The sequence below is a fragment of the Pedobacter sp. R-06 genome (assembly GCF_049913135.1).
Lineage (GTDB): Bacteria > Bacteroidota > Bacteroidia > Sphingobacteriales > Sphingobacteriaceae > Pedobacter.
In genome coordinates this window covers 5,247,903-5,363,245 of record NZ_CP183977.1, presented here as the reverse complement: position 1 = coordinate 5,363,245, position 115,343 = coordinate 5,247,903, and the positions used below count along the sequence as shown (strand labels likewise).

Here is a 115,343-nt window from a genome sequence, read left to right as displayed (position 1 = left end):
AGCTTAAATCACCAAAGGAAATCGGCCCCAGGAACCTGGCAACAACAAAGCCGACAATCATGCTCAGTATTTTGCCAAACATTACCCACCCCGTATTTTTTAAATACTTGTTAAATGCTTCTTCGTCAAAACCTTTTATGGCGGGTAATTTCATTAACGCAAAGATGTAAAAAAATGTGCGTTAAGTTAGGTGCTGAAAATTCAAAATATTAAGTACACCATATGCACTGTTATTTTCCTTCACTTTTTGTCTCCAGTGTTTTTGTTTCTGAAGTTTTAGTTGCAGGAGCCGGGACAGGAACCGTATTTACAGCTTGGGCAGGTTTGCTATTTAATGGTGCACCTACAGCAATATCGCAACGATGGTTGGGTTGGCCGTGAGGTGGGTTCAAACCCTTCCCTGTTTTTATCGCTACCGTTTGCTTTACTGCAGGTTGTGTGGCTACTACCTGCGTTGGTTTGCTATCCAGCGGTGCGCCAATAGCAATATCACATCTGTGGCCGGGCGCTCCATGTTTAGGATTAAGTTTTTTGCCTGATGTATTTACTGCAACAGGAGGTGCTGGAACAGTTACTGGTTGTGGAATAGCACTTTTTTGTGGTTGAATGGCAGCTGTTTGGTGTAATGGTGCACCAACAGCTAAAGCACAGGTATGGCCGGCATCGCCATGCGGCGGATTGAAAATAAGGTTAGTTTTGATACTTTGCGCTGCGGGCTGCACGGTATTGCTTTTTTGAAGTCCCTGTATTCCCGTAGGCGTTGGGATAACCGCCTGAGCAGTTTCTTTCATTTCACTATTACAGGCGCAAAGTAGAGTTAAGGCGAACAGATAAAACACATGTTTCATGGCGCTGAATTTAATTTATCCAAATATGGCGAAATTAATTTACGCCTAAAAACTCTTTTCTATCCTTTCTAACTGCTTGAGGTGATGTTTTAAATGAATTTCGATAAATCTTAGCCATTGCCTGGCATTTAAGTATCCTAGTCGTGGGTGTTTTGTTTTACAATCGGCTTTTGCGTTGGCAATTACAGGATAATTATCATCAAGACCTTTTTCAAATTCTAAAATAAAATCGAGCGCTTCTGTTTTGCTGATTTTTTTAACACGCTCAGCCAGTCTTTTCGGAACTTTATATTTTTTTGACGGCGGCAGGGTGCCTAAAAGCAAAATCAGTTTTACAATAAAAAGTGTGGGTTTGTTTTCGCCTTTACCACTTGCTGCGCGTTCAAGTGCAATTAAGGAGAGCAGACTTGAATCGAAAATATGCGAGTATACTTCGCTGTAACTCCATCCGGCAATGGGTGGTGTGGTTTGAAAAATATCCTCAGAATAGTGAGATAATTTAGATTTATAGGCATCGACAATTTTATGTATCGATGCCTTTATTTTTGCAGCCGTCATTTAATAAAGATAAGCCGAATTACTGGTTCTCCAAGTATTTTAAAAAGTCGTCCTTATTAGATTTAAAAGTAAAAATATCAGATAAGGTAAAGTAATTCTGAGGATCGGCAACGGTTTTGTAAAGATTTCGGGCTACCTTCAACCGTTCATCATCAAAGGCGAAAGATTTTAAAAGCACCCTGGCCTGAGCGCTCAGCAATGAGGCGTTTTTACTAACAACATTAATCATTCTGGTTCTGCCATCATCAAAACTTTCCCTTCTATATTGCGTTAAAAAAGCTTGAAAAGCCTCATCAGATAACAATCTGTAATTCAACTCGGGCACTGCTGGTGGAGGAGGAACAATGCCCGTGTTGTAATCTCCTGTATAGCCATCAAAATCGTCAAGGGCATATTGCCTGTTTCGATAGATCGTTAGCTGTTTTAAGGTAATTAACCGTTTATCTTCAAAACTTAAAACAAGCCTTTGTTGTGGGATAACCCTTATTCTCTGTTTCAGGATTACAGTATTGCCCTGAATAATAGATAGTATTGGTGCGGTATTGTATACATCGTAAAAACGGAACCTACCATTGGCCGATCCAACAAGTTCATCGTCTAAATACACGTTATATTTGCCTGGATTAGCAATTTGCAAAAATACTTCGGCAGAACTGCGGTTGTTTTGAGCGAAACTTAGGGTAGCAAAAAGCATTGCCAATCCTAAAAAGATGGTCTTCTTCATTTTTAATTAAGGTTTCATTTGTGTGTTTTAAGCTAATGCCAAATGAATGCCAAAACCAAACAAAAAAGGAGTAAAGCTAAAAAAGTTTCAATAATTCTTCGAGATGCACAATTTCTTTCTGCACATCACCAGGTTTTTCTTTCTGTAAAGGATTGAAAAATATAGCCTCCATACCAAAATTTAAAGCACCATAAATATCAGCTTCAAGACTATCACCGATCATGATACTCTCTTCTTTTAAAGCCTTTGCTTTATCCAGTGCATATTCAAAAATGATGGGGTTGGGTTTGTTTACACCCACATCTTCTGAGATAATCACATTTTCGAAGTATGGGTTAAGGTTAGACAGGTTCATTTTGGTTAAGGTTGTTTCCTTAAAGCCATTAGAAATAATATGCAGGGTATATTTTTGCTGTAGGTAGCCCAAAACATTTTCTGCCCCATCGAACAAATTGGTTTTGGTGGGTGAGATGTTTACATAATCGTCTTCAAATTGATGGGGTACCGCATCAGGATGAATACCTAGTTGAATGAATGTTTTGTTAAACCTTTCCGATCTTAAAAAATCTTTGGTGATTTTTCCCAAGTGGTAATCGGCCCACAGTTGATGGTTGTTTTCGGTATATGTTGTAATAAAGTCGGCACACGATTTTAAGCCAAGCTCCTTTAATTTATAAGTTTGGTACAGCTCATTTAATGTTTCTTCGGCATTACGGTCAAAATCCCAAATGGTGTGGTCAAGGTCGAAGAAAATGTGCTTTTTCATGAGTGATGATTTTCACAAAGGTAGCCTAATGATTTTTGATTTATAAATAATCGGCAACTTTTGCATTTAGTTCTTCAATAAGGTCTTCATCCATATACTGATATTCATCAGGGATATCGAGTGTAATAATTTCCTTATCGCAGGTTTCTTTTGGAAAACGTTCAATGATCCTTTGCTTATGCTTTTTCTCCATCACAAAGATGAGATCGGCCCAGATAATTAGTTTTGCATTGGTTTTAACCCTGGCCGATGGTGCTGTTCCCGCTGACCTTACCTGATGATCGGGATGGTTTTTATAGATATTTTCGGCAGTGGCACTACGCCATTTATTTCTGCTGCATATAAAGAGAATGTTCACTCGATTGTGTTTATAAGAATGTTGATTTTGGACTAAAGACTAAAAGTTAAACTTTCTCTCCGTAGGCCAGATCACCAGCATCGCCAAGTCCCGGAACGATATAAGATTTACTGGTCATTTCTTCGTCGATTGCTCCAAGCCAAAGTTTTGCTTTTGGTAAATTAGCGCGTACATGGGCAACACCTTCTGTGCTGGCTATTGCGGCAACGATATGAAGTTCTGCAATTTTGTAGCGGTTGATCAGTTCTTTACAGCACATCACCATGCTTTGCCCGGTTGCCAACATCGGATCGGCCATAATCAAAACTTTTCCTTCTAAATCAGGGGTAGAAATGTAGTCCATCTGAATCACAAAATCGCCGCTCTTCTTCACTTTTCGGTAAGCAGAAATAAAACAGCATTCAGCTTTATCGAAGATGTTAAGCAAGCCTTGTTGAAGTGGTAACCCGGCTCGGAGTATGGTCGCTAAAACGGGCTGCTGAGTTAAAACCTCACAGGACGATACACCTAAAGGCGTTACGGTTTCTTGAACGGTATATTCCAATGATTTGCTGATTTCATAGGCAAAAAACTCACCTAGCCTTTCCATGTTTTTGCGGAAACGCATCGAATCTTTCTGGATATTCTCATCCCGAAGTTCGGCAATAAAGGTATTGGCGATGGATTTTGTCTTGCTTACATCAAAAATCATCATAATGTTTCCGGTATCTTACAGGTTTATTCCAGTGGGACGTATAATTACTAAAATTAGCAATTTTAAGCCGGATAAATTAAATTAAAATCAATTTCCAGCGTAATCGATCATTTCTTTAAACAGCAGTTTTAGTTTTTTGTATTTTGCATTTGAAGACAGACTTTTTAGGTTCCAACTGCTATAAAAGGTACCGTTTACCACCCTCACGGCTCCGATATATTGATGTACTGTTCTAGTGGCTGCCTCATGTGTTAAAAACTGAAGAATATAATCGGTGAGGCAGTAAGAATTAACGATTAAAGGGGTTACTTTTTCGAGCTGTAGATCGTACCAGTTAAATGGCGTACAGGTTCCGGCCCTAAAGCCCGGTACATTACTATAACCCATAGAATAATCTGAAGTAATGCCGGAATTAAGAATATTTAAATAACAAATGGGGAATTTTAATACTTCTAACTGCTGACTACTTACAGGTGAGGGGTTTGGATGGATTTTTTTGAGCTTAACCAGGCCTTCTTTAATCTCAAGCATTTTTTGCTTATCACTGGCACAAGGTCTTAATAATCCGACTGATTGATCGCTAAGTGTTTTTGAAACGCCATTTATTCTAATGTAATTTATCGGCACATCAGGGAAATCAACAAAATAAAGGGGATTACTTTTTTTTGAAGAAAATAACTGGTTTACTTCGTCCAGAACCTGCTCATTATTAATCCCTACTCCTGTTAACCTATCAAATTTCGAACTCAGGTAATTGTTTTCTTTTTTAAAGATGGCACTGAAAATAAATTTGGTCCTATTTAATAATCCTTCGGGTAGGTTGGGCAAAATATTGAAGTGAACGGTTGGCTGGTGCTGGAATTTTTTTTCGTTGAACTTAAAATGCGGATGCTTTTTTTTGATCAAACTTTTAATGATCAATGCCCATTCATCAATAACCGGTTTATCTAAAATTTTCCATTTATGCTGATGGCTTTTTGATGGCCTAAATTCTTCTTCGTTTTTTTTGGGATAAAAATATTCCTCATACCGGCTTAATATAAAAAATGAGGCAGCAAAAACATCAAATGGCAAGGCTGATTGTGCAACTGGAAAAGGAGCCTGATATTCGCCAAAAGAAATGGTTTTTGGCTTAACTTCCTCCAATTTGTTGGAGAAGAGTAAAGCAGTGCTCTTAAAGAAAAGTTCCTCGCCTAATGGCGCCTCTCCATAACTGATTTTGATATGCTCGCTTTGTAGAAAATATTGGCTATTGCCCGTAAATTCTAATTCTGTTTTAAGAATATCTTTAAAAATAAAGTTAAAGATATATTTTATCCGAGGCGTTAATATGTTGGAGAAGATGATTAGATGCATAACTTATTTTTAACAACACGGTATTTAAAAAAAGATTACAAGAAATATTTCTCAGCAGATATTAACTTTAATAATATTGCCTTTAAAATTAACGGTAATTTAACATTGAGCCGTAATTTAATACAAAAATTACAATTAAAAGTTTGCTGTGAACTTTTTTTCCGGGTAAAGGATTTTTGTGCTTTTACGGTTAGGGCCTTTTACAATATGTACAATGCTCATCTGATCATCAAACATATCATATAAAATAGTATCGTTCACCTCAACAGATTTTATAGACGGAATTTTCTCTACCTCAAGATAAATATTAGTAGCCTCATGATCGATCTCAAATCCGATGTAGTTCATGGCAACAGCTTTGCCATTGGCTTTTATTTGTAAATGAGAAAGCAGGTATTTTTTTACCAATTCATCCATGGCGTTCTTCATATTCGGACTGCTCAGGTCGGTTTTCTGTTTGTATAATCTGGCTAAAATTGCCTCAAAGTCGTCTGAAAAGATTTTACAGCTTACTTCTAAAGTTTTATCCTTCGCATTAAAGCTTACTTCAGTTGTACTTACATGCAAAGGATGTTTTATTCCTGCCCCAACAGAAAAAAAAGCAACACACAAAAGCAAAAAGCTATATTTTAATTTACGCATCAACATATTAAATCTTTCCTTAAAAGGACAAAGTTAACATAATCAGTCTACTTGTTAAATGTAATTAAGGTGTTATGCCCACATTGTTCTAAATGTAAGTGCCTGAAATTTAAGCGGGCAAATATTTTACTTAATTTCTTATGGGATGGATGAACATGTGTAAGCTTAATATTGAAATTTTCATTGAGCCAATAGCTTATTTTAATGGCCAATTTTCTAAAACCCGATTCTTTTGCAAGTTCTTCCTGAAGATATTTCTCATTGTTAACCACAATAAAACCGTACCCGTTTTTTTTAATCAAGTTGTATATACATTTTGCAAACCGATAATCGTTAATGCAGTAATACCAACATATGCGGTTAAAAAGAATATCGAACTTGCCTTGGGCTTCTTCTAAATAACCCAATGAAAAACTTACTGTTATATTTTCGTCCTGAGCCTTGGCTTTTGCTATTGTTAAATAATTCCGGCTAATGTCGTGCCAGGTAACTTTAGCGCCCCTTTTGGCAAATTCAATACTATATTGCCCAGGACCGGCACCCAGATCAAGTAAAGTTTTGTTTTCGAAATTACCTAAGTGGGTTTTTATAACATCTATAATTTTACTGTCTATTTTTCTGTATTCGTTTGCAGCATATTGTTCTGCAAAAGCTTTTGGAACAGGATCGAAACCTTTTTCAGGTTTTTGTAAGTGATATTTGAGCCAAAGCATAGTTTTGAATAGAAGACCAATAGTTGTAAGTACCAAGTTACCGTATTGACCATGTATATGAAACAACAATTTTGTTTACAACTGTAAACCCAGTTGTTTGCGATAAAACTTCACCAAAAAGCACTAAATAACTTAAAAAACAGTAACAAATTTAGTATTAAGGCTTTTGTTTGAAGGATATTTGGGGTTTTTGTAATTAAAAATATAATTTTAGCTATTGTAAACTATTTTATTCTCAATAGTTAGCTTATTATTCATGCCGTTACAAGATTTTATCTTTTATTTTAAATTGGGTTGGGCGCATATCATCAGTGCCGATGCTTTAGACCACCAGCTATTTATTTTGGCACTGGTTGCCATTTACAGTTATGTCAATTTAAAGCAGGTACTCATATTGGTTACGGCCTTTACCATCGGCCATTCATTTACCTTACTTTTAAGTGTATTGGATATGATCAGGTTTGATAGTAAATGGGTAGAATTTTTAATTCCCTGTACCATTGTAATTACTGCAATCAGCAATTTGTTTAGAAAGAACTTCTCTTTAAAATCAATCAAGATCAATTATTTTCTGGCGCTTGGTTTTGGGCTTATTCATGGAATGGGCTTTGCAAACTCCATCCGGATAATGCTGGCCAAAGATCAGCATATTGGTTGGGGCCTGTTTGGTTTTAATGTAGGTTTAGAAGCCGGACAGGTTTTTATGGTGATCATCATTCTTTTAATTACCTTTTTAATTTTTAACTATACCCGCATCAAACGCATGAGCTGGGTTTTGTTTATATCAGCAGCCGTATTTAGCCTGGCTTTAAAAATGGCTTTAGAACGAATTCCTTTTTAATAAACCGTATAATGAATAAACTATTTACTTTAACCGGCCTGCTATTCTTTTCTGGTAGTTTGGCTATGGCCCAAAATACTCAGAATAACCCAGGGAGTAACCATGGGAATAAATTTGAGCAGTTGGGCACCATTTTACCAACACCTAATGAACAGCGTACAGCCAGCGGAGCGCCTGGTGTTAAATATTGGCAGCAGCGTGCCGATTATAACATCAAATGTGAGCTGGATGAAAAAAATCTGTTGTTAACGGGGTCCGAAACGATCACTTACACCAATAATTCTCCTGATCCGTTAACTTATATCTGGTTGCAGCTTGATGAAAACGAGCATAGCACGGATAGAAATGCCAATTATCAGGATGCGACTAAGATGCCTGTTACCGGAACTACTAAAAATTTAGATCAGTTAAGTATAACAGGAAACAATGGTTATGGCATAAACATTACCAAATTAACCGATGCAACAGGTAAAAATTTATCCTATACGGTTAACAAAACCATGATGAGGGTAGATTTGCCTGTAGCACTGAGAAGTGGACAAAAATTTATCTTTAATATCGATTGGAACTATAAAATTTCTGACCGGATGAGTGTGGGTGGCCGTGGAGGTTATGAGTTTTTTCCAACCGATGGAAACTACCTGTTTACCATGACCCAGTGGTATCCGCGCTTATGTGTATACAGCGATTTTCAGGGATGGCAAAACCATCAGTTTACAGGTAGAGGTGAGTTTGCCTTAACCTTTGGCGATTTTAAAGTGCAAATGACTGTTCCGGCTGATCACCTTGTGGGATCGACAGGAGAGTGTATCAATTATAGTGCTGTTTTAAATCCAACACAGTTAAGTAGGTATAATGCTGCTAAAACTGCTGCTGTACCCGTAGAAATCCAAACTTTGGCTGAAGCCAAACTGGCAGAAACAAAAAAATCTACAGCTAAAAAAACATGGGTTTTTAATGCGAATAATGTCCGCGATTTTGCCTGGACCTCTTCCCGTAAGTTTATCTGGGATGCCATGCCTCAAAAAATTCAGGCCAATAACAATACTGTAATGTGTATGAGTTTTTATGGAAAAGAAGCATACAACCTGTACAGCAAGTTTTCTACCCGTGCAGTGGCACATACCATTAAAACCTATTCAGATTTCACCATCCCATATCCTTACCCTGTTGCACAAAGTATTGAAGCTGCGAATGGAATGGAATACCCAATGATCTGTTTTAACTATGGCCGAACAGATACTGATGGAACATACAGCGAAAGCACTAAAAATGGGATGTTAGGTGTAATTATTCACGAGGTTGGGCATAACTTCTTCCCGATGATCGTAAATAGTGATGAACGCCAGTGGACCTGGATGGACGAAGGACTAAATTCTTTTGTTGAGTATTTAACCGAGGAGCTTTGGGACAACAAATTCCCAAGTAAAAAAGGACCTGCGTATACCATTGTTGATTACATGAAGCTGCCTAAGGATGAGCTGGAGCCAATTATGACCAACTCAGAAAATATTACCCGTTTCGGTCCGAATGCATATTCGAAACCCGCTACCGGTTTAAATATCCTTCGCGAAACCATCATGGGAAGAGAACTTTTCGATTACGCATTTAAAGAATATTCGAGAAGATGGGCTTTTAAACATCCTGAACCTGCTGATCTTTTCCGCACCATGGAAGATGCCAGCGGCGAAGATTTAGATTGGTTTTGGAGAGGTTGGTTTTACGGAACCGATCCATGTGATATATCTTTAGACAGCGTAAAATTTGCGAAAGCCGATTTTCCTAAAGATTTACCGGAAGCCAAATCTAAAATGGTTAAAATTGATAAACCCGCTGTTAATGCCTTTGAAGATATTTCAAAAATCAGGAACCGTGAGGATAAGAAAATTAATTTTTACGTAGATAAAACTCCAGCAGCGCAAGATTTCTACTATAAATACGATAGAGGAATGGTTGCTGTTGATACCACTGTTGCTACTAAAACGGAAACTGCTGCAACATTAGAACCTGTTCCCTCAGCAGAGCAGGACAAATATGGCAACAAATTTCTTTACGAACTGAGCTTTAGCAATAAAGGAGGTTTAGTAATGCCTATCATTGTTGAGTTTACCTATAAAGATGGAACAAAGGAAATAGACCGTATTCCTGCTCAGATTTGGAGACATAATGAATTGAAAACAGCTAAGTTTTACGTTAAAAATAAAGAAGTAGCCTCTATTTTAGTAGATCCATTACGCGAAACTGCCGATATTGATACCTCAAATAACACCTGGGGCGGTAAAGCAAAAGAAAGTAAGTTTAAGGTATATAAAACCAAAGTTGGTGGAGCAGTAAGAGGCCAATCGGTTGGTAAAAACCCAATGCAGGCTGCTGCAGGTAAATAGCGTTATAAGTTGCGTCATTCCCAACCTGATTGGGAACCACGAAGTACTCATCGGAGATAATCGTAATGCAATAAGCCTTTAGATTCCCGCTTATGCGAGAATGACCTTGTTTCATAAAAATCCTCATTGAATTTTTCAATGGGGATTTTTATTGAGGTGTAATACTAGGTTGATATGTCTTTAATCTGTCTAAAAGGCTATTTGGGTATTGAAGGGTATAAAATTCTGAAAGGAATAAATTTCTTATTACGCCAACTTTCCTGACTTTATCCTGTTTTACTCTTTGCGGCTTAAACCGTATATTTGGTATACCCATGAAATTTAAAATCACCTCAGAATATCAACCTACCGGAGATCAGCCGAACGCGATAAAACAATTGGTAGATGGCGTAAATGCCAACGAATATTATCAAACTTTATTAGGCGTTACAGGATCGGGAAAAACATTTACGATAGCCAATGTGATCGAGCAGACACAAAAGCCTACCCTGATTTTGAGTCATAATAAAACTTTGGCAGCGCAGCTTTATGGCGAGTTCAAAAATTTCTTCCCTGAAAACTCGGTGAATTATTTTGTTTCTTATTACGATTATTATCAGCCTGAAGCTTTTATCGCATCAAGTAATACTTATATCGAAAAAGACCTGAGCATAAACGAGGAGATTGAAAAACTCCGTTTACGTACTACCTCTTCGTTAATGAGCGGTAGGCGCGATATTATCGTGGTATCATCCATCTCCTGTATTTATGGTATGGGTAATCCGGAAGATTTTTCGCGGATGGTTTTCCGTTTTGGCGTGGGCTTAAGGATTTCGAGGAATGCATTTTTGCATAGTCTGGTCGAAATTTTATATTCCAGAACTACAACAGACTTTAAACGCGGAACCTTTAGGGTTAAAGGCGATACCGTTGATATTTTTCCGGCCTATCTTGATCATGCTTACCGCATTTCTTTTTTCGGTGATGATATTGAGGAGCTTTCGTCGATTGACCCGGTTTCTGGAAAAACCATAGAGAAATTAGAAGATATGGCCATTTATCCGGCCAATCTTTTCGTTACCCCGAAAGATAGGTTCAATTCTTCGATCTGGGGAATACAGGAAGAGCTTGAAATCCGTAAGAACCAGTTAATTGCAGATCGGCATTTACTGGAAGCAAAACGTTTGGAAGAACGTACCAATTTCGATATCGAAATGATGAAAGAACTAGGCTATTGTTCCGGTATCGAAAATTACTCGCGTTTCTTCGATGGAAGGCAACCTGGCATGCGTCCTTTCTGTCTGTTAGATTATTTTCCTGAAGATTATTTAATGGTAATTGACGAAAGCCATGTTACCGTTCCACAGATCAGGGCCATGTATGGCGGAGATAGATCGAGGAAATTATCTTTAGTTGAGTATGGCTTCCGTTTGCCGGCAGCTCTTGATAACCGCCCTTTAAACTTTAATGAATTTGAAGCCCTTGCACCGCAAACCATTTATGTAAGTGCAACGCCGGCTGAATATGAATTAGAAAAATCAGAAGGTGTGGTAGTAGAGCAGGTGATTAGACCTACAGGTTTGTTAGATCCTGTTATTGAAATCAGACCTGCCATTAACCAGGTTGACGATCTTTTGGATGAAATAGATATTACCATAAAAGACGGAGGACGTATTCTGGTTACCACATTAACCAAACGTATGGCTGAAGAATTAACAAAATACCTTGATCGCTTAAATATCAAGACCAGGTACATCCATTCTGAAATTAAAACCCTCGAACGTGTAGAGATTCTTCGTGGTTTACGTTTAGGAGAATTTGATGTGTTGGTTGGAATTAACCTTTTGCGTGAAGGTTTGGATTTGCCGGAGGTTACTTTGGTTGCTATTTTAGATGCCGATAAGGAAGGTTTCTTACGGTCTGAAAAATCGCTGATCCAAACCATAGGCCGTGCTGCCCGTAACGATAAGGGCCGTGTAATTATGTATGCTGATGGCATAACAGATAGTATGGAGAAGACTATATCAGAAACGAACAGACGTAGAGATATACAGATTGCCTACAATCTTGAAAATGGAATTACCCCAAAAACTGTAGGTAAATCAAGAGAAGCAATTTTAGAGCAGACTTCTGTGCTCGATTTTTCACAAAAAGCCAGCGACAATAAAGCCAGGGCTTATGTAGAAAATGCAGAAATCAGTATTGCAGCAGACCCGATTGTACAGTACATGGGCAAAGCGGAGCTGCAAAGGGCAATTGATACGACACGTAAGGACATGCAAAAAGCAGCAAAAGACATGGACTTTTTACAGGCAGCAAAACTGCGCGACGAAATGTTTGCCTTAGAGAAAATGTTTAACGAAAAATTCGGCAAGTAACGATTTGGTTTTAAAGATTGATTTTTAGATAATTTGAGGTAGAATTGCTTTCAATAAGTTATCTAAAAATCATCAAATGAAATCTCTAAAACTACTCGCGCTGATCGTACTCGGCGCCTTGGGGCTTAAAAGTCATGCCCAAAATGCGACAACAATTTCACTCCCACTTGCCGGAAATGCTTACAGTTCCTTACATCAGGATTCAGAAAGAACATTATCCAACAGGGGAATTGTAAACTGGTCCAATCCAAAAGAATATTTTACAGCTTATTTTCGGGTTTCCAAGCCTGGTACCATAACGGTATCATTAAGCGATAAACCTGTAGTCGATGGGCAATCGGTGCTCGAATTTGCCATCAACAATCAATCTAAAAAGGTCAGTTTTGACGAAACCAAAGCTTTTGATGGTAAGATTGGCGAGTGGAGCATTAAAGACACAGGCTATGTAGCCTTAACCATTAAAGGAATAAGCAAAAGTGGAGCGAAATTTCCTTCAATACAAACCTTATCCATTAATGGAACAGCCACGGAAGGCAAAACCGCTTATGTTAAAAACAACGAAGGCAACTTTTTTCATTGGGGCAGACGTGGTCCATCGGTTCACCTGAACTATCAGCAGCCTGATAATGTAAATGCAGCGTGGTATTATAACGAAGTAACTGTGCCAAAGGGTGAAGATATTTTAGGCTCTTATTTTATGGCGAATGGATTTGGTGAAGGTTATTTCGGTATGCAGGTAAATAGTCCAACCGAACGGCATATCTTATTTTCGGTATGGAGCCCTTTCAATACCGACGATCCCAAAAGTATCCCGGAATCGCACAAAATAAAAATGCTAAAGAAAGGAGAAGGTGTACATACAGGAGAATTTGGGAATGAAGGTGCTGGAGGCCAGAGCTACCTGAACTACATGTGGAAAGCAGGAAATACCTATAAATTCTTGTTGCATGGTGTACCTGGGAAAGATAGCCTAACCACATACACTGCATATTTCTTTGCACCCGAAATCAATAAATGGCAATTGATAGCCAGTTTTACCAGGCCGCAGACTAAAACTTATTTAAAACGCTTCCATTCCTTTTTAGAAAACTTTTCACCAGTACAGGGAGACCTATCGCGAAAAGTTTTGTTCGATAACCAATGGATCTGCGATGATAAAGGAACATGGAGTGAATTAAAATCCGCGCGCTTTACTACCGATAATACGGGTGCAAAAGGATATCGGATGGATTATCAGGGAGGAGTAGATAAGGGCGCCTTTTATTTAAAGAACGGTGGTTTTTTTAACGATTACACCACACCAAGAAAAATCTTTACCAGAAGCAGCGCAGGTAAAAAACCTGAAATAGATTTCAGTAAATTACCCTAACACTCAAAATAAATATGGAAATTTGAAGCTTTAATCATACCACAGTACATATGGACGGGCAAAACAGAAAAGACATTTATCCAGGATTAGAGGTCGGAATTATTTTGAAGAAAGATCAACGGTCGGGAAATATCACTTATGGTGTGGTGAAAGATCTGCTTACTTCATCCGCCTTTCATTCCAGAGGGATCAAAGTGAGGCTCGAAGATGGTCAGGTAGGCCGAGTAGCTGAAATTATTGAAGATTAACGTGGATATTAAAACCTTTATAGGTTTATTTACGTATTATATTTGTAATCAAAATGCAATTAAAGGCTCAATAAGTAACAAAATAAATTTTATGACGTCTATATTTGTAACAACAGTAATTTAAAAAATGGCATTAGTAAAATTCATTTTCATCACAATATTGGTACTTTGGCTGATCAGAATGTTGATTAGGTTAATTCTGCCAATGCTGTTTAATAACCTGGCCAGCAAAATGCAGAGCCAGGCTACAGGGCAGCAACAACAAAGACGGTCAAAACCTGAAGGCTCTATTTCGATAGATTATATGCCTCCAAAACCCGATCAAAGTAAAACAGATAAACTCGGCGACTTCGTAGACTACGAAGAAGTGAAATAAAAGTAAACCCTGAACTTGTTTCAGGGTTTTTTGTTTAAATTCAAAATATATAGTCTAAGTTTAATGCTTTTAACCCTCAACTCGAAAATCAGATATATATCCACAACTATGAAATATTTTATTGTTTTTATCTCCTTGTGGATGGTAAGCACGAAATGCTTTAGCCAGACAAAACAGGATAGTTTAGAAATCAAGCGTGTTGCTCTTGATTATATAGAATCGCAACATAACCCAAATCCTAAACAAATGGAGCAGGCTTTGCACCCAAGACTGGTTAAACGCACATTTTGGACGGACAAGGAAACAAACAAGGACTATGTTCGTGAAACCTCTGCAGAATCAATGGTTATCTTAGCTGAAAGTTATAACCGCAAAAAAGATAAATTCCCTGCTGTTCCTAAAAAGGAAATAAAAATGCTTGATATTTCAGAGAAAACGGCTTCGGTTAAACTAATTGCAGATGAATGGATCGATTATATGCACCTTGTTAAATTAAATGGGGCCTGGAAGATTATTAATGTGCTTTGGCAATTTAATGATAGTGCGAGGCACAGATAACGCATATTACCATTCAGCTTGAAATTTGATTACCATGTTTCTTTTCTCAATTAGTTTCAGCATGTAATTTTTGAGAAATATTTTTTCTGCAAGCCGACCTAATAAACCAAACGGTGCCTGAAACTCAAAAACATCAGTCATTTCTGTTTGAGCACCTATTATTTTAAACTGGTGCCGGTGGTGGAGTTTTCTAAAGGGGCCTTTAACCATCTCATCTACAAAGCGTGTTGGGTATTCCATTGTACTAATCTTATTTGTCATTTCGAACGGAATGCCAAAATGTTTGGCCCGCCAGGTGACCGATTCATGTAAGCCGATCAATCCATCTCTTTTCCCAGCGATAGCTTTCTCACCAGAACTTTGCATCGACTGTACATGAAGGTCGATACTTCTAGCCAGATCGAAACAGCGTTCAATCGGCGCATTAATCAGTGTCTTTAAAATAATTGTTGCCATTTTTAATTTACTCATACTGCCGTTGGGCACCCTGCGTGCTCCACTATACCCTTCTAACCCTCCGCTCTCAACCCCCTAACTGCCTCATCTATCTTCGCATACTTAAATTCAAAGCCATTGTTCAACAATCTGCTTGGTTTAACCCACCTGCTTTTTAAAATCAGTTCGGTTTCTGTTCCGATTATTTTTGCGCCTATAGCCAGTAGCCAGGCTGGGGCAGGCAAACCAAAGCTGATACCATATGCTTTTCTGATGCTGTGCATAAACACGTGGTTTTTAATTGGCCCGGGTGCGGTACAGTTGATTATGCCTTCAATCTCATCGTGGTTCAGTAGCCATTCAATACTGCCTGCGGCATCTAATTCGTGCACCCAGCTTACATACTGTTCGCCATTGCCCTGTTTACCACCCATGCCCAGTTTAACCAGGTTGAGCAAGCGTGGAAATGCGCCATCTTTTAGTCCCAGTACAATGCCCATTCTGAGGGCCACTTTTCTGGTTTTTGGGGTTTCGTTTTCAAAAAAACTACTTTCCCAGGCCTTGCATACCTCAATAGAAAAGCCATCGCCGATTTCTCCCGTAAGTTCATCTTGCGGACGGTCTTCAGCATGCCGGTAAATGGTCGCAGAGGTAATGTTGATCCAAAGTTTTGGTGGATTTTCCAGGCTTTTGATTACTTCGCCGAGTAAACGGGTAGGGATTAACCTGGAACTGATAATTTCTTTCTTATTTTTAGGGGTGTACCTACAGTTTACATTTTTACCACAGAGGTTAACCAGTAAATCTGCACCTCTAAGGCTTGTTGCCCAGTCGCCCAGGGTTTGGCCATCCCACAAGAGGGTTTTAATGTTCCCTGCTGCAGCTTGTGGTTTTCTAGATAGGATAATCACTTCATTAGCCAGACTACTAAAGTGTTTGGCCAGTACGGTGCCTAAATATCCGTTTCCTCCTGCAAGTACAATTCTTCCGTATTTCATGATTCCTATAAAGTAAAGATTAAACCTAAAACAATTAAACGGTAAAGCACCCAGGTAATACTCATCGTCCAGCCCAATTGTAACAGCTTGCTTCTGCGGAGGTGCTCCAAAAACATAAGTCCGGCTACCATTAAAAAGTAAAGGATAAAAAATATAGAAGGGATGATGAGGTATTGTGCGATAATCAAAACAGGCAAAAGCAAAAGTGCACCAGCAAAAGAGATGGTCATGATGTTGCCCAGATAATCCCAGCGTTTTTCTTTTTTATAAAAAACAATGATGGTGCCCTGAAAAAACATTTGTCCACCACAGATAAGGTATTCGCGATATTGGCTGCCCAATGGGACAAAATCGGTAAGCAGATGTGCATAAGCGGTTAAAATGTAAGCTGTAACAAACCAGGTAAAAAGCAGATAGGCCAAACGGTATTGGATTTTAAAGCTGGGCTGAATAGTTTTTTCCTTAACAGCCGCAGGAATAATTACTTTACGGTTGTAAGAGATAAAGGCATAAAACTTACGCATCAAATAAACAAAAGGCCCAAATAAAAACAGCGGTTTAAAGATGGGCATGGCATGCGCAATAATTTTAAATAAACTCTGGATGCCATAAGTTACTTCACCATTTTCGGTATTTACGAGTGCAATCTCGTTGGCAGCTCTTTGTTTGTCAACCAAAGGACAAATGTTTTCAGGCATACTTTGATAAGCCTCACGACCACCTTTGGCCAGCATACCTGTTTTTACAAATGCTTTGGTATAGGCATAACACATTGGGCATTCATTATCAAATAAAATCACATGGTTCTTAAGCGTTTTCATTTTATTTAAATTTTAATACTTTCAGTAAAAAATGAAAGATATGATTAAAAAATTAAGCCAGACTTAAGGGTAAGGCTTTTTAATGGTTAGGGTTTATCGTTTAGTGGTTAGCGTTTAGGATGAATATATCTTGATACTCGATACTTACTACTCAATACCTCCCTCTCATATCTAATATCTCACATCTCAAATCTTCCCTTTCATATCTATTTAAACACCTTCAACACCGATCCCCAGAACCAACTTTCTTCAGCTTTAAGCATCGTTTCTAAAGTTTTATCTACGTTGACAGCAAGTTTGTTAATATCGCTTACCGATTTTTTAAAGGTTTTAAACTCAGGATCTTTTTCGTCGCCCACTACGCCAGAAAGCTCATTTAAAACTTTTAAAACAGGTTCTAACTCTCTCTTTTTACGCTCTTTAGCCACCTGACGGGCAATATTCCAAACATCTTTATCTGCAAAAAAATACTCTTTCCGCTCGCCTGCTTTGTGTTGTTTTTCTATCAAACCCCATCCAATTAAATCGCGGAGCGTCATATTGGCGTTTCCCCTGGAAATACTGAGCGCTTCCATAATTTCTTCGGTAGTAAGTGCTTCTGGAGAAATGAGCAACAGCGCATGTACCTGGGCCATGGTGCGGTTAATTCCCCATTCGGAGCCTAATTTGCCCCAAGCTTCTATAAATTTTAATTTTGCTGCTGCTAGTTCCATGCACAAATATAAACTTATTTTTAAACTTTCAATAGTTATTGAAAGTTTATTTTTTTTGGAGGTTATTTGCTTTCGCGTTGTAGTTTATCCAATACCATCTGCCAGCTGGTATCGTTGTTATTTACTTTTTTTAACAGTTCAGCCTGTGCCCTATCGAAATAGACCGATAGTTTTAATACCGGTAATGCTAAATCGGGTTTAAACATTGTGCCGGGAGCAAATCCAGGTTCGTTGTTCTTTGCCCGGTCGCGATCGAATTTAACGGTCGTATTTACATATTCTTCGTGCTGTTTTTCCCCGTTAATGTATGGGATCAACCATTCTACAGATTTTTTGATCGAAGATCCTTTTGGCGACTCGTAGGTATAAAAATTAGGCCCCTTTGCCCTATCGATCATAATGGCTAACTTTAGCATAGGCTCCAGGTCGTAAATGTGGTAATGCATGGCATCTCGCTCTTTAAAATCCAAACTTGTTCCGTCAGCATACAGATTAATATTGATGTGGCTTTTTAAATTGTCGATGGTCCACTTAATAAACTGCTGATTGTTTAAGGTGTAACCAATTTCGCTAACTTCTTTTAGCCGGTGAGCGTTCCAGTTATTAATGGCGGTAGCTCTCCCCGCTTTCATCCGCTTGCTGTTAATTTCTGCTAAAGCCGTTTCAGTAAGCCATTGTTCAATCTGTTTTTTATCAGCTGTTGGGATATCTTTTTTAATCAGGTCGTAAGCTTCAATGGCTTTATCCAGATTGGTATCGTCAATAGGATCGCCATTTGGCTTATTGATTTTGGCCCATGCACCAAGAAATTCTACACATTTGTTTAAATATTTTTGATCATCGGTAATCCGGTATTGTAAGGCCAGTGCAAACATTTTGTTCATATCTGCCAGGGCCAATCTGGTTTTCTCTTTTCTGGGATTTCCCTTTAATAATCCTTCAGTTCTGATGGTATCAATTGGATTCGGGTTTTCGTTTAGATAATTTAATGCCGATTTTTCAAAGCTCAGATATAGTTTTTTGGTTTCCCCGTCATTTTTGATCTGGGTTTTCAGCTTTTTAATTTCATTGGTATTTAAACTTACAATTTGCGAAAACGAAGAAAAAGATAACAAAGCAAGAGCGATTGTAACGACAAACTTTCTCATAATAAATAGGTTGAATTTTTATTCTTTGTTACAAATCTAATTTTTTATTCAGTATGCATTTAATTTATTACTTTTTTATACCGCCCAATTTTTTATTTTTGACGTTCGTTTAAACTTAAACAAACCTTAATGAATAACTGGTTTAATAAAAATGGCATTCACTTAGCCATTATTGCATTTTTTGTAGTCATCACTTTTGCCTACTTCAGTCCTGTTTTGGTAGGTAAAGCCCCAGCGCAAAGCGATGTGATCCAATCGCAAGCGATGCAAAAGGAAATTATGGACTTTAAAGAAAAGGATGGTAAGGCACCGCTTTGGACCAACCAGATGTTTGGCGGTATGCCTGCTTACCAAATTTGGGTACCTTACGCCTATAACGGCGCTACTTATGGAATTGCCTTAATTACCAAAGCCCTGCCTAATCCAACAGGTACAGTTCTTCTATTGCTTTTAGGCGCTTATTTCTTGTTTATTGTATTAAAGGTTAATCCTTGGCTGGCTGCAGCAGGTGCAATTGCATTTACATTTACCATGTACAATTTTGTTTTAATTGCAAGTGGGCACAGTAGCAAGGCATTGGCAATTGGCTTTTTTGCGCCAATAATAGCAAGTATATTGTTAACCCTAAGGGGGAGATATTGGTATGGAGCGAGTTTAACTGCACTGTTTTTAGCCCTTGAAATAAGAACTAACCACGTTCAAATGACTTATTATTTGATGTTGGCTATTTTTATTTTTGTTATTGTAGAGTTTTACCAGGCATTTAAAAATAAAACCGTTTCAAACCTGCTAAAATCGTTCGCTTTTCTAGCTTTTTCAGTTGCTATTGCTATAATGATTAACGCAAGTTTATTATGGTCTACAGCAGAATATGCTAAAGAAACAAACCGTGGTAAATCTAATTTAACCGCCACAGAATCTTCAACAGCAGAAAAAGGGGCAGGTATGTCAAAAGAGTATGCTTACCAATGGAGCCAGGGTGTTGGTGAGAGTTTTACTTTTTTAATCCCAGATTTATATGGCGGTGCCTCTGGAGTAGATAAGTTGGTGAAGCCGGAAGGGAACATGTATAAAGCTGTTTCTGAAATTACAGGGGGTGATCCGACCCAAACAACACAAGCTATTCAGCAGTTGGGGTCACAGTTAAATATGCAACAGTATTGGGGTGAGAAACCATTTACCCAAGGTGGCTATTATTTTGGTGCAATTATCTGTTTCTTATTTGTTTTCGGCTTATTCATTGTTCGTAGTCAGTTAAAATGGTGGATATTGGCAACAACAGTTTTGTTTATATTACTTTCTTTTGGCCGCCACTTCCCTCTTATAAGTGACTTATTCTTCGATTATTTCCCACTTTATAATAAATTCAGAGCAGTTGAATCCATTTTGGCAGTAGTTGGTTTAATGGTTCCGATATTGGCAATTTTAGCAATCAAGGAAATTCAGGATGGTAATGTAGACCAAAAGGTTCTGATCAAAAAATTAACCTGGTCGGCTGGTATTACTGGTGGTTTCGCTTTAATTGTAGCAATCGTGCCTACGCTGTTTTTCAGCTTTAAAGCATCAAACCATATGCAAATTGTGCAGGCTTTAACACAGACTTTACAAAATAATGCTTCCATTGCCCAAAAGATAGCAAACGGATTAGTAGAAGATAGAATAGCAATTGGTCGTGCAGATGCTTTGCGTTCATTCTTTTTTGTTGTTATTGGTTTTGGGATTGTTTGGGCATTTATTACCAAAAAATTAAGTGCACAACTGGCTTTAGGCTTGTTGGCGCTGGCTGTTTTGGTAGATATGTGGCAAGTAGACCGTAGATACTTAAATAACCAAAATTTTGAGTACAAAAAAACGGCTTCAGATTTCTTTAAGCCAAGAGACGTTGATAATTTTATTATGGCCGATAAAGACCCGAATTTCAGGGTATTCGATGCTACCATAAATACTTTTAGTGATGCCAGTACATCTAATTTCCATAAAACAATTGGTGGTTATCATGCCGCTAAATTGAAACGTTTTGATGAACTCATTCAGCATCAGTTTACTAAAAGTGTTAACCAGGATGTATTGGACATGTTAAATACCAAGTACATCATTACACAAGATCCGCAAAACGGATCGTATAAGATGCAGCGTAATGCAACGGCTGCGGGCAATGCCTGGTTTGTACAAAGTGTTCAGTTTGCTAAAAATGCTGATGAAGAAATGAAGGCCATTAGCAGTTTTGATGCTAAAAAAGAAGCCATAGTTGATGAAAGTTTCAAAAATTCGATTGATACCAAACGTTTAGGAACTGGCCAGGAAGGTTTTATTAAATTAACCAACTATAACCCTGATCATTTAACTTACGAATACTCAACCGCTAAAGATGTAATTGCAGTGTTCTCAGAAATCTATTATGATAAAGGCTGGAAAATGTATATCGATGGTGTTGAAAAGCCATACTTCAGGGCCGATTACGTTTTACGTGCAGCGCAATTAGAAGCGGGTAACCATAAACTTGAGTTTATTTTCCATCCAACATCATATTACACTGGAGAGAAAATCTCGTTAGCTGGGTCGATCTTATTGTTGGCCGGATTAGGTTTCGGATTTTACTCAGAAGAAAAGAAGAAAAAGAAAGCAGTTAAAGCTTAATGTATCTTTAAATAGATTTACACCCCGCAGGATTATAATCTTGCGGGGTTTTTTGTTGTCTGTGATTTTTTGCCACGGAAACACAGAAACACGGAATATTTTCACGGTTTGTCATCCTGAGCCTGTCGAAGGACAAATGTTTTTTTGTTTTCGACAAATAAAGGTCTTCGACAGGCTCAGACTGACAACAGATATACTCACTTAATTACATTGTTCAGGATGGTTATCCAGAATGGAAGTGGCGCTGTGCTTAAGAAATACCATTTTAGGCCAACAGACACTAAATCTTACTGTATTCTGCTTTACGGACCATCTCAGCAATGACGACGGTGGGTAATGAACCAATGACAAATGAACCAGTAAACTAATTAACCACCAAACTAAAATTTAACAATGTCGTAACATTTGTTTGATATACAGAGTCTTACCTTTGTAATGTAAATCAGATGATATGTTGGAATCATTCTTTGCCGTGTGCTTATTAATTGTTGTACTTTATTTCTTTAGCCCCTTTGAGGTAAAACTCGATGAGGAAGAGGAGTGGTAACACAGCTAATTTATCTCTGAACTGCTTTAATCGAGCGGTAATAAGATCCTTCCCCCTAAAATTTCCCGTTTATGGATAAAAGAAATGTCGATGTAGTCGTAATATCCGATGTACATTTAGGTACCTATGGTTGCCACGCAAAAGAACTTTTAAAATATCTTAAGAGCATAAAACCCAAAACACTGATCTTAAATGGCGATATCATCGATATCTGGCAGTTTAGCAAAAGTTATTGGCCAGAATCGCACATGAAGGTGATCCGTAAACTAATGAAATTCGTATCGGAGGGTGTTCAGGTTCATTACCTGACGGGAAATCACGATGAAATGCTCCGCAAATTTGATGGCATGGAAATGGGGACTTTCCATCTCCAGAATAAGTTAATCCTGGAGCTGGACGGTAAAAAGGCATGGTTCTTTCATGGCGATGTTTTTGATGTTACCATGCAGCACTCTAAATGGCTGGCTAAACTTGGTGCGGTTGGCTACGATACACTGATCCTCATTAATAGTTTCGTAAACTGGGTACTTACCGCATTCGGTCGGGAGAAAATGAGCTTTTCGAAAAAAATCAAAGCTAAATTTAAAGATGCCGTTAAGTTCATCAATAGTTTTGAGCAAACTGCAGCTGAACTGGCGATTGAAAAGGGATATAACTATGTGGTTTGTGGCCATATCCACCAGGCCGAGCAACGCGAAATTACCACAGAAGATGGAAAAGTGGTTTATCTGAACAGTGGGGATTGGGTGGAAAGTTTAACCGCTTTGGAGTATGAAAATAAAAACTGGACGGTTTTTAAGTACGAACATCAACATTTTACGAAAGACGAATTGGATGAAGGAATCCTTTCTGATGCGGAGGATTTAAAAAGTAAACTTGACATAAATATTCTTTTACAGAATATAAAATATGAAATTGCCCAATAATTTTAGATATTCGGGCATAAATGAAGATACTTTACGCAATACAGGGAACAGGTAATGGTCATATCAGTAGGGCGAGGGAAATTATTCCTTTGCTTCAGCAGTATGGCGAATTGGATATTCTAGTAAGTGGAACACAGGCCGATGTGAAACTCAGTCAGCCTGTAAAATACCAATTGCATGGTTTCAGTTTTATCTTTGGGAAAAAAGGTGGTGTAGACCATTTTAAAACATGGCTGAACATGAATCTTTTCCGCTTTAGAAAAGATATGAAGCAGCTGCCGTTGAAAGACTACAACCTTATCGTTAACGATTTTGAACCTGTAAGCGCCTGGGCCTGTAAACTGCAGGGCATAGAATGTGTATCATTGAGCCATCAGGCTGCCTTTAAATCTAAAAAAGTACCCCGTCCAAGAACTTTAGATTGGGGGAAACTGATCTTGAGCCGCTACGCACCTACCAAATACCACATTGGCTTCCATTTCGACCGTTACGATACTTTTATTCATACCCCGGTAATCAGGGCAGAAATCCGGAATCTGAAAAGCGAAAATTTAGGCCATTATACAGTATATCTTCCAGCCATTGATGATAAACGTTTGGTAAAGCTTTTTACACAGCTCCCTGAAGTTACGTGGCAGGTTTTTTCTAAACACAGTAAAATTGCCTACCAGGAAGGGAATGTTTTTGTAGAGCCCGTTAACAACGAAAAATTTAATAAAAGCCTGGCCACCTGCGAAGGTTTGTTTACCGGCGGTGGTTTCGAAGGACCTGCAGAAGCCCTTTATTTAAAGAAAAAACTGCTGGTTGCGCCGATGCGTTTCCAGTTTGAGCAACAATGTAACGCTTATGCTTTAAAACAGTTTGGTTTGCCTGTAATTTGGGGAAGTACCAGGAATTGGCTGCCGATTATTAAAAGCTGGGTAGAAAACCCGCAACAGCATGAGTTTAATTTCCCAGATGAAACGGCCCAGATCATTGATAATATGGTGAAGAAATACGCGAGGGTTTAGTCCTGAGTCTTCAGCCCTGAGTCCAAAGTCGATCACCCTCGGATTGTCATCCTGAGGGGTAATTTATTGTATAAAAATCAATATGAGTGACGTACAATCGTTTCCCTTTTCCTACTGCTCGGTCTTGCCTCGGCTCGCCGCCGCCGAAGGGCTCTTTCTTTTTGGCATCAAAAAGAAACAAAAACTGCCGGCTGAAAATTTTTCTTTCGAAGCTAGTGGGTTGGCTTGGACAGTGCAGCCCGAAAAATTTGTTAGGCCGGATTTAAGCAGAACGGGGGTATAGTGCTATGGCCTAGCTGGATGGAAATACTAAAGCAGCTAAAGTTTTGATTAATAATGATTTGCAAATAACGTCAATGGTAGCGTAGTCGAAGGATCCTTATCATGATTTTACTCACCAGAGTTAGCTGTTTGATTTTGGAAATGAATGGCAGAAGCTTTTGGCTTGCACAGCCCCGTTATTCGCTTTAGCCCGATAAAGGATCGGGGCTGCCGCTATTCCCGGGTTTATTTAACGCAAAGCAGCGCTTTTGGGAATGGTTAGCTATCTATCGCCTATTGGTACCGTCCGCTGCTACCTATCCGCTTTGATCTTTAGGATTATTCTAATCCGTGGCACAATACTGCGTAATCTAAACCTGACAGGAGCGGACACCGAAAGTAGAGAGGTAAAGCGGATGGCAGGACTATCGGAACCGATATGAACAGGACCCCGCTTTTCTAAAAAGAACAAGATTTCTTTTTAATCGCCCTTAATCAAACGGTCTTCGACTCCGCTCAGACTGACAAAACTTTACGAGATAGACAACTATACATCCCTGCTTTCGTCTTAGCTTATTCTAATCTGTGGTACAGTACTAAGTAATCTAAACCTGACAGTAGCGGGCAGCGAACGTAGTGAGGTAAAGCGGATGGCAGGACTATCGGAACCTATACGAACAGGACCCCGCTTTTCTAAAAAGAACAAGATTTCTTTTTTAATCGCCCTTAATCAAAAGGTCTTCGACTCCGCTCTGACTGACAAAACTTTACGAGATAGACAACTATATGCATCGCTGCTTTAGTCTTTAGTCTTTAAGCTTTGGTCTTTCTGCTATACTGTTAAATTATTTTCTTTACTTTGCCTACTCTTTAAAAAGGCATGATTAATCAGTTTAGAAAGCTAAATCCAATTAACCTCGTATTCTTGCTGGCATACACATTTTTTTTGCGTATTGCCATTTTTCATGAAACGCACGACAAGCTGAACTTTGATTTTTTGGAACCCTTTGCGCGATTGCTGATCAATATAGATTTAGACAATGCCTTTACGCCATATACCAATATTTTTATCGCGGCACTTTTGGTTTATGTACAGGCTTTAATTTTCAACCGAATTGTAAACAACCATAATTTATTGGCCAAACCCAGTTTCCTTCCAGGGCTGATGTTTATAACAGGAACAAGCTTGTTCATGCCATTTATGATCCTAAGTCCGGCATTGTTATGCAACTTTCTCTTGATTTGGATTATAGACAAATTTTTAAAATTGGGTAAAAGTGCGAACTCCATTACCACTGTTTTCGATATCGGGATGATTATTGGAGTTGGAACATTGATCTACTTTCCGTTTATGACCATGTTGCTTATGATCTTTTTAGCACTGTTGCTTTTTAGATCATTTAACTGGCGAGAATGGATAGCTGGCTTGATTGGCTTTATTACGGTTTTCTTTTTTCTGGCCGTATTTTATTATTGGAATGATAATTTAAGCTCGTTTTATCAGATATGGAAACCATTAGGCAATAAGTTTCCTTCGGTTTTTAAAATCAACTATAACGATTACCTGGTGCTGATCCCGGTAACAGTAATTATCATACTGGCATCACTACAGCTCAGGGAAAATTTCTTCAGGAGTTTTATCAGTACACGGAAAAGTTTTCAGCTGTTGTTTTTCATGTTTATTATCTCGGCAGCTAGTTTTTACCTTAAACCCGATTTCAGGACCTGGCATTTTTTGCTGTGTGTACCGCCAGGATCGGTACTGTTGGCCTACTATTTTAGCAATGCCAAAAAACGTTGGTTTTACGAAACATTGTTCGTTTTATTTGTGCTTTCAATACAGTATTTTCTGTTTGTTTAACCTTTTTTAACAAATAACTAGAACGAAACTTGACAAAGATTAATAGCTTTGTGCATGATTTTTGAATTAAAGCTTTTTTAGTTTTAATCAAGATGGATAAAAAATGGAGTCATTGGAATTTCTAAGAACATATTATCTGCAGTGGGAGATTTTAAATGCGTAGGTTAAGCATTGATATTGGAAATTCTGCTGTGAAGGTTGCCGTTTTTGCAGGTAAGGAAATTATTCATCATCAGCGTTTCAATAAAATTGGGATACTTGATCTGGCTCAATTGATTGAGAAGTTTTCGCCAGCGAAATCCATCATCAGTAGTGTTAACCAGGAAATTGGACCATTAGAAGTATTTTTAAAAAAGCATACCGAGTATATCCGTTTTTCAACTATGTTGACGAATGGCGTACAAAACAGATATAAAACGCCAGTTACTTTAGGATTAGATAGATGGGCTGCTATTTTGGGTGCAAATGGCTTATATCCGGCAAACGCAAGTTTAGTGGTTGATGCGGGTACCTGTATTACTTACGATGTTTTAAGTAACTCGAAAGAATATTTTGGCGGAAGTATAAGTCCTGGCATTAAAATGCGTTTTAGGGCTGTGCACGAATTTACTGGCCGGTTGCCATTGGTAGAATGGGATGCAAATGAGGATATTGTGGAAGGCACTGATACCCAATCGGCAATCAAAAACGGCATTTTACAAGGAATAATAAACGAAATTGAAGGCTTTATTGCCCTAAATAATAAAAAAGAAAGTGCTCTGAAGGTAATTATAACGGGGGGTGATGCTAATTTTTTGTATAAACAATTACAAAACAGCATCTTTGCGCCTCAAATTATAAAAGATCCTTACTTAGTATTAAAAGGATTAAATGAAGCTATTGCAGATTAAAATGTACAAAAGAATAAATTATATTGCAGCCATACTCGTTCTAGTTTGTGGTTTAAGTGCTCATGCACAGGTTACCACTTCATCGCCATATTCAAGATATGGACTTGGAAATATAAAGGGATCTTTGTTGCCCCAGCTTAGGGCAATGGGTGGAATTTCTACCGCAGTAGGTAAAGTAACAGGGTTCAATTATATTAATATGCAAAACCCGGCATCTTATGCCGGAATATCTTTAACTACCATTGATGTGGGAATGAGTGCTGGTATAACCAATCTTTCACGAAACAATTTAAGCGAAACGAGTTTCAATTCTACTTTTAGTCATTTGGCATTTGCCGCTCCGGTTACCAAAAGGTCGGCCTTGAGTTTTGGTATTTTGCCTTACTCAGATTTGGGTTATTCTTACAGAAACACAACTAAAGTTGATACAACCACTTTAGACCAGCTTTATGAAGGCGAAGGCGGCTTATCAAAAGCTTATTTAGGTTATGGTTATCGTTTTGGCGATCATTTAAGAATTGGTGGTAACTTAGAATATATTTTTGGTAACCTCCAAACTACCCGGGCTACCGAATTTCAATCGGCAGGGTCTTATAATGCCAAACTTCAAAATAAAAACAGTGTTGGCGGTATAAATTACTCTTATGGCATCCAGTACGATTTTAATATCGGCAAGAAAACAATTATGACCCTTGGTTATTCGGGAAGTACTTCTGGGAAAATAAATTCAACACAAACTTCTTTTGCTACGTTCTACACAAGGGATCAAAGTGGTAATGAAAACCCTGCAGCCGATACGTTAAATATTGCGAATAACGGAAAATCTAACCTTACCTTGCCATTAACGCACAATTTTGGAATCTCTATCCAGCAAAATGATAAGTGGATGATCGGTGCCGATTTTAGAATGAGTAAATGGTCTGCAACAAGTATCAATAATGTAAGTCAAGGTTTGCAAGACAGCTGGGGAGCATCGCTCGGTGGCCAGTGGACACCAGATGCATATTCTTACAACAGTTATATGAAACGTGTAGATTACCGCATTGGTGTTAATTACGATAAAACTTATATTAAAATCGGTAATCAGGATATCAAACAAATGGGTGCATCGTTAGGTTTTGGCTTCCCGTTGCCTACTGCTAACGGTGGTACAGCTTTTTATAAAATCAACTTTACAACCGAGTTCGGACAAAGAGGAACGTTAAGCGATAATCTTGTTAAAGAGAAGTTTATTAATTTCCACTTAGGCTTTACCTTGAACGATACCTGGTTCCGTAAGTACCGTGTAGACTAATGAACTTAAGGACATTTTTATATGGTCTGTTTCTGGTGTTGCCTTTTTTTCTGGCTTCCTGTGGAGACGACGATCTGAAAAATGCCAATTCAGTTTCACCAAATAAGGTAATCCTGTCCAGGGATCGGACCATAGGTGTCGACATTACTTATAGCGATTCGGCCAGAATTAAGGCTAAAGGTTATGCCCCAATAATGGATAAGGTTACGCCTTCAAACGGAAGCGCTTATCAGGAAATGATTAAGGGGGTAAATATCGATTTTTATAACCCTAACGGTACCATTGATGGAAACCTGGTTTGCGATTACGCCATTAGGAAGGATAATGAGCTTAAAACCGAATTTAGGAAAAATGTAGTCGTAAAAAACAGTAAGGGCGATACTTTTTCTTCGCAGGAGCTGATCTGGGATGAGTCGAAAAAGATTTTTTATTCCAATCAACGGGTATATGTGAAAGGTGTTGATGGAAGCATAGGCGAAGGCATTAACTTTAAAGCTCCGCAGGATTTTAGCACTTATGAAATGGATAGTGGAAACGGCGAGCTGAACATGAAGGAAGGCGTAGCGCCCTAGACGACGAGATGAGTGAATGTTAAATGGCTTTATTCGGATGTTTATCCCACATATTATCTAATTCAATCACTCAAAATTCTGTCATTCAATCATTAAAACAGGGCCTGTATTTGCTTAAAAATTAAACACTTGATAAATAAAATTTTGTGTTTTCTTTTTTGAGGCAAATTTGTATCTTGCGCCCTCTTAAAAAAGAACTAAATAAATTTATAATTACAATATGGGATTAATGACATTTTTGCGTAACCGTGCAGGCTATATTCTAGTTTTTGCCATCGGTTTTGCAATTGTTGCATTTTTAGTAGGTGATGCAATTAACGTGGGTAAACCTTTTTGGGCAGCAGATCAAAAAGTTGTAGGATCAATTGATGGTAAGGATATCAGTATTGATGAATTCGGACCAAAGGTTGATCAGGGTGTAAACCAGATGAAACAGCAATATGGCGGCAGTGCAAATGCCCAGATGACTGCTATGGCTGTTGATCAGGCATGGAATGCGGAGTTAGCAAAAGTTTTGTTAACTAAAGAGTACGATCGTTTAGGTTTAACAGTTTCTGAAGATGAACTGGTAGATTTATTACAAGGTCAAAACCCTAGCCCCCTTATTAAACAATATTTCTCTAATCCTCAGACAGGACAGTTAGACCGTGCTACTTTGATGAACTTTCTAAAATCGAAAGAACCTCAGGCTTTGCAGCAATCTAATATGTTACAGGAAGAAATTAAAAATCAGGCCCTTCAGACAAAATATTCTAACCTGATCCGTAATTCGGTTTATGTAACTTCTTTAGAAGCTACTGATGAATATACCAACCGTAATAAACTGGCTAATTTTAAATACGTAAGTTTAGATTATACTTCTATTCCGGATGCTTCTGTTAAATTAACAGACAACGACTACTCAGAATATTATGAGCAGAACAAAGCACGTTTCAACAATCCACAGGAAACACGTGCCTTCGAATATGTTACTTTCAGTATCAGTCCAACCAAAGCAGATTCATTGGCAATCAAAGCTCAGGTAGACAAAATTGCTGCTGATTTCCAGGTGGCTAAAAACGATTCGCTTTTCGCAGCCATCAACTCAGATGTAAAAGTTCCGTTTACTTATATCACAAAAGGCAAGCTAGATCCTGCAGTTGATTCGGCAGTGTTTGCATTACCAGCAGGCAGTTTTTACGGCCCTAAATTAAGCGGTAACTCATACAAAATTGTAAAGGTAGTATCTACCCGTATCTCTCCAGATTCGGTAAAAGCAAGCCACATCTTAATTGATCCGGCTAAAGTTGGTGGCGACGATAAAGCACTTAAATTAGCTGATTCATTAAAAGCATTGATTTTAAAAGGCGCTAACTTTGCAGAACTGGCTAAAAACTACAGTGTAGATGGTTCGAAAGACAAAGGTGGCGAAATGCCGGCTTTTGCCCGTGGCGCTATGGTACCTGAGTTTGAGAATGCAGCTTTTGATGGGAAGACAGGAGATCTTAAAGTAGTAAAATCTCAGTTTGGATACCATGTGCTTAAAATCGAAAAACAGATCGGTTCATCTAAAGTGGCTAAATTAGCTTACGTAGAAAAAGCATTAAATGCAAGTAGCAAAACCCAGGCAGCTGCTTACAAAGCTGCAAGCAATTTCTTAACTGATGTGAAAGGTAACGACTTTAGCAAGTTTGCTGCACAAAAAGGATTAAAAGTTGCTGTTGCTGATAAGGTTGCCGCTACGCAAGGATTTGCAGCCGGATTGGATAACCCACGTAAATTAATCCAGGATGCTTACGCAGCAGATAAAGGTGATGTATTACCTGAAATTTATACCATGAGCAATGCTTATGTTGTGGCGCGTTTAACTACCATCAGCCCGAAAGGTGTTTTATCATTAGCTGATGTGAAGAAGGAAATTGAGCCAATGGTAATTAATGCCGTTAAAGCAAAACAATTAAAAGAAAAATTAGCCAATGCAGGTAAAGGAAGTATCGATCAGGTTGCAGCTAAAGTTGCACGTCCGGTTAATCCAGTACAGAACGTGGTATTTGCCAATCCTGTAATTCCAGGTGTAGCACAGGAAAATGCTTTAGTAGGAAGCGTTTTCGGTTCACAGCCAGGTAAAGTATCTGCTCCTGTTCAAGGCGAACGTGGTGTTTATGTATTTTCAGTAGATGGATTTACAAATCCTGCACCAATTGCCAACATGTTTAAACAAAAAGAAAGCATGATGTTAAGTTTAGGGCAGCGTTCATTAGGATCAGCTTTCCAGGCTTTACAGGAAAATGCAAAGATAAAAGACAATCGTGTGAAATTCTATTAAATAGAAAATACGTAATTTTGTAACCGTTCCGATGATTAATCGGAACGGTTTTTTTATTTAAGGACATGGAAATTCAGGAAAACATTATTAATAAAGTAGCCAATAGCGGTTTAATAACCTTAAATCTCGAAGATTTTTATCATAAAGGCGAAAGAGTGGTTTATGATATCGTGGATAATCTATTTCATGGTTTAATGTTAAGAGAAAAGGATTTTAGAGAATTCATCAAAAATCACGATTGGACGCAATATCAGGATAAGAATGTAGCCATTATCTGTTCAGCTGATGCAATTGTTCCTACCTGGGCTTATATGCTGCTGGCGAATAAACTAAAGCCATATGCCAATGAAGTGGTATTTGGCGATTTAAATACATTGGAGACCGTTTTATTTACCAAGGCATTGGCTAAGATTAATCCGCAAGATTATGCCAATGAGCGTGTGGTGGTAAAAGGATGCGGCGATATCGATGTTCCGGTTTCAGCCTATGTTGAGGTAACCAATCTGCTTACACCTGTAGTTAAAAGCATTATGTTTGGCGAACCCTGCTCTACCGTTCCTGTATATAAAAGAAAAGATTAAATTTTGGTTTGCTTTTTGTATATCTTCATGGGAGAAAGAATTTAACCGCATTTTTTAGGAATGCATTTCTTTCCCAACAACACACAAATGAGTACAAAAGCAATGAAGAAATTATTTATAACCGTCACGGCTGGCTTATGCAGTCTTTTGGCAATGGCTCAGGAACTTCCCCTGAAGAAAGAGGCCGTATTTCAGGAAGGTGAAGTTTTGCAGTATAAATTAAGGTACGGATTTATAACGGCGGCAGAAGCCACGATTAAGGTAGCCAATTCTGATTTAAAGTTTGATAACAAGCCTACCTATAAACTTACGGTTGATGCACAGACTTCCGGAACTTTTGATGTGTTTTATAAGATAAGAGATCATTACGATTCGTATATCGATAAAACTGACCTTTTACCTTACTTCTATCAAGAGAATATCCGTGAAGCCAGTTATAGACGCCAGGATAAGGCACGTTTTACGCAGGATGCAAAGAAAGTAGTTTCGAACAGAGGGACTTTCACAACACCGACTAATCAGACTTTTGATCTGGTTTCGGCTTATTATTTTGCCCGAAACCTGGATATTAGTAAAATCAAGATTGGTGATAAGTTTAAACTGAACTATTTCTTGGGTGATGAAATCTCAGCCTTAGAGGTTGAATATATAGGAAAAGAAACGATTAAAAGTAAGTTGGGAAATATCCGCTGTTTAAAATTTAGCCCGTCCATTAAACCGGGAAGGATCTTTAAAAAAGATAGCAGGTTATACCTTTGGGTAACCGATGATGGAAACCGGGTACCGGTAAAAGCCCAGGTAGAAATATTGGTGGGTGCAGTTACAATGGAATTAAAATCGGCCAGTGGGCTGAAATATGCTTTAGCAAAAGAATAATGATGATAGAAGTTGAACAGGTGCTGGTGCACGAAGACGTATTGAAAGAAAACTTTGTTTGTAATTTAAGCAAATGTAAAGGAATCTGTTGTGTGGAAGGTGATTCGGGTGCGCCATTGGATAATGACGAAAAAGCCATTTTGGAAGAAATATATCCAAAAATAAAACACCTGTTGAATGAAAAGGGCATTAAAGCTATTGAAGAACAAGGCGTTTACGTAGTGGATGAAGATGGCGATTTAACCACCCCTTGTGTGGATAAAAATAAAGAGTGTGCTTACGTGCTTTTTGAGGGGGGTATTACCAAGTGCGCCATTGAAAAAGCGTATGAGCAAGGCATTGTAGATTGGCAAAAGCCGATTTCTTGTCACCTTTACCCTATCCGGATAACGAAATATCCAGAATTTGAGGTATTAAATTACGACCGCTGGCACATCTGCCATGATGCCTGTACCTTTGGCCGCGAACTTAAAGTACCAGTTTATAGCTTTTTAAAAGGACCACTAATCCGTAAATATGGAGAAGAATGGTATAAAGAATTGGAAAGTTCTGTGGCAGCGATGTAGTTTGTCTTTCTTAAATTTTATTTTTATCAGTGCAACTGTAAAGTCAATTCTAAGCTGTGTCTACACTTTTCCTGCACATATCTATTGCAATTGTAAGCTTATCTATTTATGCAGAAGATGTTCATAGAAATTGGCTAATTGCTTCTGAATTATTTCGTTCAGTTTTCTGCTTATGTCAAAATTAAGTTGTTTTTTGCCTGAATCTAACTTACTTTAGCGGAATTGAAAATCATTTAATAACTGTGAAAAAAATCTTAATCACTGGTGGTGCGGGCTTTATTGGCTCTCATGTAGTCCGTCGTTTTGTAAATAGCTATCCTCAATACGAGATCGTAAACTTAGATAAACTTACTTATGCAGGTAATCTGGCTAATTTGACCGATATTGAAAATAAGCCAAATTATAGATTTGTAAAAGAAGATATTACTGATGCGAATGCGATGTTTGATTTGTTTAAAACAGAAAACTTCGATGCAGTTATTCACTTAGCGGCAGAAAGCCATGTAGATCGTTCTATTTCTGATCCAACAGCCTTCGTCATTACCAATGTAATTGGTACTGTAAATTTATTGAATGCGGCCCGCGAATATTGGAAAGGTGATTACGATAAAAAACGTTTCTATCATGTAAGTACCGATGAGGTATATGGTGCTTTAGGTGAAGAAGGTATGTTTACCGAAACCACTGCTTATGATCCGCATAGCCCTTATTCAGCATCAAAAGCGAGTTCAGATCACTTTGTAAGGGCTTATCATGATACTTATGGGATGGATTGCGTAATTTCTAATTGCTCAAACAACTATGGTTCTCATCACTTTCCTGAGAAACTGATTCCGCTGGCCATTAATAATATCAAAAATAACAAACCAGTACCCGTTTATGGTAAAGGTGAAAATGTACGCGATTGGTTATGGGTAGAAGACCATGCCAGGGCAATCGATGTAATTTTCCACAACTCGAAAACAGGAGATACTTACAACATCGGTGGCCATAACGAGTGGAAAAATATCGATTTGATCAATTTGCTTTGTACCATTATGGACCAAAAACTTGGCCGCGAAGCAGGAGAATCAGCTAAATTAATTACCTATGTAACCGACCGCGCAGGACATGATTTGCGTTATGCCATTGATTCGAGTAAATTACAAAATCAATTGGATTGGGTACCAAGTTTACAATTTGAAGAAGGCTTGGCCAAAACAGTAGACTGGTACCTTCAAAACGAAGACTGGTTAAATAACGTAACCTCAGGCAATTATCAATCTTATTACGAACAACAATACAGCAGTAAATAATGGAAATTGAACAAACAGGATTAAAAGATTGTCTGATTATTAAGCCAAGAGTGTTTGAAGACCCCCGGGGTTATTTTTTTGAAAGCTTTAACCAAAATACATTCGAAGAAAAAACGGGTTTATCTGGCAGGTTTGTTCAGGATAACCAATCCTATTCTTCATATGGTGTAATCCGCGGCCTACACGCCCAAACCGGTGAATTTGCACAGGCAAAGCTGGTCCGTGTAACCAAGGGTGAGGTGTTGGATGTTGCGGTAGATGTTCGCCCAAGTTCGCCAACATATGGCAAACACATTGCGGTGCGTTTAAGTGCAGAGAATAAATTACAGCTGTATATTCCAAGAGGTTTTGTTCATGGCTTTTCTGTATTGAGTGAAACCGCAGAATTTTTATACAAGTGCGATAATTTTTTCAATAAAGCCTCAGAAACTGGCGTAATTTATAACGATACGGACCTAAATATCGATTGGTTAATTCCAGAGAAAGATCAGGCGGTATCTGATAAAGATCTACTTTTAAAACCATTTTCAGCTTTACAGCACATATGAGCAAAATATTAGTAATTGGTGCCGGCGGACAGTTAGGCCAGTGTTTAAAAACGGTAGCTGAAAGAAGAAGTATTAACGATATTGTTTTTCCTGCAGAACAAGATGCCAATATTCTCGATGAGCCTGGTTTGAACGATCTGTTGGCTAGAGAACGGCCTGCTTTTGTAATTAACTGTGCGGCTTATACCGCTGTAGATAAGGCAGAGGATGAAATTGATCTGGCTAAAGCCATTAATGAAACAGGTGCGGGATACTTGGCCTCAGCTTGTCTAGTAAATGGAGCAACGCTTATACATGTTTCTACCGATTTTGTTTTTGAAGGAAATGAAGTTAAATTGCTAAAGGAAGATGACATTGCTAAACCCATTAATATTTATGGTGTAACCAAGTTAGATGGAGAAAAAGTAGTTTCATCCAAGCTGCCAGCCCATTTTATTATCCGCACCAGCTGGTTGTATTCTGAGTACGCCAACAACTTTGTAAAAACAATGCTTAAACTTGGTGCAGAGCGCGATGAACTGAATATCATTGCCGATCAGGTGGGTACACCCACTTATGCGATCGATCTGGCAAATGCCATTTTTGATATTGTAAGTTCTTCATCCGCCGCTTATGGTATTTACCATTATAGCAATGAGGGGGTAACCTCGTGGTTCGATTTTGCAAAGGCAATTTTTGATATCAGCGAAACAGCAGTTAAAGTAAATCCTATTCCAGGGTCTGCTTATCCGACCAGGGCCATCCGACCAGCATTTTCGGTAATGGATAAAACTAAAATTAAAGAAACTTTTAGTATCGAAATTCCTTATTGGAGAGATAGTTTGGTGGAGTGTATAAAACAAATTAAAATGCAATAAATAGGCATCATTATTTCATTTAGGTCTGTAATGACCAATGAACTAATGACCAATGAACTAATAACTAAAATATGAAAGGTATAGTCTTAGCTGGTGGCAGCGGAACCCGTTTGCATCCTTTAACTTTGGCTTGTAGTAAACAGATGATGCCGGTTTACGATAAACCAATGATTTATTATCCTTTATCTACGCTGATGTTGGCTGGGATAAAAGAAATCCTGATTATCTCTACCCCACACGATCTGCCAAATTTTAAGAAATTACTGGGCGATGGGGCATCTTTAGGCTGTAAGTTTAGCTATGCCATGCAGGCAGAACCGAATGGTTTAGCGCAGGCTTTTGTGATCGGTGAAGAATTTATAGGAAAAGATAAAGTAGCTTTAGTACTGGGCGATAATATTTTTCATGGAGATGGCATGGCCAAATTATTACAGGCCAGTTCCGATCCCGATGGAGGTGTGGTATTTGCCTACCAGGTTGCTGATCCTGAACGTTACGGTGTTGTGGAGTTTGATGAAAATAAAAAGGCCATTTCGATTGAAGAAAAGCCAATCCAGCCGAAATCAGACTATGCAGTGCCTGGATTATATTTTTATGATAATGAGGTGGTAGAGATAGCGAAAAATATTAAACCTTCGCCACGTGGAGAATACGAAATTACCGATGTAAATCGCGTATACCTAGAACGTGGTAAATTAAAAGTAGGCGTATTAAGCCGTGGAACAGCCTGGCTGGATACCGGAACTTTTACTTCCTTAATGCAGGCCGGGCAATTTGTGCAGATCATTGAAGAAAGACAAGGCTTAAAAATTGGGTGTATTGAAGAAATTGCTTACCGTATGGGCTTTATCGATGCAGAACAGCTAAAAGCTATTGCTACTCCGTTAGTTAAAAGTGGGTATGGTAGTTACCTGTTGAAGCAGATCAAATAAGAAGTTCTACTTTAGTTTAATTCAGTTATAAAAAAATCACCATTCAATACAATTGTATTGAATGGTGATTTTTTTTAGTGCGTTATCAGCTTTAGGGGTAATTTTAGTTCTCCTCGAAGTATCGTCATTTCGAGCGGAGTGCAACGTAGTCGAGAACCACGTAGTGCTCAGCGAAGCTAAATCTAACTAGCATAGATCTCTCCATTTCGCTGCGCTTCAGTCGAGATGACGCCGATTTTAGAGTCGCTCCACCCAACTCTGCGTATTTCGCGCCTTCTCTTTGAGCCCTTTGTGGTTAAAGGAATTAAGCATTCTACATTTATCTTATATTTGCCCAATTACCGAAAGAAAATGAATTCAAAAAAGCAGATTGCCATTATTGGTTTAGGTTATGTTGGTTTGCCACTGGCTATCGAATTTGCAAAAAAATATCAGGTCGTTGGTTTTGATACGAATGAGGCCCGCGTGACGGAGTTGAATCAGTTAAAGGACCGTACAAATGAAGCAAATCTGGGCGATTTGCAAGCTGTACTTGCTGCATCGGAGATGGGATTAACCCTGAGTGCCAGCCTGGCCGACCTGGCCACCTGCACCATCTATATCGTCACCGTCCCAACCCCTATCGACCACCTGAAAAGGCCAGATCTGCAACCCTTACTTGCGGCCAGCAAAATGCTGGGTATTGTGCTTAAAACAGGCGATATTGTCATTTACGAATCGACTGTTTATCCGGGTTGCACCGAAGAAGATTGTGTGCCTGTATTGGAAAAAATTTCAGGATTAAAATATAATATCGATTTTTTCTGTGGTTATTCCCCGGAGCGAATTAACCCAGGCGATAAAATTAATACCCTTACCAAAATTAAAAAGGTAACCTCGGGCTCTACGCCTGCAATTGCTGCTGAAATTAATCAACTCTACACATCTATCATTACGGCAGGTACTCATTTGGCGCCCAGCATTAAAGTAGCAGAAGCCTCAAAAGCAATAGAAAATGCACAGCGGGATGTAAATATCTCTTTTGTAAACGAACTGGCCTTAATTTTCGATCGCATGGGCATTGATACAGCAGATGTATTAGCTGCTGCAGCCACAAAATGGAATTTTCTTAACTATAAACCAGGCCTGGTTGGAGGACATTGCATTGGTGTAGATCCCTATTATTTAGCGCATAAGTCAGAGTCATTAGGCTACAAACCTGAAGTAATCCTGTCTGGCCGGAGGGTGAACGATAACATGGGCATGTTTGTAGCCAATAAGGTGATTAAAATGTTGGTAGCAAGAGATAAAGTGATTAATGGCGCTAAAGCCCTGATATTGGGCTTTGCATTCAAAGAAAATTGTCCCGATACCCGAAATACAAGGGTAATTGATATTTACAAGGAACTGAAAGCTTTTAGTATGGATGTTGATGTATATGATCCATGGGCTAATACTGATGAAGTGAAAGCGGAGTACGGCATCGAAATGATTGATAGTGGTCAGTTTAAACATTACGATGCTGTTATCCTTGCTGTGGCGCACCAGCAGTTTTTAGACATTGATTATAGCAGTATTAAAGAAAAAGGAACACTCATCTTTGATACCAAATCTTTTATCGACAGGAATTTGGTGGATGCCAGGTTATAGGCACTTCGCTTCCAACCTGCTCAGCTTTGGCTATGAATGGGATCATTAACACCGTGCGTCATCCGATAGCTATCGGATCCCGCGCAGGCAGAAACCTTAATGCATGAGCAGCTAATATATTCGGGCGTTTTGTATTTTGCCTTGCCCACCATTTTCCATACCCCAATACCGACACAGCTGTGGCCCAGAATAACCCCAGGCCATGTTTCACTTTACCTTTTATTTAACTATTGTTAACCCGTCAACCTAAAGCGATGCAAATCTTTGACATCGCTGATCTTCAGCACGGTTCTGTTTCAACCAAAGCAAGTCCGAAGCAGTAGACAAGTAGGTGTACAGCAAAGCATAGCCAAGCCTGGCAGGAAGGTGGCCTAAACGTGGGGTAAATGTGGCGTAAAGGTGGGGTTTGGGATTTTTAATCAGATTGAGTGATCATCCCTTTTGTTTAACCTAATATACTAAAATTATGGCGCTCCGGAATGGAATTATTAAAATTAACGGGCAACTGGGCACTCTTGTTTTTTACAAACGAGGAAGTAAAACTGTGGTAAGACAAAAAGTTCCTCGTAAACAGCAAACCTAAGCCAGTAGGAAAAATCTGAAGATTTTGTAATTGCAATAGGCATTACTACCACCGCGTGCGATTTTAGCCCATGCATTTTGCCGAATTGTGGGATTGATATAGAGTTTTCGGGAAAGGATGAAAACGAGAAGGGGTTAGTAATCGGTTTAGATGTGGAGCTACTTAGCCGTTTCGCCTTAGAAGCAGGAAAACTGTGTTTTTGGACAGCACATAGTTAAGGTTGATCCTAATATTTCAGGCCTAGGGAAGACGATGCGTAACTGGGAGGTCCAACGAAATCAAAGACTCAACTCGGATGAGACCTAAATACAATTTAGCCACTTTGGTTAAAAATATGGTCATTTTCGATTTTCAATTAACGAAAAAAGGATGAATATAAAAGAACGGTATTTTAAAGCCTTAACTATTCTCGAATTACATTTCTGGTGTACTGTTGATAGTGTGTAGGTTATATTTTGTTAATTTTCTTGTGCAAATTAAGCTGCAGATTCTTTTTAAAGCATCATTTTCGACTATTTGTCTGATTTAATCTACTCTTTATTGGAAAATAGCGCGAATTTCCTTAAATTTAACTCGTTAATTAGAGTACTTTTGTTGTTCTATAAATAATAATTTCAATTCGCATATTATTGCCGTTATTGTTTCGTTTATAAACGAGTGATTATGATAAGGCGAGTTAATTTGATATTCCATTGCTATAAATATGTTAAGTTTTTTTACAAAAAAGAATAAAGTAACTGATATCTCCTGGCTAGGCGTCGATATTCATTCACATATCCTGCCCGGTATCGATGATGGTTCTCCAGATCTGGCTACTTCTTTGCGTTTTGTTAAATCATTACAGGAACTGGGGTTTGATCAGTTGATAGCTACACCGCATATCTATCAAGAATTGTATCCAAACACAAATGAAACAATCTTGGGTGCAAAAGATTTACTACAACAAGAAATGGATAGAACTAATGTTTCTTTAAAATTAAGTGCTGGCGCAGAGTATATGGTTGATCAGGATTTTAAAATGGATGGACCGTTATGTACTTTAGATCAGAAGCATTTGTTGATTGAGATGTCTTATTTAAATGAAAGCCCAGGGATTAGTCAAGCCATATTTGATTTAGAAATTAAAGGCTATAAACCCGTTTTAGCTCATCCGGAGCGATACACTTTTTATTTTAAAGATAAAAGTAGGTTAAAGCGGTTTAAAGAAAAAGGATGTTTATTACAGCTCAATTTATTATCAATTTTAGGCTATTATGGGAAAGAGGTAAAACAATTGGCTGATATATTGTTGAAAGAAAAAATGTACGATTTGGCTGGTACCGATTTACATCATGACAAACACTTAAATAACCTCACAGAAGCTGTTCAATCTGGTAAATTATATGATTTGATAGGTACTTATGACTTTAAAAATCAGGAAATTTTTGGTTCTATTCTAGTCTAATAAATTGCTGCAAGTTCATGGCATGATTTTTATTACTAACGCTCAAAATTAAAAATAAACTACATTGATCATTTTTCGATTTTACAATTAAATGATTAAGTTTGCAAGCTGTTCAAAGTGTCTCTTATTACTTGGAACAGATTATATACCTATGAATAAACTAAATAATGTGATTAAACGTATGAGTAAGGTTGTTGCCTTATTCATGCTAGCCTTGACCTCATCCTGCGTAAGTAACAAAAAAATAGCTTACTTTCAGGATATACAGACGGTAAACCAAGCAAAGTTAGATAATGCCGTTGCATTTACAGAACCTCAAATTCAAGCAGATGATATTCTTAGCATAAATATCTTTACACTTAATCTACAGAGTGGTGCCGTCATTAATCAAGCTGCTGCAACACCAACACTTGGTGGCAATACAAATGCTAGTTTAGCCGCTCAAAATACTGGTTTTTTAGTTGATAAGAATGGCGAAGTGGAGTTATCTCTTATAGGCAAGGTTAAGGTTGCAGGTTTAACTACTTATCAGGCTCGGGAATTGATTAGAGAAAAGGCGGCAGAAGTTTATAAGCAGCCTAATGTGCAGTTGCGTTTTGCCAATTTTAAGGTAAGTGTATTAGGTGAAGTAAATGCTCCATCAGCCTATACTTTGCCAAATGAGAAAGTGAGCATATTAGATGCTTTAAGTTTAGCGGGCGATTTAACTATTTATGGAAGGCGTGATAATATTCTTATTGTTAGAGATAATAATGGTAAAAAAGAATTTGCTCGCCTTGATCTGAATTCTTCAGACATCTTCAATAGCGCATTTTACTATTTAAAGCAGAACGATGTAATTTACGTAGAGCCAAATAAACGTAAAGTGTCAGCGTCTAACTCGGCTCAGATCCAAACCATCGGTGTCATTGCTTCTGTTGTATCTGTTATAGTGTTGGCAATTTCTAGTTTTAAATAGTATTATAATCAAATGAATAACTTGCCGAAAAGAAATATGGTTGACCATATTGATGAAGAAGATAGCATAAATCTAAAAGAGATTTTCAATAAATTAACAGATAAATGGCTTTTTTTTGCCTTAAGCGTCTTTTTCTGTCTTTTGATATCCTTTCTGTATACTAGGTATACTCCACCTACATATCAAATTAAAGCGAAGCTTATTGTGAATGATGATGAAAAGGGTGGTGGTGTAGGCAAGCAGGCTGGCGCATTGATGGATCTAGGAGGATTAATAGGTGCAAAAAACTCTGTAGACAATGAAGTCGAGATCTTAAGAACACGTTTTTTAATGGAACAGGTAGTTCGCCAAATGCAATTAAATATAGTCTACACAAAGAAAATAGATTTTGTAAGCAGAGAATTATATCAACCGCCATTTAGGTTCAATATTATTAAAGGCGTAGATACGATCAGAGCAACCAAATTTGATGTTCGGAAAATTTCAAATTCAAAGTTCAGGGTAACATCAAAAGATTTTACTAAAGATGTTTCGTCGGGAGATAAGTTCGCCGTTAATGGTGTTGGTATAATCCAGTTAGAGCCAAATCAAATTGGGCAAATGGATAGTGGAGAATACTTTGTTCAGGTTACATCTATAGATGAGCGGGTAGCAAGTTTAATGGGCCAGTTATCTGTAGCGGTTTCGAATAAACAAGTATCTATCATCGATCTTGGTTTGTCATATACACTTCAACAGAAAGGGGAGGATATACTAAATACATTAATTAGAAAATATACAGAGGCTAACTTGAGCGACAAGAACGCCATAGCTGACAGTACATATAGGTTTATCAAGGAAAGGTTAAATTTAATTGCCTCTGAACTTGGTGATGTTGAGAATAAAGTTGAGACATTTAAGCAACAAAACCGATTAGCTGATATGAGCGAGCAAGGTAAATTACTTGTTCAGAATACTGGTGAGTTCAGCACTGAATATGCTAAAGCCGAAACCCAAGTTAATGTACTTACAGATTTAGAGAAATATCTTAAGGACGAAAATAACAATAAACGTGTTTTCCCGTCTGCACTTGTTCCATCTGATATGGTTTTCTCAAATTTAATGAGCCAATATAATGCACTTTTGATTGAGAGAGAGAAACAATTATTAAGTGATACTGAAGAAAGTCCCTTTGTTAAGAATATTGATAATCAGATAAGAGGCCTGAGGAGTGATATTTTGTCTAATGTCCAAAGTACCAAAAGTGCTGCAATATTTACTAGAAATAAGTTGCGTGGCCAATTAAACCAAGCTGAAGGCCAAATATCTGGTGTACCTCAAATTGAAAAAAATTATCTCAAATTGGCCCGGAACCAACAAATAAAGCAAGAATTATATATATTCTTAATGCAGAAAGCGGAAGAGACTGCAATTTCAAAAACTTCAAATATCTCGATTGCAAAGACAATTGACCCTCCTAAAGCGGATATAAGCCCAATTAGTCCTAAAAAATTTGTTATTTACATCGCTGGGCTATTAGCAGGCCTAATTTTACCAATGATCTGGATTTTTGGTCAGGAGTTATTAAATACAAGCATTAAAACAAAAGATGAAATTATTTCTCACACAAGGGTTCCGGTAATCGGTGAAATCAGTCATAATTCTAGTACAGATAATTTAATTGTGGCTAACCAGAGCCGGTCTGCTATCTCGGAACAATTCCGTGCTTTACGAACAAACTTATCTTTTTATCTAAAAACTAAAGAGGAAAAGGTTATTCTTTTGACTTCAAGCATGAGTGGAGAAGGAAAGTCATTTACAGCAATCAACTTAGGTAATATTTTGGCATTAGCAGGTAAGAAAGTACTGCTTATGGAATTGGATCTACGTAAACCAGGTCTCTCAGCCAAATTAGGTGTGAGTAATGATATTGGCTTTAGTAACTATACTATTACAACAGGTTTAAAAGTTGAAGACATTGTGAAGCCATTGAGTATAAATAAAAATATGTTCATTATATCTTCTGGTCCTTTACCCCCAAATCCTGCAGAAACCTTAATGAGTGAGCACATGCCCAATTTAATAAAAGAATTAAAAGTGCAATTCGATTATATTATCATGGACGCGCCACCCATAGGAATTATAGCTGATGCGCAGCTCTTATCTGTGTATGCCGACGTCACCCTGTACTTAGTTAGACAAAAGGTCACTCAAAAAAATCAGCTAACTATCGTTGAAGAACTCTATCGAAGTGGGAAGATGAAAAATTTAGGAATAATTGTAAATGATATCTTTAGCAAAGCCTATGGTTATGGTTATGGTTATGGTAATTATGGTCAAGAAAAGGATGAGAGCATCCTAAGCAAGATAAAAAATACCTTTAAAAAACGAGGATAAAATAGCAAAAATATGAAAGTAGCATTAATTACAGGTATCACAGGCCAAGATGGATCTTATTTAGCTGAATTATTATTAGAAAAAGGTTACATGGTGCATGGGATTAAAAGGAGAAGCTCTCTTTTTAACACGGATCGCATCGATCATTTGTACCAGGATCCTCATGATAAAAATGTTAGATTCAAATTGCATTATGGAGATCTTTCTGATTCGACAAATTTAATCAGAATTGTGCAGGAGGTTCAACCAGATGAAATTTACAATCTGGGCGCTATGAGCCATGTTAAAGTTAGTTTTGATTCTCCAGAATATGTAGCCAATGTTGATGGTATTGGAACCCTAAGAATTTTAGAGGCAGTAAGAATACTGGGTTTAGAAAAAAAGACTAGAATTTATCAAGCCTCAACTTCTGAATTATATGGTGGTTTACCAGAAAATAAGAATGAAAAAGGCTTTTATGATGAAAGTTCACCTTTTTATCCACGGTCTCCATACGGTGTAGCTAAAATTTATGGTTTTTGGATAACTAAGAATTATCGTGAGGCTTACGGAATGTTTGCTTGTAATGGAATTTTGTTTAACCACGAGAGTCCACTTCGTGGTGAAACTTTCGTTACCCGTAAAATTACAAGAGCAGTTGCTAAGATAGCTCAAGGCTTACAATCTAAATTATATTTGGGTAATTTAGAAGCAGAACGCGATTGGGGGCATGCTAAAGATTATGTAGAAGCCATGTGGCGGATTTTACAGCAAGATGAACCTGAAGATTTTGTAATTGCAACGGGAGTAACTACCCGTGTTCGTGAGTTTGTTCGAATGGCTTTTTCCGAAGTTGGGATAACAGTAGAATTTAATGGATCAGGTGTAGAAGAAAAAGGTTTTGTAGTGAATTGCTCAAACCCTGAATTTCAGATTGCTATAGGTACTGAGGTTGTTGGTGTTGATCCTGCATATTTCCGCCCAACAGAAGTGGACGTATTAATTGGGGATCCAACTAAGTCTAAGACTAAATTAGGATGGGAGCCTAAATACGATTTGGCAGCTTTAGTTAAAGAAATGGTTGTAGCAGACGTGGACCATTTCAGAAAAGAAACTTTGCTTAAATCTCACGGCTATGTCATTAAAAATCAATACGAATAAATGTTAGATTTACATTTACAGCATAAAAGCGATAAAATTTATATTGCTGGACACCATGGTATGGTGGGGTCTGCAATTTGGCGAACACTCTTAGCTAAAGGATATACCAATTTGATTGGAGCGTCTAGCGCTAAGTTGGATTTGAGGAATCAGGTAGCTGTTAAAGAATATTTGCTTCAGGAACAACCAGACGTAATTATAGATGCTGCTGCAAAAGTTGGAGGAATTTTAGCCAATAATGATTATCCATATCAGTTTATTATGGAAAATATGCAAATCCAAAATAATCTTATTGATTCGGCGATGCAAACTGGAATAGAGAAATTTATTTTCCTGGGAAGCTCTTGTATTTATCCAAAATTAGCACCACAACCTTTGAAAGAAGAATATTTGCTCACTGGAGATTTGGAGTCAACAAATGAATGGTATGCTATTGCAAAAATCACGGGTGTTAAAGCTTGTCAAGCCATTCGAAAACAATATGGAAAAGATTATGTGAGTTTAATGCCAACAAATTTATACGGAACATATGATAATTTCGATTTGAACACTTCCCATGTATTGCCAGCGATGATACGAAAATTCCATATTGCAAAAGAAAATAATCATGAATCAGTTACGCTTTGGGGAAGTGGAACACCTATGCGTGAGTTTTTATTTGTAGATGATATGGCAGCGGCAGTTGTTTTTGCTCTGGAAAATAAACTTCCGGATTATTTGTATAATGTTGGGACAGGGGTAGATTTAACCATAAAAGAATTGGCAGAAACAATTCAAAAAATCATAGGACACCAGGGTGAGATTATTTGGGACACTACAAAACCTGATGGGACACCAAGAAAATTAATGGATGTAACCAAAATGCATGATTTAGGTTGGAAACACCAAGTTGATTTAGAAGAAGGTATTCAGAAAACTTACCGTTGGTTCCTGGAAAATGTAAATAAAATTAAAGAAGTAAAGATGTAATTTGTATCAGGCGAATTTTACCATTGCTTAAACAGCGTTTTGCGAAAGATCTAAAGGAATTTGGATATTGGGAGATTTTTATCGCGGCTTATGGCGGCGTTGTTTTCGACAGGCAAGAAATTGGTTAGGTAGTTACAGATTCAAGTTAAAGTTTAAAATAGAATTTTCTGTTAACCTCCATCTTAAAGGGAGTTGAAAATTTGAGTTTCAGATAATGGAATGACATTGTTTTTTTGAGAGATTAGATATTTTAAAATAAATTAAAAAATGAAAAGATTAATAGTAGATTTAGATGATACCATTTCAATAACGGTAGAGGGAGATTATGTAAACAGTGTTCCTATTCAGTCTTTCATTGATGTTTTGCATAAGTACAAAGCCCAGGGATTTGAAATTGCCATCAATTCCAGTCGTAATATGCGTACTTATGAATCTAATGTGGGCAAAATAAATGTTTATACCCTGCCCAATATAATAGAATGGTTGGGGAAATATAATGTGCCTTTTGACGAGGTTTATATTGGCAAGCCTTGGTGTGGTTTTGAGGGTTTTTATATTGATGACAAGTCGATTCGACCATCAGAATTCATAAATATGGATTACGAGGAAATTATTGCCATGTTGAAAAAAGAAAAAGAATTCATTCATTCATTGGTATGATTTTAATAACTTCTGCGGCATATATTTCGCCAGAGCTCATCACTGAATTTGGAAAATTGCCGCCATCTATGTTGCCTTTGCAAAATAGACGTTTGTTTCAGCATCAGTTGGAATTATTTAATAATCGGGAACAAATTGTTATTTCTCTGCCACATGATTTTGTTTTGACAGAAAGAGATGAAATATTGTTTCAGGAAAATAATATTTTGATAGTAAAAGTTCCGTTAGAACTATCTTTAGGGCAGTCAGTCGTTTATGTTTTGAATGTGATTGGCAAGTATCAAGAGTCACTGAAAATTTTACACGGAGATACTCTGTTTAAAGAAATACCGCAAGGTAATGATTTGTGTATCGTTTCGGATGAGCAGATTAATTACAGTTGGGCGCATTCTTCAGGTAATAATCAGAATAAAGTTTATGCAGGATATTTTTCATTTTCTAATCAGAGCCTGTTAATAAAGAAGATCACTGAGCATAAGTACGAATTTATGGATGGGATTAAATCCTATCGAGATGAAATTCAAGTTAGAGAAATTGATACTAATTTTTGGCTTGATTTTGGACTTGTCAATTCGTATTACCGTTCAAAATCTTTTCTGACAACACAAAGGGTATTTAATGATTTAGCCATCAATCGATTTTCTGTGAGAAAATCCAGTAGCGATAAGAATAAAATGTTGGCGGAGGCAATGTGGTTTAAAAATTGTCCTCTGAATTTGAAACCCTTTCTACCTTCTCTATGGGAATATGGTGAACAAGAAAACAAGTCTTATTATGAAATTGAGTATTTCTATTTGAATACTTTATCTGATTTATATGTTTTTGGAAACCAGCCGCTGTTTGTTTGGAGGAACATATTCCAGGCCTGTAATTTATTTGTCACTACTTGTTTAAGTAACAGATCTACAGCGGACGTGGATTTAAGTTCGTTCAATGATAAAATATATTCGGAGAAAACTTTTTCCAGATTAAAAATGTACACTTCGCAAGAAAATATAAATCTTGATGAAGCATGGATCATTAATGGTATTGGAGTGCCCTCATTAAACGAGATTGTTTTGGAAATGAATGCGGCGATCCCAGATCCTGAAAGGAAGCATTTATGCATTATGCATGGTGATTTCTGTTTTAGTAACATTTTATATAATTTCAAAACACAATCCATAAAAGTAATTGACCCAAGAGGTCTGGATTTGGACGGCAAAGAGACTATTTATGGAGATGTTCGTTATGATGTTGCTAAATTAGCACATTCTGTTTTGGGGCTTTATGATTATATTATTGGAGGTTGTTTTTCTTATAAAGAAACCAGTCAGTACACTTTGGAATTTGAAATACAAGCGGAACCACATATTGCTCATATCCAACGACATTTTAAGGCACAAATTTTTGGGGATATGAATTTAGATCAATTAAGTACCTATCCTATATTAGTGCATTTATTCTTGTCAATGTTACCCTTGCATAGTGACCATCCCAAGAGACAGAAAGCGATGTTGGCCAATGCATTGAAAATTTATGTGGAATACAAATCACGGAGCGAAATTATAGATTAATAAGATTATGACAATAATAATTCCAATGGCAGGTTTAAGCAAACGATTTACCGATTCAGGGTTTACTTTGCCGAAATATATGTTGTATGCTAGAGAAAAGAGTCTTTTTAATTTAGCAGTTAGTAGTTTTGAAGCCTATTTTAAAACTGAAAAATTTATTTTTATCGCGAGGGATGTATTTTGTACTAAAGAATTTATCAAAAAAGAATGTGAAATATTGGGTATTTCTTTTTTTGATATTATTATTCTTAATGAACCTACAAGGGGACAAGCAGAAACTGTTTATTTAGGTTTAATAGCTTCAAATTTACCAGACGATGAGCCCATTTTAATTTTCAATATTGACACTTTTAGACCAAATTTCAGCTTTCCGGTTGAATTATTAAATTGGGATGGTTATTTGGAAGTTTTTGAGGGTGAAGGGGCTAACTGGTCCTATGCAAAAACCGAGCATAAAGACTCTACAAAAGTAATTCAAACAGCTGAAAAAGAAGAGATATCCAAATATTGTTCTACAGGTATCTATTATTTCAAGAAGAAAGAAGCATTTGTAGCTGCATTTGATGCGGCTAATGTTGATATATCTAAAATAAAATTGAAAGAGCTTTATGTCGCTCCATTGTATAACTATTTGATTTCTAAAGAATTTAATGTCCATATTGAAGTTATTAGGCGTGATGAGGTTATTTTTTGCGGAGTACCAGAGGAATATTTTAATTATTTAGATAAAAAATTATCATGACCTATAGTTCAATACAGTATTTAAGAGCTTTTGCAGCTTTTTCTGTGATTTATATTCATCTGACTTATTTGTTTTTCGATATTAATTTTTGTGGCGCTATTGGGGTAGATCTTTTTTTTGTGATTTCAGGGTTTATAATGGCAAATTCTATTACGAAAAAAATAGAATCGGGAAGGGAATTATCTGCTTTGGCATTTATAGGTAGAAGGATTAGGAGAGTGTATCCACTTTATTTTTTGTTGTCAAGCTTGTTTTTAATTATATTTTTAGTATTTCATCGTGATCCTATTTTTTACTTGAAGCAGTATTACTTATCTATGTTATTCATACCCATACAGAATGGTAATAAATATGCAGACCCAATTTTATTTGCAGGATGGTCATTAAATTTTGAGATGATTTTCTATATAATAATTGCTTTTTCAATTTTATTATTCAGAAAATTCTGTTTGCATATCGCTTTTTCAATTCTTTTGCTCTTAGGCTTGGTCGGTTTGTGTTTTACTTTTAACAATATATACGTAGATACAATTTTTTGCAATCTTTTTTTAGAATTTGCATTAGGTATTATTGCATTCTGGATATGTAATAAAATTAATGTTAAAAAAAAATTCTTCCTAAATATCTTTTTTTGCCTTTCTATTGTTGTTTTTTTTGTAAGTGCTTTAGGCAAGGATTCCGGATATGGGTACTTGGGAATTCCAAGAGATTTTATTAAGTTTTCTTTCGAACATGTTGAGCTTTTAATGCCTAGGTCTTTAATTTGGGGAATTCCTAGCTTCTTTGTTTTTTTATCTACTGTCCTTTTCTTTAAGGATAAAAAGCAAATAGTTGCACTTGAAAAATTAGGTGATATTAGTTATTCTATGTATTTAGTGCAAGTTCCATTGATTTGGTTTTATGATGGTCATACATTGTTAGTACATAATAATATTTTGATTGTGCTGATTGCGTTAACGATGTGCGCGTGCATTGTTTTGATTTCATTGTTCACCCATAAATACATTGAAAAAGAAGAATTTTTGGCTTTTTTCAAAAAATGATAGGGATATAGGGTAATATGTTTAGTAATTAATTATTAAAATGCTAAAGTACCAGCTGTATCTGGAAAATTAAATTTCACTTTAATAAATTCCGTGTATCTAGGGTTCAGTAAGACCAATATCACAGAAATGTTCTATGGTATACATGAGATAACAAATGGTAAGAGACAATAAACGATATAGAATTTAAATACAAAGCGTAAACGAGAAATCAATCAACTAAACCTTTATATGTCTGTTTCAATAAAATCAAATTATATATTTAATTTAATCAATACAGTAACACTTACTTTATCTCCTTTAATAACGTTTCCATACGCAACCCGAATTATGCAAGCAGATGGAATAGGTATTGTCAATTTTTATAATTCGATAGTTGTATACATAACAATAATTGTAGGCTTAGGGATTCCGTTATATGCAGTAAGGCAAATAGCAAGAGTAAGAAATAATAAAAAAGAATTAGATCAAACAACAGTAGAAATATTTTTTCTACATTCCATATTAACAGTAATTGGTTATTTAGTTGTTTTTATTTTATGTTTAACGGTTCCTAAAATATATTCTAATACTTATTTGTTTCTCCTTTTAAGCTTGTCGATAGCTTTTACTACAATTGGTTGTGAGTGGTATTATCAAGGAATGGAGGATTACAAGTTTATTACAATAAGAGCAATTATCATCAGGATTTTATGTGTTTTAATGTTATTTCTCTTTGTTCGTTCTAAGGAGGATGTTTTGTTGTATGGAACTTTTATTGTATTAGGCACAGTTGGCAATAATATTTTTAATTTCATTAGGCTTACAAAATTGATTGACGTCAAAAATATCCAGATTAAAAGATTAAATCCATTTAAGCATTTGAAATCTGTATCTAAAGTATTTATGTTGACTGTTATATCTACTATGTATATATCTCTTAATTCTATTTTTCTTGGCTTTACTAACAGTGATTCGGCTGTAGGTTATTACACTACAGGCCTTAAAATATTTTCTATAATTTTCGGAATCATTGGTGCGTTAACTGCAGTAATGCTCCCACGTTTTTCTAATTTATTTGCTGAAAAGAAAGACGAGGAATTTAAATTTTTAGCACGACAAAGTTATAGATTCGTGATAAGCATAACTTTACCACTCACAGTTGGATTAATAATTGCAAGTCCGTATGCTGTAGTATTGTTAAGCGGAAAATCGTTTGAGCCAGCTGTGCTTGTTTCTCAAATTATTGCACCACTTTTACTTATTATTGGTTTGTCCAATGTTTTTGGTATGCAAATTTTATATCCGATTGGACGCATAGATATTATAATTAAGGCTGCTATTTTTGCGAGTATTGTTGATATAGTAATCTTAATACTAACAATTAAGCACTCCCTACTTGGAGCGGCACTGGGGTATTTATGTGCTGAAATAGTAGCAACGGTAAGTATGTATATACTTGGGAAAAAATATATTCCAATAAAAGTATTTGACAAATCACTTATTAATTATGTTGTAGCTGTTGTGTTTATGACTGCAGTACTCTTAATTATTAGATTATTAAATGTGTCAAATCTAATTATGATATTGATTATGTCAAGTACTGGGGCGCTGAGTTATTCTATTATATTAATTTTACTTAAAGATTCTCTTTATATTGATTTTATCAAAAAAATAAAACATGGAATCTTTAAAAAATTGGATTATAATGGTCATTAAGAAGATTATTACTCAAGTTCTAATTGTAATAACTCGATTTTTAATGTATTGCATTAGTCGTGTGGATAAGAAAGGTAATTTAGTGTTGCCATTATTGTTTAATGGATATGAAAGATATTCCGAAAACTTTTGCAACTTTAAATTATATCCAAAGAACGCTGATTATTTTATTCCATCGAACATAAAAACGGTTACAAAACCAGGAGAATTTGCAATCGTATTACAAGGTATTATTGAAATACGTGATAATTTCACAATTGAAACGGTAAAACTATACAAAAAAATATTTCCAGGTGCAATAATTATTATTAGTACATGGGATTATACCGACAAAGATTTATTAGATGAATTTAAGATTCTAGGATGCGAAATTGTTCTTAGTAAAGATTTCAAACCTTGTGGTTTTGGTAATGTGAATTATCAAATTTGTACATCACTTGCAGGAATTAAAAGAGCAAAAGAACTAGGGGCTTTATATACATTGAAAAACCGTAGTGATTTAAGAATATACAAAGAATTCGCATTCGAATACCTCAAGAGTCTTTTAACTATATTTCCAGTTGATAAAGATAATCCTTTTCAACTTAAAGGCAGGATAATATCTCCTGCTGGTAATTCCGGACAAATGTTTATGCCTTTGTGGCTACAGGATTTTTATTATTTTGGATATACTGAAGATATGATTAATTTTTTTGATATTCCATACGATTCTCTACAGGTACATTCCGCACAAAAATACCTAAAAGAAAAATATGGTAAATTTGATGGAGAGATTATGTGCAATATTCCAGTGCCCGAAATATATATCACTAAAACTTTTATCGAAAAGTATATGAGGGCAGAGATGAAAGTGATAAATCACTGGAATCTTATAAGGCAGTATTTCATTATGGTTGATCATGAAGCTCTCAATTCTTATTGGCCTAAATATAAATTATATAACCTTAGTTCATTTTATTGTGAATATGATGGTAAACACAATTTTATTGATCCTTATAAACATATCAGTTCTGTAGATTTTTTAAATCTTTATAACAACCAATATGAATATGAGGATTGGATGGAAGGAATTCGCAAAAAAAATATTTATTAGAATTATGAATCAATATAAATAATATGAAATACATAATAATTGGAGGTGGAATATCTGGATTGTCAATAGCCAATCTATTGAATAAAGAGAATGAAGTTATCGTTCTTGAAGGAGATAGTAGACCAGGAGGAATGATAAAATGTGATGTCATAGATGGTTCTTTATATCATCGTACAGGTGGTCATGTATTCAATAGCAAACGTAAAGACGTTATGGATTGGTTCTGGTCTTTTTTCTCAAAAGATGAAGATTTTACAAAAGCATTGAGGAATTCAACTGTTTTTATGCCAGATGGTAAAGTCATTCCATATCCTATTGAGAATCATATTCATATGCTGGATAAAGTTAATGGTGAGAAAATTGTAAAGGACTTGGTGCAGATGGCAAAAGATTCTGATAATGAGCCAAATAATTTTGATGAATTCTTAAAAGGTAGATTTGGAAAAACACTATATGATTTATATTTTCAGCCTTATAATTATAAAGTTTGGCGCAGAGACTTAACTAATGTGCCTTTGTTTTGGCTTGCAGGTAAATTACCAATGCCTACAGTTGAAGAAATCATTTTTAATAATTTATTTCATGTTGATGAAAGATCTTTTGTACATAGCTCATTTTATTATCCACAAAAAGGAGGTTCTCAATTTATTGTGGATTCAATGGCAAAAGGTCTAAAGGTTATTTGTAACTCTAGAGTAGATAGTGTAAAGCGTAATGGGGTTAAATGGATTGTAAATGATATTGAATGCGATAGAATTGTCTTTTGTGGAAATCTAAAACAAATTCCTGCGCTGTTCGATGAACATTTTAATTTATCAGGTTATGATAAGAAAATTGAGGAGTTAGAATTTCATGGAACAACATCTGTCTTCTGTGAAATAGAAGAAAACCCATTTAGTTGGGTATATATGCCAAGTCGTGAGCATGAGTCTCACCGAATCATTTGTACAGGTAATTTCTCAATTAACAATAATGCTCCCGGTAAGATGACGGGAACCATAGAGTTTACAGATTATATATCAAAAGATGATATTATTGACAATTTACAAAGAATACCTCTTTCACCAAAGTATATTTCTCACCATTATGAAAAATATTCATATCCTATTCAGAGTACAGATACTCGAAAAATGATTGAAGATCTAAAATTTGATTTGGAGAAAAATAATATTTATTTAAGCGGTCGTGCAGCTGAATGGGAGTATTATAATATGGATGCAGCCATGGGAGCTGCATTAGATTTGTATAACAATAAATTGAAATAATTATGGTATCAGTATGTTTACAAGCTGGATTGGCAAATCAAATGTTTTGTTATGCTTTTGCAAGAGGCTTAAAAGCTAAAGGATTGGATGTCTATATAGACCAAAGTAATTTTAAACCAAGAAAGGAGTGGGCTTTTGAATTTGTGAGATTGCAAGATGCGTTTCCAGATATTGACGTAAAGTCGACTAATGAACATAAATTTAAGTATAGTTGCATTACTGGTGTAAAAGGATTTCTTTTGCGGAAATTGTCAAATATTTTTGGTAAAGAAAAGTACATAAAAGAGCCGGTCTTTAGTTATGTGCCGGATATGCAAAAAAGAGCTACTAAAGATTGTAATTTTATTGGCTTGTGGCAGACAGAGAAATACTTTGAAGATTGCAAAGAAGATGTGAGAAAGAATTTTACTTTTCTACCATTTGATGAACCAAAAAATATTGAGATTTACAAGAAAATGGAGCGTGAGAATTCAATTGCAATTCACGTTCGCAAGGGTGCAGATTATCAGAAATTTGACTTATATCAGGGTATTTGTTCAAAGGAGTATTATGAAAGATCAATTGCACATATGAAGGAATGTGTGGATGATCCAGTATTCTACGTGTTCACAGATAACCATGATTGGGTGAAAGAAAATATCAAAGATATAGAATATACTTTAGTGGATTGGAATCCGACGAGTAATAAGAGAAATTTTCGCGATATGCAATTGATGTCGTGTGCCAAACATAATATTATTGCAAATAGTACATATAGTTGGTGGGGTGCATGGCTTAATAGAAATCCTGATAAGATTGTAATTGCTCCAGAGCCTTGGTTTAATCCTGAGGTGGAATTTTATAAGCATAACAATGTAGTTTCAGACCTATGGGTAAAGATTGATAGTGTTAAAAAATAATGATTTGAAAACAATAAAAGAGGATCATTTGATAATTTTATCTAATAATACTACTTGAGATAATTTATCTAATACTTGTGCGTGTTTTCGTAATTTATTTAACAATTCCAAATTTAAAAATTTTATAATTTCATTTTCACAAGTTGCTTGTTTTATTACAGCTACGTATTTTTTATCAGGATATATAGTCGCAATAATTTATAATAGTTATAGTGTAATGTTTCATTGTTTTTATCTTTATCAATTGTATATTATTTAACTATATTTTATTGTACGTTTTTTTAAAACAATTTATTGCACTAATAAAAAAAATAGAGAATGTTATTTAGGTTTATCAATATTTGTCGCCGTGTTCAGAATATAATCTATTCTTATCTATATGTATTTGGTATAAAATCTGTTGGCAAGAATTTTCGTATTGAATATCCAGCTCGTATTCATGGAGGAGAGTTCATAAATATCGGTAAAAATTTTAACAGCTTTGCTCGTCTAAGATTAGAGGCATATGCAAAACACAATGGGCATACCTACAAGCCTTTAATTACTATAGGGGATAATGTTTCGATTAATTTTGATTGTCACATTGGCTGTATAAATAAAATAGTTATTGGTCATAATGTACTCATTGCTAGTAAGGTATTTATTACTGACCATTTTCATGGAAGTACTGATTTTACGTCAATACAAGTTCCACCTTCAAAAAGGAAAGTACAATCTAAAGGCCCAATAATTATTGAAGATAATGTGTGGATAGGGGAAGGTGTAGCTATAATGCCTAATGTTACAATTGGGAAAAACAGTATTATTGGGGCTAATGCGGTAGTTACAAAAAGTTTCCCCGAAAATTCAATAATTGGGGGTGTTCCGGCACGTTTATTAAAAAATGTTGAATAATATGATGATTGGAAATATTGTTTTCAGTATAGAAGGGTAAAAATATGTCAAGGTTAATGTTTCAAAAACTAGGAATATATCTAACTATATTCACTTTAATATTTTATAATTTTCACAGATATATATTTAAATACAATTCAGAGAGCACGTCACCCACATATACAAATACCCCTATCGTTTGGCAGATATCTAAATATATATTAATTTTATTCTTTATTAGTCTGTTTTATTTCGGTTCAAAATTTAAATTCGTTTTTAATAAGAACTTTTTGCTCGTTTATTGCACTATTTTATTTGTAATATTTATTAATATTATAGCTATATTCTACTACAAAAATTTATCTTCTTCAGTTAATGAACTTGAATATTGTTTTTATTTTATTGTCTTGATGCCCCTATGGTTTACAGAAAATAATTTGGAAAGCATAGGTATCAATTACCATAAGATTATTAATATAACTGGAATAGTGCTCTTTATTTCGAATGCTCATGTAATTCTAAATTATTTTCTATTTGGAAGATTGCCCGCCTTAGGTTACGAAGGCGACTTAGTACGCTTTGGAGGATACTGGGATGATCCAAATGGTTTTGGTTTTATCAGTGTAATTTTGGCTTTTTATTTTTTATTCAATAAGAATTATTTTCTTTTGTTTGCGGCTTTAGTTTCCATAATAATGACATTCTCATTTACAGCATATTTTATGTTATTTATATCTGCGATTTTTTGGGTATGTAAGTATTTTAAACAAATCAACGTTAAAATCATGTTTTATGCATTTGTTATAGTTGTTTTTTTAGTTTATCAAGTGCTTGAAAATTGGGCCGCTGTGAGTTTGCTGCTAGAGTCCAAAAATGGGTCAGTAAATCAACACTTAAGTAATGATTTGATTTTTAATCCTTATCCGCTAGCAAACTCTAACATCCAATTTTCAGAAACATGGTATTTGTCGTTTATATACAATTATTTTCCTTATTCAATATTTTTTATTATTTTAATTTTAATATTATTTTTTTGGTCAATAAGAGGAAAGTCTCAACTTTTTTTTAAATATATTATCTTTATGTTTTTGATGTATAGCCTCTTTCTTCCAATGTATTATGTTTTTCCAATTAATTTTATCTTTATTGTATTACTTACTACTAGTTTAAAATATAGACAAAAGGAGGTTATAGCTATAAATTATTCTAAGAATGCATAAATATAATAGGCCTGTAGACAATACTTAGAAATTATGAATTGAGAATTGCCAAAATAAGGCATCCTAATGATTTGAGAACGATGACATCACATGGGATTGGTGAGAAATATAAAGAATCATCTATTTTACTTTTCAGAAGATTATAGATTAGATATCCACCTCTATTAATCGCTGAATGTGCTTTTTTTATACGGATAAAAAGAGTTCGTAGTTTTAACTTTAAAATTTATTCTTTTTCTGAACAAGATATTTTTTTCTCACATTTATTTTATAAGTATACAGGAAACATTAGGTTTCTTTAAATGGGGGCTTTCAATAAATTATGATTGCCGTATAGCTTGTAATAATAAAATTATAATCGATTATAGTATAACATGGTTAATAAATTTTTTATAATACATCATTATAATGATGATGCAGCGTTTGAATATATAATTTGCCTCCATCACTTAGGAAAACTGAGCCAAAGGACCGGTAATATGGGAGATAACTTTTGCAAAGGCGAAGTTGTTGCCATAATGCCAAACGTAACAATAGCAAAAAATAGTATATTTGGAGCAAATGGTGTTGTTACCAAGAGTTTTCCACCAAATTCAATTTTCGAAGGTTTTCCTACAAGCTTATTTAAAAAACGCAGAGTAATATGAAGAATAAAGATATAGTTTTCAGCATAGTTGCAAAAAACTACCTTCCATTGGCTTTCACTTTAGGAGAAAGTTTAAAAAAACATAATACAGATTTAGATTTCTGTATTTTATTAGTAGACAAAGTTGATGACTTAAAACTAGCAGACCAGCCCTTTAAAGTTTATAGTTTAAATGAAATTGATCTATCTAGAGATAAGCTTGAAAATATGTCTTTCAAGTACAACCTAACCGAATTTTGTACAGCTGTTAAACCCTTTTTCTTTGATTTTGTATTTAAGCTTGGTTATGAAAAAGCGATATATTTTGATCCTGATATTTGTACATTCTCTTCAGTACAACCTATCTTCGATGAATTGAACAATAAAAGCATTGTCGTTACACCACATTTCTGCACACCAGAGTTAGATTACACTGGATTAATTACCGAATCTTTACTATTGCATGTTGGGGCATTTAATTTTGGCTTTGTTGCAGTTAGCTCAACAATGCAAGGTAAACTTTTTATCAATTGGTGGATGGCTAGGTTATATGACAAGTGTTATCAGGATAAATTAGAATCGCTACATACGGATCAGAAATGGGGAGACTTAATCCCATCCTATTTTCCTAATGAAACCTTAATTTCTCATGACATTGGAAGAAATATGGCTTTTTGGAACCTTCATGAGAGAAATTTAATAAAAGTTGATGGAAACTTTTATGTTCAAAACAAGCTTGTGGCTAATGATGATACAAAATTAATATTCTTTCATTTTGCAGGATTTGATATTTCCGGGGCTACTGGGCGTGTACATAAAAACCACCCAGAATATATGATTGAAGAGTTTCCTGCATTAGGTAGCCTGTTTAGTTGGTATGCGGATCAACTAAAGATAAACGGTTACGACTTTTACATTAAATTTAGATATGGTTTTGATTTTTTCGATAATGGAGAGTTAATTCAACCATATCATCGTAGGCTTTACCGTAGACTTTTTGAAGATGACATTGATTTAAACAATCCTTTCGCTATAAAAGGGGGTAAATTTTATGGTATGCTAAAAAACAATAAGCTCTTATCCGGAGTGAAGTCAAACGCTTTGAAAGGAAACCATTTAACTCACCCAGGCTTTGAGTCGAAAATGAAAAAATTGAATAAGTTAATGTTGTTGTTAAAGTTTGTATTGGGTGTCGATAAATATTTTCTTCTGCTAAAATTTATGCAGAGATATTCAAGAACCGAAAATCAATCGTTTTTAGTTAAAGAAGTTAGAGATGATTATTATTTTATAAATGAAAATATTAATTATAGGAAGCTAAATCAAAAGTTAAAGTAAATATGCATATATATATATTGTTAAAACGAGCAATGAATTTATACTCTCTCATAAGTGGTATTATTGACGAATAACATTTAAAAACCAAATAAATTTAGCGAAAATAATTATTATAAATTTGTAACTTAATTAAGTTATGGTAATATCATTATTTTCTCAACAAAGTTTAGTGATTTATTATTATGTTAACGGATCGATTTAGAAAATTCCCTCTATCTTACATACATATTTCTTTTACAAGCTTAATTATTATAATTTGATGTTGATGCTTGATGTATACATTTCCAGTTAGCAAACACTCTAATTTATGATAGATAAAAAGATAGTTATAGACGTAAGAATGATAAATAGTTCTGGTATTGGTAGATATATTCAATCTATGATACCTACAATTATTTCTAAATTTCAGCACTTAGTTTTAATTGGTAATCCAGAAGAATTAGTAAAATTTGATTGGTTTAATAAAGTGGAAGTTATTAGTTTATTAGAACCTATTTATTCAATCAAAGAACAATTTAGCTTAAGATCATTAACCCCAAAATGTGATATATTTTTTTCACCTCATTACAATGTTCCTTTGTTCTTGCCACAAGCAAAAAAAAAGGCAGTAATTATTCCAGATGTAAATCATTTAGTCTTTCAGGAAGGTCTTTCGTACCTCAAAAAGATTTATGCTAAATTTTTTTACTTTAGAGCATCTAAACAAGACCTTGTATTTACTATATCTGAATTTTCAAAGAAAGAAATTAGTAGATTTACAGGCTGCGACGAAAAAAAAATAATTGTTGCAAAATGCGCAATCGATAAAGAATATTTTAACAATTTAATAGAGTTGAATTCAAGAAGGGAAATACCTGATGAATTGAAGAAGTATAGCAATGAAAAATTTATTTTGTATGTTGGAAATATAAAACCACATAAAAATCTAAAACGATCATTATTCGCTTTTGAACAGTTGTTAAAGAAAGATGGTAACATAAAATTTGTTATGGTTGGCAAACGAGATAATTTCTTAACAAAAGATGTTGAAATTTTTAATATCGTTGAAAATAATCCGGTATTAAAAAAGGCGGTTGAATTTACGGGGAAAATTGATGATCTTGATTTAGCATACATTTACAGTAAGGCAGAGTTGTTGCTCTTTGTATCATTGTATGAAGGTTTTGGCTTGCCTCCATTAGAAGCAATGTATTTTGGTTGCCCAGTTATATCATCAAAATTTGGATCATTACCCGAAATTTGTGGTGATGCCGCTCTTTATTGTGATGCCCTAAATGTTGATGACATTGAAGCAAAAATCTCAGAATTACTTGTAAATGATCAACTAAAGGCAAAAATTTTAACAAACGGAACAAACAAAGTTAATGAATATGATTGGGATAAATTTAATCGAACAATTGTAGAAAATTTAGAATTACTTACATAAAATTAAAGAATTTATTAAAACAAAAATTGATGAAAAAAGCAATAATTACTGGCATAACCGGGCAAGATGGAGCGTATTTATTGGAATTACTTTTAGATAAAGGTTACGAGGTTCATGGTATAAAAAGACGTAGTTCTCTTTTCAATACTGATCGTATTGATCATCTTTATCAAGATCCACATTCAGATAATGGAAGGTTTAAGCTTCACTATGGTGATTTAACCGACGCGACCAACTTGATTAGAATTGTCCAAGAGGTTCAACCAGATGAAATTTATAACTTGGGTGCTATGAGCCATGTGAAGGTATCTTTTGATTCGCCTGAATATGTGGCCAACGTAGATGGTCTAGGTACCTTAAGAATATTAGAGGCCGTAAGGATTTTGGGTTTAGAAAACAAGACTAAAGTGTATCAAGCGTCTACTTCTGAATTATATGGGGGAATGCCGGAAAACAAAAATGAGAAAGGTTTTTATGATGAAAATTCACCTTTTTATCCTCGTTCGCCCTATGGAGTAGCTAAAATTTATGGTTTTTGGATTACTAAAAACTATCGTGAGGCATACAATATGTTTGCTTGTAACGGTATTTTATTTAATCATGAAAGTCCATTAAGAGGTGAGACTTTTGTGACCAGAAAAATTACAAGGGCTGTAGCTAAAATTGCTCAGGGTTTGCAAACTAAACTATATTTAGGAAATCTTGATGCTCAAAGAGATTGGGGCCATGCAAAGGATTATGTTGAGGCGATGTGGAGAATTCTGCAACAAGATGTTGCTGAAGATTATGTTATTGCCACTGGTGTAACCACTAGAGTAAGGGAATTCGTAAGATTGGCCTTCGAAGAAGTTGGTATCGTTGTTGGTTTTGAAGGAGAGGGAGTAAATGAAATTGGCAAGGTAATTTCTTGCTCTAAAGCTGATTATCAAGTACCTGTTGGAACAATAGTCGTTGCTGTTGATGCTACATATTTCAGACCTACTGAGGTTGATCTTCTTATTGGTGATCCAACCAAATCAAAAACAAAATTGGGATGGGAGCCTAAATATGATTTATCAGGCTTAGTAAAAGAAATGGTGGCGGCAGATGTTGATCATTTCAAAAAAGAAAAATTGCTAAAAGAAAACGGATATTATATCAAAAGTCAATTTGAATAATAGCTAGATTATGAAAAAGAAAATAGCGATTATTTCCGGAATTACCGGACAGGATGGCGCTTATTTGGCACAACTACTGGCCGGGGAAAATTATACAATTGTCGGGCTTACCCGAAGTAGTCATAATTTTAGTACAAAGAATTTTAAGTATTTAAACATAAAAAATGATATTGTAATTGAGGAATGTGATCTATTGGACTTTTCGAGTATTATTAAGGTTTTGCTGAAATATAAGCCTGATGAATTTTACAATCTAGCGGCTCAAAGTTCTGTTGGGATCTCTTTTGAACAACCCATCGGTACATTAAATTATAATACACAATCTGTTCTTAATATATTAGAGAGTGTGCGTTTATTGCAATTAGACACGAAAATTTATCAGGCCAGTAGCAGTGAAATGTTTGGCCAGGTGAAATCTCTACCTGTAACTGAAAGTACTCCAATGCATCCACTAAGTCCTTATGCGATTTCAAAAGCATCCGGGTTTTGGATTGGTGTTAATTATAGAGAGTCTTACAAAGTATTTTGCGTAAACGGTATTTTGTTTAATCACGAATCGTATCTACGCAGTCCGAACTTTTTTGTTAAGAAAGTGATCAGAACATCATTGGAAATAAAGAAAGGTCTGAAAGATGAGCTGAGGGTTGGTAACATCGATGTGAAACGTGATTTTGGCTATGCTCCAGACTATGTTAAGGCCATGTGGCTTTCTTTGCAGCAAGATAAAGCTGATGATTATTTAATATGTTCGGGAACGTCTATTTATTTAAGGGATATTATAACCTACACAATGGATTATCTTAGCATTTCAAAAGATAAGTTAGTGGAGGATCCACAGTTGTTTAGACCTACTGATATGGAAGATATGTTTGGTGATAACAATAAGGCAAAAACAGTTTTAGGATGGGAATATGATAAGTCATTTTTTGATGTTCTCGAAATATTAATTAATGAAGAAGATAGAAACTTTAAATAATGAAAGTAGCAATTGTCCATGACGAATTAATGCGAAGGGGTGGGGCAGAGCAGGTGGTGATGACAATGCTTAAGACTTTTCCTCAAGCTGATGTTTTTACACTTGCTTACAACCCTGATGGTACTTATCCAGAATACAGGGATTATAAGATTAGGACATCTAAGCTTCAGTTTCTTTCGAAAAGTGTAAAGTGGATGCAGCGGTTATACTTTCCTTTTGGGGTAATGGCAATGAAAGCATTGGATGTTCATGGATATGACGTAGTATTAATTTCAAATACGCATAGTGCTAAGTATGTAAATATCGATGCAAAGGCATTAGTATTTATCTATACGTATACACCTTTCAGACTTGCCTGGAATCCAACCTCCTACAGTCAGTATAATAATTCGTCAGGTATTTCGCGTTGGATATTTGATCGGGTGGTGAGTGTTTTAAGAAAAATTGATAAAAAGGCTGCTCAGAGGGGCGACTATTATTTAGGCATGACCGAAGAGACTGCTCAACGCATCCGAGATGCTTATGGTGTAACAGATATTAAACTTATCCCCCCAGACGTAAAGACAAAAAACTTTCATATTTCCAACAAACCTAAAGAGTATTATCTTTTGGTTTCCCGCCTTGAATATTATAAGAAGGCTGATCTGGCAATTGAGGCTTTCAATAAACTCGGCTTAAAATTAATTGTTGTAGGTAATGGTACGAAAGCTGAAGAATTAAAACAGCTTGCGGAGAATAATATTGATTTCAGAAAGGGTCTTTCAAGCGAGGAACTTGCTGAGTTATATGCCAATTGTAAAGCACTTATTTTTCCACAACATGAAGACTATGGGATCACGCCTCTAGAAGCAAATGCATCTGGAAGGCCGGTGATAGCCTACGGTGTTGGTGGAGTATTAGAAACCATGATTCCCTACACCAATGACGCAACTAAGGCCACCGCAATCTTTTTTAAGGAGCAGACTATAGAAAGTCTTATTGAGGCTGTAAAGCTATTTGAAATGCTTGAGTTTGATCCCGACTTCATCAGAGCAAATGCGGAAAGATTTGATGAAAATGTCTTCCAAGAAGAACTTAAAAAATTTGTATTAAAAAAGTATAATGAAAAAAAATAATTATGTACTTATTATGGCCGGCGGTGTTGGCTCTCGTTTTTGGCCAAAAAGCCGTAATCATTTTCCAAAGCAATTTATTGATATTTTAGGAATTGGTAAATCTTTATTACAGCTTACCTATGAGCGATTTTTAAACATTTGCCCAAATGATCAAATATTTATATTAACCAATGAAAGCTATTCGGATTTAGTCGCCGAACAATTGCCCGCTGTTTTAAAGGCTAATATTTTGTTAGAACCTAGCCGCAACAATACTGCACCTTGTATTGCTTATGCTATTTATAAAATTGGTCAGTTAAATCCCGATGCCAATATCGTAGTTGCACCTTCAGATCATTTGATTTTAAAGGAAGATATATTCTTAAATAAAATAGTACAGGCGTTAGATTTTAGTGCGAAAAATGATGCCTTATTAACCTTGGGCATTACACCGACTAGACCGGACACAGGCTACGGTTACATTCAGTATCAGGATTTTAGTATAGAGAATCAAGGTGTGCCAGGTGAGATTAAAAAAGTAAGTGCCTTTATGGAGAAGCCCGTTTTGGCTAAGGCAGAGGAATATTTACAAAGTGGAGATTATGTTTGGAATGCAGGAATATTTATCTGGTCAGCAGGTTCCTTGAAGAAAGCATTTGAGAAATATGCCCCCGAAATAACTACGCTGTTTGAAAGTGGCTTGCCTTTTTATAATACACCTGATGAAGCTAATTTTATTGCTGAAAATTACCCATTAAGCCCTAATATTTCTATCGATTACGCCATTTTGGAAAAAGCCGATAATGTATACACCATTCCTGCTGATATTGGCTGGTCTGATTTGGGCACCTGGGCTTCTTTACATGCGGTTGGAGAAAAAGATACCGATAATAATATGGTTAATCTTACTAAGATTAATTTGAAAGACACGAACAATTGCATTATACACTTACCCAATGATAAAGCGGCGGTAATAAGGGGATTGGATAACTATATTGTTGTTGATGATGGTGATGTACTTTTGATTTATCCAAAATCGGAAGAACAGGAAATTAAGCAAGTAGCTAAGGAAATGGTTAACGAACATGGAATAAAATATGCTTAGTATAATAAAGCCAAATAACATTAAGAAGTTTACATTTTTGTAAACTTTTTTTGTATCTACATATTTGTACGACTAGTCGACTATTTATCGTTATATAGATACTCCTTTTTATTTAGCAATTTTTAAGGCATATATTGTGTGATTATTACTGATTTTTATTTTGGTAATGATTATTTAATTTTGAATTCGGATTTGGGCATCAATTTTGTTCATTATGATTCATTCAAAACAAAAACAAGAAATAAATGTTTAAGTTTTCCCTTTAAGCCTATGCAAACACGTTACTTATTTATACTCAAATACATTTTACCAATAACTGACCTGATTATGGTCAATATTGTGTACTTTTTTGCCTACGAATTTACTGCCTATATGGGTAAAGCGGTAAGTTCTGAATTACAATGGCATTATATTGTGGTGTGTAATCTGATCTGGATTGTGAGCACTACAAGTTTTGGCTTATATAGTGAATATGGCTCAAGAAGAATAGAGCGGATCTACCGTGGAACCTGGAAAAGTGTAGTATTACATGCAGTACTTTTTTCAATCTATTTGTTTTTCTCAAAACAAAATGATTTCTCCAGATCTTTTTTGGTGATTTTTTATGGCATGTTAGCCATTTTATTTTTGGTGAATCGTTTCATCGGCACCTCATTCCAATTTTTATTGTTTAACCATTTAAGAGGGGTTAAATCTGTGGCCATTATGGGTAATAACGCGACTGGTTTGCAGCTGGCAAGTTATTTCGAAAAGCAACGTTATATCGAATTTCATGGTTTTATTAATGATGTGCCCGAGGATTATTTAGATCGTAATGGGCAGATTTCTGATATGGTTGGACGGCAGTTTAAGATGGCTGTTGATAAGGGCATTAAAGATATTTATGTAACCATTGCACCAGAGCGGATGGCTGATATGACGTTATTAACAGAAGAAGCTGAACGGCAATGTGTACGATTAAAGTTTATTCCAGATATTAGCGGCGCCTTATTGTCGCCCTATACGGTAAGTTATCTGGGGAACGAATTCCCGGTCATTTCTTTACGTTCTGAACCACTGGAGAAGATACATAATCGCTTTAAAAAACGCGCTATTGACGTTGTATTTAGTGGTTTAGTAATTCTTTTCGTATTGAGCTGGTTGTATCCAATTATTGCGCTATTAATAAAAATGCAGAGTAAAGGCCCCGTATTATTTAAGCAGCTGCGAAGCGGTAGGGATGATGAGCCTTTCTGGTGTTTTAAATTTAGAAGCATGCGTATGAATGCTGATAGTGATAAAAGACAGGCGAGCAAAAATGATGACCGGATTACACCGATAGGTAAATTTCTTAGAAGGTCAAGCTTAGATGAGTTGCCGCAATTTTTTAATGTGTTCATGGGACATATGAGTGTAGTCGGTCCCCGTCCGCATATGTTGAGCCATACCGAACAATATAAAGGTATCGTAGATCAGTTTATGGTTCGCCACTTTTTAAAACCGGGTATAACAGGTTGGGCGCAGGTAAACGGCTACCGTGGTGAAACAAAAGAAGACTATAAAATGGTGAAGCGGGTGGAACATGATATCTGGTACCTGGAAAATTGGAGCGCGATGCTGGATGTAAAGATTATCTTTATGACGGTCATTAATATGGCTAAAGGTGAAGAGAACGCATTTTAAATAAATATAAAGAAAGCCCTAAAGGGCTTTTTCTTTTATCAAAGTTTGGATAGGATCGTTAATTTCATAATTAATAACGTTCTTTGCCGTTTGAATTAAAATTTACCAGATGAAGAAAATCTTATTCCTCCTACTTTTAGTCGTTTCTTTTTATGAGTTAAAAGCACAAGCTGTTTATCAACCATATTCTTTCCAGTTTTACCAAAAATTGAGTGGTGAAGTCTATAATCCCAATACACGGATTCATAGTTCTTTAAAACCTTTTTTTATTGATGACAGTTTGCTGCGTGATAAAAGTAATATGTTACTAAGTATCGGAGCAGACTCATCCAGAAAATCGTGGGTATCGAGAAAATTATTTCAGGAACATTTACTTGATATCCAAAAAGAAGACTATACCGTGTACGCAGATTTTTTACCTGACTTCCAGATCGGTCGTGATGCGTCGGGTAAAAAAACTACCTATTTAAATACCCGTGGTTACCAGGTTGGTGGTACAATAGGAAAGAAATTTTCTTTCTACACCAGCGGATTTGAGAATCAAGGGCGTTTTGCAGCTTATTATGATAATTATGTAAACCAGACTAAAGTTGTACCAGGCCAATCTTACGATAGGAGTTTTGGTAAATTAACCAAAGATTGGTCGTATGTTACCGCAACCGTATCTTATACACCCATAAAATATTTGAATATAACTGCAGGTTATGATAAAACTTTTATTGGTGACGGCTATCGTTCTTTGTTGTTATCTGACTTTTCATCTCCAACTCCCTTTTTGAAATTGACCGGGAATTTGGGGAGTGTACAATATATGGTGATGTGGACCTCTATGCAGGATCCAGGTGCGACAAAACTATCTTACGATGCAGGTAACCGTAAAAAAGGAGGAATTTTTCATTACCTCGATTGGAACGTCAACAATAAATTATCAATTGGATTTTTCGACTCTATTATTTGGGCACAGACTGATGATGCTGGGAATAGAAGGGGATTTGATTGGGGCTATGCTAATCCCATCATCTTTTTACGACCTGTAGAAGCCTCGAGCGGTTCTCCAGATAATGCATTATTAGGATTTACCACAAAATATGAATTTGCAAAAGAATTGGTAGCTTACGGCCAGTTTTCATTAGATGAGTTTGAGGCTAAAAATTTCTTTTCTAGCTCCGGCAGTTCCAGAAATAAATATGGTTGGCAGTTAGGATTGAGAGGGGCAGATGTATTTAATGTAGAAGGTTTAAACTATCTATTGGAATACAATACAGCTAAACCCTATACATTTTCTTCAAGAACCCGTATCGGCAATTATGCCAATTATAATGAGCCGCTAGCGCATCCTTTTGGTGCTAACTTTAGAGAGCTTGTTGGTTTGTTAAATTATTCTTATAAACGTTTTGATTTTAGTGGTGAACTGATGTATGCTAAGTATGGCCTTGATGTCGCTGGACAGAACTATGGTAAGAATATTTTCGAACCTTATACTGATGCGGTACAAGCTACAGGAAATTATACTACTCAGGGTATCCGTACCGATCTTTTTTATGCAGAAGGAAAAGTAGCTTATGTAGTAAACCCAAAATATAATCTCCGTTTAGAACTAGGTGGTGTGGTTAGGAGAGAAAGTAACAGTTTAGGTAAAAATACTACCGGATTAATTACTTTCGGTTTACGGAGTTCGTTCAGGAATTTGTATTCTGATTTTTAACAAACTATATCATATAAAAAGAGCCTCAGTTATAAGATAACTGAGGCTCTTTTTATACTTGTCATCCTGACGATGGAAGGATCTTTCTTTATTATTGAGATTCTTCGCTGCGCTCAGAATGACAAAATATAATGGGGCAACTAACCTGCCATACTATCAGTCGTCCTTTTCACAGCAACCTTTCTTACTGCCGCTACAATTGCGTTTTTATCATAACCGCATTCGGCCCAAAGTTCGGCCTGTTCGCCATGTTCGATAAACTGATCAGGAATACCTAAACGGATTACATTGGCACTATAACCATGATCGGCCATAAACTCCAATACTGCCGAACCCACTCCACCGGATAACGAGCCATCTTCTACCGTGATTACATGTTTATATTTAGCAAATACTTCATGTAGTAGCTGCTCATCCAATGGCTTCACAAAACGTAAATCGTAATGTGCCGGATAAAAACCCTCGCTGTTCAGTTCAGCACGTGCTTCAACGGCAAAGTTACCTACGTGGCCAATGGTTAATAAGGCTACATCTTCGCCATCGCATATTTTACGTCCTTTACCAATTTCTAATGCTTTGAACGGTCGTTTCCAATCAGGCATTACACCATTACCACGTGGGTAACGGATTATAAATGGACCCATATTTTCTTGTTGAGCGGTAAACATCAGGTTTCGCAATTCTTCTTCGTTCATCGGAGAAGAGATCACTAAATTCGGGATACAACGCATGTAAGCAATATCATATGCACCATGGTGTGTTGCACCATCGGCGCCTGCTAAGCCCGCTCTATCCAAACAAAATACGACGTTCAATTTTTGAATAGCTACATCATGGATCACCTGATCGTAGGCCCTTTGCATAAAGCTCGAATAGATGTTACAGAACGGAACTAATCCTTGTGCCGCTAAACCAGCCGAGAAAGTCACGGCATGTTGCTCTGCGATACCCACATCGAATGCACGTTTTGGCATCGCTTTCATCATAATGTTTAACGATGATCCTGATGGCATAGCCGGTGTAATACCTACAATTTTATCATTCGCCTCAGCCAGCTCTACCATGGTATGTCCGAAAACATCCTGGTATTTTGGTGGTTGTGGCTTATCTGGGATACTTTTTTTGATTTCGCCGGTAATCTTATCGAAAAGACCTGGTGCATGCCATTTGGTCTGATCTTTTTCTGCCAGCGCAAAACCTTTCCCTTTTACGGTAATACAGTGTAAAAGCTTAGGGCCAGGAATAGCAGATAAATCTTTTATGGTCTGCGCTAAACGTTTTACATCGTGCCCGTCAACAGGACCGAAATACCTAAAGTTTAAGGCTTCGAATAAATTACTTTGTTTTAGTAATGTTCCTTTGATGCTTTTCTCAATTTTCTTAACATACTTATGCGCGTTAGGGCCTAACTTAGAAAGCCCTGTGAGTACATGAGAAATATCATCACGGAAACGGTTATACGATTTTGAAATGGTGATGCTGGTTAAATATTCCTTAAGCGCACCCACATTCGGATCGATAGACATGCAGTTATCGTTCAGGATTACCAGCACATTACTGTTTTCGATCCCTGCATGGTTTAATCCTTCAAAAGCTAAACCAGCTGTCATGGCGCCATCGCCGATAACAGCAACGTGTTGCCGATCGGTTTCGCCTTTTAATTGCGAAGCCACCGCCATGCCCAAAGCGGCCGAAATGGAAGTAGAAGAATGGCCTACACCAAAGGTATCATACTCACTTTCCGAAATTTTCGGGAAACCGCTAATGCCACCGTATACACGGTTGGTATGGAATAAATCCCTGCGGCCGGTTAATATTTTATGTCCGTATGCCTGGTGGCCTACATCCCAAACCAATTTGTCGTAAGGGGTATTTAATGCATAGTGTAAGGCTACTGTTAATTCAACAACACCTAAACTGGCGCCAAAATGGCCACCGTTAACACTTACTACATCAATGATATACTGTCGTAATTCCTGGCTTATTTGTTCTAAGTCAGAATCGCTATATTGCTTTAAATCAGCGGGATAGTTGATTTTAGATAATAGGGGGCCAGCTTTTACTTGCATTCGAAATTTATGGTAAAAAACAAGATACAAAGTAAGGCAAATTTGTTTTAATATAGAAGAGAAAAATAGTGGTTTATTCTTGAGCGTTAAGCGGTTGGCGGTGAGGGCTTAGCGGATGGAGGTTAGGGATTAGAGTTTAGTGGTTAAGATTGTTCGGGACTAAAAATTTTCATTATGTTTGTCTCTTCACATGCAGGCAGAGAATTTTGAAATAAAGCTTCCGGTATTCGAAGGCCCCTTCGATTTGTTGCTGTTCTTTATAGAGCGGGATGAACTTAATATCCAGGATGTGGAGATCGCCAAAATCACCAACGACTTTTTGGCCTATATCCATCAGCTCCTTGCATTAAATGTAGAAGTGGCCAGCGAATTTATTTTGGTGGCGGCAACCTTGATGCGCATTAAATCTAAAATGCTTTTGCCCAGGATTGAGGTTGATGAAGCCGGAAATGAAATTAACTCAGAACAAGACCTGATTGCCAGACTGATTGCCTACAAACAATTTAAATCTGCAGCAGAAGAAATGAAAGTTTTGGAAGGGGAACGGTTTAAGCAAGATCAACGGGGTAATATTGCATATGATTTAACCCTGGCCGCTGCATCTTCCGGTCACCAGGATGAACTTTTATCATTGGATCTCTATAAACTTTTAACCGTTTACCACCGAACAATGCAGAAATATGAACTGCGCAGCGAAGAGGTTAAACACACCGTAGTACAATATCCTTATACTATAGAACAACAAAAACACTTTATTGCTAATCTGCTCGATATCAATAAACAGATCGATTTTGCTTTGGTGCTTAAAAATTCGGAGAATAAAGTGCATTTTGTTTATAATTTCCTGGCTATTTTAGAAATGTTGCAGCAACAAATCGTAGAGATAACCATTGGAAGTGGCTTTAACAACTTTAATGTGAAAGCATTATCCTAATACGGCCTAAATTAAATTTGAATTTCTTACTTTTGCAAAAAAAATACAAACCTCATATAATGATGACACGCGACAACCAAATTTTTGAACTTATTGATAAGGAGTTAAACCGCCAAGAGCATGGTTTAGAGCTTATTGCATCAGAAAACTTTGTAAGCAAGCAGGTAATGGAAGCTGCCGGATCGGTACTAACCAATAAATATGCTGAAGGCTTACCAGGAAAACGTTACTATGGCGGTTGCCAGGTAGTGGATGTAGTGGAGCAAATTGCTATCGATAGGGCAAAAGAGTTGTTCGGTGCAGCATGGGTAAACGTTCAGCCACACTCTGGCGCACAAGCTAACGCAGCAGTAATGCTTGCCGTTTTGCAGCCAGGCGATAAAATATTAGGATTTGATCTTTCTCATGGAGGTCACTTAACACATGGTTCGCCTGTTAACTTTTCGGGTAAACTATACCAGCCTTTATTTTATGGGGTAGAAAAAGAAACCGGACTTATCGACTATAAAAAATTAGAGGAAGTTGCTTTAGCCGAAAAACCTAAATTAATTATCTGCGGTGCATCTGCTTATTCCCGTGAGTGGGATTACGCTTTTATCCGTGCTGTAGCTGATAAAATCGGTGCTTTGGTTTTAGCTGATATTTCTCACCCGGCAGGTTTAATTGCAAAAGGATTGTTGGCCAACCCGCTTCCACATTGCCATATTGTAACCACTACAACCCACAAAACTTTACGTGGTCCGCGTGGAGGCATGATTATGATGGGACAGGATTTCGAAAATCCATGGGGATTAAAAACACCTAAAGGCGAAATCCGTTTAATGAGTAACCTGCTTGATATGGCGGTTTTCCCTGGCACACAAGGCGGTCCGTTGGAGCACATTATTGCGGCTAAAGCAATTGCTTTTGGCGAAGCGCTAAGCGAGGAGTACGGAACATACATTAAACAAGTTGCGGCTAACGCACAGGCAATGGCCAAGGCATTTGTAGCTAAGGGATATGGCATTATTTCTGGTGGTACAGATAACCACTTGATGCTGATCGATCTTCGAAATAAAAATATTACTGGTAAAGTAGCTGAAAATGCTTTAGAAAAAGCAGAAATTACAGTGAACAAAAACATGGTTCCTTTCGATGATAAATCGCCATTTGTAACTTCAGGTATCCGTGTAGGTACTGCAGCAATTACTACGCGCGGTTTAAAAGAGACAGAAATGGAGAAGATTGTAGATTTAATCGACCAGGTTTTAACCAATCCGGAAGATGAAGCTAACCTGAATAGTGTAAAAGCCGAGGTGATTAAGTTGGTAAGTGCTTTCCCACTATATAAATAAGATTATACACTCACTCGGCTAGAGTGGCAATAATACAGGCAGTTACATTAATTTGTAACTGCTTTTTTTTGTGAAGTAAGTTTTTCGCCTTAATGATGCAAAACAAACGTTTGTTTTATATATTTGACCAATAAAATGATGTAACTTATGTGTGGAATAGTAGGCTATATTGGCTACAGAGAAGCCTGGCCGATTGTATTGAAAGGTCTTAAAAGATTAGAATACCGGGGTTATGATAGTGCTGGTATTGCACTGATGAATGATAGCGGTCAGCATATTTATAAAAAGGCCGGGAAAGTAGCTGTTTTAGAAGAATATGCAGAAGACAAAGATAAGTCTGGTACAATTGGCATGGGGCATACGCGATGGGCAACGCATGGTGTGCCTTCCGATCGAAACTCTCACCCCCACACTTCAAATAACGGTAAACTCTCCATTATCCATAATGGAATTATCGAAAACTACGCCACATTAAAGGAAGAATTGACTAGTCGTGGCCACGAGTTTAAGAGCGATACCGATACAGAGGTATTAATCCACCTGATTGAAGAAATCCAGGAAATTGAAAATATTGATCTTTTAGAAGCAGTTCGTTTGGCTTTGCAGGAAGTGAACGGTGCCTACGCCATAGTGATTATGGATAAAGAACACCCTGATCGTTTAATTGCTGCCAGGAAAGGAAGTCCGATGGTAATCGGTGTTGGAGCAGGAGAATATTTTATTGCTTCTGATGCAACTCCAATTATTGAGTATACTAAAACCGTAATTTATCTAAAGGACGGAGAAATCGCACTGATCACCAAAAATGACCTTTTAGTTAAACAATTGGATAACGTAGTGCAAACCCCCTTAATTCAAGAGTTACAGCTAAAGCTTGAAATGCTGGAGAAGGGTGGCTTTGATCACTTTATGCTTAAAGAAATTTATGAGCAGCCACGTTCAGTTAAAGATTGTATGCGTGGACGGATTTATCCTGAAGAAGGAAAAGTTCAGCTTGGCGGGATCAAAGAATTTGCAGAGAAATTAAAAAATATAGACCGGATCATTATTGTGGCCTGCGGAACATCATGGCATGCAGGTTTGGTTGGCGAATACCTGATCGAAGAATATGCCCGTATTCCGGTAGAGGTGGAGTATGCTTCAGAATTCAGGTATAGAAATCCAATCATCACCGAAAAAGATGTGGTAATTGCCATTTCACAATCCGGCGAAACTGCCGATACGATGGCGGCCATCGAGATGGCCAAAGAACGTGGAGCAACTATTTTTGGAATCTGTAATGTTGCGGGCGCTTCCATCCCACGTTTAACCCATGCAGGTGTTTATACCCATGCGGGACCAGAAATTGGCGTAGCCTCAACAAAAGCATTTACTGCACAGGTAACGGTTTTAACCTTGATGGCCTTTTATATGGCGCAGCAAAAAGGAACCATTACCACTTCAAAATTAATTGAGCTTTTAACCGAACTGGATCATATCCCTGAAAAAATTCAGGTTGCTTTAGAATCGAACGAGCTGATCAAAGAAGTTGCAGAAAAGATCAAAGATTCTACCAACTGTTTGTTCTTGGGCAGAGGTAGTGGTTTCCCTGTGGCCTTAGAAGGTGCCTTAAAACTTAAGGAAATTTCTTATATCCATGCAGAGGGTTATCCTGCAGCAGAAATGAAACATGGGCCGATCGCTTTAATTGATGAAGAAATGCCGGTGGTCTTTATTGCTACGCAGAATTCATCATACGAAAAAGTGATCAGCAATATACAGGAAGTAAAAGCAAGAAAAGGTAAAGTGATTGCGATTGTAACCCAAGGCGACACTGAGGTGAAGAAAATGGCCGATTACTGTATCGAAATTCCTGATGCCAATGAAGCCTTTTTACCACTTATAGCAACTATTCCGCTTCAGTTACTATCGTATCATATTGCAGTGATGCGTGGTTGCAATGTAGATCAGCCTAGAAACCTGGCTAAATCGGTAACCGTCGAATAACTTAACAACAAAACAAATAGATAGAGCAGCTGCATTAATTTGTAGCTGCTTTTTTGGTTCTAGGCGTATTTAAATGCTGACTTTGTTAACTATGCCCGATTGAACGGATGCCGTTTTGAATCATATATTTTTGATATCGGGAAATTAAAACGCCAGGAGGAAAAGTGGGGGCTGCAGGCTGCCATAGGCACCCATGCTAAATTCTAAAGAAGTAAATCTTGTTAGAGATTGAAGTGATGTTAAAAAAATAGCCTAACAATTGAGCGGCAATCTTAAAATCTTGGTGAAAAGTAAAGGGCCGATATTCTTTAGAAGAAATATCGACCCTTACCATCTAAATTAACGCTCTCGAATATATAAACGGAAATTATCGCCATTTTGTTTTGAGAAAATAAAAAAAATAAATTATTTCTCGTAACTACCTAAGGTTGAGGGATAAATTCTTATATTTCCTTTTGCATCTTGATTAAGGTAATTAAAGAAGTAAGGATCGGTACTTAAATCAGCTCCCTTTTTTCTGACAATGCTACCGGGAGATACCCGAAAATCTTCTAGATCCTGATTAATGAAAAGCGGGTCGGTATTTAAAATATTGCCATTGTTGCTGTAAGCGCTGTTGGTAGATCGGATTAAATTGCTCCATAAATTGAATTGCACTATTGCAGACGTTTTCTTTTGGATATCCAGTTCATTCGTTAAACTTCCCCATATGATATTATTGGTTAAATCTACCTGAAGTTTGTTATAAGCATTTGCCGATAAATAATCTGAAAAACTCAGCGAGGCAGTTTTACGTGGAAAATTTGAGTTATAACCAGCAAAGGTATTCTGTTTTAAGTTGTAATTCCCTCCCCCTACCGCATATATTAAGTAATTCCCGCAGTTATACATCACATTATTAAATGCAAGCAGCTCTGAGCGGTAGCCAATATAAGCCGCCACCTGCATGTTTTTAATAATACTATTGCTTAAAATTAATTTGGGATTGTTGTTAACGGACAAAGAATCGGAGGTAATGCCAACAGACGCATTTTTGATGATGGCATTTTTAATCAATCCATATCCGGTTCGTTTTAAGAAAATCCCTTTCCATTGTCCGGGCTCATCGCTATATATGTATTCCAGCCTATCGCTACAAAATAATACGGGTTCAGTAAGGCTGCCATTTACCTGCAGGTTCCCTTCTATGTTTAAATTGGCATCTTTGTGAAAATAAATTTTAGTTCCAGGTTGGATGGTTAGTGAGCTCCCGCTCTTAACAGTTAACGATCCATTAATAATGTAGGGTAATGCTTTTGTCCAGATGGTATTGGCATTAATTGTCGGTTCATTAACAAATACAGCATTCTGCCCATAAGCTAAAAGCTGAATCACCTGTTTATTCCCATTTGTATTTAATATGATAGAATCCTGGACCAGAAAGGGCAGGTTAGTTGAATTTGGGTTGATCGAAACTTTGACAAAAAGGTTTATAGAATCCCGGCCGTTTATAATGAGATCATTTTTGTTTTGCGTTTGCTCCCCGTTAATGTTAATGCTAAAAGCCGAAGTATTGCCGCCTGATAATCTGATTTCGGAAATTTTAACCGCATCATTGTTCCAGTTAACGATCTTTATTCTTTTGGTAGTTGAGCCTACCGAAGTAAAAATGGTATCAAATAATACTTCTTTATTAGAGATATTTAGTTTAGCATTCGGATCTGTGGTTATACGCTCCCCTTTCCTGCAAGCTGAAGCAAAGAATAAAATTAAAAGCACTAAACCAATATTTAAACGCATAAATCAAACTTAGAAAAATGTTTGGCTACTTACAATAGCGCTTAAGCTATATAATCTTTAGTTATTCTGCAAAGGCAAGAGCCGCAATGCTAACTTTTGCTGCCCCGATAGCTAAGAGTGTATTGGCGCATGCTTCGAGTGTTGCCCCGGTGGTAATTACATCGTCTACCAGTAAAATATGTTTACCAATTATATCTTCAGCAGAATTTACCTGAAAAACATCTTTCATATTTTCATATCGGTTATACCTGCTTTTTTTAGTTTGGCTCTCAGTAGAAGCAGTCCGGATAAGGTGATTTTCACTAATATCGATTCCAATTTGTGATGCAATTCCTGCTGCAATAAAGCTACTTTGGTTATAACCCCTCATCTTATATTTTTTACGGTGCAAAGGAACCGGGATAACAATGTTGATATCTTGGTAAAGAATCCCGGTTTTTAACCGCTCTCCCAGCATATTGCCTAATAGTACCCCAACATCGGTTCTGCCGTTATATTTTAAGTTGTGGATTAAGTTTTGAACCTTCGCTCCTTTTCTAAAATACAACATGGCCATTGCAGCATTAAGCGGTAAGCGCCCCCATAATTGCTTGGCAACCCTGTTATCTGCATATTGGTGATAGTCTGTAAAAGGAAGATCGTGTAAGCATTTTAAACAAATCAACTGTTCGTAGCGAAATAAAGAATTGCCGCATGCATTGCATAAATTTGGGAATAGCAGCCCAAATAAATCAGAAGTCCATTGTTTAACCAGAAGCATCTAACTAATTTATAAAATATTTTCGACTTCCGAGGTTTCAATAGGCATAGGCGTTAGAAAACTTCGGAAGTTTATTCAGTCCACAGGTTATCTTACACTATATATAAGAGTGTTTGTTTTTTAGCAAAGCAGTTTTGGTGCTACGATATAGGTCTGTTCCCGCTATCCGCTTTATCCCGACGTGAAGTCGGGAGCTGTCGCTACCATCCCTTAGGTTTGAGAAAGATTATCAAAGAATTAAATTTGACAAAGGAAACCTTAAAAGCAGAGGTGAACTATGCTGCGATCCAGACTTACGATCTAGAACCTGTAACAGACCTCTGCTTTTTAGTTGAACAAGAACCATATAGAATTTTAGTCTAGCGGACTATTAAGGGATTCAGTTTTATTCAACTTTAGGATTTCCATTTCACTTAACCGTAAAGTTATGAATTATGAACTATTTGTTGGAATAGATATTTCCAAATCAACCATCGATGTTGCTGTTGTTACACAGGCCTGTTTCGAGAAGCCCCTCCACCATGTTTTTAAGAACAGCTATGATGGCTTTGGCCTAATGCTGGAATGGCTTTCCATACATGGTATCGCGCTTAAGAAGGTTCTTTTCTGTTGCGAGCATACAGGTATTTATATCTGCCCCATAACCAACTTTATGCATGCAAATGATTTATCTATATGGGTTGAAAACGGGCTGCACATTAAGCGTTCCATTGGACTTAAACGGGGGAAATCTGATAAGGCTGACGCACAGGCAATCGCAAGCTATGCTTTTTCAAATCAGCACAAAGCCCGTCCTTACCTCCTTCCTTCGGCAACAAGCTCAAAACTCAAACACCTGCTGGCACACCGCGAACAGTTGGTAAGACACCAGACCTCTTTTAAATGCACCTGCTCAGCGCTTAAAGGATTTGATAGGGAGAACGCTGGCTATTGCATAGCCGATAGCCAGGAAATGCTTGCCCTTTACGCCGAACGGATAAAAAAGGTAGATATCGAGTTGGCAGCCTTAATAACAGAGGACCAGGAACTAAACGAACAGTTCAGCCTTGTGCAGAGCGTGCATGGGATCGGAAAGCAGACGGCTATGTTTATCCTGATCCATACTGAAGCCTTCGCTGCATTTTCAGACTACAGAAAGTTTGCGAGCTATTGTGGAATAGTCCCATTTCCACATAGCTCGGGGACGAGTATACGAGGGAGAAACCGGGTAAGCAACCTCGCCAATAAAAAACTAAAGGCGTTACTGACCATGTGTGCGCTAAACACGATAAAAAAAGATAACGAATTCAAACGATACTATGATCGAAAAAAAGCTGAGGGAAAAAACGCTATGTGTGTACTGAATGTGATAAAAAATAAGCTACTGAGCAGAGCTTTTGCTGCTGTTAAAAGAGGTACGCCATACCTCCTGGAGCCTGCTGCATAAATCTAAAGTAATGCTTCTCAGAAAAAAAACTTTTTATTTGCATAAACCATAGAATACGGGTTTAGGTGGCAGGGGCATCCGAAGTTTTAGAGGGGCTGTGTGCAAGCGAAACTTCGGAAGTTTAGTGCGTTTATCCAGCAGATCCGTCATCCCGAACTTGTTTCAGGATCTTTTTATTAAACCGGATTCTGAACGTTATTAAAACCTGCAATATTTACAGGACAACATTAAACAGCTATTCTTCCAAAAAGTTTTGTCCTTAACAACATTTTTTCCTGTTGAAAACCATGGAGTTATCTCAATCCTTCGGTTAATCTGTTAAAAATCTTTGCAATAGTGTTAATTTTTCCTACTTTTGCATCCCGCTTCGGAGGAAGGGTTTTGTTGAAAGGACGGCACAGGGATAAGGAGAGCGGTATTTATTTTAAAATAAATATTGCGGATGAAGAAAAGATTGCTACCTTTGCAGCCCGGTTCGGAAGGACGGAAAGCTGGTCAACATCAGCGTATTGAAATAAGGGGACAGGAAGAAAAAGAAGACAAATAAAATAAAATTTATTTTATTTGGAAGTTAGAAAAAGATCCTTACCTTTGCACTCCCAACCGAAAGGAAAGGGAAAAACCGGAACGGCGGATGCCGGAAAGGTAACAGAAAAAAGATTGAGATAAACAGAAACACAGGAGGGACGAACAAGACTTTCCGTAACTGAAGTTTAACGATATATAACGATCGGCCGTGAGGTTTACCAGATCGATAAGTTCTTAAAAGAGATGTCAATGTAGCGTAGCGAGGTAATGGAGTACCGATCAAAGTACATGATTACGTAGCTTTATTTTAAAGGTGGTGTCTAACAGACAACATAACAAAAAAAGAAGACTATTTTTAACAATAGTTAAAACTGGTCAGCATCTTACAACACATTTTACAATGGAGAGTTTGATCCTGGCTCAGGATGAACGCTAGCGGCAGGCCTAATACATGCAAGTCGAACGATATCATCCAGCTTGCTGGATGAGAAAGTGGCGCACGGGTGCGTAACGCGTATGCAACCTACCTTCATCTGGGGGATAGCCCGGAGAAATCCGGATTAATACCGCATAAAATCACAGCACTGCATAGTGCAATGATCAAACATTTATGGGACGGAGATGGGCATGCGTGTCATTAGCTAGTTGGCGGGGTAACGGCCCACCAAGGCGACGATGACTAGGGGATCTGAGAGGATGGCCCCCCACACTGGTACTGAGACACGGACCAGACTCCTACGGGAGGCAGCAGTAAGGAATATTGGTCAATGGAGGCAACTCTGAACCAGCCATGCCGCGTGCAGGAAGACTGCCCTATGGGTTGTAAACTGCTTTTATCCGGGAATAAACCTATCTACGTGTAGATAGCTGAATGTACCGGAAGAATAAGGATCGGCTAACTCCGTGCCAGCAGCCGCGGTAATACGGAGGATCCAAGCGTTATCCGGATTTATTGGGTTTAAAGGGTGCGTAGGCGGCCTGTTAAGTCAGGGGTGAAAGACGGTAGCTCAACTATCGCAGTGCCCTTGATACTGATGGGCTTGAATGGACTAGAGGTAGGCGGAATGAGACAAGTAGCGGTGAAATGCATAGATATGTCTCAGAACACCGATTGCGAAGGCAGCTTACTATGGTCTTATTGACGCTGAGGCACGAAAGCGTGGGGATCAAACAGGATTAGATACCCTGGTAGTCCACGCCCTAAACGATGAACACTCGCTGTTGGCGATACACAGTCAGCGGCTAAGCGAAAGCGTTAAGTGTTCCACCTGGGGAGTACGCTCGCAAGAGTGAAACTCAAAGGAATTGACGGGGGCCCGCACAAGCGGAGGAGCATGTGGTTTAATTCGATGATACGCGAGGAACCTTACCCGGGCTTGAAAGTTAGTGAATCATTTAGAGATAAATGAGTGAGCAATCACACGAAACTAGGTGCTGCATGGCTGTCGTCAGCTCGTGCCGTGAGGTGTTGGGTTAAGTCCCGCAACGAGCGCAACCCCTATGTTTAGTTGCCAGCATGTAATGATGGGGACTCTAAACAGACTGCCTGTGCAAACAGAGAGGAAGGAGGGGACGACGTCAAGTCATCATGGCCCTTACGTCCGGGGCTACACACGTGCTACAATGGATGGTACAGAGGGCAGCTAGCCGGCAACGGTATGCGAATCTCACAAAGCCATTCACAGTTCGGATTGGGGTCTGCAACTCGACCCCATGAAGTTGGATTCGCTAGTAATCGCGTATCAGCAATGACGCGGTGAATACGTTCCCGGGCCTTGTACACACCGCCCGTCAAGCCATGGAAGTTGGGGGTACCTAAAGTATGTAACCGCAAGGAGCGTCCTAGGGTAAAACCGATAACTGGGGCTAAGTCGTAACAAGGTAGCCGTACCGGAAGGTGCGGCTGGAATACCTCCTTTCTGGAGTAGACTCACCTACTCGCCACGCAACATGATATTTCGAATAAGGTAAAAGGTGAAAGACCAAAGCTGAAATGCAGACAGTCCTGATGCCGGTTACTTTAAAAGACACAAGAGAAAAAAGAAACACCCAGAAGAAACGGTGTGCAATAGCCTAATGGCAACAGCATAACGGAGATCAGCTGAGGTTAGCAAAGGAAAGCGGTAGCGGTAAGATACTATATACTGCATACAGATGCTGCCGAAAAGCAAAGTCCCGTAGCTCAGCCTGGTTAGAGCACTACACTGATAATGTAGGGGTCTCCAGTTCAAATCTGGACGGGACTACACATTGAAGATCCTTTTGGGGGATTAGCTCAGCTGGCTAGAGCGCCTGCCTTGCACGCAGGAGGTCAACGGTTCGACTCCGTTATTCTCCACTTTTGAGCATAAAGCTTAAAGACCAAAGCTGAAAGCTTTCAAAAAACACGGCATTACAGAGATTACCGGGATCGGTGATATACATTGACATAAAGATTAAGAAGAAACGCCACGGGGCACAGATGTAACTAAGAAAACATCTGAAACGGTTCGAGACCGCAGTTTTTTACTAACTAGGATAAGCTAAAGGCTTAGGCCGGGGACAATGAAACCCCCAGCCTTTATACCCTCTACCTTAACCTTGGTAAAGTTCTTTGACATATTGGAAGAAGTTAAAAAAGAAGAGCAAACAACAATAGGCGACTGTTGTGTTTGTGCTCGCTTGAAGGAAGAGCAATCGACCAACAGGTATGAGACATCATGACAAGAGCAAAAAAAGCATACCATACGGCGCAAAAGGCGTATGAGTAGAAGAAAGTAATAAAGAGTACACGGGGGATGCCTTGGCTCTCAGAGGCGATGAAGGACGTGATAAGCTGCGATAAGCTTCGGGTATTTGCAAATAGGAACTGATCCGAAGATTTCCGAATGGGGCAACCCGGCTAGTTGAAGACTAGTCACATATAATGAGCAAACCTGCCGAACTGAAACATCTAAGTAAGCAGAGGAAGAGAAAATAACAATGATTTCCTAAGTAGTGGCGAGCGAAAGGGAAAGAGCCCAAACCTACCTTGTTACGGCAAAGTGGGGGTTGTAGGACTGCAACATGGCATCAGCAAACAGAAGTGGAATGGGATGGGAAGCCCAGCGATACACGGTGATAGCCCGGTACACGTATAGAATGCTGGCCTAGCAGTATCCTGAGTACCGCGAGGTCGGAGACGCCTTGTGGGAATCTGCCGGCACCATCCGGTAAGGCTAAATACTCCTGAGAGACCGATAGTGAACCAGTACCGTGAGGGAAAGGTGAAAAGAACCCCGAACAGGGGAGTGAAATAGAACCTGAAACCGTGTACTTACAAGCGGTCGGAGCATCCAAGTGGTGTGACGGCGTGCCTTTTGCATAATGAGCCTACGAGTTACTCCTCTCTGGCAAGGTTAAGTGCTTCAGGCACGGATCCGAAGCGAAAGCGAGTCTGAACAGGGCGTATAGTCAGAGGGGGTAGACGCGAAACCTTGTGATCTACCCATGGACAGGTTGAAGGTGCGGTAACACGTACTGGAGGACCGAACCGATAAACGTTGAAAAGTTTCCGGATGATCTGTGGGTAGGGGTGAAAGGCTAATCAAACTGGGAAATAGCTCGTACTCCCCGAAATGTTTTTAGGAACAGCGTGGACATTAAGTTTCATAGAGGTAGAGCTACTGATTGGGTGCGGGGGAGTCAAATCCTACCAAATCCAGACAAACTCCGAATGCTATGAAATATGGTCTGCAGTGAGGCGCGGGGTGCTAAGGTCACGCGCCGAGAGGGAAAGAACCCAGACCATCAGCTAAGGTCCCCAAGTTACAGTTAAGTTGAACTAACGAGGTCCGATTGCACAGACAGCTAGGATGTTGGCTTGGAAGCAGCCATTCATTTAAAGAGTGCGTAACAGCTCACTAGTCGAGCGATCGGGCATGGATAATAAACGGGCATTAAACTGTACACCGAAGCTATGGGATTGAAATATATCGGTAGGGGAGCATTCTAGCGGCAGCGAAGGTATCTGGTAATGGGTGCTGGAGCTTCTAGAAAAGCAAATGTAGGCATAAGTAACGATAAGGCGGGAGAGAAACCCGCCCACCGAAAGGATAAGGTTTCCTGATCAACGCTAATCGGATCAGGGTCAGTCGGGACCTAAGGAGAACCCGAAGGGGAAATTCGATGGACAACTGGTTAATATTCCAGTACTTTTTATAACTGCGATGTGGGGACGGAGTAGTGACACTGCCGCGATCTGACGGAATAGATCGTTAAAGACAGTAGGTATTAGAACGGTAGGCAAATCCGCCGATCTAGCTGAAAGTCGATAGTACCGCAAGCCTTCGGGTAAGCGGATAGCGCAGGTAATCAGACTTCCAAGAAAAACCGCTAAGCTTCAGGTTATAAAAACCCGTACCGCAAACCGACACAGGTATCCGGGAAGAGGATTCTAAGGTGCTCGAGTGAATCATGGCTAAGGAACTCGGCAAAATGGCCCTGTAACTTCGGGAGAAGGGGCGCTGGCAGCAATGTCAGCCGCAGTGAAAAGGCCCAGGCGACTGTTTAACAAAAACACATGGCTTTGCAAAATCGAAAGATGAGGTATAAGGCCTGACACCTGCCCGGTGCTGGAAGGTTAAGAGGGGATGTCATCCGCAAGGAGAAGCATTGAATCGAAGCCCCAGTAAACGGCGGCCGTAACTATAACGGTCCTAAGGTAGCGAAATTCCTTGTCGGGTAAGTTCCGACCTGCACGAATGGTGTAACGATCTGGGCGCTGTCTCAGCCATGAGCTCGGTGAAATTGTGGTCCCGGTGAAGACGCCGGGTACCCGCAACGGGACGGAAAGACCCCATGCACCTTCACTACAATTTAACATTGACATTGGATACAGGATGTGTAGGATAGGTGGGAGGCTTTGAAGCGGCGTCGCTAGGCGTCGTGGAGCCAACGTTGAAATACCACCCTTTCTGTATTCGGTGTCTAATCCCCTCATGGGGGAGACATTGTTTGATGGGTAGTTTGACTGGGGTGGTCGCCTCCAAAAAGGTAACGGAGGCTTTCAAAGGTAAGCTCAGTACGCTTGGTAACCGTACGCGGAGTGCAATAGCATAAGCTTGCTTGACTGTGAGACAGACAAGTCGATCAGGGTCGAAAGACGGATATAGTGATCCGGTGGTTCTGCATGGAAGGGCCATCGCTCAAAGGATAAAAGGTACGCTGGGGATAACAGGCTGATCTCCCCCAAGAGCTCATATCGACGGGGAGGTTTGGCACCTCGATGTCGGCTCGTCACATCCTGGGGCTGGAGAAGGTCCCAAGGGTTCGGCTGTTCGCCGATTAAAGTGGCACGCGAGCTGGGTTCAGAACGTCGCGAGACAGTTCGGTCCCTATCTGTTGTGGGCGTAGGAATTTTGAGTGGGGCTGACCTTAGTACGAGAGGACCGGGTTGGACCAGCCTCTAGTGAATCTGTTGTTCCGCCAGGGGCATTGCAGAGTAGCTACGCTGGGAATAGATAAGCGCTGAAAGCATCTAAGTGCGAAACTAGCCACGAGATGAGAATTCCATATAGGACCGTAGCAGACTACTACGTTGATAGGCTACAGATGTAAAGGTGGTGACACCACAGTCGAGTAGTACTAATCATCCGAAGCTTTCAAAGCAAACAGACTGTTGTTTGTTCTTCATAATAACTTCTTTCAATAATATGTCATTTAAGCTCGAGATAGCTTATCTAAAGAAATTCAGGTGCCTATATCGGTGGTGTCCACCTCTTCCCATTCCGAACAGAGAAGTTAAGCCCACCAGAGCCGATGGTACTGCGGTAACACGTGGGAGAGTAGGTCGGTGCCAGATCTTAAAAGAAACCCTTTAACAGCAATGTTGAAGGGTTTTCTTGGTTATATACAAGGCCTTGTGTTTTAAGGTCGCATAGTTTGAAGTATTGAAATCGATATTCAAGGCTTAAGGTAAAAGGCTTAAGGCGTAAGGTTAATACCTTATACCCTACACCTTTCAACCCTCAACCTTATTTAAAAATATTCAGGTGCCTATATCGGTGGTGTCCACCTCTTCCCATTCCGAACAGAGAAGTTAAGCCCACCAGAGCCGATGGTACTGCGGTAACACGTGGGAGAGTAGGTCGGTGCCAGATCTTAAAAGAAACCCTTCAGCAGAAATGCTCAAGGGTTTTCTTCGTTTTATGGCCATTCTGTTCTGTACAGCCCACTTTTCCAACCATAATCTTCTCTTAATGCCCTTAATCCCTTAATGGTGAAAGGGAATTGTAACAACGGTTATTTCTACCATTAAGGAGTTAAGAAAAGCTAAGGGCCTGTTCCCGCAGATTACGCTAATCTCCGCTGAGTTTTACAATACTGGCTCAGGTTCTATAGCCCTGATGGAAGCGAAAATCCCTTTTGGGTAAAGGTATATTGTTTATTCCAATGATATCCAAAAGGATTGCAGGAGACAGCAGGACCGAACCCAGCCTATATGTCACTGCCATTGCGCTCCAGATCATCAAAAATTAATCTTCTGGGTTATACTTAACAGATACTATCGAATTAGAATATTTAAATGGGGTGATTAAGCGCTGGCCTCTTCTTTAACCGCCAACTGGCCGCAAGCGGCATCAATATCTTTACCACGGCTACGGCGGATGTTGGTATTGATACCCTGGCTTTTTAGATAGTTAGAAAAAGCATCGATCTTATCACCTTCCGCATTGGTAAAATCGGCGAAAGAAATGGGGTTATATTCAATTAGGTTTACCTTGCAAGGAATATGTTTACAGAATTTGGCTAAATCCATAGCATCAGAAATTTCATCGTTAAAATGATTAAAAACAATGTATTCGTAAGTTACCGGATTTTTAGTTTTAGCAAAATAGTATTTAAGTGCATCTGCCAGCGCTTTTAACGAGTTGGCCTCATTGATCGGCATGATTTCGTTACGCTTTTTATCATCAGCGGCATGAAGCGAAAGTGCCAGATTAAATTTTGCGCCATCATCGCCCAATTTCTTAATCATTTTGGCAATACCTGCAGTAGAAACCGTAATGCGCTTATAACTCATGTTTAAGCCATCTGGTGCAGTGATACGCTCAATCGACTTCAGTACATTGGCATAGTTTAAAAGCGGCTCTCCCATGCCCATATACACGATATTGGTAAGGGGATTGTTATAGTTCTGTTTAGCCTGTTTATCGATCAATACCACCTGGTCATAAATCTCATCAGCGTTTAGATTACGCTTACGGTCCATGTAGCCAGTTGCACAGAACTTACAGGTTAAACTGCAGCCTACCTGTGAGCTTACGCAAGCCGTCATACGGTCTTCCAGAGGAATTAAAACGCCCTCTACAATATTGCCGTCTGCTAGCCTGAAGGTATTTTTAATGGTATGGTCGTTACTGAACTGAGAATTGTTAACCTGAACAGCGTTAATGGCAAAAGTTTCGTCCAATGCCTTACGAAGATCTTTAGAAAGATTGCTCATCTGCTCGAAACTCGTAGCTGATTTCTCCCAAAGCCATTGATAAATCTGCTTAGCCCTAAATGCAGGCTGTTGCATTGCTACAAGGTGTTGTTGCAATTGAGGTAGATCTAATGCCCGGATATCGGTTTTTTTTGCTGTTACCATTTGTTGCAAAGGTACTTAAAAAAGGTGTAAGGCAGAAAGGTAGAAGGTTGAGTGTACCTGCAAGATGCCAAATTTTACAATTAATTAGCTTTATCTCCCTCTGCCTCTTGAGTTTGACTTGCTGATAGTCTTACCTTTGGCAGGTCTGGAATTTCTGTTCCCCGCATTGCTTTTACCTGTTGGTTTTGCTCCGGAATGACCTGCGCTCTTTTTTCCTGTTGATTTTGGGCCAGACGGCTTTGGTTTAAAAGATTTTTTTGGCTGCTCTTCCCTAAGTTCAGGGATTTCTTCCCATGCATTTGCTTTTTTCTTAGCGCTTTTTGGCTTTGTTTTGGCCTCGGATGATGAATTTTCAACACTTTTGGTGATGCTTTTCATCTCGTCTTCGGTAAGTTCTCTAAATTCTCCTGTAGGAATACCTTTTAAATTGATATTCATAATGCGCGTACGCTCTAATTTGGTCACTTCGTAGCCAAAATGCTCGCACATTCTACGGATCTGCCTGTTTAAGCCCTGGATTAAGATAATATTGAAAACAAAAGTGCTGATCTGACGAACCTTACATTTACGGGTATTCACACCTAAAATCGGAACACCATTGCTCATCTCGAAAATAAAATCTTCAGTAATCGGTTTGTTAACCGTTACCACATATTCCTTTTCGTGTTTATTCCCTGCCCTTAAAATTTTGTTAACAATATCGCCGTTGTTGGTCAGGAAGATCAATCCTGATGAATCTTTATCTAATCGGCCAATGGGAAATATCCTTTCGCTATGGTTAACATAATCAACAATATTATCGCGTACGCTGCCTTCTGTGGTACTGGTAATACCAACAGGCTTGTTAAAGGCTAATAGGATGAAATTACTTTCTTCTTTAGGTTCGATATTATGGCCGTTTACCATCACTTTATCGCCTGCAAAAACCTGGTCGCCTACTTTAGCTCTTTTTCCGTTGATGAAAACTGTACCTTTTTCGATATAACGGTCTGCTTCGCGGCGTGAACATAATCCACTTTCACTGATGAATTTATTTAAACGGGTTGCAGAATTATTGTTCATACTGCAATTTTACGGAAATAAATCGTGTTATCCATTCTCTATACTGGCAACAAATGAATCGACAGTGCTTTTAAGCGCAGCTAAAGTTTCCTGATCGGTAATCGCTCCCTCATTATTGATCTTCGCTTTTGCAAATGGGATAAGCTGGGGCGATACCCTCGCTTCAATTACTGTTAAAATGTCGATGATGGATTGATAGGCTTTTTCACCCTGGGTTGAAGCAACAAGTGCTAAAACGGGTTTCCCCGAAAATGATGCTGAGCTTACAGTCCAATCGAGTAGGTTTTTTAGTGAGCCTGGTAAGCCCATTGCGTATTCTGGTGTAGAGATGACGATTCCATCTGCCTCTTTGATGGTTGAGCGAAGCTCTTCGACAACCTGTGGTGGATTTTCCTGGTCTAAATCAGGATTGAAATGTGGGATAACCGCAATGGAGGAGAAGTTTATTGCCTCGAAGTCTCCGCCCAAAAGCCTGAAAATGGCTGTTATGTAAAGTGCATTGGTTGATACTGCTTTCGTGCTTCCAGAGATTGCCAATATTTTTTTCATTGCTAAAAGTAGCAAAGTGGAAATGGAATATCAAGATAGGCTGGTAATCGGGTTGTCATTTCAAAACGGGCCATCGAAACGCACCAGGTTTCGACAGCCTATTCTGAACTTATTAACAACTAAAAATTTTGATCATCTGCACTTGGGCCATAACTGCCAGGGATTGGGATATCCAACAATCTTAGGTAAACGCCTAACTGTGCCCTGTGGTGAGTGGTTTGGCTAAGTGAATGGCGGATGGTTTCGTATTTAGAATAATCTGCCAAAACCTGTTTACCCATACTTAGTACCCAACGGCCGTTAAGGTCTTCCTGCGTGGCTTTTTCTAATTCTGCTTTTCCCAGGGCATAATTTTCCTCCAGGATTTTAACCAGGTCATCGGCACTTTCTACAGTTTTTTCTACATAAGGTGCTGTTTCAAAATCCAGTCCATCAGTAGTTAAAGCCAGTGAAACCCAACTCGGCAAATCAGCAATATGAACCGCAAGCGATTTCATTTTCATGCTTTTTTCGTGTGGTGCCCAGTCAAATTTATCTACAGGCACAATAGCCAGGAATTTTTTTGTTGTATTAAATTCGGCTGCTAACTCTTTCAATAATAATTTAATAATGTCCATATTTTTCTGTTTTGTTCTTTCTGCAGTGCTTAAATCCATTAGTAGTAAATCGGCTATACTCATGATTTTGATGTTTAGTTATACAAAGAAAACACAGCCCACTGACAACCCTATGGCAGTGTGAAAAATATTTTTTTTAATAATTTACAGGAAGCAGGTGCATGTAGTCACTGAGTGGCATGTGCTGCGTTTTTTTGAAAGGAATACCCAGATTTTTAAGGCAGATAATCCGGGTGAGGTTAAAATCACGATATTCATTCCGGTAATGGCACCAGGCAATTAAATGCCAGCTAAAAGCATAGAAAATCAAGCCAATTGGCTCTACTTCTCTTTTGCTTACTTCTTCTTTATTGTTTTTATAATCGAGTTCGATCAGGTGTTTTTCGGCAATGGCGTGTTGAATGAGTGATAGGTATTCGAAGTTAAAATTAAGCCTTTCCGGAATCTGCAATTTAATATGCTGGTTTAAGGTTTCGAGCTTTTCTTTTTGTCCCGATTTTAATACCGCCTTTACTTTTGTCAGTGCTGTAGCGTAATGGGTGCGGATGGAATTATCAGCAAATCCATTCACCAAACTTTCAACCAATAGTAATGCATTGGCTTCGTCCATATTAAAAGAAACTGGCGGCAGGAAATAACCTTGAACCAGACAATAGCCTTTATGCTGCTCAAAACTTACCGGTATTCCCTGTTCTCCTAATGCTTTAATATCGCGATAAACCGTGCGTATGCTCATATCAAACCTTTCTGCAATTTTTTCTGCTGTAATGTATTTTTTGGATTGAAGCAGGGTCAAGATTCCGAAAAGGCGGTCGATACGGTTCATAGTTTGTTTTTTTAGGCCTTTAAAATTAAAGTTTTTTGATCAATTTTTCTTGTGGTACGTTATTTGTAAAAGATAAACACATATCAATTCTACAGGTTAAACCGTTATAATTAGGGTTTAACATACTTAATCTGAATTAAATGGCTGCTATTATCCAAAAGCGTTTCTTCCGGGCAATAAAAAGTAAAGTAATTATAGGTTTCCTGTTTGCCTGTTTTGCATTGCTATTGGCATGGGGTATCAGCAAGTTTGCTTTTACGCGGATGCTGGATACAGTTGAAGAAATTTCAGCCCCGAACGACCGCTTAAGGATTGTAAATGATCTCTCACATAAGATTGCCAGGCTAGATCAGTTACAAAGGGATGAGGCTTTCAATAAACAAGGTACCTATAGTTTTCTTAAAGAATCTCGTAAGTTAAGGGCTAGTTTAGATACCTTACGTAAATTGTACAGGGGCGATTCCGCCCAGTTGGCCAGGATAAAGTCGATCAAGAATCTGTTAACCGACCGCGATAAACAATTTATCAATTACTTAAAAGTGAGAGAAACATTGGTGAATACCAAATCGTTCTCTAATGAGGTTCAGAAATTAAATGAACTGGTTGCTACACGTACCAGGCAGACGGACAGTGCGGTACTGACTACCGAGACAACTACATCAACCACTACGGTTGCACCTGAAGAAGAACAGAAATCGAGAGGGTTTTTAAGTAAACTGTTTGGTAAGAAGAAATCTGACGTATATAAAATTATCAACGAAGAGTTTAAGGTAAAGCGCGATACCTTAAATGCAAAGGCCGAAGATAGCATTATGAAGAGCATGACAGGGGCCTTAAAAAATATCGAACTGGAGCAACGACAGAAAAGTCAGAAATTTTTAAAACGCGAAGCAGACCTATCTAATGCGAGTAATGCATTGACAGCCCAGATGCTACAGATTTTAAGAGAAGTGGAAGGTGAGGCTGTAGCCCAGGTAGATTTAAACGGTATCCAGGCCAAAGAAGTGGTTAATGACGGGATTACGCAGATCACAACCATTATCATTATCTTTTTTCTCCTAACGGTTATTCTGCTGTATTTAATTTTAACTGACATTACAAAAAGCAATAGATACAGAAGGGCCCTGGAGCTTGCTAAAGATGAGGCCGAATACCATGGTAAGGCTAAGCAACGGTTTCTATCGAATATGAGCCATGAGATCAGAACGCCATTGCAGTCTATTTTAGGCTACGCCGAGTTAATTACCCAGCAAGACGTGCCAAATAAGAAGGATGTGGATGCTATTTATCAATCTTCTATTCATTTACTTCAAATTGTGAACGAGGTATTAGATTATAACCGGATTATTTCGGGCGAATTTAGTTTCAATAACCAGGTATTCAACATCAAAAAAGCTTTAGATGAGGTAGTTTCGGTAATGCGGCCTTTGGCAGAGCAGAAATCACTTCATTTAAATACAGCACTTGATCTTGCTGGTCTGGAATTTGTAAAGGGAGATGCTTTTAGGCTAAAGCAGATTTTATTTAACTTATTGGGTAACGCCGTAAAATTTACGTTGAAAGGCGAAATTAAGCTTTCTGTATCTTATAAAAAGCAAGGCGATAATCTGCATTTCCATTTTACCATAAAAGATACCGGAATTGGTTTTGAAGAAAAAGATATTCCCAAAATCTTTAACGAATTTGAGCAGATAGAATCTCCTGAAAAATACATTATCAACCAGGCCGGTACGGGTTTGGGGCTGCCTATTGTTAAATCTTTGATCGAAACGCAAGGAGGAAGAATTTACGTGAAAAGTAAACCCGGCATTGGTACCACATTTAATATTTACATGAAGTATGAAAATACCACGGAGCGTGTAAACGATACTTTAGATTTAGAACATTATGCAATTGTAAACCCAGGTACAGTTTGGGTAATTGATGATGATAAACTCATTCTGGATTTATGCGGAATGATTTTTCAGAAAAACAACATCCCGTTCAGAAGCTTTACCCAGGTAGCCGATATTCTGCACGCAGCACCTGAGCCGGATTTGAAATACATATTGGTTGATATGCGTATGCCCGAAATGACGGGATTCGAACTTTGCCATTTATTAAAGAAGAAACTGCCGGCGCACGTTAAATTTTACGCCATTACTGCACAGGTTTTACCTGAAGAACGCGAAATGGTTTTGAGCGAGGGCTTCGACGGACTGATAATGAAACCGTTTAGGGCTGTAGATATTCTATCTATATTTGATAGAACTGAAATTTTAACCCAGCAGCCTGAATTCGATTTCTCTTCCATTGAGAAAATGACCTTTGGCGACCAGCAAATGCTGGAGAAAATATTGAACCGTTTTAAACAGGATTCTATAGATGACGCTGCAGCATTGAAAAAACATTTAACCGATGATGACCCAGATCAGGCTAGGTTACTCGTTCACCGCCTTGCAGGACGCACGGCGCAGATGGGTTCGAAGACTTTGTCAGGCGCATTCCGCACACTGGAATTAGAAATTGCCGAAAAAGGCTTAACGACCAATATTAAATCTGAAGTTTTATTGGAGATCAGAAAACTGGATAGCTTAATTGCCTATATGGAGGAAATCGACTACGCCAATGCAGGTTGATTATTCTATGCCGTATCGCTCCATTTTGGCATAAAGGGTTTTACGGTCGATGTTTAAAATCTTCGCTGCTTTTGACTTGTTATGTCTCACTTTGATCAGCGTTTCAGTGATCAACGCTTTTTCATTCTGTTCGTTTACCGCTTTGAGATCGGATGAATTCCCCGGAGCCGACTGGTGATGGACAGAAATCATCATTTCATCAGGTAATGCACTAATCTGTGCAACATCGCCCGGACTCAATAAAACCATACGTTTAATCACATTGCTAAGCTCGCGCAGATTTCCTGGCCAATCGTAACTAAGTAAAAGTGCCTTTGCCTCATTAGAAATGCTTTTAACATTTCGTTCTAAATCGCGGTTTGATAATTGTATAAAGTGGTTAATAAATAATTCTAAGTCTCCACCTCTATCTCTCAGCGGCGGAAGCTGGATTTTGAATTCATTTAACCGGTGATATAAATCTTCTCTAAATTCTCCCTGCTGTATGCTATTGGCTAAGTCATCATTTGTTGCGGTAATGATGCGAACATTAACAGGAATCTGTTTGGTGCTACCTAAGGGCTGAATTACTCTTTCTTGTAGTGCCCTTAATAATTTAATCTGCACTTCATAACTCAGGTTACCCACTTCATCTAAAAACAAAGTTCCTCCGTTAGCAGCCTCAAACTGACCTTTTTTGTCGTTTAACGCGCCTGTAAACGCACCTTTTACGTGTCCGAATAATTCGCTGGCAGCTAAATCTTTCGATAATGCACCGCAATCTATTGCTACGAAAGGCTTATCGGCACGCTTGCTCTGCTGGTGCAGGGTTCTGGCGGCAAATTCTTTTCCTGTACCGCTTTCACCCTGTATAATTACCGACATATCGGTTGGGGCTACCAAACTGATGTGCTCATAGAGTTTATCTGCAACTGCACTTTTCCCTTTTATAAAATCACTATTGGTTTCTTTTGGTTCGGCACTTTTTAAATCCTTTTTAGCTAAAGAATTTTTAATCACCATGAGTAACTCGTCCGGGTTAACCGGCTTGGTAATATAATCAAAAGCACCCAGTTGAATAGATCTGACCGCAGTCCGAACATCATTAAAGCTGGTCATGATGATTGCAGGTATGGATAAGCCCAGATCACGGATGTGGGTAAGCACTTCGAGGCCTGTCCCATCCGGAAGACGGTAATCGATTAAAAGTAAGTCGAATTCGTTGTTTTCAACTTGCTTAAATGATTGCTTTACTTGGGTTACAAGGGTAATTTCATGACCGTTTTTTGTTAAAAAACCTTCAAGTAATTGAGCAAATGTAGTATCGTCTTCTAAGATCAGGATTCTCGCCATGTAACAAAAATAAGAAAAGCCGGACATAATCCGGCTTTCTTATAATAGGTAGATGTAATTATTTGGGTTTTATTGTACTGGCTTACCGTCTTTATCAATTTTAACCGAACCAGTTTCTGCTTCTTTTTTAACATTGATTAAGTAGTATTCCTTTGTTCCTTCTTTAACAGACCAAGCTTCAGTAGCAGTCCATCCTTTATAAGCATCAGATTTTAATGCTGTTGTAACTGGAGCAGGAAGTTCTTCCAATTTAACTGGAGTTTTTACTGCGCTATCCTGAACTGCAACAATTGCAGCATTTTTAATTGTATTTACTTCACTTGCCTGTACTGCTGAGAATCCTGCAAAAGCTAAGAACGCAGCTGATAAAATTAATTTTTTCATGATATTATTTTTAGATAGTATTATTTTTTAGTTTATGCGCAGCCCGAAGGCCACGCTTATATTGATTATGCCTGTGTGGCGTATTTATTTGAAATTATTGTACTGGCTTACCGTCTTTGTCGATTTTAACTGAACCAGTTTCTGTTTCTTTTTTAACATTAATTAAATAATATTCTTTCGTACCTTCTTTAACAGAGAAAGCTTCAGTAGCAGTCCAACCTTTGTATGCATCTGATTTTAATGCGGTAGTTACTGGGGCAGGAAGTTCTTCCAATTTAACTGGAGTTTTTACTGCACTATCCTGAACTGCAACAATTGCAGCGTTTTTAATTGTATTAACTTCACTTGCTTGAACTGCTGTGAATCCTGCGAATGCTAAAGTAGCGGCTAAAATGATCTTTTTCATGATATTATGTTTAAATATGATTGGTAACTTGTGTTATGTTAAATACTCGTTAATTATGGAGCGCTAACCGGACTTATTTATTGAACTGGCTTACCGTCTTTGTCGATTTTAACCGAACCAGTTTCTGCTTCTTTTTTAACGTTGATTAAATAATATTCTTTAGTACCTTCTTTCACCGACCAGGCTTCAGTAGCGGTCCATCCTTTGTAAGCTTCAGATTTTAATGCTGTTGTTACTGGCTCAGGAAGTTCTTCCAATTTAACTGGAGTTTTCACTGCGCTATCTTGAACTGCAACAATTGCAGTGGTTTTAAAATCTTTTACCTCACTTGCCTGTACTGCTGAGAATCCTGCTAATGCTAATACTGTAGCTGCTAAAACGAACTTTTTCATAGTATATATTTAAAAATTTAATTTGTGTAACAATACTTGCTAATGTTTCACAATGATGCCAAACCATTGATTTTATTTAATTAGCTGTTTTTTAGGTGTTTATGTGTGTGCCAGAATTCTGATGCTGTAGAGCTTCTCCACACTTTGTGGTGAATGACTACAAGTTTTGCCGTTATTTATGATAATAACAAATTCTTGCGCTGTCAGATGGTAACATCTGAGAGCACACTAAATATTTTCAAAAAATTAATTTTCAATTTTAAAAAAAAGAAGATTTTTTTCTATCATTGCAGCCCGATTGAAAGCCTCCTTAGCTCAGCTGGTAGAGCAACTGACTTGTAATCAGTAGGTCATTGGTTCGATTCCGATAGGAGGCTCTTTTTCTTTCCCTTTTCTAATTTCTTAAGAAATTAAATCAAAAATCATTTTATCATCAAAATAGGTCAGGCACATAAAAATATTTTTTATTTGCTCCGGTTATTCCGCTAATTTGCGATATGTTAAAATACTTTTCAGCCGATTGGATATTTCCTGTTTCATCACCTCCGCTTAAAAACGGAGTGGTAGCCGTAAATCCAGATGGTAAAATTGAAGAAGTGTTAACCCAGGAAGAGGCCACCAGCCTTGGTTTAGCCATTACAAAACATAAAGGATCAATCGTTCCGGGTTTTATCAATACCCACTGCCATTTAGAACTATCGCACCTATTGGGGCAAATTCCCGAGCAAACGGGTTTGGTAGAATTTGTACAAAGTATTATTAAAAGCAGGCAGGGCGATATAGAAGAGATTAAAACGGCTATGTATGCTGCTGATCAGAAAATGTTCGAAAACGGGATTGTAGCTGTTGGCGACATTTCCAACCAAATTTCATCAAAAGAAGTAAAAGAGCATAGCAAAATATATTACCATACGTTTATCGAAGCTATGGGCTTTAACCCTGAACGGGCAAATGTGATAATGGACCATGTAATGGGAATTAAGCAGGCTTTTGGGCCTTTGCCAGCCTCAATTGTACCACACGCACCTTATTCAGTATCTCCTGAATTGTTCGCATTGATAAAAGTGGAAGCCGAAAAAGATAACGCCTTTATAAGTGTTCACAATCAGGAAACCGAAGATGAAAATGCTTTCTTCGAAAATAAAACAGGTGGATTTTTAGCGCTATACAAATTTTTAGGGCTCGATATTTCTTTCTTTGCCCCTACAAAAAAAACATCTTTACAAACCTGGCTACCCTATATTAAGGAACAGAAAACTTTGTTGGTGCATAATACCATTTCGAGTAAGGCTGATATTGCCTTTGCAAAAGAAAACAACAATAATTTATATTGGTGCCTTTGCCCGCAGGCCAATTTATATATCGAAAATGCTTTACCCAACGTTGACCTGTTAATTGAAGAAAATGTAAAGATTACCTTGGGAACAGATAGCTTGGCCAGCAACCATCAGCTTAATATTCTATCAGAAATGATCACCTTGCAGCAATACAAGCAGGTTAATTTTGAAAAACTTTTGAGGTGGGCAACTATAAACGGAGCTGAATTTTTAGCGCTTGATCAACAAATTGGAACAATAGCGGTGGGTAAAAAGCCAGGATTGAACCTAATCCAGCTATCCGCTGATTTTAAGATTGAGAGCGACCAAGTGAAGCGGTTAATTTAAAATATATGAACCCAATCTGTAAACTTTTCAATATTAAATACCCTATTATTCAGGCTGGAATGGTTTGGTGCAGTGGGTGGAGATTGGCATCGGCAGTTTCTAATGCAGGAGGCCTTGGCATTATTGGAGCCGGTTCAATGTATCCTGATGTTTTAAGAACACATATTCAAAAGTGCAAATTGGCAACTCATCTGCCGTTTGGCGTTAACATTCCATTGCTCTATCCTAATATTCAGGAAATTATAGATGTGGTAATCGAAGAGAAAGTAAAAATTGTATTTTCTTCTGCTGGTAATCCTGCTACATGGACCAGTTTTTTAAAAGAAAAGGGTATTACCGTTGTTCATGTAATTGCGAATACAAAATTTGCCTTAAAAGCACAGGAAGCTGGCGTTGATGCCATTGTTGCCGAAGGCTTTGAGGCAGGTGGACATAATGGGAGAGAAGAAACCACCACCATGTGTTTAATCCCGATGATAAGAGAGGCTGTTAAAATTCCGGTTATCGCTGCCGGCGGTATTGGAAGTGGAAAAGCCATGCTTGCAGCATTTGCCTTAGGTGCTGATGCCGTTCAGATCGGTTCGGCTTTTGCTGTTGCCGAAGAATCGTCTGCTCATCCGGCATTTAAAGATAAAATTATTGCTGCTGCAGAAGGCGATACTAAATTGGCCATGAAAAAACTGGTTCCGGTTCGGTTGCTGAAAAATGAATTTACCGATGCAATATCGGTAGCTGAAGCTGAAGGTGCAGACCGAGGCCGCTTAATGGAACTTTTGGGCAGGGCAAGGGCAAAGGCAGGTATGTTTGAGGGCGATATGGAAAATGGAGAACTCGAAATCGGTCAGGTTTCAGCTATGCTGAGTGAAATTAAACCTGCAAAAGAAATCCTGGAAGAAATATGGTCAGGTTTTAGGTCCGAACTACAGAGATTTAACAGTTTACAAAATGAATTGGACTTATAAAATAACGATACACAATTGGTTTACTAACTTTGCAAGATTAGAACATTTCAATTTTACAACAATAAATGAAGCATCTTAATATAATCGTAACAGGTAAAGTGCAGGGCGTTGGCTTTAGGGAAACCACAAAAATTATTGCCAACCAAATGATGGTAACGGGTTTTGTAAGGAACGAAAAAGACGGATCGGTTTATATCGAAGCGGAAGGCGAAGACATTTTTCTGGAAGAATTTGTAAACTGGTGCCAAGAAGGGCCCGATCGCTCGCGTGTAGAAAATGTAACTGTAAGCGATGGTGAAGTAAAAAACTATCGTAATTTTGAAATCTTAAGAAAGTAGCAAGTATCATGTAGCAAGACTACTCAAATATCTTGGTACCTGATACTTTTATCCTGATTATAACAAATGTCTGTATATAAAAAGTTTCTTGGGCAAACAATGGTTTATGGTATCAGTACCATTGCCTCTCGGTTACTCAATTTCATATTAACACCAATATTTACCAGGAGTTACGGTGCCAGTGCCTTAGGTGTTTTTACCAAAATGTATGCTTATGCATCTATGATAAATGCTATACTGGCCTTTGGAATGGAGACCACTTTTTTTAGGTATCTCAATAAACATGAAGATAAAAAACAGCAGGTTTACAACAATTCTTTCCTGATTGTTGCTTTTATCTCGACACTCTTTTTAATTACTGGCCTTGTTTTTACCGAACCGATAACCAAGTGGTTGTTAAATAGTAATATGTCGCATTATCAGGATCAAAAAAGATATGTGCAGTATTTTCTTTGGCTCTTGTTTTCGGATGCAATCTGTGTAATTCCTTTTGCAAGGATCAGGGCTGATGGGAAGCCTTTTAGATATAGCATCATTAAATTTGTGAATATCTTAAGTTATGTGCTCTTAAGTCTGTTTTTTATTTATGGTATTCCACTGATCATTAAACACGATTTACCTGGCGCAGCGTTCTTTCAAAGTTGGTTCCGTGATAAGTGGGTTGGATATGTATTTATTGCCAATCTGGTAGCAAGTGCGCTTACCTTTTTGCTTTTAGTGCCAGAATTTTTAAAGGTGCAGTTTAAATTTGATCGCGATTTATTCAAAAAAATGCTTTCTTACAGCTGGCCTGTTTTGATTGCAAATTTATCTTTCATTGTTAATGAAAATCTGGATAAAATACTTTTGGATAGATACACAACCGAAGCAGAAGTAGGTATTTATGGAGCTGTTTGCAAACTGGCCATATTCCTGAGTATTTTCAATATGGCTTTTAGATTGGGTGCCGAGCCGTTTTTCTTCAGCTATGCCAAGAACGAAAATGCAAAGGTTACTTATGCAAAAATTCTGGAATATTTTGTAATTGCACTTTCCATTCTTTTTGTGGCCCTAACCGCCAATATCGAAATCCTGAAATATTTTATCAGCCGGGATGCAAAACACCTGGCCGAGTATTGGGTAGGTTTGCCCGCAGTCCCTTATTTACTGGTGGGATACGTATGTTTAGGTATTTATATGAATCTTTCTATTTGGTATAGATTGTCTGATCAAACGAGATTTGGATTGTATATTTCTTTAATTGGGGCCTTTATTACTATTGTATTCAATATCATATTAATTCCAAAATTTAGTTACATGGGTTCTGCCTGGGTTTCGATGGCAACCTATGGAACAATGATGATTATTTCATACATCCTCGGGCAGAAATATTATCCAATTCCCTATAACCTTAAAAAGATTTTATCCTACTTAATCATTTCTATCATTCTGGTATTCTCTTCGTTTTTTGTATTCCATAGAAACATTTATATTGGTAATGCCATGTTGATTATTTTTGTCGCGGGCATTGCCTATTTTGAAAAGAATGATTTAGTGAAAATATTGAAAAGAGGTTAGTTAGAGACTTTTTATTTGGTTCATAGTTAATGGTCAATGGCCATCAGACCATGATCTATAAGCCATTAACCTTAAAGTACCCAACAATAAAAAAATGGAAATAAAAATTATCAATACATCCGAGCACCCACTTCCACAATATGAAACCGCACATGCGGCAGGTATGGATCTGAGGGCATCAATTACAGAAGAAATGATATTGAAACCTTTGCAGCGCTTATTGGTGCCAACGGGTTTGTTTATTGAATTGCCGATTGGTTACGAAGCACAAATCAGACCCAGAAGCGGCCTGGCCTATAAACACGGTATTAGTATTGTAAATGCCCCAGGTACAATTGACGCCGATTACCGTGGTGAAATAAAAGTTTTATTGGTAAATTTATCAGATACAGATTTTAAAATCGTTAATGGCGATAGAATTGCACAAATGGTTGTTGCAAAACACGAAACCGTTAGCTGGCAAACCGTTGAACAATTAGGGGAAACTGCACGCGGCGAAGGCGGTTACGGACATACGGGGAAATAGTTCACAGGCCTAAGTCAAAAGTCCTTGGTCTGGAGTAAATTATTTGGATTGATAAATGATATGAAATACAAAGTATATTTTCTTGTTGGAGCTGCTTTAGTGAGCTTACAGGCTTTTGGGCAGGGAACGGTTACCCCAAGTACCAATCGCGATAGCAATATGGTAAAACAATTGTTTTTTGCGGGCTTACGGGAGAAAATGTCTGAAAATTATGTTGTTGCCTCTACCAATTTCAACAAAATTGTTGGCTTAGACCCCAATAACCACGCGGCCTATTTTGAGCTGGCCAATGCAAACCTGCGTTTAGATAAACTTCCGGAAGCGGAACAGAACATAAAACAGGCCATTAAATTAAACGCCGGCAATTTATGGTACTGGCGCTTACTCGGTGAGGTATACAAGCGCACCAATAAAATGCCCGAACTAATTGAGGTTTTTAATCAGTTGATCCGCCTCGATCCCGAAAACGATGCTTATTATTTTGATAAAGCCAATGCGCAGTTTTTAGGCAATCAGCAGGATGCCGCAAAAAAGACCTATGATGAAATTCAGGCTAAATTTGGCGAATCAAGAGATTTGGCAAACGCCAGAAAACGTCTGCAATCTAACGGCAATGCTACTGAAAGTGATATTGTTAAATTGCTGGAAGGCAATCAGGCCGATGTAAAAAACTATTTATATGCTGCAGGTTTGCTTTTGCAGAAGGGAAATGATCCGGAAGCATTAAAGGTATTAACCAAAGCCCAGCAGCTCGAACCTAATAATTTTGAGATAAACCTGGCTTTGGCCGATATTTACCGCAAGCAGAAAAATGACGAAGCTGCATTTTCCTCCTTAAAATTGGCTTTCGAAAGCAGTGAAATGCCACTTACTGAAAAGGTAAAGATTATCGCTGCACTTTTTCCGAAACTTAACCAACCCACTGTTGCCAAAAATGTAACTGAACTAAGTAAACTGGTAGCGGAAAAAAATCCGGCTGATGCAAAAGCATTGGCACTTTATGGCGATGTACTTTATCAGCAGAATAACTTAAAAGAGGCATTGGCCCAATATCAGGCTGCTTTAAAACTTAATGAACAGGTTTATGTAGTGTGGGAACAGGTAATTAATATCCAAACACTGCTCGGACACTATGAGGAAGCCATAAAGGTTGGCGATGAGGCTTTAAGCATTTACCCCAATCAGGCCAGCTTATATTATTATATGGCTTATGCCCTGTTTAAAACAGGTAAATATGAGCCCGCTCAAAGCAATTTAAAAACATCTTTACAGTTAGATGTGGAGAATAAAAGCCTGCAGGCGCAGATTTATGCATTACAGGGCGATATCTACATCAACCAGAATAATTTCGCCTCAGCTAAAACAGCTTTCGAAAAAGCCATTTCAATAGAACCCGATAATTATCTCATCATGAATAATTATGCCTATTATTTGGCGTTAAGAAATGACGACTTAACCAAGGCAGCGAAATATGCAGAAACAGCGGCCAATGCAATGCCCAATAATCCCTCAATTGTAGATACTTACGCCTTTATTCTGTTTAAACAGCAAAAATACGATCTGGCGAAAACGTGGATAGAAAAGGCTTTGCAAAACAATAGCAGCAAAAACGGTGTTTACTTGGAGCGATATGGCGATATACTTTTTATGAAAGGTGAAAAGGATGCTGCATTAATCCAATGGCAAAAAGCAAAAGAGGCCGGAAACGGATCAGAAGTATTAATTAAAAAGATAAATGAAAAGAAGTATTTTAAATAGCGCATTCCTATTAGGAGCTGTAATTTTTGTTTCGGCATGTAAACCTAAAAAAGAAATTGTGGTGGCTCCTCCTACCAAAACAGAAACCAAAACAGATAATTCGAAAGCAGAGGCCTTAACACTACTAAATAGCAAACAACTTAAATTTAATACACTTTCTTTAAAAGCTAAAGCAACTTTAGATATTGCTGGTGATGCAAACGATGTAACCATGAATTTCAAGATGAAAGACAAGGAAACCATTTGGGTAAGCATTACGGCCTTAGGTGGAATGGCAGAGGTGGCAAGGGCTTTGATTACGCCTGATAGCATCAAGATCATGAACCGGATGAAAAGCGAATACCTGAAAAAACCGTTTAGCTATATTTACAATTTCACCAATAAACAGGTTAATTTTAATACCCTACAATCCATTTTAACGGGCAATGCCATGGGCGAGTTTTTAACAGCAGAATCAGATGTTAAGCAGGAAAATGGTGTTTGGGTGGTTTCTGGAAGCAAATCGGAGTTGGATTACAAACTGCTTTTTAACACGCTGTTTAAAGTATCTGAAACTAATTTAAATGACGCTAAAAATGGTCAGGCGCTAAAAGTTACGTATACCGACTATCAAAAATTAAACGAATCATTATTCCCTAGCGCATTGCAGATCAAAACACTATCTAAAGCAAAGCGGATAAATATCGACCTACAGTTTGTGAAAATTGATGGCAATGTTCCGGTCGATTTTCCGTTTAATGTACCAAAGAGATTTACGGTTGTAAAGTAGGTTTAAAAACTACATTCAAGTATTCTATCAAGTGATCTGCCAGGTTAGGTACTGCATTCGTACAGCTGCTCTGGCAATCTTTGTTATGTATGAAGATTGAGTGAAGACAGTTCTGTAATAAGCAATTATGACTTTAGTATCTCGATTTTAATATTTTTTACTACAAAATTTTTATACTTTTGGCTTAATGAAGCTACCAAAACTCCTATTTATCCTTTTTTTAAGCGTGTTAACCCTTTCGGCGGTTGCACAAACTGAAAGCCAGCTCAGAAGGAAAAAAGAAGCTATACAACGCGAAATTGAACAGCTTCAAAAGAATTTGAATAAAACTGCAAATGGTAAAAAGCTTACTATACAGCAGATTAATACTATAAATGCACAGATTAGGTTGCGCCAGGATAAAATCGGTACAATCAACTCTGAAATAAAAAATCTGGATAACCAAATCTCTCAGAACACAAATACCGTACATACGTTACAAGGTCAGTTGGGCGATCTTAAAAAAGAGTACGCTGGGATGATCCGTTTTGCACAGCGCAACAGAAATTCGTACGATAAAATGATGTTCATTTTTGCAGCGAAGGATTTTAACCAGGCATATAAAAGAATAAAGTATTTACAGCAGTTTAGTCAATATCGTAAAAAACAGGCCGGATACATCGAAAATACACAGCAAGACCTGAACGGTAAGATTAAAGTCCTGGATAAAACACTCAGGGAAAAAAGTGATCTGCTGAAGGAACAGGAAAGGGAGCGTGAGCGTTTAAGTAAAGATAAAAGTAAACAATCAGTAGAATTAAACAAACTGAGCAAGGACGAAAAACAGTTTAAACAGGATATTACCAGCCGTAAAAAACAACAGGCCCAGATAGACAGAGCCATTAGTGCCGCAATTCAGCGGGCAATTGAAGAAGCGAGAAGGAAGGCCGCGGAAGAGGCAAGAAGAAAAGCAGCTGAAGAAGCGCGGATTGCGGCAGCAAAAGCCAAGGCTGAAAATAGACCTGCACCTACTGCTCCAACTACACCAACCGCTAAGGCAAAATCGACAGGAGAATTGCTTACTGCAACACCTGAAGCAGCCAGATTATCGGCAGGTTTTGAAAATAACAGAGGAAGGTTACCTTGGCCGGTAGCAACAGGAACAATAACCGAAAGGTTTGGTTTACATAAGATCGACCAGGCAAGTTATACCAACGATGGTGTAGATATCACTACAACTGATGGGGCAACTGTTAGAAGTATATTTGCAGGTAAGGTTGTTATGGTGCAAAATATTATGGGTAGAACTGCCGTAGTAATTAACCACGGTGAATACTTTACAGTGTACCAAAACTTAAGATCGGTTAGTGTAAGTGTAGGTAATTTAGTTGAAACCAAACAGGCTATTGGGCTTGTGGCAAATACCGGTGACGATGCCATTTTAAAATTCCAGATTAGAAGAGGCCAGGGAACTTTAAATCCTGAAGCCTGGATTAGTAAATAAACTTAAGACAAGTTAAAATGTCTATATTTGTATAAATTATATTAGTGATGTATCAAGGCACGTTATTAGAGTTTTTAAACATGGGTGGATCAGAGATCGTGCTCATTTTAGTGGTGGTTCTATTGTTGTTCGGAGGTAAAAAATTGCCTGAACTTGCAAGAGGGCTAGGGAAGGGGATCAGAGAATTCAAAGATGCCTCTGATGGTGTTAAGCGTGAAATCCATAGGAATATCAATGCAATGGATTTAGATAAAGAAGAAGCAGAAGAAACAGCGGTAAACCATAGTCAGCGCCATCATCCAACAGAAGAATCGCCTGTTGATGAAAAGGCAGAGGCAAGTGCACCAAATATTGATCTTGCAAAGCCTACTGACGAAAAAATTATAACTGACAAAGAAAAAGTTTAAACAAAAAGTTATGTTAAATACAACAATAGCAGCAATGCTTGGAACACCAGAAATTATCATTATTGCGGTAGTGGTATTGTTATTATTTGGTGGTAAAAAAATTCCTGAACTAATGAGAGGTTTAGGTAAAGGTGTTAAAGAATTTAAAGATGGTAAAGATGGCGTTGATGGAGAACAGGTAGATCCGTCTAACCGTGATAAAACCGTTTAATTGCAATAATTTTAGTTTTGAAGAAATACAGCTCTCTTAAAGAGATTCAAACACTCATTGCGCAAAAGCAATTAACTTTACCCGATTTACTAGCTTATTATTTTAAGCAAATTGAAAATAATGAACACCTCAATGCATTTAATGAGGTGTTTTTTTTGTCGGCCGAAGTTCAGGCGAAAGCGATACAGCAAAAAATAGAAGAAGGTACTGCAGGGAAACTTGCAGGGATGGTGATCGGTATTAAAGATAATATCTGTTATAAAGACCATATCGTTACGGCATCATCAAAAATGCTTGAGGGCTTTGTATCTCCATATTCTTCTACAGTTGTGCAACGATTGTTACAGGAAGATGCCGTTATTATCGGCCGTTTAAACTGTGATGAGTTTGCTATGGGCGGCTCCAATGAAACTTCATACTATGGGGTTGCTAAAAATGCAGCAAATCCCGATCTTGTTCCTGGTGGATCTTCAGGTGGCTCAGCTGTAGCCGTTCAGGCCGATATGTGTTTGTCTGCCCTGGGTACCGATACTGGTGGCTCCGTAAGACAGCCAGCTGCATTTTGTGGTCAGATTGGGCTTAAGCCTACTTATGGTCGTATTTCAAGGTATGGTGTTATTGCTTATGCTTCCTCTTTCGATCAGGTTGGGCCAATTACATCTTCAGTAGAAGATGCTGCTTTGCTTTTACAGGTTTTAGCTGGCGCTGATGATTACGATTCTACTGTTTCTCCTGTTGCAGTGCCCGATTACCCTGCTCATTTGAACGAACATAAAAAACAAAAAATAGCTGTATTAAAAGAGACTATTGAGAGCGAAGCCCTCGATCCCGAAATCAAATCGGCTATTTTAAAATCAATCGAGCAGCTCAGATCAGATGGGCATACCGTTGAGTACGTTTCTTTTGATCTGTTGGATTATCTGGTTCCGGCCTATTATATCTTAACAACGGCTGAAGCCTCTTCAAATCTTTCGCGTTATGATGGCGTTCATTACGGACATCGTAACCTAGAAGCGAAATCGTTAAATGAACTTTATAAATTATCCCGCGCCGAAGGTTTTGGCGAGGAAGTAAAACGCCGTATCCTTTTAGGTACTTTTGTTTTAAGTGCGGGATATTACGATGCTTACTATCAGAAAGCACAGCAGGTTCGCCGATTGATCAGAGAAAAAATGGATGTTTTGTTTCAGGGTTATGATTTAATTCTTTCTCCTGTGGCACCAACAGCAGCTTTTAAAATTGGCGATAATGTTCAGGATGCAATTGTGATGTATATGGCCGATATTTTTACCGTATTGCCTTCTTTAAGCGGGAACCCGGCTATTGCTTTGCCACTAGGCAATAATGCAGCAGGATTGCCGTTAAGTATACAGTTTACAGCCAAACATTTTGAGGAAGATAAGCTTCTGGCTTTTTCTCAGGCATTTTTATCATAGTTTTATCGTCATTGCGCGGTACGAACCAATCTTAATGCAAAAAGCATTATAAGTTAAGTATGGCAATGGCATTTTATTAACTGTTTTTTAGGCTTGGTCTAGAAGGTTCGCAGGTTCTTACGCTTTTCCTTGTTATGAAAAGAAAGAGAGTTCTGTGTAAAGCTTTGTGGGGACACATGCCACGGTTAATGAAAATTTAAACCAATAGCCCATGATTAAAAAAATACTTTTTGCTTCAATTTGTGCTTGCTTAGGATATGTTTCTTCCTCTTCCGCGCAACAAACCCTCAAACTGGATAGTCTTCCGAAGATTCACAACAACATTTTTATCAATACCGATACCGTAGCTGTACCGGCTGTTTCAGAAAACCCATTAACCATGGGCCAGAATTTTATCTATAAACTCAGGCTCGATTCTATCGCTAAAACGGTACCCCTTCCTTACAACGAGTACGTTCAGCAGTATATCGATATTTATGCCAAGCGTAAAGATATGTTCGGGAAAATGATTGGCTTATCGAGCTATTACTTCCCGATTTTTGACAAAGCTTTAAAAGATTATAATATTCCGCAGGAAATAAAATATTTAACGATCGTCGAATCGCAGATGAATCCGCATGCCATTTCCAGAGTTGGGGCTACGGGTATCTGGCAGTTTATGTTCGGCACTGGTAAGGCCTATGGCTTAAAGATGGATAATTTTGTTGATGAACGTAAAGATCCCATCCAGGCCAGTTATGCAGCGGCAGCCTATTTTAGAGATGCTTTTGAAGAGCTTGGCGATTGGCTGTTGGCCATTGCCGCTTATAACTGCGGAAAGGGGAATGTTAACCGGGCTATTGATAAAGCCGGATCGAGGGATTTTTGGGTAATCAGGCAGTTTTTACCTAAAGAAACCAGAAATTATGTACCCGCCTTTATTGCCGCAGTTTATGTAATGAATTATTCTGGCAAACATCAGATTACGGCGCAGGCCTCGAGCATGTTCTTAAAAACCGATACGGTTCAAACTACCCGTTTCGTTTCGCTAGCTACGCTTGCAAAAGTGTTAAATGTTGATGAGGCTGCGATTCTGGCTTTAAATCCATCGTACAAGAAAAAAATTGTAAATGGTACAGATGATGAACCGAAGCGTATTGTGATGCCCAAGTTAAGGGATATCGACTACGCAGGTATTTATGATGTGCTTAATAATCAGGACGTGGATGTGAACATGAAAGTGGTAGCCGCCAGTACTGATGATGTAAGAGATTTAAGAAAGAAAAAAACTAAAAGTATCGCTACAACCGCTGTAGTTTATCATAAAGTTACCTCCGGACAAAGTTTGACAACTGTTGCCAATAAATATGGTGTAGAGGTACAGGATTTAAGGGTTTGGAACGGTTTAAAAAGTAAAACGCTGGTACCAGGACAAAGACTAAAGATTTACGCCAAAAACCGGATGCCATTAAAGGTGCCTTCATCGTTTTTAAGTTACAAGGTTAAAACCGGCGATACCCTGTCTGAAATTGCAGAGAAATTTGACGGTGCAACCGTTCAGCGCATCAGAAGAGATAACCGTTTATCAAAAGCTGGTTTGCAAGTTGGTATGATTTTGAAAATTAGCAGAGGATAGTTTACTTTATATTGTATTGTCAGTCTGAGCTTGTCGAAGACCTTTTTATCTAAGAAAATAACATTTGTACCTTTACAAGGCATCTGTGAAGGATCTGTTCATGCTGTGGTCTCGACCATAGCGGAGAGATTTATGAGCAATAGCTAAGGATTTCTCTATCGACTCAGCATCAGGACGACGCTTCAGTCTCTTACATCTCATTTAACTTTTTTTGAAAGGTATTTTATTTTAAGCCTCATGAAAAGAATTGTACCTTTGCGCCGTCACTAATAAGTTACTTAATGAGTAATACGAATAGAAAGCAAGATGCGTTGGATTACCACTCGCAAGGCCGTCCGGGAAAGATACAAGTAGTACCCACGAAACCTACCACCTCACAAAGGGATTTAACTTTAGCATACTCGCCGGGAGTTGCAGAGCCCTGCTTAAAAATAGCAAATAATAAAGAAGATGTTTATAAATATACCGCCAAAGGTAATTTAGTTGCAGTAATCAGTAATGGAACGGCCGTTTTAGGTCTGGGCAATATCGGCCCCGAAGCCGGTAAACCCGTAATGGAAGGTAAAGGCCTTTTATTTAAAATTTTCTCTGATATAGATGTATTCGATTTAGAGCTTGATACCGAAAATGTTGATGATTTTGTAAAGATCGTTAAAGCATTGGAGCCAACTTTTGGGGGGATCAACCTCGAAGATATCAAAGCTCCGGAGTGTTTCGAAATTGAGCGCCGTTTAAAACAGGAGATGAATATCCCTGTAATGCACGATGACCAGCACGGAACAGCCATTATTTCTGGCGCAGCTTTATTAAATGCCTGCGAAATCCAGAAAAAGAAAATCGATAAAATTCAGGTTGTAGTAAGTGGCGCAGGTGCTGCAGCTGTTTCCTGCTCTAAAATGTACCTCAGTTTAGGGGTTAAAAAAGAGAATTTGGTGATGTTTGATATCAATGGTTTAATTGATATCCACCGTTCTGATCTGGATGATATCCGCATGAGCTTTGCGACTACCAGAAAGGATATTTCGAACATTGGAGAAGCAATGAAAGGTGCAGATGTTTTCATCGGACTTTCGGCTGCAAATGTAATTTCACCTGAAATGTTAATGGGTATGGCTAAAAATCCGATTGTTTTTGCCATGGCCAATCCAAATCCTGAAATTGCATACGAACTGGCCATTAAAACCCGTAAAGATCTCATTATGGCTACCGGCCGTTCTGATTATCCCAACCAGGTGAACAATGTGTTGGGTTTCCCTTATATTTTCCGTGGAGCGTTGGATGTTAGGGCAACCAGTATTAACGAAGCCATGAAAATTGCTGCGGTTAAAGCCATTGCCGAACTGGCTAAAAAATCAGTTCCAGAGGCAGTTAACTTAGCCTATAATGCCCGTAACCTAAAATTCGGTAAAGATTATATCATTCCAAAACCGGTTGATTTCAGGTTGATTACCGAAGTTTCTACTGCTGTGGCAAAAGCTGCAATAGAAAGTGGTGTGGCCAGAAAAATCATTACCGATTGGGATGCTTACAACGAAGAACTGAGAAAACGTTTAGGCCTGGATGATGCCATTATGAGGGCTGTAACCACCAAGGCTAAAATGGCCCCTAAACGTGTGGTATTTGCCGAGGCTGATAATTATAAAATCCTAAAAGCGGCCCAGATTGTAAAAGATGATAATATTGCTATTCCGATCCTTTTGGGCAATAGAGATAAAATACAGGCCATTATTGATGAACATGCTTTAGAACTGGAGGGTGTAGAAATCATCGATCAGATGCAGAATCCGGAAAAGACCAAACAATATGCCGAAGCGCTTTTCAAAAAACGCCAGCGCAAAGGTGTTTCATCTATGCGTGATGCCACTAAACTATTGCGAGACCGTAACTATTACGGGGCTTCGATGGTCGAGTTTGGTGAGGCAGATGCAATGATATCGGGCTTAACCAAAAACTATGCTGCCACCATTAAACCAGCCTTGCAGGTAATCGGCGTAAAATCGGGCGTAAAGCGTGTAGCCGGTATGTACATGATGATGACCAAAAAAGGTCCGGTTTTCTTTGGTGATACCACAGTAAATGTTGATCCAACCGCAGAAGAACTGGTAGATATTACCTTGCTGATCGATAAATCGGTAAAACAGTTCAACATCAAACCACGTATTGCATTATTATCTTATTCAAATTTTGGCTCAAACGATGGCGTAACCCCGAATAAAGTAAGGGAGACTGTTAATTTGCTTCATAAAAACCATCCTGAAATTGTGGTAGATGGAGAGATGCAAGGAAACTTTGCCATTAACAATGAGTTGTTAAAAGATAACTTTCCTTTTAGCACATTAGCTGATGCTCCGGCGAACACTCTAGTGTTCCCAAATCTGGAGTCTGGAAACATTGCATACAAATTGTTACAAGAGTTGGGCGGCGCCGAAGCGGTTGGTCCGATCTTGTTAGGACTGAATAAACCTGTTCATATTGTTCAATTAGGTAGTTCTGTACGCGAAATCGTCAATATGGTTACCATTGCTGTTGTAGATGTGCAAGCAAAAGAAGAAATTGCAACATCAAAACGAAAAGGTATATTTGGAAAAACAACTAAAAAGTAGAATTATATGTACGCCTATATTGATGGTAAATTGACATTCAAAAACCCAGCATATGTTGTGGTTGAAGCAGGAGGTATAGGCTATCATATAAACATTTCTTTAAATACATACAGTGCTTTAGCTGATGCAGAAAGGTGTAAACTATACACCTGGCTGCATGTAAAAGAAGATGCACATACATTATACGGCTTCGCCGATGAAGGCGAACGCCGTTTATTTTTACACTTAATATCGGTATCGGGAATTGGACCAAATACAGGCAGAATGATTTTATCATCTATCACACCTGTTGAAATCCAGACCGCAATTGTTAAAGCAGATTTACCCCTAATTCAAAGAATTAAGGGCTTAGGAGCTAAAACCGCACAACGCCTGGTTTTAGAGCTACAGGACAAACTAAAAAAAGAAGGGGCAGATTCATTAATTTTTATGCCTCAACACAATACTGTTAAAGATGAAGCGTTATCAGCATTAGTAATGCTCGGATTCGCCAAACAAACCGCCGAAAAAACTATTGACCAGATTTTAAAAGTGACAGAGGGGACACTTTCGGTAGAGCAACTAATTAAACAAGCTTTAAAAACTTTATAGATCTACTGCCTTTGAAGAGAATATCTACATTTCTGTTTCTCATCCCTCTTTTCTTAATTGCTTCTCAAAACGCTTTCTCTCAAGTTGTTCCAAGCAAAACGGATACTATTACCCCAAAAAATAATTTTAGTTTACGCGAGAAAGAACGTTTGGGACTCAGCCCGACCATTAATCCATTTTATCCGGCGCCTAGCAATTTAAAACGTGTTGTAGAATACGATGCCAAGAATAAACGTTATGTGGTAAAGGAATTAATTGGCGAAAAATTTGTTTTAAACACACAATATTTAACCATTGATGAATACCAGCGATTGGTTAACAGTGAGATAAAACGCGGTAACTGGCGTAGCATTTCAAATGCAGAAGTAAGTGATTACAGAAGCACTGGTATTATTCCGCAGATCCAGGTAAACAGCAAAGCTTTCGAAAAATTATTCGGTGGAACAACCATTGACATTCAGCCCCGTGGAGAGGCAGAACTCACCTTTTTAGGCCGGGTAAATAAGAATGAAAATCCGCTTTTTAACGAAAGACAGCGGGTGCAGACCAATTTCGATTTTAACCAAAGGATCCAGATGGATCTTGTTGGTAACATCGGAACCAAACTAAAAATCAAAAGCAATTACAACACCGAGGCCCAATTTGATTTCGAAAATCAGATTAAACTCGATTATACCGGCGGACCCGATGATATTATCCAGAAAATTGAAGCGGGTAATGTAAGCTTGCCTTTAAATACCTCTTTAATTACCGGAACCCAGGCACTTTTCGGTATTAAAACACAATTAAAATTCGGGCGTTTAAACGTAACAAGTGTTTATACGCAGCAAAAATCTCAATCGCGGGAAATTAAAATTACCAATGGAGCGCAACAAAATACCACCACGGTAAATATTGATAGCTACGAGGCTAATAAACACTATTTTTTATCACAATATTTTAGGAATAACTACAATAAGAACCTCGCTAACGCACCTATTATCACCTCTCCGATCCAGATTACCAAAATTGAGGTATGGATTACCAATAAGGCGGGTAATACCACCGACTCCAGAGATGTATTGGGTTTGATTGATTTGGGTGAAAATGTTCCTTTTAACAATAATTTAATTACCGGAGGAACTTCTGGTTTGCCGGCAGGAACTACCGCTACGGGTTTCCCGCAACAATCAAACAACCTGATCTCGCAGTTAAATGCTTATCAGGGCGGGGCTATAAGACAGACAAATTCCAATGCTATCCTTTCTTTCTTCCAGACAACGCCAGCTAACAGTAGCAATACAGATAACTTTGCCAAATTGGTTTATGCCAGAAAGTTAACCGAGCGTGAGTTTACCTTTCAGCCGCAACTGGGTTATTTATCGCTGAACAATCCGTTAAATGCCGATGAGGTTTTAGCTGTTGCCTACCGCTATACCTATAACGGTGTAGAGTATCAGGTTGGTGAGTTTTCTACCGATGTTTCTTTTGATGCGGCAAATCCAAAAGTGCTTTATGCTAAATTGTTAAAGAACGAAACCACTAAGATTCAATTGCCAACATGGGATCTGATGATGAAAAATATTTACTCTATCGGAGGGTACCAGATCAGCAGTCAGAATTTTAAACTTGATATTTACCGCATCGACAATGAAACCGGTGTGGATAATCCGGTAATGACTGAAGGACAAAATACTGCAAATAAGCAGTGGATTGCCTTAACCGAATTCGACCGTTTGAACCAGCAAAATGAACGCAGGCCGGATGGAGTTTTCGATTTTGTGGCCGCAAATAATGCTTTTGGCTCTTATTCTACTGCAAGCAATGCCAATCAGGCAAGTATGTTCGGCGTGGGGAGCAATGGGCAAACTTCGTTGGTTACCAATACCAATTCGGGTTATATAACCATCGATCCGGCAAATGGAAGGATTATTTTTCCTGTAATTGAGCCATTTGGTAAAGATTTAGCTGCAAAGTTTTTACCGAGCGAGCAGGCTTTGATCGATAAATATACTTTTACTGCGCTTTACGATTCAACCCAAACCATCGCTAAACAGCTGTTTCAAAACCAGAACAGGTACACCATTAAGGTAAATTACCAATCTGATATTTCTTCTGAATTTAGTTTAAATGCCATTAACGTTCCGGAAGGATCGGTAAAGGTTTTTGCAGGAACGATGCCATTAACTGAGGGGATAGATTTTACTGTCGATTATCAGGGTGGCCGGGTGAGCATCATCAATCAGGCACTTTTGGTATCTGGTCAACCCATTAGGATCACTACAGAAAACAGTGAAACCTTTGGCCTGCAGCAACGATCACTTTTTGGAACCCGTTTAGATTATCGTGTAAACAATAAGCTAAACCTTGGGGGTACCATCATGAACCTAACCGAGAAACCTTTAACCCAAAAGGTAAATATTGGCGAAGAACCTATTTCAAATACCATTTGGGGAGCTGATATTAATTACAGCTCGCCGTCAAGATTTTTAACAAAACTGGTTGATAAACTTCCGTTTATTTCAACCAAAGCACCTTCGAGTGTAACGTTTTATGGTGAGTTTGCGCAACTGATCCCTGGTCACCCAAGGGCGTTGAATTTTGCCGGCAGTAAAAACGGAGTAAGTTACTTAGATGATTTCGAAGCATCCAGATCGGTAATAGATTTAAAGAGTGCCATTGCCTGGCAGCTGTCAGGTACGCCACAGCTTTTCTCAGAGTTTGATAGATCCAACGATTTATCTTATGGTTACAATCGGGCAAGAATTGCATTTTATAACATCGACCCAACTTTTTATAACTCAGCAGCATCTACCACTCCGGCCAATATCAGGGGCAACCGAGGAGAACTTTCCAATCACTATGTGAGAGAGGTAATTGAACAGGAGGTTTTTCCGTTTAAAGAAACGGCAACCGGGCAAGCCTTAAATATTACCACTTTCGATGTGGCATATTACCCAACCGTTAGGGGGCCTTATAACTTCCGTACTACCGGCTTTAGTCCCGATGGAACATTATTGCAGCCTAAAAATAATTGGGGAGGTTTCCAACGAAAAATCGAAACCAACGATTTTGAAGCCCTAAATGTGGGCTTTATTGAGTTTTGGGTAATGGATCCATTCATCTATAAGCCAAATTCTGCCGGTGGCGACATGTATTTTAATCTGGGGAATATCTCAGAAGATATCCTTAAGGATGGCCGGAAATCGTTAGAGAATGGTCTGCCAGCCACAAACGACCCAAGCAAATACGAAGAAACCGCTTGGGGCCGTGTGCCCAAATTGCAACCCGTTGTACAGGCTTTCGATAACAATGCCAGTTCGCGTAGGGCACAAGATGTGGGTTTGGATGGATTATCAGATGCTGATGAAAAAGTAAAATTTGCAGCGGCAATTACGCAGATTAAATCGCAGTTAAATGCCACGGCTTCTGCCGCACTTGATGCCGATCCATCATCAGATAATTATACTTACTTCAGAGGCCCGGCACTGGACCAGATTAATGCGGGTATTCTCAAACGCTACGAAAAATATAACGGAACGGAAGGAAACTCTAAAACTTCGCAACAGTCGCAAGAAGAATTAGGACTTGAAAACTCTGCATCTACTTCTTTACCCGACGGGGAAGACATCAACCGCGATAATAACATGACACAAAGTGATGAGTATTTTCAGTATAAAGTTTCGATCCGCCCGGGAGATTTAAATGTTGGTCAGAACTTTATTACCGATAAGGTTACCTCGCAGGTAAAATTAGCCAATGGCAATACCCAGGCTGTTTCATGGTATCAGTTCAGAATCCCAATCGGTCAGTACCAGGAGAAAGTAGGCGGTATCCAGGATTTTAAATCGATCCGTTTCTTCAGGATGTTTATGACCAATTTCGCTGATACTGCTGTAATGCGTTTTGCAAAGTTGCAGTTAATCCGCGGCGAATGGAGAGAGTATAATGCAGCCAACCAAGCTGCACAGGTAATTGTAGACCCATCATTACCGGCACTTACCCCTGATAATTCTACTATTGAAGTTTCGACAGTAAACATTGAAGAAAATGGAAAACGTTCACCGATTCCATATGTTACCCCTCCGGGCATTCTTCGCGAGCGCGACTATAGCAACTATCGTGGCGATACTCGTTTAAATGAGCAATCGCTATCGGTTATTGTAAAATCGTTAAGAGATGGCTATGGTAGAGCTGCATTTAAAACAGCCTACAGCGATTTCAGATCTTACAAACATTTGGAAATGTTTATTCATGCCGAGGCTGTTAATAACCAAATTTTAAATGACAATGATGTTGCTGCATTTTTAAGAATCGGAACCGATAACCAGGATAACTATTATGAATATGTAATCCCGTTAAAGGTAACCAGTCCAGGTACAAGCGATCCTGATGCCATTTGGCCGGAAGCCAATAGAATGGATATTGATTTAACACTTTTCCAAAATGCTAAGCTCGCCCGTAACGTAGCTAAACAAGCCAACGGACAACCATGGCCTACAAATGTTCCGTTTACCTATACCGACGGAACGAGAACCATTATAGTTAAAGGGCAACCTGATATGAGCAAGGTTAGGGTGTATATGGTGGGGATTAAAAATCCGCTCCGTGCCGCCAGTGATGAACGGAACGATGATGGCCTTGATAAAAATGCACTGGTTTGGTTTAACGAATTGAGGTTAACTGAATTTGACGAAAAAGGCGGTTGGGCAGCTACGGGAAGATTGAACTT

95 protein-coding genes, 3 tRNA genes and 4 rRNA genes (2 of these 102 cut by a window edge) are annotated in these 115,343 nt (G+C 38.0%); 75 read left to right on the top strand and 27 right to left on the bottom strand.

What is annotated here, in order from left to right; all coding sequences use genetic code 11:
* The 10 genes from ACN9MR_RS21650 to ACN9MR_RS21605 form a co-directional block, all read right to left on the bottom strand.
* Positions 1 to 154, bottom strand: the 5' portion of a protein-coding gene (locus tag ACN9MR_RS21650; protein ID WP_426326577.1) for a flippase. 1,166 nt of this gene lie to the left of the window's left edge; only the first 154 of its 1,320 coding nucleotides appear in the window; the start codon lies at positions 152 to 154; its stop codon lies off the left edge, out of view.
* 76 nt (positions 155 to 230) lie between these two features.
* Complete coding sequence (locus tag ACN9MR_RS21645; protein WP_426326576.1) at positions 231 to 848, bottom strand: hypothetical protein; 618 nt, start codon at positions 846 to 848, stop codon at positions 231 to 233.
* A 45-nt stretch (positions 849 to 893) separates the two neighbouring features.
* On the bottom strand, positions 894 to 1,406 hold the full coding sequence (locus ACN9MR_RS21640) for a DUF1569 domain-containing protein (protein ID WP_426326575.1): 513 nt from the start codon (positions 1,404 to 1,406) through the stop codon (positions 894 to 896).
* A 19-nt stretch (positions 1,407 to 1,425) separates the two neighbouring features.
* Entirely contained in the window at positions 1,426 to 2,130 is a 705-nt protein-coding gene (locus ACN9MR_RS21635; RefSeq protein ID WP_426326574.1) for a DUF4476 domain-containing protein, read from the bottom strand.
* Between the two features lie 76 nt (positions 2,131 to 2,206).
* Entirely contained in the window at positions 2,207 to 2,896 is a 690-nt protein-coding gene (locus tag ACN9MR_RS21630; RefSeq protein ID WP_426326573.1) for a YjjG family noncanonical pyrimidine nucleotidase, read from the bottom strand.
* A 40-nt stretch (positions 2,897 to 2,936) separates the two neighbouring features.
* Positions 2,937 to 3,254: a low molecular weight protein tyrosine phosphatase family protein gene (locus ACN9MR_RS21625; RefSeq protein ID WP_426326572.1), complete on the bottom strand. Its 318-nt coding sequence runs from the start codon at positions 3,252 to 3,254 to the stop codon at positions 2,937 to 2,939.
* Positions 3,255 to 3,300: 46 nt separating this feature from the next.
* The gene (gene upp, locus ACN9MR_RS21620; protein WP_057930708.1) at positions 3,301 to 3,945 is read right to left on the bottom strand and encodes a uracil phosphoribosyltransferase; all 645 of its coding nucleotides are present in this window, start codon (positions 3,943 to 3,945) and stop codon (positions 3,301 to 3,303) included.
* Between the two features lie 90 nt (positions 3,946 to 4,035).
* Positions 4,036 to 5,304 carry a DUF7033 domain-containing protein gene (locus tag ACN9MR_RS21615; RefSeq protein ID WP_426326571.1) on the bottom strand — a complete coding sequence of 423 codons (1,269 nt, stop codon included), beginning with the start codon at positions 5,302 to 5,304 and terminating at the stop codon, positions 4,036 to 4,038.
* Between the two features lie 135 nt (positions 5,305 to 5,439).
* Positions 5,440 to 5,946, bottom strand: a complete 507-nt coding sequence (locus ACN9MR_RS21610; RefSeq protein WP_426326570.1) for a DUF6702 family protein — start codon at positions 5,944 to 5,946, stop codon at positions 5,440 to 5,442.
* 47 nt (positions 5,947 to 5,993) lie between these two features.
* On the bottom strand, positions 5,994 to 6,659 hold the full coding sequence (locus ACN9MR_RS21605; RefSeq protein ID WP_426326569.1) for a class I SAM-dependent methyltransferase: 666 nt from the start codon (positions 6,657 to 6,659) through the stop codon (positions 5,994 to 5,996).
* A 256-nt stretch (positions 6,660 to 6,915) separates the two neighbouring features.
* Here ACN9MR_RS21605 and ACN9MR_RS21600 point away from each other — a divergent pair, with 256 nt between their 5' ends.
* The 7 genes from ACN9MR_RS21600 to ACN9MR_RS21570 all read left to right on the top strand — a co-directional run bounded on the left by ACN9MR_RS21600 (position 6,916) and on the right by ACN9MR_RS21570 (position 14,792).
* A complete protein-coding gene (locus ACN9MR_RS21600; RefSeq protein WP_426326568.1) occupies positions 6,916 to 7,500 on the top strand; it encodes a HupE/UreJ family protein in 585 nt (194 codons plus the stop codon).
* An 11-nt stretch (positions 7,501 to 7,511) separates the two neighbouring features.
* Positions 7,512 to 9,884, top strand: a complete 2,373-nt coding sequence (locus ACN9MR_RS21595) for a M1 family metallopeptidase (protein WP_426326567.1) — start codon at positions 7,512 to 7,514, stop codon at positions 9,882 to 9,884.
* A 314-nt stretch (positions 9,885 to 10,198) separates the two neighbouring features.
* The gene (gene uvrB, locus ACN9MR_RS21590) at positions 10,199 to 12,241 is read left to right on the top strand and encodes an excinuclease ABC subunit UvrB (RefSeq protein WP_426326566.1); all 2,043 of its coding nucleotides are present in this window, start codon (positions 10,199 to 10,201) and stop codon (positions 12,239 to 12,241) included.
* Positions 12,242 to 12,317: 76 nt separating this feature from the next.
* Positions 12,318 to 13,610 (top strand): DUF3472 domain-containing protein, encoded by a 1,293-nt coding sequence (locus ACN9MR_RS21585; protein WP_426326565.1) that lies wholly within the window; start codon positions 12,318 to 12,320, stop codon positions 13,608 to 13,610.
* Positions 13,611 to 13,660: 50 nt separating this feature from the next.
* Complete coding sequence (locus ACN9MR_RS21580) at positions 13,661 to 13,858, top strand: YwbE family protein (RefSeq protein WP_086548157.1); 198 nt, start codon at positions 13,661 to 13,663, stop codon at positions 13,856 to 13,858.
* Positions 13,859 to 13,985: 127 nt separating this feature from the next.
* Positions 13,986 to 14,234 carry a DUF4834 family protein gene (locus ACN9MR_RS21575; RefSeq protein WP_029278588.1) on the top strand — a complete coding sequence of 83 codons (249 nt, stop codon included), beginning with the start codon at positions 13,986 to 13,988 and terminating at the stop codon, positions 14,232 to 14,234.
* A 108-nt stretch (positions 14,235 to 14,342) separates the two neighbouring features.
* Positions 14,343 to 14,792, top strand: coding sequence for a nuclear transport factor 2 family protein (locus ACN9MR_RS21570; protein WP_426326564.1), 450 nt, complete (start codon positions 14,343 to 14,345; stop codon positions 14,790 to 14,792).
* 6 nt (positions 14,793 to 14,798) lie between these two features.
* Here the strand turns inward: ACN9MR_RS21570 and ACN9MR_RS21565 are convergent, their stop codons facing one another.
* The 5 genes from ACN9MR_RS21565 to ACN9MR_RS21545 all read right to left on the bottom strand — a co-directional run bounded on the left by ACN9MR_RS21565 (position 14,799) and on the right by ACN9MR_RS21545 (position 18,907).
* A complete protein-coding gene (locus tag ACN9MR_RS21565) occupies positions 14,799 to 15,263 on the bottom strand; it encodes an SRPBCC family protein (protein ID WP_426326563.1) in 465 nt (154 codons plus the stop codon).
* A 38-nt stretch (positions 15,264 to 15,301) separates the two neighbouring features.
* Positions 15,302 to 16,225, bottom strand: coding sequence for a TIGR01777 family oxidoreductase (locus ACN9MR_RS21560; protein ID WP_426326562.1), 924 nt, complete (start codon positions 16,223 to 16,225; stop codon positions 15,302 to 15,304).
* Positions 16,226 to 16,230: 5 nt separating this feature from the next.
* Positions 16,231 to 17,046 (bottom strand): DUF393 domain-containing protein, encoded by an 816-nt coding sequence (locus ACN9MR_RS21555; RefSeq protein ID WP_426326561.1) that lies wholly within the window; start codon positions 17,044 to 17,046, stop codon positions 16,231 to 16,233.
* Positions 17,047 to 17,252: 206 nt separating this feature from the next.
* Positions 17,253 to 17,759: a GbsR/MarR family transcriptional regulator gene (locus ACN9MR_RS21550; RefSeq protein ID WP_426326560.1), complete on the bottom strand. Its 507-nt coding sequence runs from the start codon at positions 17,757 to 17,759 to the stop codon at positions 17,253 to 17,255.
* A 62-nt stretch (positions 17,760 to 17,821) separates the two neighbouring features.
* The gene (locus ACN9MR_RS21545; RefSeq protein WP_426326559.1) at positions 17,822 to 18,907 is read right to left on the bottom strand and encodes an alginate lyase family protein; all 1,086 of its coding nucleotides are present in this window, start codon (positions 18,905 to 18,907) and stop codon (positions 17,822 to 17,824) included.
* 129 nt (positions 18,908 to 19,036) lie between these two features.
* Here ACN9MR_RS21545 and ACN9MR_RS21540 point away from each other — a divergent pair, with 129 nt between their 5' ends.
* The 41 genes from ACN9MR_RS21540 to ACN9MR_RS21340 all read left to right on the top strand — a co-directional run bounded on the left by ACN9MR_RS21540 (position 19,037) and on the right by ACN9MR_RS21340 (position 68,101).
* The gene (locus ACN9MR_RS21540; RefSeq protein ID WP_426326558.1) at positions 19,037 to 21,544 is read left to right on the top strand and encodes a YfhO family protein; all 2,508 of its coding nucleotides are present in this window, start codon (positions 19,037 to 19,039) and stop codon (positions 21,542 to 21,544) included.
* A 618-nt stretch (positions 21,545 to 22,162) separates the two neighbouring features.
* Positions 22,163 to 23,017 (top strand): UDP-2,3-diacylglucosamine diphosphatase, encoded by an 855-nt coding sequence (locus ACN9MR_RS21535; protein ID WP_426326557.1) that lies wholly within the window; start codon positions 22,163 to 22,165, stop codon positions 23,015 to 23,017.
* A gap of 20 nt (positions 23,018 to 23,037) precedes the next feature.
* Entirely contained in the window at positions 23,038 to 24,027 is a 990-nt protein-coding gene (locus ACN9MR_RS21530; protein WP_426326556.1) for a glycosyltransferase family protein, read from the top strand.
* 82 nt (positions 24,028 to 24,109) lie between these two features.
* Entirely contained in the window at positions 24,110 to 24,310 is a 201-nt protein-coding gene (locus ACN9MR_RS21525) for a hypothetical protein (protein ID WP_426326555.1), read from the top strand.
* 858 nt (positions 24,311 to 25,168) lie between these two features.
* Positions 25,169 to 26,149: a DUF6427 family protein gene (locus tag ACN9MR_RS21520; RefSeq protein ID WP_426326554.1), complete on the top strand. Its 981-nt coding sequence runs from the start codon at positions 25,169 to 25,171 to the stop codon at positions 26,147 to 26,149.
* A gap of 155 nt (positions 26,150 to 26,304) precedes the next feature.
* Positions 26,305 to 27,039, top strand: a complete 735-nt coding sequence (locus ACN9MR_RS21515) for a type III pantothenate kinase (RefSeq protein ID WP_426326553.1) — start codon at positions 26,305 to 26,307, stop codon at positions 27,037 to 27,039.
* A gap of 1 nt (position 27,040) precedes the next feature.
* Positions 27,041 to 28,333 carry an OmpP1/FadL family transporter gene (locus ACN9MR_RS21510; RefSeq protein WP_426326552.1) on the top strand — a complete coding sequence of 431 codons (1,293 nt, stop codon included), beginning with the start codon at positions 27,041 to 27,043 and terminating at the stop codon, positions 28,331 to 28,333.
* Positions 28,333 to 28,905 (top strand): hypothetical protein, encoded by a 573-nt coding sequence (locus ACN9MR_RS21505; protein WP_230151247.1) that lies wholly within the window; start codon positions 28,333 to 28,335, stop codon positions 28,903 to 28,905. Before ACN9MR_RS21510 ends, ACN9MR_RS21505 begins: the two co-directional genes overlap by 1 nt.
* A gap of 220 nt (positions 28,906 to 29,125) precedes the next feature.
* Positions 29,126 to 31,210, top strand: coding sequence for a peptidylprolyl isomerase (locus ACN9MR_RS21500; protein ID WP_426326551.1), 2,085 nt, complete (start codon positions 29,126 to 29,128; stop codon positions 31,208 to 31,210).
* Positions 31,211 to 31,275: 65 nt separating this feature from the next.
* Positions 31,276 to 31,791, top strand: coding sequence for a DUF2480 family protein (locus tag ACN9MR_RS21495; RefSeq protein ID WP_426326550.1), 516 nt, complete (start codon positions 31,276 to 31,278; stop codon positions 31,789 to 31,791).
* Positions 31,792 to 31,893: 102 nt separating this feature from the next.
* Positions 31,894 to 32,667, top strand: coding sequence for a DUF3108 domain-containing protein (locus ACN9MR_RS21490; protein ID WP_426330239.1), 774 nt, complete (start codon positions 31,894 to 31,896; stop codon positions 32,665 to 32,667).
* A 2-nt stretch (positions 32,668 to 32,669) separates the two neighbouring features.
* Positions 32,670 to 33,233 carry a DUF3109 family protein gene (locus ACN9MR_RS21485; RefSeq protein ID WP_131029599.1) on the top strand — a complete coding sequence of 188 codons (564 nt, stop codon included), beginning with the start codon at positions 32,670 to 32,672 and terminating at the stop codon, positions 33,231 to 33,233.
* A 242-nt stretch (positions 33,234 to 33,475) separates the two neighbouring features.
* Positions 33,476 to 34,528 carry a dTDP-glucose 4,6-dehydratase gene (gene rfbB, locus ACN9MR_RS21480; protein WP_426326549.1) on the top strand — a complete coding sequence of 351 codons (1,053 nt, stop codon included), beginning with the start codon at positions 33,476 to 33,478 and terminating at the stop codon, positions 34,526 to 34,528.
* A complete protein-coding gene (gene rfbC, locus ACN9MR_RS21475) occupies positions 34,528 to 35,076 on the top strand; it encodes a dTDP-4-dehydrorhamnose 3,5-epimerase (RefSeq protein WP_426326548.1) in 549 nt (182 codons plus the stop codon). The genes rfbB and rfbC overlap by 1 nt, the downstream gene beginning before the upstream one ends.
* Positions 35,073 to 35,933, top strand: coding sequence for a dTDP-4-dehydrorhamnose reductase (rfbD, locus tag ACN9MR_RS21470; protein ID WP_426326547.1), 861 nt, complete (start codon positions 35,073 to 35,075; stop codon positions 35,931 to 35,933). The genes rfbC and rfbD overlap by 4 nt, the downstream gene beginning before the upstream one ends.
* Before the next feature lie 71 nt (positions 35,934 to 36,004).
* The gene (rfbA, locus tag ACN9MR_RS21465) at positions 36,005 to 36,865 is read left to right on the top strand and encodes a glucose-1-phosphate thymidylyltransferase RfbA (protein WP_426326546.1); all 861 of its coding nucleotides are present in this window, start codon (positions 36,005 to 36,007) and stop codon (positions 36,863 to 36,865) included.
* A gap of 351 nt (positions 36,866 to 37,216) precedes the next feature.
* The gene (locus ACN9MR_RS21460; RefSeq protein ID WP_426326545.1) at positions 37,217 to 38,494 is read left to right on the top strand and encodes a nucleotide sugar dehydrogenase; all 1,278 of its coding nucleotides are present in this window, start codon (positions 37,217 to 37,219) and stop codon (positions 38,492 to 38,494) included.
* 1,286 nt (positions 38,495 to 39,780) lie between these two features.
* Complete coding sequence (locus ACN9MR_RS21455; RefSeq protein ID WP_426326544.1) at positions 39,781 to 40,521, top strand: tyrosine-protein phosphatase; 741 nt, start codon at positions 39,781 to 39,783, stop codon at positions 40,519 to 40,521.
* A gap of 151 nt (positions 40,522 to 40,672) precedes the next feature.
* Entirely contained in the window at positions 40,673 to 41,479 is an 807-nt protein-coding gene (locus tag ACN9MR_RS21450; protein ID WP_426326543.1) for a polysaccharide biosynthesis/export family protein, read from the top strand.
* 12 nt (positions 41,480 to 41,491) lie between these two features.
* Complete coding sequence (locus ACN9MR_RS21445) at positions 41,492 to 43,855, top strand: GumC family protein (RefSeq protein WP_426326542.1); 2,364 nt, start codon at positions 41,492 to 41,494, stop codon at positions 43,853 to 43,855.
* Between the two features lie 12 nt (positions 43,856 to 43,867).
* A complete protein-coding gene (gene gmd / locus ACN9MR_RS21440) occupies positions 43,868 to 44,995 on the top strand; it encodes a GDP-mannose 4,6-dehydratase (RefSeq protein ID WP_426326541.1) in 1,128 nt (375 codons plus the stop codon).
* Positions 44,996 to 45,964 carry a GDP-L-fucose synthase family protein gene (locus ACN9MR_RS21435; protein WP_426326540.1) on the top strand — a complete coding sequence of 323 codons (969 nt, stop codon included), beginning with the start codon at positions 44,996 to 44,998 and terminating at the stop codon, positions 45,962 to 45,964. It begins immediately after the preceding gene.
* A gap of 267 nt (positions 45,965 to 46,231) precedes the next feature.
* Positions 46,232 to 46,624 (top strand): hypothetical protein, encoded by a 393-nt coding sequence (locus ACN9MR_RS21430; protein WP_426326539.1) that lies wholly within the window; start codon positions 46,232 to 46,234, stop codon positions 46,622 to 46,624.
* Positions 46,621 to 48,180, top strand: coding sequence for a hypothetical protein (locus ACN9MR_RS21425; RefSeq protein WP_426326538.1), 1,560 nt, complete (start codon positions 46,621 to 46,623; stop codon positions 48,178 to 48,180). Before ACN9MR_RS21430 ends, ACN9MR_RS21425 begins: the two co-directional genes overlap by 4 nt.
* 7 nt (positions 48,181 to 48,187) lie before the next feature.
* Positions 48,188 to 48,922: a hypothetical protein gene (locus ACN9MR_RS21420; protein ID WP_426326537.1), complete on the top strand. Its 735-nt coding sequence runs from the start codon at positions 48,188 to 48,190 to the stop codon at positions 48,920 to 48,922.
* On the top strand, positions 48,919 to 49,965 hold the full coding sequence (locus ACN9MR_RS21415) for an acyltransferase family protein (protein ID WP_426326536.1): 1,047 nt from the start codon (positions 48,919 to 48,921) through the stop codon (positions 49,963 to 49,965). Before ACN9MR_RS21420 ends, ACN9MR_RS21415 begins: the two co-directional genes overlap by 4 nt.
* A 231-nt stretch (positions 49,966 to 50,196) precedes the next feature.
* Positions 50,197 to 51,663 carry an oligosaccharide flippase family protein gene (locus ACN9MR_RS21410; protein WP_426326535.1) on the top strand — a complete coding sequence of 489 codons (1,467 nt, stop codon included), beginning with the start codon at positions 50,197 to 50,199 and terminating at the stop codon, positions 51,661 to 51,663.
* Complete coding sequence (locus ACN9MR_RS21405) at positions 51,626 to 52,756, top strand: WavE lipopolysaccharide synthesis family protein (RefSeq protein WP_426326534.1); 1,131 nt, start codon at positions 51,626 to 51,628, stop codon at positions 52,754 to 52,756. The genes ACN9MR_RS21410 and ACN9MR_RS21405 overlap by 38 nt, the downstream gene beginning before the upstream one ends.
* Before the next feature lie 23 nt (positions 52,757 to 52,779).
* Positions 52,780 to 54,021 carry a protoporphyrinogen/coproporphyrinogen oxidase gene (locus tag ACN9MR_RS21400; RefSeq protein WP_426326533.1) on the top strand — a complete coding sequence of 414 codons (1,242 nt, stop codon included), beginning with the start codon at positions 52,780 to 52,782 and terminating at the stop codon, positions 54,019 to 54,021.
* A 2-nt stretch (positions 54,022 to 54,023) separates the two neighbouring features.
* Complete coding sequence (locus tag ACN9MR_RS21395; RefSeq protein ID WP_426326532.1) at positions 54,024 to 54,920, top strand: alpha-1,2-fucosyltransferase; 897 nt, start codon at positions 54,024 to 54,026, stop codon at positions 54,918 to 54,920.
* A gap of 318 nt (positions 54,921 to 55,238) precedes the next feature.
* The gene (locus ACN9MR_RS21390) at positions 55,239 to 55,814 is read left to right on the top strand and encodes a DapH/DapD/GlmU-related protein (protein WP_426326531.1); all 576 of its coding nucleotides are present in this window, start codon (positions 55,239 to 55,241) and stop codon (positions 55,812 to 55,814) included.
* A gap of 416 nt (positions 55,815 to 56,230) precedes the next feature.
* Complete coding sequence (locus ACN9MR_RS21385; protein ID WP_426326530.1) at positions 56,231 to 57,013, top strand: hypothetical protein; 783 nt, start codon at positions 56,231 to 56,233, stop codon at positions 57,011 to 57,013.
* Between the two features lie 374 nt (positions 57,014 to 57,387).
* Positions 57,388 to 57,660 (top strand): hypothetical protein, encoded by a 273-nt coding sequence (locus ACN9MR_RS21380; protein ID WP_426326529.1) that lies wholly within the window; start codon positions 57,388 to 57,390, stop codon positions 57,658 to 57,660.
* Positions 57,657 to 58,976, top strand: a complete 1,320-nt coding sequence (locus ACN9MR_RS21375; RefSeq protein WP_426326528.1) for a hypothetical protein — start codon at positions 57,657 to 57,659, stop codon at positions 58,974 to 58,976. Before ACN9MR_RS21380 ends, ACN9MR_RS21375 begins: the two co-directional genes overlap by 4 nt.
* 307 nt (positions 58,977 to 59,283) lie before the next feature.
* Positions 59,284 to 60,402: a glycosyltransferase family 4 protein gene (locus ACN9MR_RS21370; protein WP_426326527.1), complete on the top strand. Its 1,119-nt coding sequence runs from the start codon at positions 59,284 to 59,286 to the stop codon at positions 60,400 to 60,402.
* Between the two features lie 29 nt (positions 60,403 to 60,431).
* Positions 60,432 to 61,559 carry a GDP-mannose 4,6-dehydratase gene (gene gmd, locus ACN9MR_RS21365; RefSeq protein WP_426326526.1) on the top strand — a complete coding sequence of 376 codons (1,128 nt, stop codon included), beginning with the start codon at positions 60,432 to 60,434 and terminating at the stop codon, positions 61,557 to 61,559.
* Between the two features lie 10 nt (positions 61,560 to 61,569).
* Positions 61,570 to 62,535, top strand: a complete 966-nt coding sequence (locus ACN9MR_RS21360) for a GDP-mannose 4,6-dehydratase (RefSeq protein ID WP_426326525.1) — start codon at positions 61,570 to 61,572, stop codon at positions 62,533 to 62,535.
* Positions 62,535 to 63,650, top strand: a complete 1,116-nt coding sequence (locus ACN9MR_RS21355) for a glycosyltransferase (protein WP_426326524.1) — start codon at positions 62,535 to 62,537, stop codon at positions 63,648 to 63,650. Before ACN9MR_RS21360 ends, ACN9MR_RS21355 begins: the two co-directional genes overlap by 1 nt.
* Positions 63,637 to 64,734: a mannose-1-phosphate guanylyltransferase gene (locus tag ACN9MR_RS21350; RefSeq protein ID WP_426326523.1), complete on the top strand. Its 1,098-nt coding sequence runs from the start codon at positions 63,637 to 63,639 to the stop codon at positions 64,732 to 64,734. The genes ACN9MR_RS21355 and ACN9MR_RS21350 overlap by 14 nt, the downstream gene beginning before the upstream one ends.
* A 270-nt stretch (positions 64,735 to 65,004) precedes the next feature.
* Positions 65,005 to 66,396, top strand: coding sequence for an undecaprenyl-phosphate glucose phosphotransferase (locus tag ACN9MR_RS21345; RefSeq protein WP_426326522.1), 1,392 nt, complete (start codon positions 65,005 to 65,007; stop codon positions 66,394 to 66,396).
* A gap of 109 nt (positions 66,397 to 66,505) precedes the next feature.
* A complete protein-coding gene (locus ACN9MR_RS21340; protein WP_426326521.1) occupies positions 66,506 to 68,101 on the top strand; it encodes a gliding motility protein RemB in 1,596 nt (531 codons plus the stop codon).
* A 140-nt stretch (positions 68,102 to 68,241) separates the two neighbouring features.
* Here the strand turns inward: ACN9MR_RS21340 and dxs are convergent, their stop codons facing one another.
* On the bottom strand, positions 68,242 to 70,170 hold the full coding sequence (dxs, locus tag ACN9MR_RS21335; RefSeq protein WP_426326520.1) for a 1-deoxy-D-xylulose-5-phosphate synthase: 1,929 nt from the start codon (positions 70,168 to 70,170) through the stop codon (positions 68,242 to 68,244).
* Between the two features lie 190 nt (positions 70,171 to 70,360).
* On the opposite strand from dxs, the gene ACN9MR_RS21330 reads away from it, so the two are divergent.
* From ACN9MR_RS21330 to glmS, 3 genes are all read left to right on the top strand, one after another.
* The gene (locus ACN9MR_RS21330) at positions 70,361 to 71,104 is read left to right on the top strand and encodes a segregation and condensation protein A (RefSeq protein ID WP_426326519.1); all 744 of its coding nucleotides are present in this window, start codon (positions 70,361 to 70,363) and stop codon (positions 71,102 to 71,104) included.
* A gap of 62 nt (positions 71,105 to 71,166) precedes the next feature.
* Complete coding sequence (glyA, locus tag ACN9MR_RS21325) at positions 71,167 to 72,438, top strand: serine hydroxymethyltransferase (RefSeq protein WP_057930657.1); 1,272 nt, start codon at positions 71,167 to 71,169, stop codon at positions 72,436 to 72,438.
* Between the two features lie 147 nt (positions 72,439 to 72,585).
* Positions 72,586 to 74,424 (top strand): glutamine--fructose-6-phosphate transaminase (isomerizing), encoded by a 1,839-nt coding sequence (gene glmS, locus ACN9MR_RS21320; RefSeq protein WP_426326518.1) that lies wholly within the window; start codon positions 72,586 to 72,588, stop codon positions 74,422 to 74,424.
* Between the two features lie 405 nt (positions 74,425 to 74,829).
* Here the strand turns inward: glmS and ACN9MR_RS21315 are convergent, their stop codons facing one another.
* Both ACN9MR_RS21315 and ACN9MR_RS21310 read right to left on the bottom strand, forming a co-directional pair.
* Positions 74,830 to 76,203 carry a hypothetical protein gene (locus ACN9MR_RS21315; protein ID WP_426326517.1) on the bottom strand — a complete coding sequence of 458 codons (1,374 nt, stop codon included), beginning with the start codon at positions 76,201 to 76,203 and terminating at the stop codon, positions 74,830 to 74,832.
* 61 nt (positions 76,204 to 76,264) lie between these two features.
* Positions 76,265 to 76,963: a ComF family protein gene (locus ACN9MR_RS21310; RefSeq protein WP_426326516.1), complete on the bottom strand. Its 699-nt coding sequence runs from the start codon at positions 76,961 to 76,963 to the stop codon at positions 76,265 to 76,267.
* Between the two features lie 427 nt (positions 76,964 to 77,390).
* Here ACN9MR_RS21310 and ACN9MR_RS21305 point away from each other — a divergent pair, with 427 nt between their 5' ends.
* The 7 genes from ACN9MR_RS21305 (at position 77,391) to rrf (ACN9MR_RS21275) (ending at position 85,036) form a co-directional block, all read left to right on the top strand.
* Positions 77,391 to 78,389 carry an IS110 family transposase gene (locus tag ACN9MR_RS21305; protein ID WP_426325762.1) on the top strand — a complete coding sequence of 333 codons (999 nt, stop codon included), beginning with the start codon at positions 77,391 to 77,393 and terminating at the stop codon, positions 78,387 to 78,389.
* Positions 78,390 to 79,314: 925 nt separating this feature from the next.
* Positions 79,315 to 80,836: ribosomal RNA gene (locus ACN9MR_RS21300) — 16S ribosomal RNA — on the top strand.
* Positions 80,837 to 81,088: 252 nt separating this feature from the next.
* A tRNA-Ile gene (locus ACN9MR_RS21295) sits at positions 81,089 to 81,163 on the top strand.
* Positions 81,164 to 81,181: 18 nt separating this feature from the next.
* Positions 81,182 to 81,255 (top strand) — tRNA-Ala (locus tag ACN9MR_RS21290).
* Positions 81,256 to 81,667: 412 nt separating this feature from the next.
* A 23S ribosomal RNA gene (locus tag ACN9MR_RS21285) occupies positions 81,668 to 84,544 on the top strand.
* 82 nt (positions 84,545 to 84,626) lie between these two features.
* Positions 84,627 to 84,738, top strand: a 5S ribosomal RNA gene (gene rrf, locus ACN9MR_RS21280).
* A gap of 186 nt (positions 84,739 to 84,924) precedes the next feature.
* Positions 84,925 to 85,036, top strand: a 5S ribosomal RNA gene (rrf, locus tag ACN9MR_RS21275).
* Together the 16S, 23S and 5S rRNA genes with 2 tRNA genes alongside form the textbook arrangement of a ribosomal RNA operon.
* 434 nt (positions 85,037 to 85,470) lie before the next feature.
* On the opposite strand, the gene rlmN is transcribed toward rrf (ACN9MR_RS21275), so the two are convergent.
* The 5 genes from rlmN to ACN9MR_RS21250 form a co-directional block, all read right to left on the bottom strand.
* Positions 85,471 to 86,526: a 23S rRNA (adenine(2503)-C(2))-methyltransferase RlmN gene (gene rlmN / locus ACN9MR_RS21270; RefSeq protein WP_426326515.1), complete on the bottom strand. Its 1,056-nt coding sequence runs from the start codon at positions 86,524 to 86,526 to the stop codon at positions 85,471 to 85,473.
* A 90-nt stretch (positions 86,527 to 86,616) separates the two neighbouring features.
* Entirely contained in the window at positions 86,617 to 87,588 is a 972-nt protein-coding gene (gene rluF / locus ACN9MR_RS21265; protein ID WP_426326514.1) for a 23S rRNA pseudouridine(2604) synthase RluF, read from the bottom strand.
* A gap of 27 nt (positions 87,589 to 87,615) precedes the next feature.
* On the bottom strand, positions 87,616 to 88,137 hold the full coding sequence (locus ACN9MR_RS21260) for an NADPH-dependent FMN reductase (protein ID WP_426326513.1): 522 nt from the start codon (positions 88,135 to 88,137) through the stop codon (positions 87,616 to 87,618).
* A 119-nt stretch (positions 88,138 to 88,256) separates the two neighbouring features.
* On the bottom strand, positions 88,257 to 88,817 hold the full coding sequence (locus tag ACN9MR_RS21255) for a DinB family protein (RefSeq protein WP_426326512.1): 561 nt from the start codon (positions 88,815 to 88,817) through the stop codon (positions 88,257 to 88,259).
* Between the two features lie 73 nt (positions 88,818 to 88,890).
* Complete coding sequence (locus tag ACN9MR_RS21250; protein WP_426326511.1) at positions 88,891 to 89,580, bottom strand: helix-turn-helix transcriptional regulator; 690 nt, start codon at positions 89,578 to 89,580, stop codon at positions 88,891 to 88,893.
* Between the two features lie 140 nt (positions 89,581 to 89,720).
* Between ACN9MR_RS21250 and ACN9MR_RS21245 the strand changes: the two genes are divergently transcribed.
* Positions 89,721 to 92,198 carry an ATP-binding protein gene (locus tag ACN9MR_RS21245; RefSeq protein ID WP_426326510.1) on the top strand — a complete coding sequence of 826 codons (2,478 nt, stop codon included), beginning with the start codon at positions 89,721 to 89,723 and terminating at the stop codon, positions 92,196 to 92,198.
* Here the strand turns inward: ACN9MR_RS21245 and ACN9MR_RS21240 are convergent, their stop codons facing one another.
* From ACN9MR_RS21240 to ACN9MR_RS21225, 4 genes are all read right to left on the bottom strand, one after another.
* On the bottom strand, positions 92,199 to 93,530 hold the full coding sequence (locus tag ACN9MR_RS21240) for a sigma-54-dependent transcriptional regulator (RefSeq protein ID WP_426326509.1): 1,332 nt from the start codon (positions 93,528 to 93,530) through the stop codon (positions 92,199 to 92,201). It lies immediately after the preceding gene.
* Between the two features lie 69 nt (positions 93,531 to 93,599).
* A complete protein-coding gene (locus ACN9MR_RS21235) occupies positions 93,600 to 93,914 on the bottom strand; it encodes a hypothetical protein (RefSeq protein ID WP_057931901.1) in 315 nt (104 codons plus the stop codon).
* Positions 93,915 to 94,008: 94 nt separating this feature from the next.
* A complete protein-coding gene (locus tag ACN9MR_RS21230; RefSeq protein ID WP_426326508.1) occupies positions 94,009 to 94,320 on the bottom strand; it encodes a hypothetical protein in 312 nt (103 codons plus the stop codon).
* Positions 94,321 to 94,397: 77 nt separating this feature from the next.
* On the bottom strand, positions 94,398 to 94,712 hold the full coding sequence (locus ACN9MR_RS21225) for a hypothetical protein (protein ID WP_426326507.1): 315 nt from the start codon (positions 94,710 to 94,712) through the stop codon (positions 94,398 to 94,400).
* Positions 94,713 to 95,016: 304 nt separating this feature from the next.
* On the opposite strand from ACN9MR_RS21225, the gene ACN9MR_RS21220 reads away from it, so the two are divergent.
* From ACN9MR_RS21220 to sprA, 16 genes are all read left to right on the top strand, one after another.
* Positions 95,017 to 95,089, top strand: a tRNA-Thr gene (locus tag ACN9MR_RS21220).
* Between the two features lie 120 nt (positions 95,090 to 95,209).
* The gene (locus ACN9MR_RS21215; RefSeq protein WP_426326506.1) at positions 95,210 to 96,376 is read left to right on the top strand and encodes an amidohydrolase family protein; all 1,167 of its coding nucleotides are present in this window, start codon (positions 95,210 to 95,212) and stop codon (positions 96,374 to 96,376) included.
* A 5-nt stretch (positions 96,377 to 96,381) separates the two neighbouring features.
* A complete protein-coding gene (locus tag ACN9MR_RS21210; RefSeq protein ID WP_426326505.1) occupies positions 96,382 to 97,338 on the top strand; it encodes an NAD(P)H-dependent flavin oxidoreductase in 957 nt (318 codons plus the stop codon).
* A 65-nt stretch (positions 97,339 to 97,403) separates the two neighbouring features.
* Positions 97,404 to 97,676: an acylphosphatase gene (locus ACN9MR_RS21205; protein ID WP_426326504.1), complete on the top strand. Its 273-nt coding sequence runs from the start codon at positions 97,404 to 97,406 to the stop codon at positions 97,674 to 97,676.
* A 66-nt stretch (positions 97,677 to 97,742) separates the two neighbouring features.
* A complete protein-coding gene (locus ACN9MR_RS21200) occupies positions 97,743 to 99,233 on the top strand; it encodes an oligosaccharide flippase family protein (RefSeq protein ID WP_426326503.1) in 1,491 nt (496 codons plus the stop codon).
* Positions 99,234 to 99,327: 94 nt separating this feature from the next.
* A complete protein-coding gene (gene dut, locus ACN9MR_RS21195) occupies positions 99,328 to 99,759 on the top strand; it encodes a dUTP diphosphatase (RefSeq protein ID WP_426326502.1) in 432 nt (143 codons plus the stop codon).
* Positions 99,760 to 99,819: 60 nt separating this feature from the next.
* Positions 99,820 to 101,517 carry a tetratricopeptide repeat protein gene (locus ACN9MR_RS21190; RefSeq protein WP_426326501.1) on the top strand — a complete coding sequence of 566 codons (1,698 nt, stop codon included), beginning with the start codon at positions 99,820 to 99,822 and terminating at the stop codon, positions 101,515 to 101,517.
* On the top strand, positions 101,495 to 102,286 hold the full coding sequence (locus ACN9MR_RS21185) for a DUF4292 domain-containing protein (protein ID WP_426326500.1): 792 nt from the start codon (positions 101,495 to 101,497) through the stop codon (positions 102,284 to 102,286). The genes ACN9MR_RS21190 and ACN9MR_RS21185 overlap by 23 nt, the downstream gene beginning before the upstream one ends.
* A 187-nt stretch (positions 102,287 to 102,473) precedes the next feature.
* Positions 102,474 to 103,769: a murein hydrolase activator EnvC family protein gene (locus ACN9MR_RS21180; RefSeq protein WP_426326499.1), complete on the top strand. Its 1,296-nt coding sequence runs from the start codon at positions 102,474 to 102,476 to the stop codon at positions 103,767 to 103,769.
* Positions 103,770 to 103,849: 80 nt separating this feature from the next.
* Positions 103,850 to 104,176: a Sec-independent protein translocase subunit TatA/TatB gene (locus ACN9MR_RS21175; protein WP_426326498.1), complete on the top strand. Its 327-nt coding sequence runs from the start codon at positions 103,850 to 103,852 to the stop codon at positions 104,174 to 104,176.
* Between the two features lie 10 nt (positions 104,177 to 104,186).
* Positions 104,187 to 104,387, top strand: a complete 201-nt coding sequence (locus ACN9MR_RS21170; protein ID WP_029287719.1) for a Sec-independent protein translocase subunit TatA/TatB — start codon at positions 104,187 to 104,189, stop codon at positions 104,385 to 104,387.
* A gap of 17 nt (positions 104,388 to 104,404) precedes the next feature.
* Positions 104,405 to 105,823, top strand: coding sequence for an Asp-tRNA(Asn)/Glu-tRNA(Gln) amidotransferase subunit GatA (gatA, locus tag ACN9MR_RS21165; protein ID WP_426326497.1), 1,419 nt, complete (start codon positions 104,405 to 104,407; stop codon positions 105,821 to 105,823).
* A gap of 211 nt (positions 105,824 to 106,034) precedes the next feature.
* Entirely contained in the window at positions 106,035 to 107,438 is a 1,404-nt protein-coding gene (locus ACN9MR_RS21160; protein WP_426326496.1) for a transglycosylase SLT domain-containing protein, read from the top strand.
* 281 nt (positions 107,439 to 107,719) lie between these two features.
* Positions 107,720 to 110,041 carry an NADP-dependent malic enzyme gene (locus ACN9MR_RS21155; protein WP_426326495.1) on the top strand — a complete coding sequence of 774 codons (2,322 nt, stop codon included), beginning with the start codon at positions 107,720 to 107,722 and terminating at the stop codon, positions 110,039 to 110,041.
* Between the two features lie 6 nt (positions 110,042 to 110,047).
* On the top strand, positions 110,048 to 110,632 hold the full coding sequence (gene ruvA, locus ACN9MR_RS21150; protein WP_426326494.1) for a Holliday junction branch migration protein RuvA: 585 nt from the start codon (positions 110,048 to 110,050) through the stop codon (positions 110,630 to 110,632).
* An 11-nt stretch (positions 110,633 to 110,643) separates the two neighbouring features.
* On the top strand, positions 110,644 to 115,343 hold the 5' portion of the coding sequence (sprA, locus tag ACN9MR_RS21145) for a cell surface protein SprA (RefSeq protein ID WP_426326493.1). It continues 2,500 nt past the right edge of the window; the window shows 4,700 of its 7,200 coding nt (coding positions 1-4,700); it begins with the start codon at positions 110,644 to 110,646; its stop codon lies off the right edge, out of view.

Coding starts and splice junctions, on each gene's coding strand:
- ACN9MR_RS21640 (WP_426326575.1), bottom strand. CDS start 1,406: ATGACGGCTGCAAAAATAAAGGCATCGATACATAAAATTGTCGATGCC.
- ACN9MR_RS21185 (WP_426326500.1), top strand. CDS start 101,495: ATGAAAAGAAGTATTTTAAATAGCGCATTCCTATTAGGAGCTGTAATT.
- ACN9MR_RS21635 (WP_426326574.1), bottom strand. CDS start 2,130: ATGAAGAAGACCATCTTTTTAGGATTGGCAATGCTTTTTGCTACCCTA.
- ACN9MR_RS21360 (WP_426326525.1), top strand. CDS start 61,570: ATGAAAAAGAAAATAGCGATTATTTCCGGAATTACCGGACAGGATGGC.
- ACN9MR_RS21415 (WP_426326536.1), top strand. CDS start 48,919: ATGACCTATAGTTCAATACAGTATTTAAGAGCTTTTGCAGCTTTTTCT.
- ACN9MR_RS21525 (WP_426326555.1), top strand. CDS start 24,110: ATGAGTGACGTACAATCGTTTCCCTTTTCCTACTGCTCGGTCTTGCCT.
- ACN9MR_RS21550 (WP_426326560.1), bottom strand. CDS start 17,759: ATGGAACTAGCAGCAGCAAAATTAAAATTTATAGAAGCTTGGGGCAAA.
- ACN9MR_RS21610 (WP_426326570.1), bottom strand. CDS start 5,946: ATGCGTAAATTAAAATATAGCTTTTTGCTTTTGTGTGTTGCTTTTTTT.
- ACN9MR_RS21255 (WP_426326512.1), bottom strand. CDS start 88,817: ATGAGTATAGCCGATTTACTACTAATGGATTTAAGCACTGCAGAAAGA.
- dxs (WP_426326520.1), bottom strand. CDS start 70,170: ATGCAAGTAAAAGCTGGCCCCCTATTATCTAAAATCAACTATCCCGCT.
- rfbD (WP_426326547.1), top strand. CDS start 35,073: ATGAGCAAAATATTAGTAATTGGTGCCGGCGGACAGTTAGGCCAGTGT.
- rfbC (WP_426326548.1), top strand. CDS start 34,528: ATGGAAATTGAACAAACAGGATTAAAAGATTGTCTGATTATTAAGCCA.
- uvrB (WP_426326566.1), top strand. CDS start 10,199: ATGAAATTTAAAATCACCTCAGAATATCAACCTACCGGAGATCAGCCG.
- ACN9MR_RS21230 (WP_426326508.1), bottom strand. CDS start 94,320: ATGAAAAAGATCATTTTAGCCGCTACTTTAGCATTCGCAGGATTCACA.
- ACN9MR_RS21215 (WP_426326506.1), top strand. CDS start 95,210: ATGTTAAAATACTTTTCAGCCGATTGGATATTTCCTGTTTCATCACCT.
- ACN9MR_RS21405 (WP_426326534.1), top strand. CDS start 51,626: ATGGAATCTTTAAAAAATTGGATTATAATGGTCATTAAGAAGATTATT.
- ACN9MR_RS21345 (WP_426326522.1), top strand. CDS start 65,005: ATGCAAACACGTTACTTATTTATACTCAAATACATTTTACCAATAACT.
- glmS (WP_426326518.1), top strand. CDS start 72,586: ATGTGTGGAATAGTAGGCTATATTGGCTACAGAGAAGCCTGGCCGATT.
- ACN9MR_RS21520 (WP_426326554.1), top strand. CDS start 25,169: ATGATTAATCAGTTTAGAAAGCTAAATCCAATTAACCTCGTATTCTTG.
- ACN9MR_RS21380 (WP_426326529.1), top strand. CDS start 57,388: ATGGTTAATAAATTTTTTATAATACATCATTATAATGATGATGCAGCG.
- glyA (WP_057930657.1), top strand. CDS start 71,167: ATGACACGCGACAACCAAATTTTTGAACTTATTGATAAGGAGTTAAAC.
- ACN9MR_RS21555 (WP_426326561.1), bottom strand. CDS start 17,046: ATGAAAACGCTTAAGAACCATGTGATTTTATTTGATAATGAATGCCCA.
- ACN9MR_RS21645 (WP_426326576.1), bottom strand. CDS start 848: ATGAAACATGTGTTTTATCTGTTCGCCTTAACTCTACTTTGCGCCTGT.
- ACN9MR_RS21485 (WP_131029599.1), top strand. CDS start 32,670: ATGATAGAAGTTGAACAGGTGCTGGTGCACGAAGACGTATTGAAAGAA.
- ACN9MR_RS21240 (WP_426326509.1), bottom strand. CDS start 93,530: ATGGCGAGAATCCTGATCTTAGAAGACGATACTACATTTGCTCAATTA.
- ACN9MR_RS21395 (WP_426326532.1), top strand. CDS start 54,024: ATGGTATCAGTATGTTTACAAGCTGGATTGGCAAATCAAATGTTTTGT.
- rluF (WP_426326514.1), bottom strand. CDS start 87,588: ATGAACAATAATTCTGCAACCCGTTTAAATAAATTCATCAGTGAAAGT.
- ACN9MR_RS21160 (WP_426326496.1), top strand. CDS start 106,035: ATGATTAAAAAAATACTTTTTGCTTCAATTTGTGCTTGCTTAGGATAT.
- ACN9MR_RS21455 (WP_426326544.1), top strand. CDS start 39,781: ATGTTAAGTTTTTTTACAAAAAAGAATAAAGTAACTGATATCTCCTGG.
- ACN9MR_RS21515 (WP_426326553.1), top strand. CDS start 26,305: ATGCGTAGGTTAAGCATTGATATTGGAAATTCTGCTGTGAAGGTTGCC.
- ACN9MR_RS21260 (WP_426326513.1), bottom strand. CDS start 88,137: ATGAAAAAAATATTGGCAATCTCTGGAAGCACGAAAGCAGTATCAACC.
- ACN9MR_RS21435 (WP_426326540.1), top strand. CDS start 44,996: ATGTTAGATTTACATTTACAGCATAAAAGCGATAAAATTTATATTGCT.
- ACN9MR_RS21615 (WP_426326571.1), bottom strand. CDS start 5,304: ATGCATCTAATCATCTTCTCCAACATATTAACGCCTCGGATAAAATAT.
- ACN9MR_RS21330 (WP_426326519.1), top strand. CDS start 70,361: ATGCAGGCAGAGAATTTTGAAATAAAGCTTCCGGTATTCGAAGGCCCC.
- ACN9MR_RS21350 (WP_426326523.1), top strand. CDS start 63,637: ATGAAAAAAAATAATTATGTACTTATTATGGCCGGCGGTGTTGGCTCT.
- ACN9MR_RS21560 (WP_426326562.1), bottom strand. CDS start 16,225: ATGAAATACGGAAGAATTGTACTTGCAGGAGGAAACGGATATTTAGGC.
- ACN9MR_RS21460 (WP_426326545.1), top strand. CDS start 37,217: ATGAATTCAAAAAAGCAGATTGCCATTATTGGTTTAGGTTATGTTGGT.
- ACN9MR_RS21315 (WP_426326517.1), bottom strand. CDS start 76,203: ATGCGTTTAAATATTGGTTTAGTGCTTTTAATTTTATTCTTTGCTTCA.
- ACN9MR_RS21420 (WP_426326537.1), top strand. CDS start 48,188: ATGACAATAATAATTCCAATGGCAGGTTTAAGCAAACGATTTACCGAT.
- ACN9MR_RS21445 (WP_426326542.1), top strand. CDS start 41,492: ATGAATAACTTGCCGAAAAGAAATATGGTTGACCATATTGATGAAGAA.
- ACN9MR_RS21310 (WP_426326516.1), bottom strand. CDS start 76,963: ATGCTTCTGGTTAAACAATGGACTTCTGATTTATTTGGGCTGCTATTC.
- ACN9MR_RS21205 (WP_426326504.1), top strand. CDS start 97,404: ATGAAGCATCTTAATATAATCGTAACAGGTAAAGTGCAGGGCGTTGGC.
- dut (WP_426326502.1), top strand. CDS start 99,328: ATGGAAATAAAAATTATCAATACATCCGAGCACCCACTTCCACAATAT.
- ACN9MR_RS21370 (WP_426326527.1), top strand. CDS start 59,284: ATGATAGATAAAAAGATAGTTATAGACGTAAGAATGATAAATAGTTCT.
- ACN9MR_RS21170 (WP_029287719.1), top strand. CDS start 104,187: ATGTTAAATACAACAATAGCAGCAATGCTTGGAACACCAGAAATTATC.
- ACN9MR_RS21565 (WP_426326563.1), bottom strand. CDS start 15,263: ATGAGTAAATTAAAAATGGCAACAATTATTTTAAAGACACTGATTAAT.
- ACN9MR_RS21535 (WP_426326557.1), top strand. CDS start 22,163: ATGGATAAAAGAAATGTCGATGTAGTCGTAATATCCGATGTACATTTA.
- gmd (WP_426326526.1), top strand. CDS start 60,432: ATGAAAAAAGCAATAATTACTGGCATAACCGGGCAAGATGGAGCGTAT.
- ACN9MR_RS21175 (WP_426326498.1), top strand. CDS start 103,850: ATGGGTGGATCAGAGATCGTGCTCATTTTAGTGGTGGTTCTATTGTTG.
- gmd (WP_426326541.1), top strand. CDS start 43,868: ATGAAAGTAGCATTAATTACAGGTATCACAGGCCAAGATGGATCTTAT.
- ACN9MR_RS21430 (WP_426326539.1), top strand. CDS start 46,232: ATGAAAAGATTAATAGTAGATTTAGATGATACCATTTCAATAACGGTA.
- ACN9MR_RS21500 (WP_426326551.1), top strand. CDS start 29,126: ATGGGATTAATGACATTTTTGCGTAACCGTGCAGGCTATATTCTAGTT.
- ACN9MR_RS21235 (WP_057931901.1), bottom strand. CDS start 93,914: ATGAAAAAATTAATTTTATCAGCTGCGTTCTTAGCTTTTGCAGGATTC.
- ACN9MR_RS21450 (WP_426326543.1), top strand. CDS start 40,673: ATGAATAAACTAAATAATGTGATTAAACGTATGAGTAAGGTTGTTGCC.
- ACN9MR_RS21575 (WP_029278588.1), top strand. CDS start 13,986: ATGGCATTAGTAAAATTCATTTTCATCACAATATTGGTACTTTGGCTG.
- ACN9MR_RS21340 (WP_426326521.1), top strand. CDS start 66,506: ATGAAGAAAATCTTATTCCTCCTACTTTTAGTCGTTTCTTTTTATGAG.
- ACN9MR_RS21180 (WP_426326499.1), top strand. CDS start 102,474: ATGAAGCTACCAAAACTCCTATTTATCCTTTTTTTAAGCGTGTTAACC.
- ACN9MR_RS21410 (WP_426326535.1), top strand. CDS start 50,197: ATGTCTGTTTCAATAAAATCAAATTATATATTTAATTTAATCAATACA.
- ACN9MR_RS21245 (WP_426326510.1), top strand. CDS start 89,721: ATGGCTGCTATTATCCAAAAGCGTTTCTTCCGGGCAATAAAAAGTAAA.
- ruvA (WP_426326494.1), top strand. CDS start 110,048: ATGTACGCCTATATTGATGGTAAATTGACATTCAAAAACCCAGCATAT.
- upp (WP_057930708.1), bottom strand. CDS start 3,945: ATGATTTTTGATGTAAGCAAGACAAAATCCATCGCCAATACCTTTATT.
- ACN9MR_RS21305 (WP_426325762.1), top strand. CDS start 77,391: ATGAATTATGAACTATTTGTTGGAATAGATATTTCCAAATCAACCATC.
- ACN9MR_RS21250 (WP_426326511.1), bottom strand. CDS start 89,580: ATGAACCGTATCGACCGCCTTTTCGGAATCTTGACCCTGCTTCAATCC.
- ACN9MR_RS21490 (WP_426330239.1), top strand. CDS start 31,894: ATGAAGAAATTATTTATAACCGTCACGGCTGGCTTATGCAGTCTTTTG.
- ACN9MR_RS21585 (WP_426326565.1), top strand. CDS start 12,318: ATGAAATCTCTAAAACTACTCGCGCTGATCGTACTCGGCGCCTTGGGG.
- ACN9MR_RS21390 (WP_426326531.1), top strand. CDS start 55,239: ATGTTATTTAGGTTTATCAATATTTGTCGCCGTGTTCAGAATATAATC.
- ACN9MR_RS21355 (WP_426326524.1), top strand. CDS start 62,535: ATGAAAGTAGCAATTGTCCATGACGAATTAATGCGAAGGGGTGGGGCA.
- ACN9MR_RS21505 (WP_230151247.1), top strand. CDS start 28,333: ATGAACTTAAGGACATTTTTATATGGTCTGTTTCTGGTGTTGCCTTTT.
- rfbA (WP_426326546.1), top strand. CDS start 36,005: ATGAAAGGTATAGTCTTAGCTGGTGGCAGCGGAACCCGTTTGCATCCT.
- ACN9MR_RS21495 (WP_426326550.1), top strand. CDS start 31,276: ATGGAAATTCAGGAAAACATTATTAATAAAGTAGCCAATAGCGGTTTA.
- ACN9MR_RS21545 (WP_426326559.1), bottom strand. CDS start 18,907: ATGAGAAAGTTTGTCGTTACAATCGCTCTTGCTTTGTTATCTTTTTCT.
- ACN9MR_RS21225 (WP_426326507.1), bottom strand. CDS start 94,712: ATGAAAAAGTTCGTTTTAGCAGCTACAGTATTAGCATTAGCAGGATTC.
- ACN9MR_RS21425 (WP_426326538.1), top strand. CDS start 46,621: ATGATTTTAATAACTTCTGCGGCATATATTTCGCCAGAGCTCATCACT.
- ACN9MR_RS21200 (WP_426326503.1), top strand. CDS start 97,743: ATGTCTGTATATAAAAAGTTTCTTGGGCAAACAATGGTTTATGGTATC.
- ACN9MR_RS21540 (WP_426326558.1), top strand. CDS start 19,037: ATGAATAACTGGTTTAATAAAAATGGCATTCACTTAGCCATTATTGCA.
- ACN9MR_RS21210 (WP_426326505.1), top strand. CDS start 96,382: ATGAACCCAATCTGTAAACTTTTCAATATTAAATACCCTATTATTCAG.
- ACN9MR_RS21630 (WP_426326573.1), bottom strand. CDS start 2,896: ATGAAAAAGCACATTTTCTTCGACCTTGACCACACCATTTGGGATTTT.
- ACN9MR_RS21580 (WP_086548157.1), top strand. CDS start 13,661: ATGGACGGGCAAAACAGAAAAGACATTTATCCAGGATTAGAGGTCGGA.
- ACN9MR_RS21570 (WP_426326564.1), top strand. CDS start 14,343: ATGAAATATTTTATTGTTTTTATCTCCTTGTGGATGGTAAGCACGAAA.
- ACN9MR_RS21400 (WP_426326533.1), top strand. CDS start 52,780: ATGAAATACATAATAATTGGAGGTGGAATATCTGGATTGTCAATAGCC.
- ACN9MR_RS21600 (WP_426326568.1), top strand. CDS start 6,916: ATGCCGTTACAAGATTTTATCTTTTATTTTAAATTGGGTTGGGCGCAT.
- ACN9MR_RS21530 (WP_426326556.1), top strand. CDS start 23,038: ATGAAGATACTTTACGCAATACAGGGAACAGGTAATGGTCATATCAGT.
- ACN9MR_RS21595 (WP_426326567.1), top strand. CDS start 7,512: ATGAATAAACTATTTACTTTAACCGGCCTGCTATTCTTTTCTGGTAGT.
- ACN9MR_RS21375 (WP_426326528.1), top strand. CDS start 57,657: ATGAAGAATAAAGATATAGTTTTCAGCATAGTTGCAAAAAACTACCTT.
- ACN9MR_RS21155 (WP_426326495.1), top strand. CDS start 107,720: ATGAGTAATACGAATAGAAAGCAAGATGCGTTGGATTACCACTCGCAA.
- ACN9MR_RS21190 (WP_426326501.1), top strand. CDS start 99,820: ATGAAATACAAAGTATATTTTCTTGTTGGAGCTGCTTTAGTGAGCTTA.
- ACN9MR_RS21605 (WP_426326569.1), bottom strand. CDS start 6,659: ATGCTTTGGCTCAAATATCACTTACAAAAACCTGAAAAAGGTTTCGAT.
- ACN9MR_RS21510 (WP_426326552.1), top strand. CDS start 27,041: ATGTACAAAAGAATAAATTATATTGCAGCCATACTCGTTCTAGTTTGT.
- rlmN (WP_426326515.1), bottom strand. CDS start 86,526: ATGGTAACAGCAAAAAAAACCGATATCCGGGCATTAGATCTACCTCAA.